The sequence below is a fragment of the Aeromonas sp. 6P genome, assembly GCF_051919525.1.
GTDB classification, from domain to species: Bacteria; Pseudomonadota; Gammaproteobacteria; order Enterobacterales; family Aeromonadaceae; genus Aeromonas; species Aeromonas veronii.
This window is the reverse complement of the sequence record NZ_JBQBEO010000002.1, coordinates 4,497,501-4,611,535: the sequence shown is the minus strand read 5'-3', so window position 1 is coordinate 4,611,535 and position 114,035 is coordinate 4,497,501. Positions and strand designations below refer to the sequence as shown.

At 59.5% G+C, this 114,035-nt stretch carries 102 protein-coding genes, 4 tRNA genes, 3 pseudogenes and 1 riboswitch (1 of these 110 only partly in view); of the genes and pseudogenes, 37 read left to right on the top strand and 72 right to left on the bottom strand.

Translation table 11 applies throughout. The features are described from left to right. From ACTG2J_RS21520 to ACTG2J_RS21505, 4 genes are all read right to left on the bottom strand, one after another. On the bottom strand, positions 1–478 hold the beginning of the coding sequence (locus ACTG2J_RS21520; RefSeq protein WP_439997876.1) for a Mu transposase C-terminal domain-containing protein. It extends 1,610 nt beyond the left edge of the window; 478 of the gene's 2,088 nt are visible here — the first part of the coding sequence; the start codon lies at positions 476–478; its stop codon lies off the left edge, out of view. Continuing rightward, positions 465–1,292 carry a TnsA endonuclease C-terminal domain-containing protein gene (locus ACTG2J_RS21515; RefSeq protein ID WP_439997875.1) on the bottom strand — a complete coding sequence of 276 codons (828 nt, stop codon included), beginning with the start codon at positions 1,290–1,292 and terminating at the stop codon, positions 465–467. Before ACTG2J_RS21515 ends, ACTG2J_RS21520 begins: the two co-directional genes overlap by 14 nt. Positions 1,293–1,434: 142 nt before the next feature. Beyond that, positions 1,435–3,267, bottom strand: a complete 1,833-nt coding sequence (gene glmS, locus ACTG2J_RS21510) for a glutamine--fructose-6-phosphate transaminase (isomerizing) (RefSeq protein WP_368176260.1) — start codon at positions 3,265–3,267, stop codon at positions 1,435–1,437. A 56-nt stretch (positions 3,268–3,323) separates the two neighbouring features. Continuing rightward, positions 3,324–4,097 carry a DeoR/GlpR family DNA-binding transcription regulator gene (locus ACTG2J_RS21505; protein WP_111900861.1) on the bottom strand — a complete coding sequence of 258 codons (774 nt, stop codon included), beginning with the start codon at positions 4,095–4,097 and terminating at the stop codon, positions 3,324–3,326. 122 nt (positions 4,098–4,219) lie between these two features. Between ACTG2J_RS21505 and blrA the strand changes: the two genes are divergently transcribed. The 6 genes from blrA to ACTG2J_RS21475 all read left to right on the top strand — a co-directional run bounded on the left by blrA (position 4,220) and on the right by ACTG2J_RS21475 (position 10,757). Beyond that, positions 4,220–4,894 carry a beta-lactam response regulator transcription factor BlrA gene (gene blrA / locus ACTG2J_RS21500; protein WP_439997874.1) on the top strand — a complete coding sequence of 225 codons (675 nt, stop codon included), beginning with the start codon at positions 4,220–4,222 and terminating at the stop codon, positions 4,892–4,894. Then, positions 4,891–6,312 (top strand): beta-lactam sensor histidine kinase BlrB, encoded by a 1,422-nt coding sequence (gene blrB / locus ACTG2J_RS21495; protein ID WP_371178979.1) that lies wholly within the window; start codon positions 4,891–4,893, stop codon positions 6,310–6,312. The genes blrA and blrB overlap by 4 nt, the downstream gene beginning before the upstream one ends. 82 nt (positions 6,313–6,394) lie before the next feature. Beyond that, on the top strand, positions 6,395–7,189 hold the full coding sequence (blaOXA, locus tag ACTG2J_RS21490; RefSeq protein ID WP_439997873.1) for an OXA-12 family class D beta-lactamase: 795 nt from the start codon (positions 6,395–6,397) through the stop codon (positions 7,187–7,189). Positions 7,190–7,272: 83 nt separating this feature from the next. Continuing rightward, positions 7,273–7,752: a DUF1566 domain-containing protein gene (locus ACTG2J_RS21485; protein ID WP_439997872.1), complete on the top strand. Its 480-nt coding sequence runs from the start codon at positions 7,273–7,275 to the stop codon at positions 7,750–7,752. A 117-nt stretch (positions 7,753–7,869) separates the two neighbouring features. Next, a complete protein-coding gene (creD, locus tag ACTG2J_RS21480) occupies positions 7,870–9,225 on the top strand; it encodes a cell envelope integrity protein CreD (protein ID WP_439997871.1) in 1,356 nt (451 codons plus the stop codon). A 134-nt stretch (positions 9,226–9,359) separates the two neighbouring features. Continuing rightward, positions 9,360–10,757 carry a DUF4832 domain-containing protein gene (locus ACTG2J_RS21475; RefSeq protein WP_439997870.1) on the top strand — a complete coding sequence of 466 codons (1,398 nt, stop codon included), beginning with the start codon at positions 9,360–9,362 and terminating at the stop codon, positions 10,755–10,757. Positions 10,758–10,789: 32 nt separating this feature from the next. On the opposite strand, the gene ACTG2J_RS21470 is transcribed toward ACTG2J_RS21475, so the two are convergent. The 26 genes from ACTG2J_RS21470 to mioC form a co-directional block, all read right to left on the bottom strand. Further along, a complete protein-coding gene (locus ACTG2J_RS21470) occupies positions 10,790–11,197 on the bottom strand; it encodes a hypothetical protein (protein WP_113740537.1) in 408 nt (135 codons plus the stop codon). Next, on the bottom strand, positions 11,194–12,321 hold the full coding sequence (locus ACTG2J_RS21465) for a glycosyltransferase family 4 protein (protein WP_113740538.1): 1,128 nt from the start codon (positions 12,319–12,321) through the stop codon (positions 11,194–11,196). Before ACTG2J_RS21465 ends, ACTG2J_RS21470 begins: the two co-directional genes overlap by 4 nt. Continuing rightward, on the bottom strand, positions 12,308–12,811 hold the full coding sequence (locus ACTG2J_RS21460) for a serine acetyltransferase (protein WP_113740539.1): 504 nt from the start codon (positions 12,809–12,811) through the stop codon (positions 12,308–12,310). Before ACTG2J_RS21460 ends, ACTG2J_RS21465 begins: the two co-directional genes overlap by 14 nt. Beyond that, positions 12,808–14,025 carry a glycosyltransferase family 4 protein gene (locus tag ACTG2J_RS21455; RefSeq protein WP_201990981.1) on the bottom strand — a complete coding sequence of 406 codons (1,218 nt, stop codon included), beginning with the start codon at positions 14,023–14,025 and terminating at the stop codon, positions 12,808–12,810. The genes ACTG2J_RS21460 and ACTG2J_RS21455 overlap by 4 nt, the downstream gene beginning before the upstream one ends. After that, the gene (locus tag ACTG2J_RS21450) at positions 14,022–15,032 is read right to left on the bottom strand and encodes a glycosyltransferase family 2 protein (protein WP_201990982.1); all 1,011 of its coding nucleotides are present in this window, start codon (positions 15,030–15,032) and stop codon (positions 14,022–14,024) included. The genes ACTG2J_RS21455 and ACTG2J_RS21450 overlap by 4 nt, the downstream gene beginning before the upstream one ends. Continuing rightward, positions 15,029–16,408, bottom strand: coding sequence for a capsular biosynthesis protein (locus tag ACTG2J_RS21445; protein ID WP_320643245.1), 1,380 nt, complete (start codon positions 16,406–16,408; stop codon positions 15,029–15,031). Before ACTG2J_RS21445 ends, ACTG2J_RS21450 begins: the two co-directional genes overlap by 4 nt. Next, positions 16,405–17,619: a lipopolysaccharide biosynthesis protein gene (locus ACTG2J_RS21440; RefSeq protein WP_439989138.1), complete on the bottom strand. Its 1,215-nt coding sequence runs from the start codon at positions 17,617–17,619 to the stop codon at positions 16,405–16,407. Before ACTG2J_RS21440 ends, ACTG2J_RS21445 begins: the two co-directional genes overlap by 4 nt. Further along, positions 17,616–19,757, bottom strand: a complete 2,142-nt coding sequence (locus ACTG2J_RS21435; RefSeq protein WP_439989139.1) for a GumC family protein — start codon at positions 19,755–19,757, stop codon at positions 17,616–17,618. The genes ACTG2J_RS21440 and ACTG2J_RS21435 overlap by 4 nt, the downstream gene beginning before the upstream one ends. Positions 19,758–19,772: 15 nt before the next feature. After that, positions 19,773–20,312 carry a polysaccharide biosynthesis/export family protein gene (locus ACTG2J_RS21430; RefSeq protein WP_201963337.1) on the bottom strand — a complete coding sequence of 180 codons (540 nt, stop codon included), beginning with the start codon at positions 20,310–20,312 and terminating at the stop codon, positions 19,773–19,775. Position 20,313: 1 nt separating this feature from the next. Continuing rightward, complete coding sequence (locus ACTG2J_RS21425; RefSeq protein WP_439997869.1) at positions 20,314–21,669, bottom strand: outer membrane beta-barrel protein; 1,356 nt, start codon at positions 21,667–21,669, stop codon at positions 20,314–20,316. Continuing rightward, positions 21,653–23,056: an undecaprenyl-phosphate glucose phosphotransferase gene (locus ACTG2J_RS21420; protein WP_439997868.1), complete on the bottom strand. Its 1,404-nt coding sequence runs from the start codon at positions 23,054–23,056 to the stop codon at positions 21,653–21,655. The genes ACTG2J_RS21425 and ACTG2J_RS21420 overlap by 17 nt, the downstream gene beginning before the upstream one ends. Positions 23,057–23,076: 20 nt before the next feature. Continuing rightward, a complete protein-coding gene (gene glmU, locus ACTG2J_RS21415) occupies positions 23,077–24,444 on the bottom strand; it encodes a bifunctional UDP-N-acetylglucosamine diphosphorylase/glucosamine-1-phosphate N-acetyltransferase GlmU (RefSeq protein ID WP_439989142.1) in 1,368 nt (455 codons plus the stop codon). Positions 24,445–24,538: 94 nt separating this feature from the next. Continuing rightward, positions 24,539–24,967 carry a F0F1 ATP synthase subunit epsilon gene (locus tag ACTG2J_RS21410; RefSeq protein ID WP_005339345.1) on the bottom strand — a complete coding sequence of 143 codons (429 nt, stop codon included), beginning with the start codon at positions 24,965–24,967 and terminating at the stop codon, positions 24,539–24,541. 18 nt (positions 24,968–24,985) lie between these two features. Next, on the bottom strand, positions 24,986–26,374 hold the full coding sequence (gene atpD / locus ACTG2J_RS21405; protein ID WP_005339344.1) for a F0F1 ATP synthase subunit beta: 1,389 nt from the start codon (positions 26,372–26,374) through the stop codon (positions 24,986–24,988). 33 nt (positions 26,375–26,407) lie between these two features. Continuing rightward, on the bottom strand, positions 26,408–27,274 hold the full coding sequence (atpG, locus tag ACTG2J_RS21400; protein WP_005339343.1) for a F0F1 ATP synthase subunit gamma: 867 nt from the start codon (positions 27,272–27,274) through the stop codon (positions 26,408–26,410). Positions 27,275–27,317: 43 nt separating this feature from the next. Next, positions 27,318–28,859 carry a F0F1 ATP synthase subunit alpha gene (gene atpA, locus ACTG2J_RS21395; RefSeq protein ID WP_005339342.1) on the bottom strand — a complete coding sequence of 514 codons (1,542 nt, stop codon included), beginning with the start codon at positions 28,857–28,859 and terminating at the stop codon, positions 27,318–27,320. 15 nt (positions 28,860–28,874) lie between these two features. Next, positions 28,875–29,408, bottom strand: a complete 534-nt coding sequence (atpH, locus tag ACTG2J_RS21390; protein ID WP_005339341.1) for a F0F1 ATP synthase subunit delta — start codon at positions 29,406–29,408, stop codon at positions 28,875–28,877. A gap of 13 nt (positions 29,409–29,421) precedes the next feature. Further along, on the bottom strand, positions 29,422–29,892 hold the full coding sequence (gene atpF, locus ACTG2J_RS21385) for a F0F1 ATP synthase subunit B (RefSeq protein ID WP_005339336.1): 471 nt from the start codon (positions 29,890–29,892) through the stop codon (positions 29,422–29,424). A gap of 54 nt (positions 29,893–29,946) precedes the next feature. Then, positions 29,947–30,189 carry a F0F1 ATP synthase subunit C gene (atpE, locus tag ACTG2J_RS21380; RefSeq protein ID WP_005307205.1) on the bottom strand — a complete coding sequence of 81 codons (243 nt, stop codon included), beginning with the start codon at positions 30,187–30,189 and terminating at the stop codon, positions 29,947–29,949. 58 nt (positions 30,190–30,247) lie between these two features. Further along, positions 30,248–31,030: a F0F1 ATP synthase subunit A gene (gene atpB / locus ACTG2J_RS21375; RefSeq protein ID WP_005339335.1), complete on the bottom strand. Its 783-nt coding sequence runs from the start codon at positions 31,028–31,030 to the stop codon at positions 30,248–30,250. Positions 31,031–31,038: 8 nt separating this feature from the next. Continuing rightward, entirely contained in the window at positions 31,039–31,449 is a 411-nt protein-coding gene (locus ACTG2J_RS21370; protein ID WP_162628463.1) for an ATP synthase subunit I, read from the bottom strand. A 190-nt stretch (positions 31,450–31,639) separates the two neighbouring features. Continuing rightward, on the bottom strand, positions 31,640–32,548 hold the full coding sequence (locus tag ACTG2J_RS21365) for a ParB/RepB/Spo0J family partition protein (protein ID WP_005342343.1): 909 nt from the start codon (positions 32,546–32,548) through the stop codon (positions 31,640–31,642). Continuing rightward, positions 32,545–33,348: a ParA family protein gene (locus ACTG2J_RS21360; RefSeq protein WP_005357226.1), complete on the bottom strand. Its 804-nt coding sequence runs from the start codon at positions 33,346–33,348 to the stop codon at positions 32,545–32,547. The genes ACTG2J_RS21365 and ACTG2J_RS21360 overlap by 4 nt, the downstream gene beginning before the upstream one ends. Positions 33,349–33,374: 26 nt before the next feature. Further along, the gene (gene rsmG, locus ACTG2J_RS21355) at positions 33,375–34,001 is read right to left on the bottom strand and encodes a 16S rRNA (guanine(527)-N(7))-methyltransferase RsmG (protein WP_031227633.1); all 627 of its coding nucleotides are present in this window, start codon (positions 33,999–34,001) and stop codon (positions 33,375–33,377) included. Positions 34,002–34,009: 8 nt separating this feature from the next. Continuing rightward, on the bottom strand, positions 34,010–35,899 hold the full coding sequence (mnmG, locus tag ACTG2J_RS21350) for a tRNA uridine-5-carboxymethylaminomethyl(34) synthesis enzyme MnmG (protein ID WP_058056584.1): 1,890 nt from the start codon (positions 35,897–35,899) through the stop codon (positions 34,010–34,012). A gap of 508 nt (positions 35,900–36,407) precedes the next feature. Continuing rightward, on the bottom strand, positions 36,408–36,857 hold the full coding sequence (mioC, locus tag ACTG2J_RS21345; protein WP_033138545.1) for an FMN-binding protein MioC: 450 nt from the start codon (positions 36,855–36,857) through the stop codon (positions 36,408–36,410). A 396-nt stretch (positions 36,858–37,253) separates the two neighbouring features. On the opposite strand from mioC, the gene ACTG2J_RS21340 reads away from it, so the two are divergent. From ACTG2J_RS21340 to fhuB, 5 genes are all read left to right on the top strand, one after another. Further along, positions 37,254–39,350 carry a TonB-dependent siderophore receptor gene (locus ACTG2J_RS21340; protein WP_439997867.1) on the top strand — a complete coding sequence of 699 codons (2,097 nt, stop codon included), beginning with the start codon at positions 37,254–37,256 and terminating at the stop codon, positions 39,348–39,350. A gap of 79 nt (positions 39,351–39,429) precedes the next feature. Next, the gene (locus ACTG2J_RS21335; protein WP_439989144.1) at positions 39,430–41,076 is read left to right on the top strand and encodes a multidrug ABC transporter permease/ATP-binding protein; all 1,647 of its coding nucleotides are present in this window, start codon (positions 39,430–39,432) and stop codon (positions 41,074–41,076) included. Between the two features lie 46 nt (positions 41,077–41,122). After that, entirely contained in the window at positions 41,123–41,887 is a 765-nt protein-coding gene (locus ACTG2J_RS21330; RefSeq protein ID WP_439989145.1) for an ATP-binding cassette domain-containing protein, read from the top strand. Positions 41,888–41,920: 33 nt separating this feature from the next. Continuing rightward, positions 41,921–42,805: an ABC transporter substrate-binding protein gene (locus ACTG2J_RS21325; protein ID WP_252656616.1), complete on the top strand. Its 885-nt coding sequence runs from the start codon at positions 41,921–41,923 to the stop codon at positions 42,803–42,805. Next, positions 42,802–44,784: a Fe(3+)-hydroxamate ABC transporter permease FhuB gene (fhuB, locus tag ACTG2J_RS21320; RefSeq protein WP_439989146.1), complete on the top strand. Its 1,983-nt coding sequence runs from the start codon at positions 42,802–42,804 to the stop codon at positions 44,782–44,784. The genes ACTG2J_RS21325 and fhuB overlap by 4 nt, the downstream gene beginning before the upstream one ends. A 71-nt stretch (positions 44,785–44,855) precedes the next feature. Here fhuB and mnmE read toward each other — a convergent pair whose 3' ends face one another. From mnmE to ACTG2J_RS21280, 8 genes and pseudogenes are all read right to left on the bottom strand, one after another. Beyond that, a complete protein-coding gene (gene mnmE / locus ACTG2J_RS21315; protein WP_042063286.1) occupies positions 44,856–46,217 on the bottom strand; it encodes a tRNA uridine-5-carboxymethylaminomethyl(34) synthesis GTPase MnmE in 1,362 nt (453 codons plus the stop codon). Between the two features lie 98 nt (positions 46,218–46,315). Then, a complete protein-coding gene (gene yidC, locus ACTG2J_RS21310; protein ID WP_439997866.1) occupies positions 46,316–47,962 on the bottom strand; it encodes a membrane protein insertase YidC in 1,647 nt (548 codons plus the stop codon). A 5-nt stretch (positions 47,963–47,967) separates the two neighbouring features. Continuing rightward, positions 47,968–48,216 carry a membrane protein insertion efficiency factor YidD gene (gene yidD / locus ACTG2J_RS21305; RefSeq protein ID WP_075116235.1) on the bottom strand — a complete coding sequence of 83 codons (249 nt, stop codon included), beginning with the start codon at positions 48,214–48,216 and terminating at the stop codon, positions 47,968–47,970. Beyond that, positions 48,183–48,541: pseudogene (gene rnpA, locus ACTG2J_RS21300) on the bottom strand (ribonuclease P protein component). Before rnpA ends, yidD begins: the two are co-directional and overlap by 34 nt. After that, on the bottom strand, positions 48,541–48,675 hold the full coding sequence (gene rpmH / locus ACTG2J_RS21295; RefSeq protein WP_005307156.1) for a 50S ribosomal protein L34: 135 nt from the start codon (positions 48,673–48,675) through the stop codon (positions 48,541–48,543). The pseudogene rnpA and the gene rpmH overlap by 1 nt, the downstream one beginning before the upstream one ends. Positions 48,676–48,945: 270 nt before the next feature. Then, positions 48,946–49,680, bottom strand: coding sequence for an amino acid ABC transporter ATP-binding protein (locus ACTG2J_RS21290; RefSeq protein ID WP_113740551.1), 735 nt, complete (start codon positions 49,678–49,680; stop codon positions 48,946–48,948). Positions 49,681–49,767: 87 nt separating this feature from the next. After that, entirely contained in the window at positions 49,768–50,436 is a 669-nt protein-coding gene (locus ACTG2J_RS21285) for an amino acid ABC transporter permease (RefSeq protein ID WP_013724235.1), read from the bottom strand. Then, complete coding sequence (locus tag ACTG2J_RS21280; RefSeq protein ID WP_113740552.1) at positions 50,437–51,195, bottom strand: amino acid ABC transporter substrate-binding protein; 759 nt, start codon at positions 51,193–51,195, stop codon at positions 50,437–50,439. Between the two features lie 311 nt (positions 51,196–51,506). Here ACTG2J_RS21280 and dnaA point away from each other — a divergent pair, with 311 nt between their 5' ends. The 4 genes from dnaA (at position 51,507) to gyrB (ending at position 57,578) form a co-directional block, all read left to right on the top strand. Then, a complete protein-coding gene (dnaA, locus tag ACTG2J_RS21275; protein ID WP_043820694.1) occupies positions 51,507–52,877 on the top strand; it encodes a chromosomal replication initiator protein DnaA in 1,371 nt (456 codons plus the stop codon). Between the two features lie 83 nt (positions 52,878–52,960). Beyond that, positions 52,961–54,064: a DNA polymerase III subunit beta gene (gene dnaN, locus ACTG2J_RS21270; RefSeq protein WP_005339306.1), complete on the top strand. Its 1,104-nt coding sequence runs from the start codon at positions 52,961–52,963 to the stop codon at positions 54,062–54,064. A gap of 2 nt (positions 54,065–54,066) precedes the next feature. Next, positions 54,067–55,170, top strand: a complete 1,104-nt coding sequence (recF, locus tag ACTG2J_RS21265; protein ID WP_005339305.1) for a DNA replication/repair protein RecF — start codon at positions 54,067–54,069, stop codon at positions 55,168–55,170. Further along, positions 55,167–57,578 carry a DNA topoisomerase (ATP-hydrolyzing) subunit B gene (gene gyrB / locus ACTG2J_RS21260; protein WP_005357188.1) on the top strand — a complete coding sequence of 804 codons (2,412 nt, stop codon included), beginning with the start codon at positions 55,167–55,169 and terminating at the stop codon, positions 57,576–57,578. The genes recF and gyrB overlap by 4 nt, the downstream gene beginning before the upstream one ends. 122 nt (positions 57,579–57,700) lie before the next feature. Here gyrB and ACTG2J_RS21255 read toward each other — a convergent pair whose 3' ends face one another. The 4 genes from ACTG2J_RS21255 to ACTG2J_RS21240 all read right to left on the bottom strand — a co-directional run bounded on the left by ACTG2J_RS21255 (position 57,701) and on the right by ACTG2J_RS21240 (position 60,736). Then, complete coding sequence (locus ACTG2J_RS21255; protein WP_157161694.1) at positions 57,701–58,078, bottom strand: VOC family protein; 378 nt, start codon at positions 58,076–58,078, stop codon at positions 57,701–57,703. Between the two features lie 66 nt (positions 58,079–58,144). Further along, positions 58,145–58,849, bottom strand: a complete 705-nt coding sequence (locus ACTG2J_RS21250) for a helix-turn-helix transcriptional regulator (protein WP_439997865.1) — start codon at positions 58,847–58,849, stop codon at positions 58,145–58,147. Positions 58,850–58,914: 65 nt separating this feature from the next. Then, a complete protein-coding gene (locus ACTG2J_RS21245; protein ID WP_113740553.1) occupies positions 58,915–59,874 on the bottom strand; it encodes a helix-turn-helix domain-containing protein in 960 nt (319 codons plus the stop codon). A gap of 91 nt (positions 59,875–59,965) precedes the next feature. Further along, positions 59,966–60,736: an MBL fold metallo-hydrolase gene (locus ACTG2J_RS21240; protein WP_113740554.1), complete on the bottom strand. Its 771-nt coding sequence runs from the start codon at positions 60,734–60,736 to the stop codon at positions 59,966–59,968. A 280-nt stretch (positions 60,737–61,016) separates the two neighbouring features. Here ACTG2J_RS21240 and ACTG2J_RS21235 point away from each other — a divergent pair, with 280 nt between their 5' ends. Further along, positions 61,017–61,430: an Hsp20 family protein gene (locus ACTG2J_RS21235; RefSeq protein WP_041210487.1), complete on the top strand. Its 414-nt coding sequence runs from the start codon at positions 61,017–61,019 to the stop codon at positions 61,428–61,430. Positions 61,431–61,522: 92 nt separating this feature from the next. Further along, positions 61,523–61,963 (top strand): Hsp20 family protein, encoded by a 441-nt coding sequence (locus ACTG2J_RS21230; RefSeq protein ID WP_005339297.1) that lies wholly within the window; start codon positions 61,523–61,525, stop codon positions 61,961–61,963. A gap of 72 nt (positions 61,964–62,035) precedes the next feature. Here ACTG2J_RS21230 and ACTG2J_RS21225 read toward each other — a convergent pair whose 3' ends face one another. Continuing rightward, complete coding sequence (locus tag ACTG2J_RS21225) at positions 62,036–63,286, bottom strand: valine--pyruvate transaminase (protein ID WP_113740555.1); 1,251 nt, start codon at positions 63,284–63,286, stop codon at positions 62,036–62,038. Between the two features lie 293 nt (positions 63,287–63,579). On the opposite strand from ACTG2J_RS21225, the gene ACTG2J_RS21220 reads away from it, so the two are divergent. Further along, positions 63,580–63,813, top strand: a complete 234-nt coding sequence (locus ACTG2J_RS21220; RefSeq protein ID WP_101530237.1) for a hypothetical protein — start codon at positions 63,580–63,582, stop codon at positions 63,811–63,813. Here the strand turns inward: ACTG2J_RS21220 and ACTG2J_RS21215 are convergent. Continuing rightward, the gene (locus tag ACTG2J_RS21215) at positions 63,743–64,567 is read right to left on the bottom strand and encodes an AraC family transcriptional regulator (protein WP_101530236.1); all 825 of its coding nucleotides are present in this window, start codon (positions 64,565–64,567) and stop codon (positions 63,743–63,745) included. The two genes, ACTG2J_RS21220 and ACTG2J_RS21215, sit on opposite strands and share 71 nt — an antisense overlap. Before the next feature lie 92 nt (positions 64,568–64,659). Between ACTG2J_RS21215 and ACTG2J_RS21210 the strand changes: the two genes are divergently transcribed. After that, positions 64,660–65,787 carry a multidrug effflux MFS transporter gene (locus ACTG2J_RS21210; protein ID WP_439989151.1) on the top strand — a complete coding sequence of 376 codons (1,128 nt, stop codon included), beginning with the start codon at positions 64,660–64,662 and terminating at the stop codon, positions 65,785–65,787. 4 nt (positions 65,788–65,791) lie between these two features. Here ACTG2J_RS21210 and ACTG2J_RS21205 read toward each other — a convergent pair whose 3' ends face one another. The 10 genes from ACTG2J_RS21205 to ACTG2J_RS21160 form a co-directional block, all read right to left on the bottom strand. Further along, positions 65,792–66,475 (bottom strand): response regulator, encoded by a 684-nt coding sequence (locus tag ACTG2J_RS21205; RefSeq protein ID WP_005357169.1) that lies wholly within the window; start codon positions 66,473–66,475, stop codon positions 65,792–65,794. Beyond that, positions 66,475–69,063, bottom strand: coding sequence for an ATP-binding protein (locus ACTG2J_RS21200; protein WP_439989152.1), 2,589 nt, complete (start codon positions 69,061–69,063; stop codon positions 66,475–66,477). Before ACTG2J_RS21200 ends, ACTG2J_RS21205 begins: the two co-directional genes overlap by 1 nt. Positions 69,064–69,190: 127 nt before the next feature. Next, complete coding sequence (locus ACTG2J_RS21195) at positions 69,191–69,718, bottom strand: potassium-transporting ATPase subunit C (protein ID WP_113740560.1); 528 nt, start codon at positions 69,716–69,718, stop codon at positions 69,191–69,193. A gap of 62 nt (positions 69,719–69,780) precedes the next feature. Next, a complete protein-coding gene (gene kdpB / locus ACTG2J_RS21190; protein ID WP_439997864.1) occupies positions 69,781–71,838 on the bottom strand; it encodes a potassium-transporting ATPase subunit KdpB in 2,058 nt (685 codons plus the stop codon). A 67-nt stretch (positions 71,839–71,905) separates the two neighbouring features. Next, positions 71,906–73,600 (bottom strand): potassium-transporting ATPase subunit KdpA, encoded by a 1,695-nt coding sequence (gene kdpA, locus ACTG2J_RS21185; protein ID WP_113740562.1) that lies wholly within the window; start codon positions 73,598–73,600, stop codon positions 71,906–71,908. A gap of 463 nt (positions 73,601–74,063) precedes the next feature. Further along, the gene (gene gorA, locus ACTG2J_RS21180) at positions 74,064–75,413 is read right to left on the bottom strand and encodes a glutathione-disulfide reductase (protein WP_113740563.1); all 1,350 of its coding nucleotides are present in this window, start codon (positions 75,411–75,413) and stop codon (positions 74,064–74,066) included. 76 nt (positions 75,414–75,489) lie between these two features. Beyond that, positions 75,490–77,457, bottom strand: coding sequence for an ATP-binding protein (locus ACTG2J_RS21175; protein WP_439997863.1), 1,968 nt, complete (start codon positions 77,455–77,457; stop codon positions 75,490–75,492). 118 nt (positions 77,458–77,575) lie between these two features. Further along, positions 77,576–80,656 carry a multidrug efflux RND transporter permease subunit gene (locus tag ACTG2J_RS21170; protein WP_005355755.1) on the bottom strand — a complete coding sequence of 1,027 codons (3,081 nt, stop codon included), beginning with the start codon at positions 80,654–80,656 and terminating at the stop codon, positions 77,576–77,578. 15 nt (positions 80,657–80,671) lie between these two features. Beyond that, positions 80,672–81,805, bottom strand: coding sequence for an efflux RND transporter periplasmic adaptor subunit (locus ACTG2J_RS21165; protein ID WP_005355753.1), 1,134 nt, complete (start codon positions 81,803–81,805; stop codon positions 80,672–80,674). Then, complete coding sequence (locus ACTG2J_RS21160) at positions 81,802–82,398, bottom strand: TetR/AcrR family transcriptional regulator (protein WP_005339267.1); 597 nt, start codon at positions 82,396–82,398, stop codon at positions 81,802–81,804. The genes ACTG2J_RS21165 and ACTG2J_RS21160 overlap by 4 nt, the downstream gene beginning before the upstream one ends. A gap of 232 nt (positions 82,399–82,630) precedes the next feature. Here ACTG2J_RS21160 and ACTG2J_RS21155 point away from each other — a divergent pair. From ACTG2J_RS21155 to ACTG2J_RS21135, 5 genes and pseudogenes are all read left to right on the top strand, one after another. Further along, positions 82,631–82,707: transfer RNA gene (locus ACTG2J_RS21155), tRNA-Arg, on the top strand. Positions 82,708–82,758: 51 nt separating this feature from the next. Continuing rightward, a tRNA-His gene (locus tag ACTG2J_RS21150) sits at positions 82,759–82,834 on the top strand. Between the two features lie 20 nt (positions 82,835–82,854). Beyond that, a tRNA-Leu gene (locus tag ACTG2J_RS21145) sits at positions 82,855–82,940 on the top strand. 76 nt (positions 82,941–83,016) lie between these two features. Then, a tRNA-Pro gene (locus ACTG2J_RS21140) sits at positions 83,017–83,093 on the top strand. 216 nt (positions 83,094–83,309) lie between these two features. Next, a pseudogene (locus ACTG2J_RS21135) lies at positions 83,310–83,456 on the top strand (ricin-type beta-trefoil lectin domain protein); the annotation flags it as partial. A 35-nt stretch (positions 83,457–83,491) separates the two neighbouring features. Here the strand turns inward: ACTG2J_RS21135 and ACTG2J_RS21130 are convergent. The 8 genes from ACTG2J_RS21130 to ACTG2J_RS21095 form a co-directional block, all read right to left on the bottom strand. Next, complete coding sequence (locus ACTG2J_RS21130) at positions 83,492–84,307, bottom strand: Cof-type HAD-IIB family hydrolase (protein WP_139732805.1); 816 nt, start codon at positions 84,305–84,307, stop codon at positions 83,492–83,494. 89 nt (positions 84,308–84,396) lie between these two features. After that, positions 84,397–85,437, bottom strand: coding sequence for an alpha/beta fold hydrolase (locus ACTG2J_RS21125; protein ID WP_376889725.1), 1,041 nt, complete (start codon positions 85,435–85,437; stop codon positions 84,397–84,399). Then, positions 85,437–86,096 (bottom strand): CatB-related O-acetyltransferase, encoded by a 660-nt coding sequence (locus ACTG2J_RS21120; RefSeq protein ID WP_139440373.1) that lies wholly within the window; start codon positions 86,094–86,096, stop codon positions 85,437–85,439. The genes ACTG2J_RS21125 and ACTG2J_RS21120 overlap by 1 nt, the downstream gene beginning before the upstream one ends. Beyond that, positions 86,096–86,827, bottom strand: a complete 732-nt coding sequence (gene trmH, locus ACTG2J_RS21115) for a tRNA (guanosine(18)-2'-O)-methyltransferase TrmH (RefSeq protein ID WP_042063570.1) — start codon at positions 86,825–86,827, stop codon at positions 86,096–86,098. Before trmH ends, ACTG2J_RS21120 begins: the two co-directional genes overlap by 1 nt. A 44-nt stretch (positions 86,828–86,871) precedes the next feature. Then, entirely contained in the window at positions 86,872–88,989 is a 2,118-nt protein-coding gene (gene spoT / locus ACTG2J_RS21110; RefSeq protein WP_005339255.1) for a bifunctional GTP diphosphokinase/guanosine-3',5'-bis pyrophosphate 3'-pyrophosphohydrolase, read from the bottom strand. Between the two features lie 131 nt (positions 88,990–89,120). Then, on the bottom strand, positions 89,121–89,396 hold the full coding sequence (gene rpoZ / locus ACTG2J_RS21105; RefSeq protein WP_005307060.1) for a DNA-directed RNA polymerase subunit omega: 276 nt from the start codon (positions 89,394–89,396) through the stop codon (positions 89,121–89,123). 79 nt (positions 89,397–89,475) lie between these two features. Further along, entirely contained in the window at positions 89,476–90,102 is a 627-nt protein-coding gene (gene gmk / locus ACTG2J_RS21100) for a guanylate kinase (protein ID WP_005357125.1), read from the bottom strand. A 303-nt stretch (positions 90,103–90,405) separates the two neighbouring features. Next, complete coding sequence (locus ACTG2J_RS21095) at positions 90,406–91,458, bottom strand: glycosyltransferase family 9 protein (protein WP_439997862.1); 1,053 nt, start codon at positions 91,456–91,458, stop codon at positions 90,406–90,408. A 222-nt stretch (positions 91,459–91,680) separates the two neighbouring features. Here ACTG2J_RS21095 and ACTG2J_RS21090 point away from each other — a divergent pair, with 222 nt between their 5' ends. Beyond that, a complete protein-coding gene (locus tag ACTG2J_RS21090) occupies positions 91,681–92,394 on the top strand; it encodes a 3-deoxy-D-manno-octulosonic acid kinase (RefSeq protein ID WP_005339249.1) in 714 nt (237 codons plus the stop codon). A gap of 70 nt (positions 92,395–92,464) precedes the next feature. Further along, on the top strand, positions 92,465–93,328 hold the full coding sequence (locus tag ACTG2J_RS21085; protein ID WP_257687313.1) for a GGDEF domain-containing protein: 864 nt from the start codon (positions 92,465–92,467) through the stop codon (positions 93,326–93,328). Between the two features lie 6 nt (positions 93,329–93,334). Here the strand turns inward: ACTG2J_RS21085 and ACTG2J_RS21080 are convergent, their stop codons facing one another. Then, positions 93,335–94,189, bottom strand: a complete 855-nt coding sequence (locus ACTG2J_RS21080) for a carboxylate/amino acid/amine transporter (RefSeq protein WP_101531372.1) — start codon at positions 94,187–94,189, stop codon at positions 93,335–93,337. Positions 94,190–94,228: 39 nt separating this feature from the next. On the opposite strand from ACTG2J_RS21080, the gene ACTG2J_RS21075 reads away from it, so the two are divergent. Continuing rightward, positions 94,229–94,690: a DUF6314 family protein gene (locus tag ACTG2J_RS21075; RefSeq protein WP_439997861.1), complete on the top strand. Its 462-nt coding sequence runs from the start codon at positions 94,229–94,231 to the stop codon at positions 94,688–94,690. 124 nt (positions 94,691–94,814) lie between these two features. Here the strand turns inward: ACTG2J_RS21075 and ACTG2J_RS21070 are convergent, their stop codons facing one another. Then, on the bottom strand, positions 94,815–94,976 hold the full coding sequence (locus ACTG2J_RS21070) for a hypothetical protein (RefSeq protein ID WP_005339236.1): 162 nt from the start codon (positions 94,974–94,976) through the stop codon (positions 94,815–94,817). Then, on the bottom strand, positions 94,961–95,860 hold the full coding sequence (locus ACTG2J_RS21065) for a DMT family transporter (protein ID WP_005357113.1): 900 nt from the start codon (positions 95,858–95,860) through the stop codon (positions 94,961–94,963). The genes ACTG2J_RS21070 and ACTG2J_RS21065 overlap by 16 nt, the downstream gene beginning before the upstream one ends. A gap of 91 nt (positions 95,861–95,951) precedes the next feature. Between ACTG2J_RS21065 and ACTG2J_RS21060 the strand changes: the two genes are divergently transcribed. Continuing rightward, a complete protein-coding gene (locus ACTG2J_RS21060; RefSeq protein WP_439997860.1) occupies positions 95,952–96,911 on the top strand; it encodes a LysR substrate-binding domain-containing protein in 960 nt (319 codons plus the stop codon). Here ACTG2J_RS21060 and trpS read toward each other — a convergent pair. Next, positions 96,890–97,903 carry a tryptophan--tRNA ligase gene (gene trpS / locus ACTG2J_RS21055; RefSeq protein ID WP_113740708.1) on the bottom strand — a complete coding sequence of 338 codons (1,014 nt, stop codon included), beginning with the start codon at positions 97,901–97,903 and terminating at the stop codon, positions 96,890–96,892. The two genes, ACTG2J_RS21060 and trpS, sit on opposite strands and share 22 nt — an antisense overlap. 192 nt (positions 97,904–98,095) lie before the next feature. Further along, the gene (locus ACTG2J_RS21050; protein ID WP_005339229.1) at positions 98,096–98,533 is read right to left on the bottom strand and encodes a universal stress protein; all 438 of its coding nucleotides are present in this window, start codon (positions 98,531–98,533) and stop codon (positions 98,096–98,098) included. Between the two features lie 401 nt (positions 98,534–98,934). Between ACTG2J_RS21050 and fabV the strand changes: the two genes are divergently transcribed. The 6 genes from fabV (at position 98,935) to ACTG2J_RS21020 (ending at position 105,919) form a co-directional block, all read left to right on the top strand. Beyond that, complete coding sequence (fabV, locus tag ACTG2J_RS21045) at positions 98,935–100,122, top strand: enoyl-ACP reductase FabV (protein WP_113740707.1); 1,188 nt, start codon at positions 98,935–98,937, stop codon at positions 100,120–100,122. A gap of 92 nt (positions 100,123–100,214) precedes the next feature. Then, entirely contained in the window at positions 100,215–100,739 is a 525-nt protein-coding gene (gene ftnA, locus ACTG2J_RS21040) for a non-heme ferritin (protein ID WP_005339225.1), read from the top strand. Positions 100,740–100,889: 150 nt separating this feature from the next. Further along, complete coding sequence (locus tag ACTG2J_RS21035) at positions 100,890–102,074, top strand: NAD(P)/FAD-dependent oxidoreductase (protein ID WP_005355716.1); 1,185 nt, start codon at positions 100,890–100,892, stop codon at positions 102,072–102,074. 81 nt (positions 102,075–102,155) lie between these two features. After that, on the top strand, positions 102,156–103,829 hold the full coding sequence (locus ACTG2J_RS21030; RefSeq protein ID WP_439997859.1) for a LytS/YhcK type 5TM receptor domain-containing protein: 1,674 nt from the start codon (positions 102,156–102,158) through the stop codon (positions 103,827–103,829). 46 nt (positions 103,830–103,875) lie between these two features. Continuing rightward, positions 103,876–104,619 carry a LytR/AlgR family response regulator transcription factor gene (locus tag ACTG2J_RS21025; RefSeq protein WP_439997858.1) on the top strand — a complete coding sequence of 248 codons (744 nt, stop codon included), beginning with the start codon at positions 103,876–103,878 and terminating at the stop codon, positions 104,617–104,619. A gap of 109 nt (positions 104,620–104,728) precedes the next feature. Further along, positions 104,729–105,919, top strand: a complete 1,191-nt coding sequence (locus tag ACTG2J_RS21020) for an L-lactate MFS transporter (protein WP_040069602.1) — start codon at positions 104,729–104,731, stop codon at positions 105,917–105,919. Between the two features lie 73 nt (positions 105,920–105,992). Here ACTG2J_RS21020 and ACTG2J_RS21015 read toward each other — a convergent pair. The 4 genes and pseudogenes from ACTG2J_RS21015 to ACTG2J_RS21000 form a co-directional block, all read right to left on the bottom strand. After that, positions 105,993–107,116 (bottom strand): annotated as a pseudogene (locus ACTG2J_RS21015) (5-(carboxyamino)imidazole ribonucleotide synthase). Continuing rightward, entirely contained in the window at positions 107,113–107,622 is a 510-nt protein-coding gene (purE, locus tag ACTG2J_RS21010) for a 5-(carboxyamino)imidazole ribonucleotide mutase (RefSeq protein ID WP_064334981.1), read from the bottom strand. Before purE ends, ACTG2J_RS21015 begins: the two are co-directional and overlap by 4 nt. Before the next feature lie 63 nt (positions 107,623–107,685). Then, positions 107,686–107,988, bottom strand: coding sequence for a P-II family nitrogen regulator (locus ACTG2J_RS21005; RefSeq protein WP_033138869.1), 303 nt, complete (start codon positions 107,986–107,988; stop codon positions 107,686–107,688). A 4-nt stretch (positions 107,989–107,992) separates the two neighbouring features. Beyond that, positions 107,993–108,919 (bottom strand): sodium-dependent bicarbonate transport family permease, encoded by a 927-nt coding sequence (locus ACTG2J_RS21000; protein ID WP_113740701.1) that lies wholly within the window; start codon positions 108,917–108,919, stop codon positions 107,993–107,995. A gap of 109 nt (positions 108,920–109,028) precedes the next feature. Here ACTG2J_RS21000 and nhaR point away from each other — a divergent pair, with 109 nt between their 5' ends. The 3 genes from nhaR (at position 109,029) to murI (ending at position 112,961) form a co-directional block, all read left to right on the top strand. After that, positions 109,029–109,931 carry a transcriptional activator NhaR gene (gene nhaR / locus ACTG2J_RS20995; protein ID WP_113740700.1) on the top strand — a complete coding sequence of 301 codons (903 nt, stop codon included), beginning with the start codon at positions 109,029–109,031 and terminating at the stop codon, positions 109,929–109,931. 35 nt (positions 109,932–109,966) lie between these two features. Further along, positions 109,967–110,144, top strand: a riboswitch (cobalamin riboswitch). A gap of 52 nt (positions 110,145–110,196) precedes the next feature. Continuing rightward, positions 110,197–112,047: a TonB-dependent receptor domain-containing protein gene (locus ACTG2J_RS20990; protein ID WP_113740699.1), complete on the top strand. Its 1,851-nt coding sequence runs from the start codon at positions 110,197–110,199 to the stop codon at positions 112,045–112,047. A gap of 110 nt (positions 112,048–112,157) precedes the next feature. Next, positions 112,158–112,961: a glutamate racemase gene (gene murI, locus ACTG2J_RS20985; protein WP_227272622.1), complete on the top strand. Its 804-nt coding sequence runs from the start codon at positions 112,158–112,160 to the stop codon at positions 112,959–112,961. Positions 112,962–112,968: 7 nt separating this feature from the next. Here the strand turns inward: murI and ACTG2J_RS20980 are convergent, their stop codons facing one another. After that, a complete protein-coding gene (locus ACTG2J_RS20980) occupies positions 112,969–113,460 on the bottom strand; it encodes an RNA recognition motif domain-containing protein (RefSeq protein WP_005339200.1) in 492 nt (163 codons plus the stop codon). Between the last annotated feature and the right edge of the window lie 575 nt (positions 113,461–114,035).

The following is a 114,035-nucleotide window of genomic DNA, read 5'->3' as shown; positions in this document are numbered from 1 at the left end:
GCCGCCCCAGTTTGGCCTGGTCCGGTTTGCGTCGCTTACCACGGCCTCCCGAGTTGGCGTAATCCGGCAGCAAGGCATTCTTGCACATGCCCCGTTGCCAGTAGCGCCTGAGAAGCCGGTACACCGTCTGCTTGGTGACACCGTGGCGCGCCATTATGCCTTTGACGATTTTCCCTCTGGCTCGGCGCTCAAACAGGCCTGTGTCGCGAACTGTCTCTGCCAGCATATCCCAGGCCGAATCGCGCTTTTGCTGGTCACTTGACCCCGCCTCAACCTCCCGAAGAGTCACATCCAGAAAAGGGTCATCTATGCGTTTTAGCTCCCCGGCTATAAGCAACCCCTCCAGCTCTGCGACTGAAGCCGATTCTGGAAATGCCAAGCTCGAGTCAATATCGATCCAGATGACCAGCTCTGTGTCGCACCAGAGCAAACGTCTGCGTAACTCACCCATCTGGAGCACCAAGTTAACCGGGAACATGGCGTATCTCCTGCTGTTCTTGATGGGGATTTACGGATAGATCACCCAGCTTGAGCTCTCTGTAGAGCTTGTTGATATCGAAGAGAAAATAGTGGCGAGCAAGCAACTGACGCAACCAATAGAGTGCCTGCCCTGGTTCAAGCTCGTAAGCCACATCTAGGCTCTGAACAATGCTCGTCAGCGTCTGATCAGGATGGCGTTGGAACTCGTACAGGAACAAGCTGTAGTAGCGTTCGAGGTCGCTGAGGACAATATCTTCCTCGGCCTGGGCGGGGTAGAGCCACTGGATGTTGGCAAATGCCGTCCGGGAGATCTCCCTCTCGGTGACAATGGCCCAGGAGATCTCTTTCTCTTCCCAGTAACGCCTTTCGAGCTCTAGGCGCTCGATGACTTCAGGTTTCTCGAGGTCTGTGCTGTATTTTGCTTGGAGCGCCATAGCCGGGCTTGTGGGATCGTCGAAGTCCACCAGAAAGTCGGAACTAAGCACCTGCGGGATTCCCTGAAACTTGCTGTGGGGAAGCCCATACGTTTCAGCAAGGCGGACTGTGTCCTCGACCCGAAGGGGAAATTGCTCCCGGATATCGATGACCTTGGGAGACCAATCCAGAGTGAGGAAGACGGCGAGCTCTAAGTCGGAAAGGAGGTGGTGCATGCGTCGGCATTTATTGCCGAACAGGCGGTGGGAACGTCCCAGAGAAGAGACATCCCTGGTGTAGATGAACGGCTTGTAGTCAGATCCCCGGCCTTGACCGCGCCCCTCCTTCAGCTTTCTATCGATCTGAGCCTGAGTCAGGCCCTTGAATGTTCCAGCCATAACAAAGCCAACGTCCTAGTTGATACCATCAACATAGCGCACGTTGGCTTAGGGTGAAACTCTATTTTCAAGGATGATACTTTATTTGTAGGGATGAAACTTTATTTTCATCCCACAGCTCTTTTTCATTTGAGAGAGTGACTTACTCGACGGTCACCGATTTTGCCAGGTTGCGCGGCTGGTCCACGTCAGTGCCCTTGATCAGGGCAACGTGGTAGGAGAGCAGCTGCAGCGGCACGGTATAGACGATGGGGGCGATCACCTCTTCCACATGGTTGAGGTTCATGACCCGCATGGTCTCGTCGCTCTTGAAGCCGGTATCGGCATCGGCGAACACGTAGAGGATACCGCCACGGGCGCGCACCTCTTCCACGTTGGACTTGAGCTTCTCCAGCAGATCGTTGTTCGGCGCCACCACAATGATGGGCATCTCGGCATCGATCAGCGCCAGCGGGCCATGCTTCAGTTCACCAGCGGCGTAGGCTTCGGCGTGGATGTAGGAGATCTCTTTGAGCTTGAGCGCCCCCTCCATGGCGATGGGGTACTGGCTGCCACGGCCGAGGAACAGGCTATGCTGCTTGTCGGCAAACTCTTCGGCCAGGGTTTCGATATCCTTGGCCAGCGCCAGGCTCTCTTTAATACGCAGCGGCAAGGCTTGCAGCGCCTTGACCAGTTCGGCCTCGGCGGCCGCGCTCAGGTGGCCACGGCAGTGACCGACCGAGGCCACCAGCATCAGCAGGCCAGCCAGCTGGGTGGTGAACGCCTTGGTAGAGGCTACGCCGATCTCGGCACCGGCACGGGTCATAAAGGCCAGATCCGATTCACGCACCAGCGAGGAGCCCGGCACGTTGCAAATAGCTAGCGAGCTCATATAGCCGGATTCCTTGGCCAGACGCAGGGCGGCCAAGGTATCGGCGGTCTCGCCACTCTGGGAGAGTGTCACCAGCAGGCTGTTGGGGCGCACTACCGACTTGCGATAGCGGAACTCGGAGGCGATCTCTACATCGCAGGAGACGCCAGCGATCTCTTCGAACCAGTAGCGAGCCACCATGCCGGAGTGATAGGAGGTGCCGCAGGCGACGATCTGTACGTGCTCGACCTTGTCAAAGATGGCGCGCGCGCCGTTGCCGAACGATTCGACCACCACGTGATCGCTGCCCAGACGCCCTTCCAGGGTGTTGGTGATCGCTTTGGGCTGCTCGTGGATCTCCTTGAGCATGTAATGACGGTATTCACCCTTGTCACCGGCATCGTGGGAGAGTTCGGACTCCTGCTCTTCGCGCACCACGGCGTTGCCGTTGGTATCGAAGATGTGCACGTCACGGCGGGTCACTTCGGCCACATCACCCTCTTCCAGGAAGATGAAGCGACGGGTCACCGGCAGCAGCGCCATCTGGTCGGAGGCGATAAAGTTCTCGCCGATACCACGGCCGATCACCAGCGGTGAACCGGAACGGGCAACCACCACGCGGCTGTCGTCGCGGCTATCCATCACCACGGTACCGTAGGCACCGCGCAGCTGCTTCACCGCAGTCTGCATGGCGGCCAGCAGGCTGCCGGCGCTCTTCAGCTCATGATGGACCAGATGGGCAATCACCTCGGTATCGGTGTCGGAGCTGAACACATAACCCAGCGCCTTCAACTCTTCCCGCAGCTCTTCGTGGTTCTCGATGATGCCGTTGTGCACCACCACGATATACTCGGAGACGTGGGGGTGGGCATTGCGCTCGGAAGGCTCGCCGTGAGTGGCCCAGCGGGTATGGGCGATGCCGGTACCACCATGGACGGACTGCTCGTCGAGCGCCTTGGCCAGCTCGGCCACCTTGCCCAGACGGCGAACCCGCTGCAACGGCTGGTTGGCGCTGAACACGGCCACACCGGCTGAGTCATAACCGCGGTACTCCAGACGGCGCAGTCCCTCTACCAGAATTTCAGCCACATCACGTTGGGCAACAGCCCCGACGATGCCACACATACACTTCTCCTTGAGATGCAAATCGTAAAGTCAGTTGGATGGTTCAGAGCTCGATGTCAGCAAGTGACCGGGGCGCAGATAAGCTTCACCCCCTGGGCTTGAATCTGTTCTCTGGCCTCGCTGGCCAGCCCCTCGTCGGTCACCAGGGTATGGATGCTCGACCAGGGAAGTTCGAGATTGGGGATCTTGCGGCCGATCTTCTCCGATTCGACCATCACAATGACCTCCCGCGATACCTCGGCCATGACCCGCGACAGGCCCACCAGCTCGTTGAAGGTGGTGGTGCCACGCTCCGGGTCGATGCCGTCGGCACCGATAAAGAGCTGGTCGAAGTCGTAGGAGCGCAGCACCTGTTCCGCCACCTGCCCCTGAAAGGATTCGGAGTGAGGGTCCCAAGTGCCACCGGTCATTAACAGAGTAGGCTCATTTTCCAGCTCGCGCAGGGCACCGGCCACATTGAGGGAGTTGGTCATCACGATGAGGCCACGCTTGTTGCCCAGCATGGGGATCATGGCGCTGGTGGTGCTGCCGCTGTCGATGATGACGCGGTTGTGATCACGCAGCCGCTCGGCCGCCGCACGGGCAATGGCTAACTTTCGGTTCGAAACTTGTTCAGGGTTGACCTCGACCACCATCTCGCTCGGCAAAGGGACGGCGCCACCGTAACGACGCAGCAGCAGACCGCCGGTCTCCAGTACCGCCAGATCTTTACGGATGGTCACTTCGGAGGTAGAAAAGTGTTTGGCGAGGGCGTCGACGCTCACTTCACCCTGCTCTTGTACCAGGGTCACTATGGTGTGTCGGCGTTGTTGAGTATTACGTTTGGTCATTTTTAAGTTTCGATTCGAAAGAACATAGAAATATTAGCCCCTTTTTCGGAAAAATAAAACAGCAAATAGGATCCGATTTGGTTCGATGCCAGAATGGGGTGCCAATTTGCGACGAGGATGCCATGCAAAAGAGAGTCATCTGGCTGGTGGAGGATGAGGCCAGCATCGCCGACACCCTGATTTATGCCCTGCAGACCGACGGGTTCGAGGTGGAGTGGTTCATGCTGGGCCAGCAGTTGCTGACACGACTGGAACAGACGCGACCCGACTTCCTGATCCTCGATGTGGGGCTGCCCGACATCAGCGGCTTCGAACTCTGCAAGCAGGTGAGGGCGCTGACCAATATTCCCCTGATGTTCCTCACCGCCCGCAGCGAGGAGATAGACCGGCTGATCGGGCTGGAGATCGGTGCCGACGACTATGTGGCCAAACCCTTCTCGCCACGGGAAGTGTGTGCCCGGGTGCGGGTCATCCTGCGCCGCAGCCAGCCCGTCGCCCCCCAGCCCAGCGCCCTGCTGGTGCTGGATGAGGAGCGGGCCCGCATTCACTTTCGCGGTCAGCTGCTGGCTCTCACCCGCTACGAATATCTGCTGCTCAAGACCCTGATGCTTGCGCCGGGCCGGGTCTACTCCCGCCAACAGCTGATGGATCTGGTGTGGCAGGATGCGGAAGAGAGCCTGGATCGCACCGTAGATACCCATATCAAGACCATCCGCGCCAAGCTACGCGAACATGATCCCGAGGCCAACCTGATCCTCACCCACCGCGGGCTGGGCTACAGCCTGGAGCTGGCATGAGACTCGGACTGCAACTGCTGTGCGGCCTGCTGCTGATCTTCGCGCTGGCCGCCTGGTTCGTGCTGGAGATCTTCGTCGAGGAGATAAAACCGGGAGTGCGCAGCGCCACCGAGGATACTCTGGTAGACATGACCCAGCTGCTGGCACCGCTGGCGCTCGATGATCTGCAAGAGGGCAATATGATGAACGGGCGGTTGGCCAGCGCCTTCGCCCGCCTCAACCAGAATCCCATCAATGCGATGATCGATGGCCACCTCAAGCAGCAGGCGGAGTACCGCATCTATGTCACTGACCAGAAGGGTATGGTGATTTACGACTCCGACGGCACGGATCTGGGCAAGGATTATTCCCGCTGGAACGATGTCTACCGCACTCTGCGCGGCCAGTATGGCGCCCGCAGCACCCGCACCGATCCCGACGATGCCGCCAGCTCGACCATGTATGTGGCGGCGCCGCTGCGGGAAGGGGCCGAGATCATCGGCTCCCTCACCGTCGCCAAACCCAACCGCACCCTGATGCCCGCCATCGAGCGGGGGGAACAGGAGCTGCTGCGGGCCGGCGGCCAGATGCTGCTCATCTCGCTGCTGATCGGCAGCCTGCTGGTGTGGTGGCTCAACCGCGCCATCGGCAAGCTGGTGCACTACGCCGACTCGGTCAGCAAGGGGGAGGCGGCACCGCTGCCACGGCTGCACACCGTCGAGCTGGATCGGCTCGGCCGCTCGCTAGAGACCATGCGCCACCAGCTCGATGGCAAAAGCTACATCGAAGCCTATGTGCACAGCCTGACCCACGAGCTGAAGAGCCCGCTGGCCGCCATTCGCGGGGCAGGGGAGATTTTGGCCGAAACGCCGCCCCCCGAAGTTGCCAAACGGTTTATCGGCAACATCAATCTGGAAACCGCCCGCATGCAGCAGCTGATCGAGCGAATGCTGCAACTGGCGCGGCTGGAGTCGGGGCAGGGGCTGGATCGCCAGTCGGTGGAGCCAGCGAAACTGGGCAAGCGCACCCTCGATGCCCGCCAGATCATCGCCCAGCGCCGTCAGGTCGAGTTGGTGGCCGAGCTGGCCAGCGCGCCGAAACAGAAGTGGGATCCGCTGTTGGTGGAGCAGGCCATCGGCAACCTGTTGGATAACGCCATCGACTTCTCTCCCGCCAACGGGCAAGTCACCCTGAGCGGCAGCCAGCAGGAGGAGGGCTACTGTTTTCGGGTCACCGACTGCGGCCCCGGCATTCCAGACTACGCCCTGCCGCGCATCTTCGAGCGCTTCTACTCCCTGCCACGACCGGACAAGGGCAAGAGCAGTGGTCTGGGGCTCAGCTTCGCCCATGAAGTAGCCCACCAGCATGGCGGTCGTCTGACCCTGAGCAACCGGCCGGAGGGAGGCGCGCTGGCGGAACTCTGGCTGCCGTTCACCTAGTCCCCCCGCAACTTCACATTCCCCACACAAAGCGGCATTAGACTGCCGCTTTCTCTGTCATCCATTTGCTCAAGGAAATGCTATGTCCCGCCTGCTTCTCTCCAGCCTGCTGGCTGCCGGTCTGCTCGCAGCCCTGCCTGCCTCCGCCGCCAGCGGCTGCTTTCTCTATGCCGACGGCAACGGCCAGACCCTCTCCAGCGAAGGGGACTGCTCCAGCCAGCTGCCGCCCGCGTCCACCTTCAAGATCCCGCTGGCGCTGATGGGTTACGACAGTGGCTATCTGGTGGATGAAGAGCATCCGGCACTGCCCTACAAGCCGAACTACGATGGCTGGCTGCCCGCCTGGCGTGAAACCACCACCCCGCGCCGCTGGGAAACCTACTCGGTGGTCTGGTTCTCCCAGCAGATCACCGAATGGCTGGGGATGGAGCGCTTCCAGCAATATGTCGACCGCTTCGACTACGGCAATCGGGATCTCTCCGGCAATCCGGGCAAACATGACGGCCTGACCCAGGCCTGGCTCAGCTCCAGCCTCGCCATCAGTCCGGAGGAACAGGCCCGCTTCCTCGGCAAGATGCTGAGCGGCAAGCTGCCGGTCTCGGCGCGGACCCTGCAGTACACCGCCAATATCCTCAAGGTGAACGAGATCGACGGCTGGCAGATCCACGGCAAGACCGGCATGGGCTACCCGAAGAAGCTGGATGGCAGCCTCAACCGCGATCAGCAGATCGGCTGGTTCGTCGGCTGGGCCAGCAAACCGGGCAAACAGCTGATCTTCGTCCATACCGTGGTGCAAAAGCCCGGCAAGCAGTTCGCCTCCCTCAAGGCGAAAGAAGAGGTGCTGGCTGCCCTGCCTGCACAACTTAAAAAGCAGTGAGCTCGCTTCCCGCCAGATAAACCCCGATAACTACGGTCAGCCCACCAGCGACGGGCTGACCGCCATTCGTAAACGAGACAAACATGAAATTATTTCTATTGCTGCTCTGGCTTCCGGCCAGCATGGCGCTGGCTGCCTGTGATCTCTCCGACCGCCTGAGTAGGCAGGGAGAAGTCATCCATGATCGGCTAAACCACCTCGAATGGCAGGCGTGCAGCCTCGGCAGCCAGTGGCAGGAGGGGAAAGGGTGCGTGGGCACACCGGCCCTGCTGACGCTGCTTGAAGCCAAAGATGAAGCTGCCCGCCTTGGCGAGGGGTGGCGACTCCCCACCATCGAGGAGCTCTTCACCCTGCTCGACGAAGATTGCCGGGCGCCGATGACAGACCCGCGCTTCTTCTCCGATATCCATGACAACGGGGAAAATTCAGCCCCCTACTGGACCTCCAGCTCCATTGAGGAGATGCCGGAACTGGTCTATTACATCGACTTTATGCACGGACTCATCGACGGCCACACCGATCGCTTCGCCCAAGCCGCCCGACTGGTGCGCTCCCGCCCCTGAACAATCCCACGGCGCCTGATGGCGCCGTTTTTCAACAGTTCACCGCCACTTCACACAAGCCCATCACCACTTCACGCCGGACTGACAGACTCGCTCCATCAAACAAGGAGACGTGTCATGGTCAAACAGATATTTACCCACAAGATCTTTCTGCTGCTGTTGCTCAGCCTGTTGTTGATGGTGCCGGTGCAATCCATCATGGAGCTCAACCGGGAGCGTCAGGCTTATCGCAGTCAGGCCATTCACAGCATCATGGCCAGCAGCAGCGGCCCGCAACGGCTGATGGGGCCCATTATCGTACAGCCCTATACCCGCTCGTTAACGGTCGAGCAGGAGGGCAAGCGCTTCGTCCGTCAGGAGCAGATCTACCGCTACCTGCTGCCGGAGCAACTGGATATCAGGGCCAACATGGAGGTGACCCCGCGCAAGCTGGGCATCTATCAGGCGCAGGTATACCAGACCCGCCTCACCCTATCCGGCCGCCTGCCCACCCGGCAGAGTTTGCTGAATGACGCGACCTCACCGCTCGGTGAAACGGCCGAGCTGGTGGCGGGCAAACCCTACTTGAGCCTGGTGCTCTCCGATGCCCGCGGTATCAACAGCGTCCCCGAACTGCAACTCGGCACACAGCGGATTCCGTTTGCCCCCGGCGCCCGTCTCGGTGACGCGCTGGCCGGTATCCATGCCCCGCTCGACAGCCTGCCCCAACAGGATGGCACCTTTCATCTGGAGCTCAATCTGCAGGGGATGAACGCCCTCGACATAGTGCCGCTGGGCAAGGAGAGCACCCTGCAGCTGGCGGGCAACTGGCCCCACCCCAACTTTATCGGTGACTTTCTGCCGGGCAGTCGCACCCTGAGCCCACAAGGGTTTGAGGCCAACTGGCAAACCAGCTGGTTCGCCAGCGACATAGAGACCCGCTTCAACCGGATGATGAACGGGGGCGATAGCAATCTCTCCACCTTCAGCGTCAGTCTGGTGCAGCCGGTGGATCACTATCAGCTCAACGAACGGGCGGCCAAGTATGCTCTGCTGTTTATCGGCCTTACCTTTATCAGCTTCTTCATGTTCGAGCTGCTCAAGGGGCTGCGGGTTCACCCGATCCAGTACGCGCTGGTGGGTATGGGGCTGGCTATCTTCTATCTGGTGCTGCTGGCCCTGACCGAACACCTCGGCTTTGGCTGGGCCTATCTGGTGGCTGCGCTGGCCAGCGTGCTGCTCAACGGCTTCTATCTGAGCCATGTGCTGGGCGGCCCGAAGCAGGGGATCGGCTTCGCGGCGCTGCTCGGGCTGGTCTATGCCATCCTCTACAGCCTGCTGCAGGCCGAAGAGATCGCCCTGCTGCTCGGTGCCCTGCTCTTGTTCGCCACCCTGACGCTGATCATGATGCTGACCCGCAAGCTCGACTGGTATCAGGTGATGGGGCAACAGAGTGTCGAATCCCGCCCAGCCGGACATGACAATGACGACTGAGGGCACAACCTCCGTCAATCTCTGACCTAGACAACAAAGGCTTCAGTCGGTTCTTCTCGAAAACAGCGGAACCGGCTGGGCCTTTGTCCGCCAATTTCCTAGCATGCAACCATGTTCCACAGGCGGACGATCACATGAAAATGCATCCGGGCAGGATCCTGCTCTATTCCGGCTTGCTATGGGCTCAGGGAGCTCTGGCCGGCACCCTCACCATTCATCCCGAACCGGTCGAAGACCTCTTGCACAATCCCGGCGTCGGTATCGAAGAGTTTCACAACAGCTGGGGTCATCCCCTCTCTCTGGCTGAACATCCGGTCAGCACGGTCGACTACTTCCGCTTCTACTGGAGCGAGCTGGAGCCACGGGAGGGCGAATACAACTTTGCTCTGATCGACAGGGCCATCGATCAGGCACAGCACGCCACCCCGAAACAGTCGATTGCCCTCAGGGTCATGACCCTTGATAAGCCCTTCTCGGGCAGCAAGATCCCGGAGTGGCTTATCAACAAGGGGATTCGGGGAGAGTGGGGGAACAACCACCAGACCTTTGTGCCCGACTACAGCGACCCGCTGTTCCTCGCCCGTGCTACCCGGCTGTTTCAGGCGCTGGGAGACCATTACGATGGCAATCCGGCGCTGAGTCATGTCGACATCGGCATGATAGGTTCATGGGGGGAGTGGCACATGAGCAACTTCCCCGGCCCGACGCTGGAACAGCGCTACAGCAGCGAGCAGCTCAAACCCTATGTTGACCTGCAGATGGCCGCTTTTCCGCGAACCCCCAAGCTGATGCTCATCAACAACCTGCCCATGTTCGAGTATGCAGTGGGCAAGGGATCTGGCTGGCGGGCAGACTGCCTCGGCGACTGGCACCACTTCTCCCAAAGCTGGAGCCACATGCGCAATGCCTACCCGGAACGACTGGCGAGCGCCCGCGCCAATGTGGCGAACTTCGATTCCAGCTGGCAGAGGGCTCCGGTCAGTTTCGAGGTGTGCGGCAAGCTGAGCGAGTGGCCAGGCCAGCAGCAGTACACCATGGAGGAGGTCAAGGCCACCTTTGACTGGGCGCTGGCCCAACACGCCTCCACCATCAATCTCAAGTCGGATCCGGTTCCCCCCCAATATCGACCCATCGTCGACAATGCCCTGCGCAAGATGGGCTATCGCATCGTGCTGGACCAGCTGACCCTCAAGGGAACCATGAAGCCGGGGGCTACCCTTACCCTCAACGGCGACTGGCACAACGACGGAGTAGCGCCGGCCTATCGCAACTGGCCGCTCACCTACCGGCTGGTCAACGAGGAAGGGCAGGTCGGCGCCATGCTGGTGACCCGCAACGACATGACCCGCTGGATCCCGGGCAGCAAGGCTACCACTCGCGACAGCCTGACCCTGCCGGGCCGGATGGCACGCGGTCACTACTATCTGGAGCTGGCCTTCATCGGTCAGGACAAGCAGCCCGCCCTGCAGCTCGGCATTGCCGGTCTGGAAGAGAGTGGCTGGTATCGTCTGGCCGAGATCGACATCCAGTAACGCAAGAGGGCTCCCGCAGGAGCCCTCTTTCATCACATCAGCACACTCTTTTTGAACAGATCCCACACCCCGAACGAGAAGTGCTTGAAGATGTCGATGCCAAGGGCCGACTTCACCAGATAGAGCAGCAGCACCATGCCGCAGATCGCCAGCAGCAACAGCAGGGTGGTCAGCAGCACCTTGAGGTGAAAGCGAAAGCCGCTCTCCCGCCCGCGGTAGCGGCGATCCCGTCCCATCAGCACCACCAGATAGCAGCGCCAGCGACCGATGCCGAAGGCGCTGTTGACGTTGATGGCGTGCGACTTGCCATCACTCATCAGCCGCAGCGCATGCTCGATACCGTCGCGCTGGGTTTCACTCAGGCTCTCGGCCACCTCGGGGGGGAGAGCACGGTAGAAGCGGTCGATCGCCCCCTGCGGTTTCTGCGGTAATTGGCTCATTGGTTTTCTCCTGCGGGCAGGCCCAAAGCCTTGCGGTAGACCTCCATGGTCTGGCCGGCGATCCGCTGCCAGTCATACCGCTGCAGATAGTCGCTGTAATCGACCTTGCCGCGGGTCATCTGGGCGCTGAGTCGCTCTGCCAGCGCACTCACATCGCCGACCGGGAAATAGCACTCCTGTTGCAGCGCCACCGCCAGATTGGCGGGAATGTCGCTCACCACCACCGGCAGGGAGAAGGAGAGCGCCTCCAGCAGGGCGATCGGCAACCCCTCGTGATAAGAGGGCATGGCAAACAGGGCCGCCTGTGAAAAGACGCTGATCAGCGCCTCGCCATTGAGGAAACCGGTGCGGATCACCCCCGGAGTTTCATCCGCTATCCGCTGCAAGCGCTCGCTGTAGGGGGTCGGGTGATCCGTATCCCCCACCAGAACCAGTGGCAGCTCGGTATCAAGCTGGCGATAGGCTGCGATGAGATCGTGCAGCCCCTTCTCCTCGACGAAGCGGCCCACCGCCACCAGATAGCTGCCAGCGGTCAGTCCGAAACGGGCCAGCGTCAGCTCCCTCTTGTCCGCTGCCGGCAACTCGACCCGTTTCACCCCGTTGTAGATGAGGTGGGCATCCTGGCGATCGTACTGGCGGCGGATCGCCTCGTTGATCACTTCGGAGATGACGATCACCTCGCAGGCATAACGTACCGCCCAGCGCTCGCCAAGGCTTAATACCCACTTGGCCAGCGCCCCCCACTTCTGGCGGTCATAGTCGGGGCCGTGATGGGTAAAGACCACCCGCTTGCCAAGCAACCTCAGCAGCGGCACCACCAGCCCCGGGCCGATGGCATGGACATGCACCAGATCGCAGGCATGACGGCGGCAGTAAAAAGCCGCGAGCAGAGAGTGGAGGATTGCCTCCAGCGACTTCTTTTTGGGGGCGGGCAACGCCTTGAGAGCCACCCCTTCAAACTCGCCGCTTCGGTAATTCACATAGGGGGCGCGAGCCAGCACGGTCGCGGCCACTTCGAACTGGCGGTGCAGCTCCGGATAGAGGGACTGACAATGGGTTTCGACACCGCCCAGTACATGGGGGATCCCCCGGGTACCGAGTACGGTCACACTAATCTGCTTCATGATCTTCTCGAATGATTCTGGCGGGATTGCCCGCAACAACGGCGCGAACCGGGACGGAACGAGTAACGACGGCGCCGGCACCGACACAGGCATGATCACCAATGGCGATGGCCCCGATGACGATGGCGCCGGTGCCGAACTCGACCCCGTCCCCCACGGTGGGCGAGAGGAGCTGGCCGCTTTGGCGATCAGGCTTGTTGCCCAGGGTACAGTTGTGGCGCAGGGTGCAGTCACGCCCCATCTGCACGCCGTCACCGATGACGATATTCTGCGGGTGATAGAGGCGTAGACCCCAACCCAGCCGGGCTCTTGGCGAGATATCGAGGCCGCACAACAGCTTGAATCCCTTGAGCAGCAGCAAGCCGGGTAACGCCAGAAAGCGGCCTCCCTGATAACGGGTCTGTGCCAGCCGGTAACTGAACAGGAACAGGCGCGCCGTCTTGCTCGGATTGAGCGCCAGTTCGGCTTTCAACTCGTGCCAGAAACTCATCTCTGTTTCTCCTCCAGCAACGACTGGTAGAGCGCCAGCAGAGCTTGCTGGTGGCTGGCGAGGGAGTAGTTGTCGATCAGCCGCTGGCGGGCCGAACGCCCCATGGCCGCCGTCTGCTCCGGCTCGGCCACCAGCCTGTCCATGCAGCGGGCCAGCTCGTCGGCATTGCCCGCCTCGAACAACAGGCCATCGAGACCGTCGCGGATCTGCTCCGGAATCCCGCCAATTCGAGCCCCGATCACCGGTTTGCCATAGGCCATCGCCTCCAGTACCGACATGGAGCAGTTCTCGTACCACTCGGACGGCACCACCACGGCCTTGGCGTGACGCAGCAGATCGAGCAACTCCTCCCCCTGCCTGAACCCCAGCAGTTCGGCATTGGGATAATGCTGCCCGAGGTGCGCCTGCAGCGGGCCACCGCCCACAATTTTGAGACCCGCCGGCCGCGTCATGCGCTGATGGGCACGGGCAAGCGTTTCGACCCCTTTCTCGGCCATCAGGCGCCCGAGGAACAGAAAGTACCCCCGATCCTCTCCGCTTTCGCGGCTCGACTCGACATCTATGCCATTGAGGATCACCTCGATGCGGGAAGCGGGCAGCCGGGTGCGAAGCATCCCGGCCATGAAGGCGCTCGGCGCCACCAATGCATCGACCTGCTCATAGTTGCGGCGCCACTGCTGCCAGGCGGCCTCGGCAGAGAGCAGCAGGCTCTTGCCCCATGATCCCTCCTGCCACTGATGGCGAAACAGCTTGAGCCAGGAACCCTCGATCCGGGTCAGATCGAACGGCTCGCCATCGACCAGCATGCTGTAGTTGGGACAAGCCACCTTGTAGTCGTGGGCTGTCAGCACCGTCTTGCAGCCCAGGGATTTGGCCACCCGGATGATTGCCGGGGTGAGCTGGTGGTAGATGTTGTGAAAGTGAACGATATCGGGCCGCTCGGCACGGATAAGCTCCGCCAGCCGATCACAGGCCTCCTGATTGTGGATGAAGCGAACGGCGATCTTCAGCCGATCGAAGAGCCCGTGCCGCTGGTGATAATCGACGTTGGCCGGAAAGTAGCCACTCTGGGGCGAGGGGAGGTTATCCGGATGCTGCATGGCAAAGTCGATCACCTGATGACCCGCCTGACGCACCATATCCCGCTCCTGAAAGAGTACTGTCTCGGCGCCCCCCTTCATGAAAAAGAACTTGTTGGCAAAGAGCACCTTCACGGCAATGACTCCTGGATCAGACGATGGGCGGGCGCCTCGCGCGGAGAGCGCTGGGGCAACAGCAGGCCGCGCACCAGCCCGGCTGCATAGATGGAGAGGTTCATGACACTGCGCAGGGCATCTTGCAGGGAGCGGTTCTTCAACCACTTGAGAGCGATGAAGCCACCCAGCGGTGCCAGCGCCAGCAGCGGCAACCAGAACGGCAGCCCGGCTGCGAAAAGCAGTACGCAGAACAGGAGTGTCAGCAGGTAGAGCCCGAACAGCAGCTCGGAGCGGATCACCGACAGCACCTCGCGAAAATAGGGCTGCCCCCACGCCGAGCGCACCAGCTCGCCGCTGGCAAACAGATACCCCATGCGCCAGCGGTAACGGATCAGGGCAAGGGAGTCCATGGTGTGGGAGGTGTGAAAGAAGAAGGGGACATCGAGCCGCTCCAGCCGATAGCCCGCCTGACGCAGCCGGATACCCAGCTCCGCCTCTTCGTAACCGTGCAGGTTGCGATTGGTGAGATAGCCGATCTGCTCGATAGCGCTGCGTCGAAACAGGCCGCCACCACACAGCCAGCGCGACTCGCCCAGCGGATAGATCTGGTTGATGCGCTGCTTGCGCGACTTGAACTCATAGCTGTGGGCATCATCCATCTCGGCCCGCCCGGCCACGCCACCGCATTCGGGGTGGGAGTGCATGTGCGCAAGGGCGGCCGGCACAAACTCCGGCTCCAGCTTCATGTCGCCATCGAGCAGCAGCAGGAACTCCCCTTCGCTGAAGAGGTAGCCAAGCTGTGGCCCCACGCCGCAACAGCGATCTGCCGGGTCGGTCAGGCTCACCACAGTCACCCCCAGCTGGCAGGCAATCGCCTGGGTGCGGTCGGTCGAGAGACTATCCGCCACGATAATCTGGTGGGAGTAGTCGGCCAGAGCGCTCCTGATGCTGGCTATGGTGTCGGCAATCCCTGCCTCCTCGTTGTAGGTCTTGATGATGACGGAGATAAGGGGGGATGGAGTCATGACACCTCACAGGAACGGGTGGCCTGCCGAACCGAAGAACGGATCACCAGGGCGGCACCCAGCACGAAATAGAAGAGAAACTGCTGCACCGGGATTAGCATCAGCAGCTGGCTGTAAGGCAAGCTCAGCAGGCAGGCGATCCCGAACGCGATGAAAGCGGGTTGATAGCTGAGCAGACGCACATCTGCCGCGCTCAGCAGCTGGCGATCCAGCAACGGACGGGGACGGCAGCACCAGAGCAGCAGAACGATCAGCACGATGAAGATCAGGGTGCCCATCAGTCCCACCTCCCACAACAACACGCTGAGGGACGTGGAGTCGAGCAGCACGTTGAACAGGGGGTTGAGAAAACCGGGCAGGGTGCTGCCATGGTTGGTGGTGTTGAGGCCATAACCAAACAGCAGATTGCTGAGACCGTGGTGATCACCGTTGCTGGCCCAGAAAAAGAGCGTCGTCACCCGCCCCAGCTCGCCGGTTTCCGGGTTGATGTGGTTGGGATCGAAGATATAGCCGAGGGAGTCGATAAACAGCGCAATGGCCCCCTGTTGTCCGGCCCCCTCGAACACGGATGAGTAGGAGGCAGCCAGCACCAGAACGGCCACTGCCACCAGCGCAGTCATCGCCAGCGCAATCAGCAGCAGACGCTTGAGGTCATAGCTCTTCATCCCCCTGACATAGCTTGGCGAGAGCCAGACCCAGGCCAGTAGCAAGGGGGACAACAGGATGACGAACTTCACCTCGGCCAGCACACAGATGGCAAAGGCGGCAAGAATGTGAAAAGCGACCGAACGACGCGAAATGAGGCCGTGGCGAAACTCGGAGAGCTTGATCAGCATCACCAGCAGGCAGAAGAAGCCGAGTGCACCGGTATTGCCGCCCCCCATGGGATCCCCCCCGAAGGTGCCGACCACTGAGTCCCACTTCTCAAACTCGCCGCGCATTGCCACCCGTTTCGGCACCACCACCAGCACCTGAAACAGCACCACCGGGATCTGCAGGTAGAAGACCCACTCCACCAGCTTAATGATGCGGTAAATCTGTGACTCGCGGCAGAAGCCTAGCAACAAGCAGGGAAGCAGCAGAGAGAGCGCCAGCTCGTTCTTGAAACCGATGATAGTCACCATGCCCCCCTGCTGAAGCAGGGTGCCCAGCAGCGCCAGCACCAGCAAGCCACAGTAGAGCAGCAGCAGCACCTTCTCCTGATAGTCGAGCCGCAGCGGGCTGTAACGCGTCTGCAGCGGCAGCAACATCAAGGTGGCAATCGCCAGCAGGAAGGGCAGCCAGAGGAAGGCTGTAATGCCGGTGACGTACTGGGCCAGGCCGCAGATCACCAGCGACAGCAGCAGATTGGCCTGCATGATGAGGGCACTGTTCACGAGGCCAGCTCCATCCGCCCCTGCAACTCGGCAGCCCGGCGGTTGACCCGCAAAAAGACGAAGCCGTAGCGCACCGCAGTCAGCAGAGAGAAGGCCAGCACGCAGAGCTCGTACTCCTGATGCAACCAGGGCAACAGCACGAAGGCGATCACTACGACCAGCAGCTGCTCAAGCTGGATCCGCAAAAAGTAGCGGGGCGAGCCGAACACCAGCTCGATTACGGTCAGCGGGCAGATGGCCACCGCAGTAAACACATAGGGCAACATGTAGCGGGAGGTATCGATGGAGGCGTTCCACTCCGCATTGAAGAACCACTTCATCACCAGCGGATAGCAGATGAGGATCCCGAGGGTGGCCGCACTGCCCATCGCCAGCAGCAGCCGCTTCACCTTGCGAAACTCCTCCCCGTTGAAACGGCGCAGGCGGAAATCCTCCGACCATCGCGAGAAGATGGAGTGGCGGATGGCGTTGCCGACAATCACCACGGGCGCCAGACAGAAGCGGTTGACCACGGCAAAGTAGCCCGCCACCAGAGGGGAAAACCAGAAGTTGATCAGCACGGTTGGCAGATTAGCCGTCACCATCGCCAGCACTTCGGCACTGCCGACACCTGCCAGATGCGCTTTATGGCGGGAGAAGAAGTGCAGCAGGTGGCGCGGGGCAGCCTCCCTCAGCATGGCACTGTGCCAGGTAAAGGCAGACCACAACCAGCCCCCGATCACCACCAGCAGCAGACAGGCCCATAACTGATAGAAGTGCGCCATGTCAGGGGCCAACAGCAGACAGAGCAGCACCACGGCGGAGGCCGAGATACGCTGCAGACCGAGCCGCTGGTAGTGGCCGGCCCGCAGGGCCAGATTCTCGGCGATGAGGATCAGCCCGTGGGTCACGGTCAGCAGGTAGAGCGGCCAGAGCGGCAGCGAGAAAAAGCAGACCACCACCAGCACATAGGGGATGGGGAACAGCCAGACCTGCAACAGGGAAAAGATCAGGTTGCCGGGCAGCTCGGCCTCCTCCAGCTTGGGCAACAGCAGTTGCGAGGCAAAGGTGGCAAGCTGGGCACCGATCAGCACCAGACTGTAGCTGAGGGCATAGAGCCCGACCGCAGCCATGTCGAACTTGTGCGACAGTGACCAGACCGAAAACGCCCCGATCAGCTGGGATAGCACGGAAGCACCCCCTATGGTGGTGATGCTGCGCAGCAGTTTCATAGCGCGCCCCGGGTGGGTGCACCACAGAATCTCAGGTTCTCCGCCCCTTCCAGATCGCGCTCGGCGACCTGGGTCAGCACTGTCCCCAGTACCGCCACTCTGGCATCCCGCAGTTGTGCCAGCACGCTCAGCACCCGACTGGCCGGCAGCTGGCCGGACTGGATCACATGAATGGCACCATCCAGCGGCTGCCCCAGCAGCAGGGCATCCTTGCCGACCTCCAGCGCAGGGGTGTCCACTATGATGCGGTCAAACTGCCCGGCCAGAGTTGCCAGCAGTTCGCTCCAGCGTGGCGAGCCAAGCAGTGCCAGCGGGGAGGAGACCGGCTGGCCAGCCGGCAGCAGGGTCAATCCCTCTTTTGGCACCAGACAGGCAGCCAAATCGGCTTCGCCTGCGAGCAGCTCGGCCAACCCCGGTCTGGCTGCCTGCCCCAGCAACTGGCGACCAAGGGAGCCCCGGCGCAGATCCCCATCCACCAGCAGCACTCGCTCATGGCGGGCAAAGCTGGCGGCACAGAGAGCCACCAGCGTCGACTTGCCCTCACCAGCACGGGTCGAGGTGATCATGATGCGCTGCAGCTGACCCGGCTCCAGCCGCATGATGGCGTAGAGGTCATCGGCACTGGCACCTACTCTGGGATTGACCGCCCCCACCCGCAGCAGAGCACTCTGATCCTGCAGGGCCGCCAGCCGCGGGATTTCACCAAGCACCCGACCACCGAGCTGGGAGACCAGCTGGCTCAGACGATTCAGGGTATTGCGCAGCGCTCCGGCAGTGATGACTACCAGCACGGCAACCATGCCCGCCATGATCACCACCATCAGCAGAAACAGCATCTTGTTTGGTTTGGCAGGCAGCAAGGGCACCGATGCCGCGTCGTAGAGGATGGCATTCGACTCGTGCAGCTGAGCGTTCAGGCGGGTCTCTTCCTGACGGCGAAACAGCTCGTTATAGAGCTGACGGGTCTTGTCGATATTGTTCTTCAGGTTGTTGTACTCATCCTTCTTGACTGCCAGCGAGGAGAACTCCCGCTTCTTCTCGTCAAGCTGGGCGAGGTACTCCTGCTCCTTGCGCTGGCTGCTCTGGTAGCGATCCTCGATACCGTCGGCAATCTCCCGCATCAGCTGGTTTGACTGGGTATTGAGCGCCTTGATGCGCGCTTCGGCCTGCAGAATACGGTCATGCTTGGGGCCATAACGCTTGGCCAGCTCGGAGAGCTCCTGCTGGGCCTTGATGAGGGCGATGCGCAGATCCTGCATCTGGGGGTGGTTGGAGACCTCGGGCAGGGAAGCCAGCGCCGCCGGATTGCGGCCGTACTCCTGAATGGACTGGAATTCGGCCTGCGCCGCCAGCCGCCGCTCGCGGGCATCCGCGTACTTGTTGGTGATGATGCCGAGCTCTTCGGTTTGCAGACCATCTACGCCGCGAAACGTCAGCAGATCATTGCGGGCAAGAAAATCGCCGAGCTGCTTCTCCTGCTTCTCCAGACTGGCCTTTATCTCCACCAGCCGGCTCTGGTTCCAGTGCGATGCCGTGGTGTTGGCATCGACCCGCTCCTCCACATTGAGATCGATGTAGGTCTGGGCCACCTCATTGGCGACGCTGGCGGCCAGCTCGGGAGAGCGGGATTCGAACCCGATGCTGACCAGCTGGGTATCGCGCACCGGCGAGACGGTCAGGTGTCTGGCCAGATACTCCAGCGCATGCTGGTGGCGTGAGGAGGCATCCTCCTGATGTGCGGCACTCCAGAGCCCCTTGATGCGGCTCAGCCAGCTGTCGGGATTGGGCTGTCCGTTGAATTCCGGCAACTCGGCCAAACCCAGATGAGTAACCACCTTCTCGGCTACCCGGCGTGACTTGAGCAGCTCGAACTGGGTGTTGTAGTACTCGCGGCGGCTGGTATCGACCCGATAGACGGGCTCGATAGGGGAAGCGCTGTTGGCATCTGCCTTCAGCAGCAGGGTCGCACTGGATTGATAATAGGGCGGCATGCTGAGAATAAAGGGGGCTGCCGCCAGGGTCACCACGGCGGCAAACAATACCACCCTCCACCAGTTTGCCTTGAGCACCCGCCAAGGGCCGCTGAAATCGAGGCGACTCTCTAGCGCACGGCCATTTTCAACCAACAATGAAGTCATGAAGAGCGTCCTGGATCAGAAGAAACTTTGTTCGATGGTGATGATGTCGCCGGGATTGAGCTGCCGTTGCAGGCTCACCTCTTCCAGCAACTGATCGCTGCCATTGAGGCGCAGGCTGATATCCCGTCTGGCGGCGCGATCGGTGAAACCACCCGCCAACGCGACAGCCTTCTCCACCGTCAGGCCGGGCTGGTATTCATAGCCACCCGGGTGAGCCACCTCGCCAGCAACAAACACCTGGCGGAAAGTGGTCACGTTGACCGTCACCATGGGGTCGAGCAGCACGCCGTGCTTGAGCCCTCTGGTCAGCAGCTCGGCCACCTCAGTGGTGGTGTGCCCCATCAGCAGCACCTGACCCAGATAGGGGTAATTGACGTGGCCACTGGTATCGACCTTGAACTTCATCGACAGATCCGGCTCGCCATACACCCGGATTTCGACCTCGTCCCCCGGCGCCAGCCGGTAGGCGGAATCGTTGCCTTGCGGGCTCTGGCCAGCCCAGACCGACAGGCTGAACAACCAGCCAAGCAGAAGCACCATCACGCTTTTGTTCATGTTAAATGGCTACCTTGAGTGAAAGAGAAAGCTGTTGTTTGTCGTAACCGAGGGCCCGGCCATAACAATTGCCACCGATGTCGATGGGCTGCCCGGCAAAGCTGGAACCGGAGTCGGCCTGCTGGTAGTGGAGCCCCAGATTGACGGAGGGACGAATGTCGTAGCTGATGCCCATGCCCCAGCGATGGATGTCATCCTGACGGTGGCGGTTGTCGTTACCACAGACCACCGACTGGTGATAATCATCCCGGATATCGTGATAAGAGAGCATGGTCGCCACTCTGGGTGACCAGTGGTGCTGCCACTCGGCGCCATATAGCTGGCTGCTGACGTAGCCGCCGTCACCACCCGGATCACGAATGGTCCGGCTGGAGAGCAGCGCGAGCTTGCTGTAATCGAGCGGTTGCCACTCCAGACGCAGATCCCAGTTCAGCCCTTTGAAACTCTCCGCCTGCGGATCGTTGACGAAACGCTTGTAGATCCCGCCGATATTGGCATCGATCCGGGTCTTGCCGGTCAGCTGGCTAATCACCCCTGTGATGAAAAAAAACTCGTCGGAATCCTTGCGCGGATTGGCCGGATAGCGTCGCAGATTGGTCTGCAGGGTGTAACGAAAACGGCTGACATGGCTCACCTGATCGAACAGCTCGACAATGGCGGTGTTCTCCTGCCACTCCTGCTCGGCCATATAGCGCTCAAAGTCATGCAGGTAGAGGTGCTTGTCGAGATAGCCCAGATCCTTGTGGGAGAGCGCCAGCTCCAGCTTGCCTCTGGCATCGGGAGCGCCGTAACTGTAGCGGCCACCCACTTCGCTGCGTTTGAAGCGCAGCGGCTCATTTATCTGAAATCTGCCGAATGTGGCATCACCACAGAGCGCACGACCTTTCTTATCAGCGTCGCTGGGACAAGGAGAGGCATCTCCCTGCAACATAAAGCCTTCGGTCAGCCCCTCGCCACGCGCCTCATGGCCCAGCCGATACTGGTACATCAGCTTGAAGGCGTTGCGCAGGGAGAAGCGCCAGCTGCCGTCAAACTGGAACTGGTGATCGGCATAGTCATCCGCATGGCTGCTGCCATAGCGACGATAATCACCCAGATAGCTGAACTGATAGCGATCCAGGCCGCGTTCGCCCACCATGCGAAATTCCGGGGTGATCCCGACGAAATCGGAGCCAATCGCCTGACCATTGTCACGCAGCCACAACAGGTTGCTGTCGTGGCCGTAACGGCTCTCCACCTCGGTCTGGATCTCCAGACCAAGCGGCCCCTGATGGGATACGGGGGTGACCTCGGCGCGGACTGAAAGAGAGGGGGAGAGCAGCAGTCCGGCGCAAACGAGGCTAGTAAGCGGATGCACCGACAAACCCTTTGAATACAGTCAGGAAAATGACTTTGAAATCCAGTCCGAGCGACCAGTACTGGATGTACTTGAGATCGAACTTGACCCGCATCTCCATCTTGTCGAGGGTGTCGGTTTCACCACGAAATCCATTTATCTGGGCCAGCCCGGTAATCCCCGGTTTGACCTTGTGGCGCAGCATGTAACGCTCCACCAGTGAGCGGTACTGCTCATTGTGCGCCACGGCATGGGGACGCGGCCCCACGATCGACATGGAACCCTGAATCACATTGAAAAATTGCGGCAGCTTATCCAGCGAGGTACGACGCAAAAACGCACCGAATGGCGTCACTCTGGGATCGCCTCTGGTTGCCTGAGTCACCACGGCATCATTCTCCATGACGCGCATGGAGCGGAATTTCCAGACCTGGATCCGTTTCCCCCCCAGGCCGTAGCGATCCTGCTTGAAGAGCACAGGTCCGGGTGAAGAGAGACGCACCCCGAGCGCCACCAGCGCCATGACCGGAGAGATGAGCAGCAGGATGAGCGAACCCAGCACCAGATCTTCAATCCGTTTGAGCAGGGCGGCGCCACCTTCAAACGGGGAATCGAAAAAGCTGAAGGTATAGATATCGCCCACCCGATCGATGTGGGATACGGTCAGGCCGTACTCGTAGAAATCGGGTACCAGATAGGTATCGACCGTGGTATCGGAGAGTTCGTAGAGGTAGTTATTGATGCGCTCTCGGGCAGTCAGGGGCAGCGCCAGATAGACTTCGTCGACCAGCCCTTTGCGGGCCAGCTCGAGCAGCTCGTCGACATCACCCAACAGAGGACTGCGAGTCGGGTAACCGAAGCGCTCTTCGCTGCGGGCATCGAAAAATCCGAGCATCTGGATAGCGTGACGCGGACTCTCCCAGAGGGATTTCTCCAGCGCCAGTCCGGCCGGAGTCACGCCAATGATGGCCACACGACGACAACAGGAAGCACCGCTGAACCAGAGGGTCACCAGTTGGTACAGCACCCGATAACCGGTGGAAATAAGGCAGGCCATGGCAAGCCAGAGCACAGCCAGCTCCAGCGGGAAAGGGTGGTAAGGTTTGAAGAGGGGAACCAGATAGACCAGCAGGTAGAGCAGGGTCGCGGTTACCAACCAGGAGAAGATGAGGCGCAGCAGAGACTGCGCCAAATATTTACGAACCCGGCTGCAATAAAGCCCGGTATTCTGGGAAACCAGAAAGAAGACCACCATGCCCAGCGTGGTCAGAGACATCTCGTCCAACCCATGAAACAAACCAAAGTGCCGCGAGAGCAGCACCATTGAGACTGAAATTCCCACCAAATCGACAAAGCGGGAAAACAGACTGTGGCTCGCATCTGCGAGCTTGATAATTCGCTTGTTCATGGGTCGCCTTCATACTGATATCACTTATCAGTTTTCTTGACCGGACGAGCCCAGTTCTTGATATGGCGCTGGGGTACCCGGGTAATCACGAGTTCATGTTCGCCCACGTCCTTGGTAATAGTAGAGCCGGCACCCAGGGTGGCCCCCTTGCCGATGCGAACAGGCGCTACTAGTTGGGTATCAGAACCGACGAATACATCATCCTCGATGATGGTCTGGAATTTGTTGACCCCGTCGTAGTTGCAGGTGATGGTACCGGCTCCGATATTCACCCCGGCACCGATCTCGGCATCACCCAGATAGGTCAGATGACCGCACTTGGAACCGACACCAAGACGGGCCTTCTTCATCTCGACGAAGTTGCCAACGTGCGCATCCTGCTCCAGAACCGCCCCCGGACGCAAGCGGGTAAACGGACCCACTGAGCACTGATCCGCCACCTGTGCACCCTCGATGACCGAGTAGGGTTTCACCTCGGTGTGATCGCCAATGACACAATCTTTCAGTACGCAACCGGCTCCGATACGAACGTGATTGCCGAGAGTCACCTTGCCCTCAATGATGACGTTTGCATCAATAACAACCTCTTCACCAATTTCCAAAACCCCACGCAAATCAAAGCGTGCGGGGTCGATCATGGTTGCACCTGCAATCATAAGTTTCTCGGCCTGCATCTGCTGATAGCTACGTTCAAGCTGAGCCAATTGCACCCGATTGTTGGCCCCTTCCACTTCAGCGGCGCGCTCCGGATGAACGGCGGCAATCGGGCAATTATCGCCGCGAGCCATCGCGATCACATCGGTCAGATAGAACTCGCCCTGGGCGTTTTTGTTGTCGAGACGAGACAACCATTGACGCAACTGGCCCCCATTGGCCACCAGCACGCCGGTATTCACCTCACGGATCGCCAGCTGTTCGGCATTGGCATCCTTCTGCTCAACGATACCGACCACCAGACCGTTTTCACGGACGATGCGGCCATAGCCGGTGGGGTTGTCCAGCACCACGGTCAGCAGTGCCATCCCGTTTTCCGCTTTGGCGGCGAGCAAGCGCTGCAGGGTCTCGGGCTGGATCAGCGGGGTATCGCCGTAGAGCACCAGCACGTCGTCTTCATCCTTCCAGAACGGGATGGCCTGGGCGACGGCGTGACCTGTCCCCAGCTGCTGAGCTTGCAGCACCCAGTTCACATCAGCCGCCACGATCCGCTCTTTCAGCAGCTCGGCACCGTGGCCATAGACCAGATGCAGCTGCTCGGCACCGACCTGACGTGCAGTATCGATCACATGGGAAACCATAGGTTTGTTGGCTACCGGGTGCAGTACCTTGGGCAGGGAAGAGCGCATGCGGGTACCTTTACCCGCAGCCAGGATCACGACGTTGAGGGACATAAATTGACCTTTGGAACATGAGGAAATACTCGGCGGAGTCTATCCAACGGGTAAAAAAAAAGCGACCCGAAGGTCGCTTTTTACATCACCGTTATTAGCGGTAATTCTTTTTGACGATATCGATGACTCGCAGTTGAGCCATCGCCTTGGCCAGCTCGGTGGCGGCCTGGGCGTAGTCGATATCACCATGGGAGCTGTGGATCCGCTCTTCGGCTGCGCGCTTGGCTTCCTGGGCTTTCGCCTCATCCAAGTCGTCAGCACGAATCGCGGTGTCCGCCAGCACGGTCACGGATTCAGGTTGTACTTCCAGCATACCGCCGGAGATGTACAGCACCTCTTCAGTTCCGTTCTGCTTCACCAAGCGGACCAGGCCCGGCTTGATGGCAGTCAGCAACGGAGCATGACCGTGGCGGAGACCCAACTCACCTTCGGAGCCTGATACCTGAGCAGATTGCACGCGACCGGAAAACAGTTTTCCTTCGGCGCTCACCACGTCCAGGTGAAAGGAGATCATCTCTGCCATGGGCCCTCCTGTCGAGGCTTACAGTTTCTTGGATTTCTCGACGACTTCGTCGATACCGCCAACCATGTAGAACGCCTGCTCGGGCAGATCGTCATACTCGCCTTTCAGGATGCCCTGGAAACCACGGATGGTCTCTTTCAGCGGCACGTATTTACCCGGAGAACCGGTAAACACTTCTGCTACGAAGAACGGCTGGGACAGGAAACGCTCGATCTTACGGGCACGGGCTACGGTCAGTTTGTCTTCTTCTGACAGTTCATCCATACCCAGGATGGCGATGATGTCCTTCAGCTCTTTGTAGCGCTGCAGTACGGTTTGAACGCCACGAGCGGTCTCGTAGTGCTCTTTGCCAACCACCAGCGGATCCAGCTGACGAGAGGTAGAGTCCAGCGGGTCAACGGCCGGGTAGATACCCAGTGCCGCGATTTGACGGGACAGTACGACGGTCGCATCCAGGTGGGCGAAGGTGGTCGCCGGAGACGGGTCAGTCAAGTCATCCGCAGGAACGTAAACGGCCTGTACGGAGGTGATGGAACCGGTCTTGGTGGAGGTGATACGTTCTTGCAGAACACCCATCTCCTCGGCCAGGGTCGGCTGGTAACCTACTGCGGAAGGCATACGGCCCAGCAGTGCGGATACTTCGGTACCGGCCAGGGTGTAACGGTAGATGTTATCTACGAAGAACAGTACGTCACGACCTTCGTCACGGAACTTCTCGGCCATGGTCAGGCCGGTCAGCGCAACGCGCAGACGGTTTCCGGGCGGCTCGTTCATCTGACCGTAAACCAGAGATACTTTGTCCAGTACGTTGGACTCCATCATCTCGTGGTAGAAGTCGTTACCCTCACGGGTACGCTCACCTACACCGGCGAACACAGAGTAACCACTGTGCTCGATCGCGATGTTACGGATCAGCTCCATCATGTTTACGGTTTTGCCTACACCGGCACCACCGAACAGACCAACTTTACCACCCTTGGCGAACGGGCATACCAGGTCGATAACCTTGATGCCGGTCTCCAGCAGATCGTTGCTGTTGGACTGATCTTCGTAGCTGGGGGCAGCGCGGTGGATAGACCAGCACTCTTCTTCACCGATCGGACCTTTTTCGTCGATTGGCTCACCCAGTACGTTCATGATCCGACCCAGAGTCGCAGTACCGACCGGAACCTGGATGGATTTACCGCTATTCACTACTTCCAACCCACGACGCAGACCGTCGGAGGAGCCCATGGTGATGCAACGAACGACGCCGCCACCGATCTGTTGCTGAACTTCCAGCACCAGACCCTGGCCTTGACCTTCGCTAACGACCTTCAGTGCATCGTACACCTGGGGCACGGCATTCTGCGGGAACTCGATGTCCACCACAGCGCCGATGATTTGGACGATGAAACCGTTACTCATGTCAAATCCTCTAAACCTTTGATAACCCTTGCCTTACACCGCAGCAGCACCGGATACGATCTCTGTCAGCTCCTGGGTAATACTGGCCTGACGGGCCTTGTTGTATACCAGTTGCAGATCGTTAATCAGGTTACCGGCGTTGTCAGTCGCGGCTTGCATGGCAACCATTCGGGCTGCCTGTTCACTTGCCAAGTTTTCCACTACACCCTGGTAAACCTGAGATTCGACGTAGCGAACCAGCAGGGTATCCAGCAGCTTCTTGGGATCCGGCTCATAGAGGTAATCCCAGTGGTGTTTCTTGGCGAGCTTGCTGTCTTCAGTTACGGGCAAAGGCAGCAGTTGATCGACCCGTGGTTGCTGCACCATGGTGTTGACGAACTTGTTGTACACCAGATACAGCTTGTCAATCTCACCGTTGTCGTAAGCCTTCAGCATGACCTTGACTGAACCAATCAGGTCATTGACGCTCGGACTATCGCCCAGTCCTGCGACATGAGCTTTAACCTTGGCGCCGTGCCGTTCAAAGAAGTTGGAGGCCTTGTTACCGATCAGTGCCAGGTCAACCTTGGCACCTTTCGCGCTCCATTGCTTCATATCATTGAGGGCAGCCTTGAACAGGTTGATGTTCAGACCACCACACAGGCCACGGTCGGTGGAGACGACGATGTAACCCACTCGCTTGACCTCACGTTCGATGAGGTAGGGGTGCTTGTATTCCAAGTTCCCCTGAGCGATATGGCCGATCACCTTGCGCATGGTTTCAGCGTACGGACGGCTGGCAGACATGCGTTCCTGCGCACGGCGCATTTTGCTTGCTGCCACCATTTCCATAGCGCCGGTGATCTTCTGAGTGTTTTTCACACTCCCGATCTTGTTACGTATCTCTTTTGCGCCGGCCATCTCTTACTCTCCATCAAGTGGCAGCTCACGCTGCCACACACGCTTACCAGGTCTGGGTTGCTTTGAAGCTATCCAGCAACGCAGTCAGCTTGCCAACGATCGCGTCGTTGTAGTCGGCTTTGGCATTGATTTCAGCCATCAGCTCGGCATGCTGGGTATTGGCGTAAGAGAGCAGAGCGGCTTCGAAGTCGACGATTTTGTTCAGCTCGACATCGGAGAGATAGCCTTTCTCGGCAGCGAACAGCACCAGAGACTGGTGAGCCACGCTCAGCGGAGAGTACTGCTTCTGCTTCATCAGCTCGGTCACTTTCACACCGTGATCCAGCTGCTTGCGAGTCGCCTCGTCCAGATCGGAAGAGAACTGGGCGAAGGCCGCCAGTTCGCGATACTGGGCCAGCGCGGTACGGATACCACCGGACAGCTTCTTGACGATCTTGGTCTGAGCAGCACCACCTACACGGGATACAGAGATACCCGGGTCAACCGCCGGACGAATACCGGAGTTGAACAGCTGTGAAGTCAGGAAGATCTGACCATCGGTGATGGAGATCACGTTGGTCGGAACGAACGCAGATACGTCACCAGCCTGGGTTTCGATGATCGGCAGCGCGGTCAGAGAGCCGGTCTTGCCTTTCACTTCACCCTTGGTGAACTTCTCTACGTACTCGGCGTTAACGCGAGCAGCACGCTCCAGCAGACGGGAGTGCAGATAGAAAACGTCACCCGGGTAAGCTTCACGTCCTGGCGGACGGCGCAGCAGCAGGGAGATCTGGCGATAAGCTACGGCCTGTTTGGACAGGTCATCATAGATGATCAGCGCGTCTTCACCGCGGTCACGGAAGTACTCACCCATGGAGCAACCGGCATACGGAGCCAGGTACTGCAGAGCAGCCGCTTCGGAGGCAGAGGCAACCACCACGATGGTGTTGGCCAGGGCACCGTGCTCTTCCAGCTTGCGCACCACGTTGGCGATGGTGGAGGCCTTCTGGCCAATCGCAACGTAGACACACTTAATGCCGGAATCTTTCTGGTTGATGATGGTGTCGATCGCGATGGCGGTCTTACCAACCTGACGGTCACCGATGATCAGCTCACGCTGGCCACGACCGATAGGGATCATGGCATCGATGGCTTTCAGACCGGTCTGGACCGGCTGGTCAACAGACTTACGCTCGATAACGCCCGGTGCGATCACTTCGATCGGCGAGAAGCCGTCGTTGTCGATCGGACCTTTACCGTCGATCGGCTGACCCAGGGTGTTCAACACCCGGCCCAACAGACCACGACCTACCGGCACTTCCAGAATGCGGCCAGTACCTTTTACTTTCATTCCTTCTGACAGACCGTCATAGGAACCCATAATCACCGCACCGACGGAGTCACGCTCCAGGTTCAATGCCAGAGCGTAGCGGTTGCCCGGCAGCTCGATCATCTCACCCTGCATGGCATCAGCCAGGCCGTGAATACGAATGATACCGTCGCTCACAGAGACGATAGTACCTTCGTTACGCGCTTCGCTCTTTACATCAAACTGCGCAATGCGCTGCTTGATCAGCTCGGCGATTTCAGTGGAATTCAGTTGCATGCTCTAATACCCCAATCAAGATTGCAGCGCGTCAGCCATGCGATCCAGCTTACCGCGGACTGTGCCGTCGATTACCAGATCACCGGCCTTGATGAGCACCCCGGCCATCAAGGACGCATCGATGCTGCAATTCAGCTTCACTTTGCGCGCGAGACGTTGTTCCAGAGAAGCCTGAATATTGGCTTTCTGCTGGTCGGTCAGTTCGATCGCCGAAATCACGTCAGCCTGAACCTCTTTATCCAGTTCAGCTTTGAACGCTACAAATTCAGCAACGACCGCCGGCAGCACACCCAAGCGACCATTCTCGGCCATCACCCGGATCAGGTTCTGGCCATGCACGTCGAGTTGCTCACCGCAGACACCGACAAACAGCGTTGCCAGCTCTTCGGCGGCCACAGAGCCGTTTACCAGGTTGTGCATGGTCTCGTTTTCCACTACTTGCGCAGCGAAACCGAGCATACCCAGCCACTGGTCAACCGCCTTGTGCTCAACGGCAAACTCGAAAGCAGCCTTGGCGTAGGGGCGAGCGATTGTAGTCAGTTCAGACATAGCCCCGTTCCCGTTACAGTTCTGCTACCAGTTTGTCGACGATGTCGCTGTTGGCAGCCTGGTCGATTTGACGCGCCAGGATCTTCTCTGCACCAGCAATGGCAAGAGCAGCAACCTGCTTACGCAGTTCTTCTTTGGCACGATGACGTTCAGCTTCGATCTCGGCACGGCCCTGAGCCAGGATTTTTTCCCGCTCAGACTGGGCACCAGCGGCAGCTTCATCAATGATCTGGGCTTTACGTTTGTTAGCCTGCTCAATGATTTCAGCAGCCTGCAGCTTGGCTTCTTTCAGCTGATCGGTGGCGTTGGCCTTGGCCAAATCCAGATCTTTCTTGGCACGTTCGGCAGAAGAGAGACCGTCAGCAATAGCTTTCTGACGGGCTTCGATGGCAGCAATCAGCGGCGGCCATACGTACTTCATGCAAAACACTACGAAGAAGAAAAAAGCAATTGCTTGGCCGAGGAGGGTGGCATTGATATTCACAGCCGATGTCCTCTTAAGTTAGTTAATGGGTTATGCCTGGAGAGTCGTAACGACTTAGCCAGCAACCGCAAACATCACGTACAGACCCAGACCAACGGCGATCATCGGGATCGCATCCACCAGACCCATTACGATGAAGAACTGGGTACGCAGAACAGGGATCAGATCCGGTTGACGAGCAGCACCTTCCAGGAACTTGCCACCCAGGATACCGATACCGATGGAAGCGCCGATAGCAGCCAGACCCATCATCATTGCAGCAGCGATGTACAGCAGGTCCATGTTCAAGTTTTCCATGAGGATCTCCAGTTATTTAGATGTAATTGATTGTATAAAAAGGATTATTTGAGTTGCATCAACCATGGTCTTCCTGCGCCATCGACAGATAGACGATGGTCAGAACCATGAAAATGAATGCCTGCAAAGTGATGATCAGGATGTGGAAAATTGCCCAAGGCACGGACAGGATCCACTGTGACCACCAGGGTAACAAACCAGCAATCAGGATAAAGATCAGTTCGCCAGCATACATGTTGCCGAACAGTCGAAGACCCAGAGAAACAGGTTTGGAAATCAGCGTAACAGTTTCCAGGATGAGGTTAACCGGGATGGCCGCCGGGTGGTTGAAAGGCTGAAGCGTCAGCTCCTTCACAAACCCGCCGATACCCTTGACCTTGATGCTGTAATACAGGATCAAGAAGAACACGCCCAAAGCCATGGACATGGTGATGTTAACGTCAGCAGAGGGAACCACACGCAGATAGGGAATACCCATCAATTGTGCAGCGTGAGGGATAAAGTCAACGGGGATCAGATCCATGAAGTTCATCAGGAAGATCCACACAAACACCGTCAGCCCCAAAGGTGCGATGACCTTGTTGCGACCGTGAAAGATGTCTTTGACGTTACCATTCACAAACTCGACCAGCATCTCCACAAAGCACTGCAGCTTACCCGGCACCCCGCTGGTAGCGTTAACGGCTACTTTGCGGAACAGCAGGATAAACAGGGCGCCTAGCACGACGGAAAATACCATTGAGTCGATATTGACCGTCCAGAACCCGGACCCGACTTGAAGGTGGGTCAGGTGGTGGGAGATATATCCCTGAGGAGTCAGGACTTCTCCGGTTGCAGACATGAGTTTTCCTAATAGTGGTTGTTAAGCGTGAATGAAACCATCCACTGTACAACGAGGGCGAGGATATAAGTGGCGAAAAACGAGACGGTAACGACCTCGACTCCCGCACCAAACATCAGGGCGAATAGACCTGTTGTAGAAATGAGCTTAATCCCTGCCCCACCATAAAAGTCCCGCAAAACCAGGCCCACACTCTCGGTTGTCACCTCGCGGCGCAGCACCCAGACAGTAAACAAGGCTTGAGGAACCCAGTACATCCCCCCTCCGTAGAGGGCGGAATAACCGGCGCTGGCACCAGTCAGGTAAAACCAGACGGCACTCATCGCCAGGATCAGGATGAGCTGACAAACGAGCATAACCAAGGCCAGTGTCAAACCTTCCAAGGCTATTTTCTGCTTCACCAACCTACCCCTGAACATTACAGAACTGTAAAAAATCGGGATCCGAAGACCCCATGTTAACAGCTCTTAAAGCCGGTCAAATTATACCCTTGAGGGCAGCTATTGCAATATGACAAAAATCCTTAATTTTTGCGGCTTTCCGCGGCAAATCAGGGTTATGGTCATATCAAAAGGAATGGATGTTTTATTACTACAAAAAGCGTAAAAATCACGATTCCGACACGCCAAAATAGCCCAATATACGGTCCAAATCGGACAAATTCTCGTAACTTATTACTAACTTCCCGCTATCCCGCTTGCCAGGCTGAAGTTGCACCTGATTGCCAATTTTTTCTGCCAGTTGGCGCTCCAGGTAGCCGATCTGCGGATCACGGGCCGGTTCGACCCTGGCTTTTGCCGGTTCGAGCGCTTTTTGCACCAGCTTCTCGGTATCGCGTACGGTCAGCCCTTTCTGGGCAACCAGCTTGGCCAGTTCAGACTGGGCCTGCCCGCTCAGGGCCAGCAGGGCACGGGCATGGCCCATGTCGAGGTCGCCATGCTCGACGAAACGCTTCACGTCGTCGTTGAGCTGGTTGAGACGCAACAGGTTGGTCACCGTGGTGCGGGACTTGCCCACCGCCTCGGCCACCTGCTGGTGGGTGAGTTCAAATTCGGTCAGCAGTCTTTGTAGAGCGACCGCCTCTTCGATGGCATTAAGGTCTTCCCGCTGAATATTCTCAATCAGCGCGATGGCGACGGCAGCCTCGTCGGGTACATCCTTGACGATACAGGGCACCACCTCGAGCCGCGCCAGCTGGGACGCGCGCCAGCGCCGTTCACCGGCGATGATTTCGAAGGATTGTTCGCCGAGAGGGCGTACCACGATGGGCTGGATCACCCCTTGGGCGCGGATGGAGTTGGCAAGCTCTTCCAGTGCATCCTGGGACATGTCCTTGCGGGGCTGGTACTTGCCGGACTGCAACCACTCCACCGGCAGCTTGCGCAGCTCGCCCTGATTGGTGGGGGCCATGGCCTCTTCAGTACGTTGATCGCTCATCACCTGTTTCTGGCGGGCAGCCGTGCTGGTACTGAGCAGGGCATCCAGCCCCTTGCCCAGTCCACGTTTTTTCGGAGTCATATGCTCTCTCGGTCTGCGATGGTCGCCTGACGTTCCTGCTCCTGGCGGCGCAGGATCTCGCCAGCCAGTGCCAGGTAGGCCTTGGCGCCCACCGATGATTTGTCATAGTGCATGGCCGGGGCACCGAAACTCGGGGCCTCAGCCAGTCTAACGTTGCGGGGAATGATGGTGCGGTAGACTTTGTCGCCAAAGTGCTGTTTTAGCTGATCGGACACATCATTGGCCAGCCGGTTGCGGTGATCGAACATGGTGCGCAGCACCCCTTCGATCTTGAGCTCCGGATTGACCACGGCGGCCAGCTTGCTGATGGTGTCGACCAGGGCGGTGAGCCCCTCCAGCGCGTAATATTCGCACTGCATGGGCACCAGCACGGAGTCGGCGGCGGCCATGGCGTTCACGGTCAGCATGTTGAGAGAGGGCGGGCAGTCGATGAAGACGTAGTCGTATTTGTCCCGCACCGAGGCCAGCGCATTGCGCAGGCGGATTTCGCGGGCGAAAAATTCCATCAGACGGATTTCAGCCGCGGTCACGTCGGCGTTGGCGGCAATCAGGTGATAGCCCCCGGTGGTTTCGGGGATGATCACTTCGCTGATGGGGGCATCCTCGATCAGCAGCTCATAGGCGGTGCGCTCGACGTCATACTTGTCGACACCGCTGCCCATGGTGGCATTGCCCTGCGGATCCAGATCGATCACCAGCACCTTGCGCCGGGTGGCAGCCATGGAGGCGGCCAGATTCACACAGGTGGTGGTTTTACCCACTCCACCCTTCTGGTTGGCTATGGCGATGACTTTTCCCACACGATCCCCTAAATGAAACTGCGACCCTATTCGGGCTGGATATGTTTGAATTCCAGCAGATGACGTTCGCCTTCCAGCTCCGGCACCCGCAACTCATGACAGGCTACCAGACGGATATTGGCAGGCAACTGGGCCAGCTCCTGCTCGGGATATTGTCCCTTGAGCGCCAGGAAGCTGCCCTGTTCTGACGGCAGGTGGTGACACCAGCTCAGCATGTCCTCCAGAGAGGCAAATGCCCGACTCAGTACACCATCAAATCCCACCTCGGGTTGATACTCTTCAACCCGGGATTTGACCGGCGTCACATTGGTCAGACCCAGCTCCTGGATCACCTGGCGGATGAAGTTGATCCGCTTGCCCAGACTGTCGAGCAGGACGAACTGCTTGTCCGGATTGATGATCGCCAGCGGCAATCCCGGCAGGCCGGGACCTGTCCCCACATCGATGAAGCGCTCACCGTGCAAGTGGGGGCTTACCACCAGACTATCGAGGATATGCTTGACCAGCATGGCGTCCGGATCTCGCACCGAGGTGAGATTGTAAGCCTTGTTCCACTTGTGCAGCAACTCGACCAACTGCACCAGTTGGCTCTTTTGGGTATCGGTGATAACAATTTCGGCCTGCTTGAGCAGGCCGTTCAATCTTTCCAACATGGGATTCCTCAGGCGGTTTTACGCAGCAGGCCGTGTTTTTTCAGGTGAACCAGCAGGATGGATATGGCCGCCGGGGTGATGCCGGAGATGCGGGAAGCCTGACCAATGGTCTGCGGCTTGGCATCGTTCAGCTTGGCTTTCACCTCGTTGGAGAGGCCGTTCACCTCGCGATAGTCCAGATCCAGCGGCAGCAGGGTGTTCTCGTTGCGCAGCTGCTTTTCCACTTCATCGTGCTGACGCTCGATGTAACCGGCGTACTTGATCTGGATCTCAACCTGTTCGGCCGCGGCAGGATCGGTCACGGAAGGGCCGACCCCTTCGATGGCCATCAGCGCATCATAGGTCACCTCGGGGCGACGCAGCAGCTCTTCCAGACTCTGTTCGCGGGTCAGCGGGGTGTTGACCAGGGCGTTGACTGCCTCCAGTGACGGATGTTGCGGGTGGATCCAGGTTGAACGCATGCGCTGACGCTCCAGCTCGACCTGTTCCATCTTGGCGTTGAATTTGCTCCAGCGCTCGTCATCCACCAGACCCAGTTCGCGACCGATGGCAGTCAGGCGGATATCGGCGTTGTCTTCCCGCAGCAGCAGGCGATATTCGGCGCGGCTGGTGAACATGCGGTAAGGCTCGCGGGTCCCCAGGGTGGAGAGATCGTCCATCATCACTCCCATGTAGGCCTGATCCCGACGCGGGTTCCAGGGATCCTTGTCCTGGGCACGCAGGGCCGCGTTCAGGCCGGCCATCAGGCCTTGTGCCGCCGCCTCTTCGTAGCCGGTCGTGCCGTTGATCTGGCCGGCAAAGAACAGATTTGGAATGCACTTGCTCTCCATGTTGGCCTTGAGATCCCGCGGATCAAAGAAATCGTACTCGATGGCATAACCCGGGCGGGTGATGTGGGCGTTCTCGAAGCCGCGCACGGAGCGAACGATCTGCACCTGCACGTCAAACGGCAGGCTGGTGGAGATCCCGTTCGGGTAAAGCTCGTGGGTGGTCAGGCCTTCCGGCTCGACGAAGATCTGGTGCGCCGTCTTGTCGGCGAAACGGGTGATCTTGTCTTCGATCGACGGGCAGTAGCGCGGGCCGATCCCTTCGATGACCCCGGCGTACATGGGGCTGCGATCCAGGTTATTGCGGATCACTTCGTGGGTACGCTCGTTGGTGTGGGTGACGTAGCAGGGCACCTGACGGGGATGCTGGCTGGCATCGCCAATAAACGAGAAGACCGGACGAGGATCGTCGCCGTGCTGCTCCTGCATTACGGAGAAATCGACGCTGCGGGCATCGATGCGCGGCGGGGTGCCCGTCTTGAGACGATCGATGCGCAGCGGCAGCTCACGCAGGCGCTGGGCCAGAGCGATCGAGGGAGGATCCCCGGCACGGCCGCCCTTGTAGTTTTCCATCCCGATGTGGATCAAACCATTCAGGAAGGTACCGACCGTCAGCACCACAGTTTTGCCGCTGATGCGGATCCCGCTTTGGGTGACCACACCGGCAACACGATCCCCGTCCATGATCAGATCGTCACAGGCTTGCTGGAAGATCTTCAGGTTCGGGTAATTCTCCAGCATCTGGCGAACGACGGCCTTGTAGAGCAGGCGATCCGCCTGGGCACGGGTGGCTCGCACTGCCGGGCCCTTGGAGGAGTTGAGGGTGCGGAACTGGATCCCGCCAAGATCGATGGCACGTGCCATGATCCCGCCGAGTGCGTCAACTTCCCTGACCAGGTGTCCCTTGCCGATCCCGCCGATCGCCGGATTACAGGACATGTGTCCCAGCGTATCGATATTGTGGGTCAGCAACAGGGTGTTCATGCCCATACGGGCTGCCGCTGTTGCTGCTTCGGTTCCGGCATGACCGCCACCGACGACGATCACATCAAATTGTTCATGGTATTGCATTGGGATCACCTTGATCTGCACGCCTGAAGATCTTTATTTGCCTGGGCTAAAGGGCGGAACATTCTATCTGTTTCGCGTCCTGAGGGGAACGTCTACTTAACGTTCAGTATGAAGGGAGGATCCACTAATTAGATCTTAAGGATCTTTAGATCGATCTTTTACTGGATCTCTTATTAGGATCCGCCCTTTCTGTTGATAAGCACTTTTTGATCATAAAGATCATTAATTTAAGGACGATCCTAGCTTGTGGAAAAGCTTGGATCCTGGCCCGGTGAACGAGGGGATAACCAGGACTTTTATACACAGAGGTCTGTCGGTCTGGATCTAATACATGGATAACTATAGGTTTTGCAGAGCTTTACACCGTAGTTATGCACATTACCCCTGGGCGTTGTGGGTAACCTTGTAGAACAACTCCCCCGGATCAATCTGTTAATAACATGGTGGATAGTCGATCTGGGGATAAGTGGGGAGATCAAGCTTTTTTTCAGGATCTCCCGCACGCTGATCAGGCGATCATCGTCATCCAGTCGCGGATCCACACTTCTGCGGCATCTTCGGGGATCTCGTGTTGGGTCACATCGATGTCGAGCCGCTCGCCGATCCGGCTGGCACCGCACTCGGCCAGCAGCCGATCCAGCGTCTTGCCACCCTGGCAAAAGGTGTCATAACTGCTGTCGCCAAGGGCGATCACGCCATATTTCAATGAATTAAGATCCGGATGCTGCTCGGCAAGATCCTTGGCGAAGGGTTGCAGGTTGTCGGGCACATCCCCGGCACCATGGGTGGAAGTGACCACCAGCAGGATGGATCCCGCATCATCCAGCACCTCTGCCAGCTTGGCCGGGTTGTGGATGCGGGTCTGGTGGCCAGCCTGTTCCAGCAGGTTGGCGACGTGGTCTGCGACATATTCGGCGGCGCCCAGCATGGAGCCGACGACGAGATTGAGTTTGGCCATGGAATGGATCCTGATTTCAGACAAAGAAACGGAAAGCCGGATTCTACCGCCAAAGGGTGTGGATAAATATGGATAAAGCTTGGGGATAATGGATCCAGTCAGATAATGCAGCCGGATCCATCCTGCCGATCTTTTTTCTGCTTCTTTATATTCCTCTTCATTTTCTTCTCCGCTAATGGCTCTCCTGATGACGCCCATCCCCCGCGAAATCCTGCCAACGATGCAGCTAGATAACAATGTAGATGCAAATGATTAGCAATTATTGAATCGATTCGATCACGGCTCCTGTAGTACGATTGCGCTGCTTTATTCGCCCATGGAACAGGGTGATGTCGTGACAAACGACCACAAATAACAATTAAAACAACATAACTCATTGATAAACGAGACTTTAATATGATTGCGCAAAAATACACTACAGGCCCCGGCAAGAAGGGCGCCTTCGGCGTGCTTTCGCTCTCCGGTTTGCTCGTCTCTCTGCCGCTGATGGCCGAACAAACCACCGCTGAGCTGCCCAAAGCCAGCGAAACCATGGTGGTGACCGGTACGGCCATGAAGGTGGAAGTGCCGATGGCCGAGACCCCTCGCGCCGTCTCCGTGGTTAATCGCGAGGAACTGGATCAGCACGCCGTGTTGCAGCTGGATGAAGCGATTCGCTACCGTTCCGGCGTATTGACCGGTCTCTATGGATCCGACAACAACACCGACTGGTTCAAGGTGCGTGGCTTCGATGCCGCCTCTTATCTGGATGGCAACCGCTTGTTTGGCACCGGCTACTACGTCTGGACGCCGGAACCGTTCGGTCTGGAGAGTGTGGAAGTGCTGAAGGGGCCAGCCTCGATCCTTTACGGTGAGGCGCCTCCGGGCGGGGTGATCAATGCCATCAGCAAGCGACCGACCGCCACGCCGCAAGGGCAGGTAGATCTGCAGCTTAGCAGCCGGGATCATCGTCAGGTCGGGGTGGATGTCTCTGACGCGCTCTCCGACAACAGCCGCTACCGCATGGTTGCTCTTTATAAAGAGCGTGATGGTGTGCTTACCGGTACTTACAACGATCGGGTTTATCTGGCGCCCAGCATCACCTTCGATCTTTCGGATCGTACCAGTCTGACCCTGCTGGCCAGCTTCCTGCACGACGAAGGGGTCCCGACCAACGGCTTCTTCCCGGTCTATGGCACCCTGAATACGTCAGGTGGCCAGATTGATCCCTCCACCAACCTGAGTCAGCCGGATTACGATAGCAACCGCAATGCCCAGATCTCCACCGGTTATGAGCTGGCCCACCAGCTCAACCAGACTTGGGAGTTCAAGCAGAACGTCCGCTTCAACTATAACGATCTGCTGCTGCGCCAGACCTATATCTTCCCGACCTATGAAGGCACAACCGCCAGTCGTGGCCTGGTTTACCGCGATGGCAATACCAAGAGTGCCACCATGGACAACCAGATGGTGGGCTACTGGAACACCGACAGCACCGAGCAGACCTTGTTGCTGGGGGTTGATCTGCAGCGTCATGTCAATGAAGGGGTCGAGGCCGACAACTACGGTATGGGCTCCATCAATACCATGAACCCGGATTACAGCGGCTTCCCCGGTTTTGACGAATCGACCGCCACTCACCAGAAGAGCAGCAAGGGCCAGAGCGGCCTCTATGCCCAGCACCAGATCCGCTGGGACGATCGCTGGTTGCTGACTGCCGGTGGCCGTTTTGACTATGTGGAGACCCACAACACCAATACCAGCAAGGACGAGCGCCAGTACGATCACGAGCTATCCCTCTCGGGCAGCCTGATGTATCTGGCTGACAACGGCCTCTCTCCCTACTTTGCCTATGCCGAGTCGTTCGAGGTGCTGCCGGGGATCGATCCTAACACCCGAAACTCCTACAAGCCGCTCAAGGGCAAGCTCTACGAGACCGGCGTGAAGTATGCGCCTGCCTTCCTCGACGGTTACATCAATCTGGCGCTGTTCGATCTGGCCCAGACCAACTCGCTGGTCTCTACCGGTTCCGGCCAGCAGACCCAGGCGGGTGAAGTGACCTCTCAGGGGGTTGAGCTGGAAGGGAGCGTGCAGGTGACCGATGCACTGCGTCTGACCGCTGCTTATACCTACACCGATGCCAAAACTAACGACACCGGCAGTGGCGATCGACGTGCCAGCCTGATCCCGCGGCACCAGGCCTCCTTCTGGGATAACTACAAGGTGCAGCAAGGGGTGGCTTCGGGTCTGGAGCTGGGGACCGGTGTGCGTTATATCGGTTCCAGCGTGGGTATTGGCGCCGTGAATGCGGACTATACCCCCATCTACGGCTCTGCCGAGGTGCCGGCCCATACCGTCTGGGATGCGATGATCGGGTATGACTTTGCCAAGAACTGGCGTGCCCAGCTCAACGTCAACAACCTGCTGGGTGAAACCTACGTGGCCAGTTGTGACTACTACTGCTACTACGGCGAGCCGCGCAGCGTAGTGGGCAGCATCAACTACCGCTGGTAATCGAAGTCGGGCGGGAACCGGATTCCCGCCCTTCTTTTCACCCGCAGTTGTTCTGATCTCTCTGGAATACCGGTCCGTTATGGAACTCTTGTCTCTGGTTTATCGCCAATATCGTTGGCCTTTTATCGCCATTACCCTGCTCAGTCTGCTCAGTGCCGTCAGCGGGATTGGCGTCATTGCTTTTATCAATCAGTCTCTTATCGAATCTATAGGTGATCCGCTGCCGATCCTCGGTCAGCTGGTCGGCCTGATTGTGTTGCTGCTGGTGATCACTCTCGGATCTCAGCTGGCCCTGACCACTCTCGGTCACCATTTTGTCTACCGGTTGCGCGGCCGTCTGCTCAAGCAACTGCTGGATACCGATGTCGCCCGCATTCGCCAGATAGGTCAGGGGCCGCTGCTGGCCTCCCTCTCCAGCGATATCGGCCAGATCACCATCGCCTTCGTGCGCCTGCCGGAGCTGGTGCAGGGACTGGTGCTCACGCTTGGTTCTGCCCTCTATCTTGGCTGGCTCTCTCCTGCATTACTCGGGGTGACCGCACTCTGGGTCACCGTCACCATGGTGGTGGGCTGGTTGCTGGTGAACCGTGTTTATCGCCATCTCTCCCACATGCGTCAGGCCGAAGATCGGCTCTATCAGAACTATCAGGCCATCATCGCCGGCAGCAAGGAGCTGGCGCTCAACCGCGAGCGGGCTCACTTCGTTTACCACCAGCTCTATGAGCAAAATGCCCGTGACTACCGCCAGCAGATCATTCGCGCCGACACCTATCACCTGAGCGCGGTGAACTGGTCGAATATCATGATGCTGGGGGCCATCGGTCTGGTCTTCTTTCTGGCCAACGGCCTTGGCTGGGCCAACACCAATGTGGCCGCCACCTTCGCCCTGACCCTGCTGTTCCTGCGCACCCCGCTGTTGCAGGGGATTGGCGCCCTGCCGACCCTGCTTGCCGCTCAGGTGGCGTTCGACAAGATAGCCGCCCTCAATCTGGCCGAGCCGGATGCGGACTTCCCGCTGCCGCCCGCCATCCGCCCCTGGCAGCGTATCGAGCTGGAGCAGGTGAGCTTTCACTATCAGGGGGAGGGCGGTTTTGCCGTTGGCCCCATCGATCTGGTCATCGAAAAGGAGGAGCAGATCTTCATCATCGGCGGCAATGGCTCCGGCAAGTCGACGCTGGCCATGCTGTTGACCGGCCTTTACCAGCCGGTATCGGGCCGCATCCTGTTGGATGGTGAACCCGTCACCGATCGCAACGGCTATCTGGCGCTCTTCTCCGCCATCTTCACCGACTATCACCTGTTCCAGCACCTGCTGGGGCCGGAACCCAAGGATGAGCTGGTGGCCGAGTGGCTGGAGCGGTTGCAGATGGGCCGCAAGCTCACCATCGAGGATGGCTTTATCGCCGATATCGAACTCTCTCAGGGGCAGCGCAAGCGGGTCGCCCTGCTGCTGGCGCTGGCCGAGCAGCGCGAGGTGATGCTGTTTGACGAGTGGGCTGCGGATCAGGATCCCCAGTTCCGCCGCATCTTCTATCAGGTGCTGTTGCCGCGCCTCAAGGAGATGGGCAAGACGGTGATTGCCATCAGTCACGACGATCACTACTTCCCGCTGGCTGATCGCCTGCTGGAGATGCGTCAGGGTCAGCTCACCGAACTGACCGGGGCGTGCCGCGCCGCAGTGAGCCGCGATGCGATCGCCCATCTGGATTGTGAGGTGCCGGCTTGATGCCGGCACCGATGAGACTGGCGGCAAGCCAGCACAGGAATTGCTTATGTTTGAGATGAAATCAGCGAGTTTTGTGGTGAACGACCGCACGCTGCTGCACCCCACCGACCTGCGTTTCGAGCAGGGACAGGTCTATGGCCTCATCGGCCACAATGGGTCGGGCAAATCGACCCTGCTCAAGCTGCTGGCACGCCAGCAACCCCTCAGCGACGGCGAGATCCTGTTCGATGGCAAGCCGCTACCCGACTGGGGCAACCGGGAGTTTGCCCGTCAGGTGGCCTATCTGCCCCAGCATCTGCCGAGCGCCGAGAATCTGCTCGGGCGGGAGCTGGTGGAGATGGGCCGCTACCCCTGGCGCGGCCTGCTGGGCCGGATGGGGGCGGAGGATCACCGTCAGGTCGAGCGGGCCATCGCCCTTACCCATACCGAACGCTTTGCCGATCGGCTGGTGGATACCCTCTCCGGCGGCGAGCGGGGGCGGGTCTGGCTGGCGATGCTGCTGGCGCAGGAGAGCCGCTTCATCCTGCTGGACGAGCCGCTGGCCGCGCTGGATGTGGCCCATCAAGTGGAGGTGCTCACGCTCGTCAAGCAGTTGAGCCGTCAGCTCAACCTCGGGGTCATCATCGTCATTCACGACATCAATATGGCTTCCCGCTTCTGTGATCGGCTGGTGGCGCTCCACTCCGGCAGCCTGCTTACCCACGGTGAACCTGAGGGGCTCATGACCAGCGAGACCCTGCACGCCATCTATGGCATTCCGATGGAGGTCATTCGCCACCCGGCTCATGCTCATCCCATCGCCATCGTCTGACCGGGGGCATCCTTGAACCTTTTATTGAAGAAGATGGCTCCCTGCCTTATCAGCCTGTTGTTACCACTTGTGGCGCAGGCCGACACATCCCCGATCGCTTCTGCGCCGCTACCCCGTATCGCCACCGTCGACTGGACCATAGCCGAAACCCTGCTGGCGCTCGGGGTGACGCCGCTGGCTGTGGGGGATGCTGGCCCCTATCAGGCCTGGGTCGGTGAGCCACGGCTGCCCGCCGGAGTGGTGGATATCGGCCTGCGCACCCAGCCCAACCGCGAGTTGCTGGCGGAGCTCAAACCCGATCGCATCCTCATCTCGCCGCTGGCGGCCCCGCTGGCGCCAACTCTTTCCCGCATCGCGCCGGTGAGTACCATCGCCCTCTATGATGGGCAAACCGATCTGTGGCAGCGGCTGCACGAGGTGACCCTGACTCTCGCCCGTATGGTGGGCAAAACCGCCGAGGGCGAATGGCTGCTGGCCGGGCTGGATCGGGATCTCGCCAGTATGCAGGCCGGATTGCCTGCGGATCTGCCGCCCCTGCTGGTGGTGCAGTTTATCGATGAGCGCCATGTGCGGGTGTTTGGTCGCCACAGCCTGTTCGATGCGGTGATGACGCGGCTTGGGCTGCGTAATGGCTGGCAGGAGCAGACCAATGACTGGGGTTTCTCGGTGGTCAGCATCGAGCAGTTTATGACCTTGCCAACCGCGCGGCTGGTGGTGGTCGATCCCATCCCGGTAGGGGTGAGCGAACGGCTGCAGGAGCCTGGGCTGTGGCAGCATCTGCCGCTGGTAAGGCAGGCGCCCGTGCTGCATCTGCCTGCGGTCTGGAGTTTTGGTGGCGTATTGGCCGCCCGCCGTTTCGCCGGTCTGCTCAGCGATGCATTGTTGCAAGATGCCGAGCGTATGGAGGCGAGCCGATGAAGCGACTGCTCACATCGCCGCTGCTGCGGCCGGTCTCGATCCTGCTGGGGTTGACCCTCTCGCTCGCGTATTGGGAGCTGGCTCGCCAGCTGCCCGCTGCGCTCTGGTGGCAGAGCCTCTTCGCCCCCAATCTTAATGACGTCAGCCAAGCGGTGGTGCATTTCAGCTGGTTGCCCCGCTTGGCGGTCACCCTGCTGGCCGGGGCGGCGCTCGGGCTGGCGGGCACCCTGATGCAGCAGGTGCTGCGCAACCCGCTCGCGTCACCGACCACCTTGGGGGTGGCCTCCGGTGCCCAACTGGCGTTGATGATGGTGACCCTGTTTGCCCCCTCCTGGCTGTTGCTGGGGCGGGAGTGGATCGCCATGGCCGGTGGCTGCCTCGCGATGGCACTGGTGTTTGCCCTGGCCTGGCGTCGTCAGCTCAATCCGGTGGTCATCGTCTTTGCCGGGCTGGTGATCAACCTCTATCTGGCGGCCATCAGCATGGGGCTCTTGCTGTTCTTTCAGGAGGAGCTGAAAGGTTTGCTGGTGTGGGGCAGTGGTTCGCTAGTGCAGAATAGCTGGAGCGGGGTGAGTTACCTGTTGCCCCGCCTGCTGGCAGCTGCGGTGCTGGCCGTTGTGCTGGTACGCCCGCTGGCGGTGCTGGAGCTGGATGATGCCAGCGCCCGCAGTCTGGGGGTCTCCCTTCAACATCTGCGTTTTGCCGGACTGGGGCTGGCGGTGTTTGTCACCGCTTGCGTGGTGAGCGTGGTGGGGCTGATCGGCTTTATCGGGTTGGCAGCGCCCGCCATGGTGCGGTTGCTCGGGATCCGCCAGCTTGGCCAGCGGCTGCTGTGGGCTCCAATCCTCGGCGCCCTGCTGCTGGCGGCGACCGATCTGTTGCTGCAGAGTCTGAGTCGCTTCTGGCCAGTCTTGATCCCCACCGGCGCCATGACCGCCCTGCTGGGGGCGCCGCTGCTGCTCTGGCTGATCCCGCGCCTAGGTATCAAGTCGGGTACGCCTAAGGCAAACGCTGGCCTGCTGGTGGCTCGCCATCCGGCTCCGGCTCGCCTTATCGGCCTGTTGCTGGTCGGGCTGCTGCTGGCCGTGGTCGCCACCCTGCTGTTGGGGCAGGGAATGACGGGCTGGAGCTGGCCAAGCTGGCTCCGCTGGCAGGCCCAGCTGGAGTGGCGGTTGCCGCGCACTCTGGCGGCGGGAGCTGCTGGCGTGTTGCTGGCGCTGGCGGGCACCCTGTTGCAGCGGGTCAGCAACAATCCTATGGCGAGCCCGGAGCTGCTGGGGGTGAGCGGCGGCACCTTTATGGGGGTGATAGCGACGGCGCTGTTGCTGCCTGCATTGCCCCTGCCGCTGATGCTGTCCGGTGGCTTGCTCGGTGCCTTCGGCTGCCTGTTGCTGCTGGTGGTGATTAATCGCAAGCACGGCTTCCAGCCGGAGCGGATCCTGCTCTCAGGTATCGCCATCACAGCGTTGTTTGAGCCGCTGCAGGCTATCGCGCTGGCCAACGGTGACCTGCGGGTGCAGCAACTGCTCTCCTGGATGTCCGGTTCCACCTATTACGTCACCCTGCCGGTGGCCTGTGGGCTGGTGGGGCTGGCGTTGTTGATGCTGGCCGCCTGCCTGCTGGTGAGTCGTTGGCTCGATCTGCTACCGATGGGGAGTGCTGTAGCGACTGCGCTTGGCATTCGCCTCAACCGTGCCCAGCTCGCCATCTTGCTGCTGGTGGCCGTGCTCACTGCCAGCGCCACCCTGGTGGTCGGGCCGCTCTCGTTCGTCGGTCTATTGGCGCCACATATGGCCAAGCTGATGGGGTTGGTGCGGGCACGCTGGCACCTGCTTGGGGCCGCCGCTTCCGGTGCCCTGTTGATGGTGTCGGCTGACTGGGTTGGCCAGCAGGTCCTCTTCCCGCAGGAGGTGCCGGTCGGGCTGGTCTCCACCTTGTTAGGGGGCGCTTACTTCATGTGGTGCCTGCGTCGCCTCTAGGTTCGCGGACAAAAAACGCACAATAAAAAGCCCGGGATTAGCCCGGGCTTTTTATTGTTTGCCGAACCGGCTTACTTGCCGATGCAGAAGCTGGAGAAGATACGGCCCAGCAGATCGTCGGAGCTGAATTCGCCGGTGATCTCGGAGAGGGACTCCTGCGCCAGGCGCAACTCTTCGGCCACCAGCTCACCGGCCACGAACACTTCCAGCTGCTCCTTGGCCACCAGCAGGCGCTCGGCGGCGCGCTCCAGCGCATCCAGATGGCGGCGGCGGGCCATAAAGCCTCCTTCGGTGTTGCCCTGGAAGCCCATGCAAGCCTTCAGGTGCTCGCGCAGGGCAGGCAGCCCCAGCTCGGTCTTGGCGGAGATGCGGTAGACGGCGTGGCCCTGCTCCTGACTCGGTGCCAGATCCTCGCCGGTCAGGTCGGCCTTGTTGCGAATGACAGTGAGGCCGATGTTTTTTGGCAACCGATCAACAAATTCCGGCCAAATTTCCCGCGGGTCGACCGCGTCCGTGGTGGTGCCATCCACCATAAACAGCACCCGGTCGGCCTGTTCGATCTCGGCCCAGGCGCGCTCGATACCGATCTGTTCCACCTTGTCCTGGGTGTCGCGCAGACCGGCGGTGTCGATGATGTGCAGCGGCATGCCATCGAGATGGATATGCTCGCGCAGCACATCGCGGGTGGTACCGGCGATCTCGGTGACGATGGCCGACTCACGGCCCGCCAGGGCATTTAGCAGGCTCGATTTGCCGGCGTTGGGACGACCGGCGATCACCACCTTCATCCCTTCCCGCAGCAGGGCGCCCTGTTTGGCTTCCCCGCGGACATCGTCCAGCTCGGACATGATGGCGTAGAGGTCGCCCGCCACCTTGCCATCGGAGAGGAAGTCGATCTCCTCGTCCGGGAAGTCGATGGCCGCTTCCACATAGATGCGCAGCCGGATCAGGCTCTCCACCAGTTGCTGAATTTTGCTGGAGAACTGCCCCTGCAGGGAGTGCATGGCGCTGCGGGCGGCCTGTTCGCTGGAGGCTTCAATAAGGTCAGCGATAGCTTCGGCCTGGGCCAGATCCAGCTTGTCGTTGATGAAGGCGCGCTCGCTGAACTCGCCGGGCCGGGCAGGACGAATGCCGTCGATTTTCAGAATGCGGCGGATCAGCATGTCCATGATGACGGGGCCGCCGTGGCCCTGCAGCTCCAGCACATCCTCGCCGGTGAAGCTGTTGGGGGCTTTGAACAGCAGGGCGATGCCCTGATCCAGTACCTGGCCTTGCTCATCCCTGAACGGCAGATATTCGGCGTAGCGCACCCGCGGGAGCTTGCCGAGCACTATCCCGGCGACCTGTTCGGCGGCGGGGCCGGAGACCCGGACTATGCCGACGCCACCACGGCCTGGCGCGGTGGCCTGGGCCACGATCGTATCTGTTGTCATCTTGCTTGGCTCGTTTGTTCGCTGATAGGAAAACGTAGTGGGGACATTGTAATAAAAAAGGCGGCCCGAAGGCCGCCTCTTTTGTCATCACGGGAAGATTAGCTGCGTGAATGCAGTCCTTTCTTCTCCAGCTGACGATAGATGATGGTCTGCTGGATGATGGAGATGACGTTGCTCACCAGCCAGTAGAGAGTCAGGCCAGCCGGGAACCAGAGGAACATGAAAGTGAAGATGATCGGCATGAACTGCATCACTTTCTGCTGCATCGGGTCGGTTACGGTGGTCGGGCTAATCTTCTGCAGATACCACATGGAGGCACCCATGAGGATTGGCAGCACGAAGAAGGGGTCCTTCACTGACAGGTCAGTGATCCACAGGGCGAACGGCGCGTGGCGCAGCTCAACAGACTCCATCAGTGCCCAGTAAAGGGCGATGAAGATCGGCATCTGAACCAGGATCGGCAGACAGCCACCCAGCGGGTTGACCTTCTCCTTCTTGTACAGCTCCATCATGCCCTGAGACATCTTCTGGCGGTCATCGCCGAAGCGCTCGCGCAGGGCCGCAATCTTGGGTTGCAGCATGCGCATCTTGGCCATGGAGGTGTACTGGGCCTTGGTCAGCGGGAACATGATGCCGCGTACCAGCAGGGTCAGCATGATGATGGCCAGACCCCAGTTTTGGACGAAACCGTGGAACACGGTCAGCAGCCAGTGCAGCGGTTGGGCGATGAACCACAGCCAGCCGTAGTCGACGGTCAGGTCGAGGTGGTTAGCCACCTTGGCCATCTGGTCTTGCAGCTTGGGACCAACCCACAGCTTGCTGGTCACTTCAGCCTGTTGGCCGGCAGCCACGTCAACCAGCGGCGCCTTGTAACCGATGATGGCCTGGCCTTTGCCCGGGATCACACGGCTGTAGAAGCTGTTGGTATCGTCGGCATTCGGTGCCCAGGCAGAGACGAAGTAGTGTTGCAGCATGGCGACCCAACCACCCTTGGTGGTCTTGTTCAGGTCGGCATCCTTCATCTCGTCGAAGGTGTACTTCTTGTAGCGGGTATCTTCAGTGGAGAAGGCACCACCACGGTAAGCGCTGGCTACCATGGCATGACCTTCCTGATCCTTCGGTGTGGCTACGGTCTGCTTCAGCTGACCATAGAACTGCACCTGAACCGGCTCGGCAGATTTGTTGTCGATCTTGTAATCAACGCCAACGGCATAATCGCCACGCTTGAGGATGAACTCCTTGGTGAAGACCACGCCCTTGCTGTCGGTCCAGGTCATCGGAACGACGACTTGATCCTGACCATCGGCCAGCTGATAGCTGGTCTGGGCGGCTTCATAGGTAGGACGACCTTCGGCCTGACTGTCCGGACCGTTGCGACCCACCAGACCGCTCTGGGCGATATAGAGGTGCTCGGGCTTGCTGGTCAGCAGCACGAACGGTTGGTCCTTGCCCTCTTCCAGTTTGTGAGACAGCAGTTCGGCAGACACGATGTCGCCACCCTGGGTATCCAGGGTCAGCTTGAGCACGTCAGAGGAGACGGTGATCAGCTTGCGTGCGGCAGTCGCATTGGCTTGCTCGGAAACCTGAGGAATATCACCGGTCTGACCGGCTTCAGGTACGAAATGTTCGGTTTGGGCCACGGTAGTCGGGGCCGGCTTCGGAGCCTTGTCGGACTCCCACTGTTGCCAGAGCAGAAAGCTCACGAACAGCAAACCGATCAGGAGTAGATTGCGTTGTGATTCCATAGTTTTCAGTTTCTTCGCTTTGGTTGCGGAACCGGGTCATAACCACCCTCGGATAAGGGATGGCATTTTAATAGACGTTTGCTGGCTAACCAAACGCCTTTTATGAAACCGTGAAGTCGGATGGCTTCTATCGCAAATTGGGAACAAGTTGGGGTAAAACGGCAGCGCGGCCCGAGCAGAGGGCTAATGATTAGCTGATACAGGCGTATCAGTTTGATAGCTACCCATTGCAACGGCGTGACAGGGTGCGCCATAGCTTTTCCAGTAACTTGAACAGTTCCTCGTTATCCATCTCTTTCACACCGGCCTTGGCGATCACCACGATGTCGATAGCGGGCAGCTGATGTTGTTTGAGGCGGAAACTTTCCCGAACCACCCGTTTGACACGATTACGCCAAACGGCACGCTTGAGTGCTTTTTTGGGCACAGCGAGACCAAGACGAGGGTGTTCGAGCGAATTGGGAGAAGCGAGAAGGGTAATCTGCGGAGAGGCGGCCCGGACAGGCTCGGCGAAAACGCGTTTGAAGTGTTCGGGAGTTAACAGACGAACTCCCGAGAGAAGGTGTGCTGGGTAGGCATTAGACTACCAGGCGGGCACGACCCTTGGCACGACGAGCGGCCAGAACTTTACGACCGTTGGCAGTTGCCATGCGGGCGCGGAAACCGTGAGAGCGCTTGCGCTTCAGGTTGGACGGTTGAAAAGTACGTTTCATGATTCGATTCCGTATTTCTGTACAGTTTTGATTGTCACACTTAGCCGACGCGCCAGCTATAGCGTGTGACGACTAGCAAAAGAGGCCGAATTCTAAACAGAGTTCGGCTTTTAGTCAATCCGCCGTTCCCTCTCATCCTGCCGTGGTCTTGAAAAGGCCGCTGCCGAGCGTGAGGATCCAGAGGATCAAGGGCTCCGGATTATACTGGCAACCCGGGGTTAAACAAGGGATCCCTCAATAAAAAAGGCGGCCAGGCCGCCAAAGAGAGAGCTATTTAAGGACTTTCCGCAAGAACTCCCGGGTACGGGGATCCTTGGGATCGACCAATATCTGATCCGGCGGGCCCTGCTCGACGATCCGCCCCCCTTCCATGAAGATCACCCGATCGGCAACATCACGAGCAAATTCAATCTCATGAGTCACCACCACCATGGTCTGGTGCTGGCGGGCCAACTCTTTCATCAGTCCCAAAACCTCGTCGACCCATTCCGGATCGAGCGCCGAGGTGGGTTCGTCAAACAGGATCACCTTGGAGTGGGCCGCCATGGCCCGACCGATGCCGACCCGTTGCTGCTGGCCGCCGGAGAGGGAGGCCGGATAGGCATCCTGCTTGTCGGCGAGACCAATGTCCTTGAGGATGCCGAGCGCTGTGGCGCGGGCCTCCGATTTTGGCTGCTTCCAGACGGTGATCAGCCCTTCGGCGATGTTGTCGAGCGCCGTCTTGTTGGCAAACAGGGCGTAGTTCTGGAACACGAAGGAGGCCCGTTTGCGCAGCTCGATCGCCTGCTGCTCGCTGGCATTTGCCAGATTGAGCTGCAGATCGTCGATGGCAAGCGAACCTGCATCCGGGGTCTCCAGCAGGTTCAGGCAGCGCAACAGAGTCGACTTGCCGGTGCCGGAGGGACCGATGATGACGACAATTTCCCCCTTTTTGACCTCCAGATCGATGCCATTGAGCACCTGATTGCCGTGATATGCCTTGGAGAGGCCGGTTAGCTTGATCATGAGAGCCCTCCTTTAAACAGGCGCAGTGTTAAAACGGACTTCCGGCGTGCATTGCAAGCGGGTCAGTTGCTTTGTCATGGCAAACCCCTAATAGGCACGGTTGAGACGAATTTCCAGCAGGTGCTGCAAGCGGGTAAAGAAGATCACCACCACCCAGTAGATCAGCGCCACCGCCATAAAGCTCTCGAAGAACTTGAAGGAGGAGGAGGCTTCCATCTGCGCCTTGCCCATGATCTCGGCCACTCCCAGTGTGAAGGCCAGCGAGGTGCTCTTGATCATGTCGATGAAGTAGTTCATCAGCGACGGGGTGGCGATGCGTGCCGCCTGCGGCAGGATGATCCGCTGCATCGCCTGATAACGGCTCATGCCGATACTGAGCGCCGCTTCCATCTGGCTTTTGTGAATGCCGAGGATGGCTGCTCGGATCGACTCGGCCATGTAGGCGGCGAAATGCAGGGTCAGACCGACGATGGCGGCAGTAAAGGCATCCATCCCCACGAAGATCGGGAACAGTTGCGGCAGTCCGTAGTAGAGCAGGAACAGCTGAACGAGTAGCGGTGTACCCCGAAAGAACGAGATATAGAGCATCGCCAGCCAGTGAATCGCGGGGACGCGAAACACCCGTACTATCGCCAGGGCCAGCGAGAGTACGAGTGCCAGCACGAATCCCCACAGGGCCATCTCCATCGTGGTGCCCAGATATTTGAGCAGGATGGGAAACAGCCCCAGCGTGTATTCGAGGTCAAATTCCATCATTTATTTGTCGGTGATGTCGGAAGCGAACCATTTCTCGGAGATCTGACGCAGGGAGCCATCCTTGCGCATGGCAGTCAGGGCCTCGTCGACCTTCTTCAGCAGCGCCTGTTTCTCCGGGGTCTTCAGGAAGGGCAGGGCGTTCTCGATAGTCTCGAACGGTGCGCCAGCCTGTTGCAGCGGCAGCTTGGACTCTTTGATCAGCTGGGCGGTGGAGACGCGGTCCATCACGAAGGCATCGATGCGACCCAGGGCAACATCCTGCTCGAAGGCGGAGTCATAGGTGCGGATATCGATCTTCTTGTTCGGGTCGTTCTTGCGCAGCAGCTCTTCGAAGTTGGAACCCAGGTTCACGGCCACCTTCTTGCCTTCCAGATCCTTGATGCCGTGGATGGTGTTGTTGCCCTTGCGTACCACAATCTGGGCGCCGTCATAGACGTAAGGCTGGGAGAAGTCGTACTTCGCCTTGCGCTCGTCGGTGATGGTGATCTGGTTGGAGATAGTATCGATGCGGCCGGTTTCCAGCATGCCGAACAGGCCGGAGAAGCTGGCGGTCACGAATTCGACCTTGTAGCCGGTGCGCTCGCCGATCTGGTTCCACATATCCACTTCAAAACCCTGCAGCTTGTCCTGCTTGACGAAGGTGAACGGGAAATATTTGCCGGACATGCCGACCTTGATGGTCTCCTGGGCAATGGCCTGACCGGACAGGGTGGCGAGCAGGATGGCTGCGCCGGAAATAAGCTTGATGGAAGTTTTCATGGGTTTTCTCTCTCTCAATGTCTTGTATTTGTAGTTGTAATCACTGCTTTGGCGCTGATGTTATTGGAATAAAATTTAAAAAATAAATGACATTTGGTTATATGAAATAACAGGAGTGCAGCACGAGATCCGCCAGTTGCAGCAGTGGATCAAGCTGTGGGTAACTTTGGGGATGAAATCCGATCCAAAGGCGCTGGATCCTTGAAAGTCAAGGATCTTATTTGCTGGATCCACCGGGCGATGGCTGGAGATCCGGCAGCTAAAAACGTAGAATAGCCGGTCTTTAGTTAATCAATCGACAGGAGTTTAGAGTGACTGCTTCGCTATGGCAGCAGTGCCTTAACCGGCTGCAAGATGAGTTGCCCTCGGCAGAATTCAGCATGTGGATCCGGCCGCTTCAAGCGGAGTTGAGTGACAATACTCTGACCCTGTATGCACCGAATCGCTTTGTTCTGGACTGGGTACGAGACAAGTATCTCATCCGGGTTAACGGCATCATCAACGAACTCTGCGGGGTCGACGGCCCCGCCCTGCGTTTTGATATAGGCAATCGTCCCCATCCTGTTGCTGTCGCCAGAGCGCCGGTACAGGGTACCGCGCCTGTGAATAACTTGCAGAAGAGCTGGGAAAGCAAGGCTGAAGCCAAGCCCGAGCCGAACCACAAGAGCAATACCAACGTGAACTATACCTTCGAGAATTTCGTCGAGGGTAAGTCCAACCAGTTGGCGCGTGCGGCTGCTCGTCAGGTAGCGGACAATCCGGGTGGTGCTTACAACCCGCTGTTCCTCTATGGCGGCACCGGCCTGGGTAAAACCCACCTGTTGCACGCCGTTGGCAATGCCATCAAGGAGAGTAAAAAAGATGCCAAAGTCATCTATATGCACTCCGAGCGGTTTGTTCAGGACATGGTGAAAGCGCTGCAAAACAACGCCATTGAAGAGTTCAAGCGTTACTACCGCAGCGTCGATGCCCTGCTCATCGATGACATCCAGTTCTTCGCCAACAAGGAGCGCTCCCAGGAGGAGTTCTTCCATACCTTCAATGCCTTGCTGGAAGGTAACCAGCAGATCATCCTGACCTCGGATCGCTATCCGAAGGAGATCAACGGTGTCGAGGATCGCCTCAAGTCCCGCTTCGGCTGGGGCCTGACCGTGGCGATCGAACCGCCGGAGCTGGAGACCCGCGTCGCGATCCTGATGCGCAAAGCTGATGAGAACCAGATCCATCTGCCGGACGAAGTGGCCTTCTTCATCGCCAAACGTCTGCGATCCAACGTCCGTGAACTGGAAGGCGCCCTCAACCGGGTGATCGCCAACGCCAACTTCACCGGCCGTGCCATCAACATCGATTTCGTACGCGAAGCGCTGCGCGACCTGTTGGCACTGCAGGAGAAGCTGGTCACCATCGACAATATCCAGAAGACGGTGGCGGAGTACTACAAGATCAAGCTGGCGGATCTGCTCTCCAAGCGTCGTTCCCGCTCTGTTGCCCGTCCGCGCCAGCTGGCGATGGCACTGGCCAAGGAGCTGACCAACCACAGTTTGCCGGAGATAGGTGATGCCTTTGGTGGCCGTGACCACACTACCGTTCTTCATGCCTGCCGCAAGATCGAGCAGCTGAAGGAGGAGAGTCACGACATCAAGGAGGACTATTCCAACCTGATCCGTACCCTTTCTTCCTGATAACGGAATCGAGTGGACAGATGCAGCGCGAATATTCCAACCTGATCCGAATCTTTTCCTCCTAATCACAACGGAGAGCACAGATGCAGCTCGAAATTAGCCGTGAGGCCCTGTTACGTCCTCTGCAACTGGTGTCCGGCGCCCTCGGCGGCCGACCGACCCTGCCGATCCTCGGCAACGTGCTGCTTGATGTCAGCAACGGTCTGCTGTCACTGACCGGTACCGATCTCGAAGTAGAGATGATCGGTCAGGTCTATCTGAACGGGGCCAGCGAAGATGGCCGCACCACAGTACCGGCGCGCAAGCTGCTGGATATCTGCCGTGGTCTGCCGGAAGGCGCCGAGATCCGTCTCAATACCGAAGGCGAGCGCCTGATCATCCGCTCCGGTCGTTCCCGCTTCAACCTCTCGACCCTGCCGGCGACCGAGTATCCGAACATCGAGGATTGGGAATCCGTGCTCGAGTTCGATATCAGCCAGCTGGAGCTGAAGAAGCTGATCGATGCGACCCAGTTCTCCATGGCCAGTCAGGACGTGCGTTACTACCTGAACGGCATGCTGTTCGAGAGCGAAGGTCACGGTCTGCGCACCGTGGCGACCGACGGTCACCGTCTGGCCACCTGCCGCCGCGAGGTAGTAGGGGAATCGCTGCCCGATCATCAAGTTATCCTGCCGCGCAAAGGGGTACTGGAGCTGGTGCGTCTGCTGGAGGCGGAAGACAAGCCGGTGCGGCTGCAGATCGGTCGCAGCAACCTGCGGGCTGCGCTGGACGGCTTCATCTTCACCTCCAAGCTGGTGGATGGCCGCTTCCCGGACTGGCGCCGCGTCATTCCGCGCAACAGCGACAAGGCGCTCATCGCCGGCCGTGAGGATCTGCGTCAGGCGTTTGCCCGTGCCGCCATCCTCTCCAACGAGAAATTCCGTGGGGTGCGTCTCAATCTGCAGGAAAACCTGCTGCGCATCACCGCCAACAACCCGGAACAGGAAGAAGCCGAAGAGCTGCTTGACGTACAATATGCCGCTGGCGAGATGGAGATCGGCTTTAACGTCTCTTATGTGCTCGACGTGCTGAATACGTTAAAATGTGACCAAATTCGGATTAGCCTGAGCGATTCCATCAGCAGTGCCATTATTGAGGATTTTGAACATCAGGATGCTCAGTACGTGGTGATGCCGATGCGGATCTAGTCGTGTCCCTGGTCAAACTCCAGCTCAGCGACTTTCGCAATATCCAGCAAGCCAGTCTCAAGCTGTCGCCCGGCCTCAACATTTTGGTCGGGTGCAATGGCAGCGGCAAGACCAGCGTGCTGGAAGCCATTCACTACCTTGGTCTGGGGCGCTCCTTTCGCACTCATTTGACCGGGCGGGTTATCCGCCAGGGGGAGAGGGCATTTACCCTGTTTGCCCAGTGCGAGCTGGAGGGGCGTCAGGTACCGATCGGTCTTGCCAAAGACAAGAGTGGCGAGACCCAGCTCAAGATTGCCGGGGCGCAGGCCCAGCGGCTGGCCGATTTGGCGGAGCTGTTGCCGGTGCAGTTGATCCATCCCGATGGCTTCAACCTGCTGACGGGCGGGCCTCAGGCTCGCCGCGCCTGGCTCGATTGGGGTGTTTTCCATCAGGAGCCGACCTTCTTTGCCCTTTGGGGGCGAGTGCGGCGGCTGCTGAAACAGCGCAATGCGCTATTGCGCCAGAGCACTCAGTACCGCCAGCTGGCATTCTGGGATCAGGAGCTGGTGCGGCTCGGGGGTGAGTTGGCCGAGTTTCGCGCCAGTTATTGTCAGGCCATTACGCCCCTGATCAAGGAGATGACGGCGGATTTTCTGCCGGAATTCGATATCAGTCTCGGCTTTTACCGGGGCTGGGAGAAAGATACTCCCCTCGGCGATCTGCTGGAGGCGGGGTTTGAGCGGGATCGGGCGCTGGGCTATACCGGTGTCGGTCCACAGAAAGCCGATGTGCGCCTCAAGGCGAACGGGGTACCCGCTCAGGATATTTTGTCCCGGGGTCAGCTGAAGTTGCTGGTCTGCGCCATGCGACTGGCCCAAGGGCTCTATTTGAATCAACATAGCAGCCGTGGCTGTATTTTTTTAATTGACGATTTTGCCTCTGAACTGGATGTTGACAAGCGCCGCTTGCTGGCCGCAAGGCTGAAGCAGTGTGCGTCCCAGGTGTTTATCACCGCCATCGACACCGGTCAGCTCGCAGACATGATGGATGCGAATGACTGCAAGTTGTTCCACGTGGAACAGGGTAAAATCTCCGAAACGTTAGAGAAGGCAGAGAGTAAGCTATGAGTGAAAATACTTACGACTCCTCGAATATCAAGGTGCTGAAGGGCCTGGATGCGGTCCGCAAGCGCCCGGGGATGTATATCGGCGATACGGATGATGGCTCGGGTCTGCACCACATGGTGTTCGAGGTCGTCGATAACTCCATTGACGAGGCGCTCGCTGGCTACTGCTCCGATATTCTGGTCAAGATCCATTCCGACGGTTCTGTCTCTGTGCGTGACAATGGCCGGGGTATCCCGGTAGACATGCATGAGGAGGAGGGCCGCTCCGCCGCAGAGGTCATCATGACCGTGCTGCACGCTGGCGGTAAGTTCGATGACAACTCCTACAAGGTTTCCGGTGGCCTGCACGGCGTGGGTGTCTCAGTCGTTAACGCCCTCTCTGACAAGCTGTTGCTGACCATTCGTCGTAACGGCCACGTCTACGAGCAGACCTATCATCTGGGTGAGCCGCAGGCGCCGCTCAAGCAGATTGGCGACAGCACCGGCACCGGTACCGAAGTTCGCTTCTGGCCGAGCCCTGCCATTTTCAGCGATACCCTGTTCCATTACGAGATCCTGGCCAAGCGCCTGCGCGAGCTCTCCTTCCTCAACTCCGGTGTCTCCATCCGTCTGCAAGACGAGCGTGATGGCCGCGAGGCGCATTTCTGCTACGAGGGTGGCATCAAGGCGTTCGTTGAATACCTGAACCAGAACAAGACCCCGATCCACCCGAAGGTGTTCCATTTCACCACCGAGCAGGATGGTATCGGCGTTGAAGTGGCGATGCAGTGGAACGACGCCTATCAGGAAGGGGTCTACTGCTTCACCAACAACATCCCGCAGCGGGATGGTGGTACTCACCTCGTTGGCTTCCGTACCGCGCTGACCCGTACTCTGAACTCCTATATGGACAAAGAGGACTACAGCAAGAAGGCCAAGTCTGCCGCCAGTGGCGACGACGTGCGTGAAGGTCTGATTGCCGTTATCTCCGTCAAGGTGCCGGATCCCAAGTTCTCATCTCAGACCAAAGACAAGCTGGTCTCTTCCGAAGTGAAGACCGCCGTTGAACAGGCGATGGGTGAGAAGCTGGCTGACTTCCTGCTGGAAAACCCGGGCGATGCCAAGATCGTGGTCAACAAGATCATCGATGCGGCCCGTGCCCGTGAAGCGGCCCGCAAAGCCCGCGAACTGACCCGCCGCAAAGGCGCGCTGGATATCGCCGGTCTGCCCGGCAAGCTGGCTGACTGTCAGGAAAAAGACCCGGCTCTCTCCGAACTCTACATAGTGGAAGGGGACTCTGCTGGCGGTTCCGCCAAGCAGGGTCGCAACCGTAAGAACCAGGCCATTCTGCCGCTCAAGGGTAAAATCCTGAACGTGGAGAAGGCCCGTTTCGACAAGATGATCTCCTCGCAAGAGGTGGGCACCCTGATCACCGCACTGGGTTGCGGTATCGGTCGCGACGAGTACAACCCGGACAAGCTGCGTTATCACAACATCATCATCATGACCGATGCGGACGTCGATGGTGCGCACATCCGAACCCTGCTACTGACCTTCTTCTATCGTCAGATGCCGGAAATCATCGAACGTGGCTACGTCTACATCGCCCAGCCGCCGCTCTACAAGGTGAAGAAGGGCAAGCAGGAGCAGTATCTGAAAGACGAAGACGCGCTGCTGCAGTACCAGACCGCCATGGCGCTGGATGGTGCTACCCTGCACGTCAACGAGTCTGCCCCGGCTATCGGTGGCGAGGCGCTGGAGCGTCTGGTCAACCAGCACCGCTCGGTGACTCACCTGATCACCCGCATGTCTCGTCGTGCGCCAGAAGCCGTGCTGACCCAGCTGATCTATCAGCCGGAGTTGAACGAAGCGCTGCTGAACAGCGAGAGCGATCTGCTGGCCTGGTGTCAGGGTATGGAAGCCGTGCTCAACGAGAGCAACCACGGTATCCAATACCAGATCCAGGTTCGTCGTGATGAAGAGCGCAGCCTGTACGTGCCGCACGCCGTGGTACGTCAGCACGGTGTCGACCGCGAATATCCGCTTAGCTACGACTTCCTGCAGTCCGGTGAATACCGTCAGCTGGTTTCGCTGGGCAAGGAGATCGCCAACCTGATCGAGGAAGGTGGTTTCATCAAGCGTGGCGAGAAGGTCAAGCCGGTTGCCAATTTCGTAGAAGCCGTCGAGTGGCTGATGGGCGAAGGCAAACGCGGCATCTACATCCAGCGCTATAAAGGGCTGGGAGAGATGAACCCGGACCAGCTGTGGGAAACCACCATGGATCCGGAAGCCCGTCGCATGCTGCGCGTCACCATCGACGACGCCGTCGGTGCTGACCAGCTCTTCTCCACCCTGATGGGTGATGCCGTTGAGCCCCGTCGTGACTTTATCGAGACCAACGCCCTGCGCGTAGCCAACCTCGACGTCTAATCGACGCAGTCAGTTCGATATAAAAAGCCGCTCCTTGTGAGCGGCTTTTTTTTATTTTCAGGGGCGGGGAAATGGCACGTTCCACGTGAAACATGAAACTGCTTGGTGTTGATGGTTATAACTCAGCTCAGTTCTGGTGCCAGGCAGTAGAGTCGCAGGCGATGGCCATCGGGATCAAGAGCCATGCCGGTATAGCCAAACTCCATCCGGGTTGGTTGCTGGATGATGGTCAGGCCACGAGCTTGCCACTCTGACAAGCCAGAATCGACACTGGTTTCATCAGGCAGCGAGAAGGCCAGTTCCATGGCGCCAGCACTTTGGGTAACGGCTGGCTCGACGGTGGTACTGGACCAGAGCGCCAGTCTGGCGCCTGACTCGAATACGAACATGGCAAAGGTAGGTGACTCTTCCACCGGTTCACGCCCGAACAGCTGGCGGTAGAAGAGCGCACTGCGGGTCGGGTTGGCAACGTAGAGGATGGTGAACTGGGGAACTAACATGGTGATGCTCCTTGCTGATGAGATGGCGCATTGGCGCCGACCCCGTCAGCATGGTGCTACCTGCTGTCAGTTTCTGTCAGCAATGAATTTCGGTTGCGGGATCTGCTGGGTGGTGCGCCACTTCTTCAGCAGGCTCTCTCTGCTTTTTGGATAGCGGCAATCTTGCGGTTGCATCCGGGTGATGCGATCGACCCGAAGGTGGCGAAAGCCCTGACGCAGTTCGCACCAGGCTACCAGTACCCGCACCTGTTCGAAGTAGCCGAGGGCAAAGGGCCAGACGGTACGCTCAGAGGCCTCATCCTTGAGGTCACGATAACTCAGGGTCACCTTGCGTTGCTGGCGGATGGCGCAGCGCAGCGGGGCTTCATCGGTGAGTCGGTCGCTGCGGGAGGTGCCGATCAGCAGGGCATTGCTCTGGAGCTGCTGGCGATAGTCGGCGGGCAGCACGGCTTCTATCTTGGCCAGCGCACTGCTGGCCGATGCACTCAAGGCTCCGTCACCGTGGGCGACTACCCAACGTGACCCCAGCACCAGCGCATCCAGCTCCTCTTCACTGAACATCAGTGGCGGCAGCATGAAGCCGGGACGCAACACATAGCCGATCCCCGATTCGCCCTCGATATGGGCTCCTTGTGCCTGCAGGGTGGCGATATCCCGATAGAGGGTGCGCAGGCTGATGCCAAGCTGGCTGGCCAGTTCCGCGCCAGTAATGGCGTAACGGTGGCCGCGCAGCAGCTGGAGCAGGGCCAGCAGGCGTTCGGAACGGGACATGGGATGACTCCTCGGGATTTCTGGTTAGCCTGCCATAGCGGAGTGAGCGGGTATAGAGGATGTCATCAGACATTGTTGCCACGAAAAGATCGTCGCCACTCGCTGGGGGAGATGGCAAAGCGGGCTCGAAAGTGATTGCGCAGGGAGGTGGCACTCTTGAAGCCGACCAGCTCGGCGATGCGATCGATGGAATGGCCGCTTACCTCCAGCAGCTCCTGACTGCGCCTGAGCCGCTCCGCCAGCAGCCATTCACCCACCGAGAGGCCGGTAGCCTGATGAAAACGGCGGGTAAAGGTGCGGCGGCTCATCAGGGTGTGGGCCGCCAGAGAATCCAGGGTGTGGGGTTCGGCCAGATGGGCACGCAGGTGATCGAGCAACTGGTTCATCCTGACATCGCGAGTGGAGGCGGGCACCGGCTGTTCGATAAACTGGGCTTGGCCCCCTTCCCGGTGAGGCGGGATCACCAGCCGCCGCGCCACCTTGTTGGCGATGGCCGAGCCGTGGTACTGGCGTACCAGATAGAGGCAGCAGTCCAACCCGGCGGCAGTGCCTGCCGAGGTGACCAGCCCATCGTCATCCACATAGAGGGCGTTGGTATCGAGCTGCACGCAGGGAAAGCGGCGGCAGAAATCCTGTTCGTACTCCCAGTGGGTCGATGCTTTGCGACCATTAAGTAGTCCGGCGTAGGCGAGCACATAGGTGCCAAGACAGAGCCCGACCAGCCGGGCACCTCTGGCTCTGGCGGCAATCAGGGCATCGAGCAGTGCTGCGGGTGGCTGTGCTGCCGGGTCGTGCCAGAAGGGGATGACGATGATCTCCGCCTCGGCCAGCACCTCCAGCCCATGAGGAGCCTGAATGGTGAAGCCTTGCGCCGAGTGTGCATGATGGTTGCCATCACCGCAGCAGATCTTGAGCTCGAACAGCGGCTGGCGCGGCAGGATGTCGCCGAAGATGAGACAGGGGACGGCGCAGTGAAAAGGGCTGAAGTGATCGAAGGTCACCACGGCAACGATCGGGGTGGTCATGGTGTTGGCTCCTCTCTGCGCGCAGACCACTCATCATAAGCGTTTGGCTGTGAAAGCCGAAGGGCCATGTCTGACATGGCTCTCTTGTGGATCATAGCGATATCGCCTCGCCATCTTGCGGCACCCGTACCCGATCCATCATGCCCCGGTCCACCAGATAGTCGCGTAGCTCCTGGCGTGACAGCACGGCGTGGTTGACCGCCTCCATATGACTGGCGATCAGCGTGGCTTGCGGTGCGGCCTGATAAACGGCGGCGACATCCTCCTTACCCATGATGATGGAACCGAGTCCGGGCACCTGTGCATCGCCACAGTTGAGGATGATGACCTCGGGTTGATGCTGTTGCAGGGCTTGCTCGACCCGGGGATGCCAGATGGTATCACCGGCCAGATAGAGGCACTGTTCATCGGGGTGGGAGAAGACCACGCCGCATACCTCTCCCATGCGCTCGCCCAGTACCGCCATCAACTGGTCGCTGCCGTGCTGGCCACCGGTCTGTTGCAGGCGAATGCCGGCAAACTCGGGCTGGTCGCTCAGCAGCCGCACATCCTCAAAGCCACTGGCACGAATGGCATCGGCATCTTTCTGATGTTGCACCAAGAGCGGCAGATGCTTGGGGAGCAGGGCTCTGGCGGCATCATCCCAGTGGTCGGGATGGTCGTGGGTGACGATCACGGCGTCCACATCGACCAGCTCATCGATCGGTAGCGGCAGCTCGACCAGCGGATTGCGCAGATGGCTGTTGGCGGTGCCTTCAAAGCCGGGGAAGGCTCCCTTGGCCGAGAGCATGGGGTCGATCAGAAAGCGGGTGCCGGCATAGTCGAGCAGCAAGGTGGCGTTGCGAACCTGGGTAATCTTCATGAGATGGCTCCATGTTGGCTGGTGGATATGCAACCAATTATGGAGTGCGGAGCGCATTGCCATCAGTGGCCCACGGGTCGATTATCATCACTATCGGGCCAACAGGTTGATGTTCTACAGGTCGGTGCGGCCATTTAAAAAATTCGAAAAAATCCCCTTGAAAGGAAAAAGTGAGCCCCTATATAGGTAACAAGGCCGGAACGCTCGACAGAGGTTTCGACCAGGCGCCCGTCCATAAGGAGGGCAAACAATCCGTTATCGCTCACAAGAGGGTAATACTATGCGTTCTATCGACTTTTCTCCGCTCTATCGTTCTGCCATCGGTTTCGATCGTCTGGCCAATCTCATCGAATCTGCGGCCAGCAATGGCAATGCCGGTTATCCCCCCTACAACATCGAGCAGTTGGGTGACAACGACTACCGCATCAGCATGGCGGTGGCGGGCTTTACCCAGGAAGAGCTGGAGCTGAGCTTCCAGGAAAATCTGTTGACGGTGAAGGGCAACAAGCAGGCCGATACCGAGCGTAACTATCTCTATCAGGGGATTGCCGAACGTGGTTTCGAGCGCCGCTTCCAGCTGGCCGACTATGTGCGGGTTAAAGGGGCCGATCTGAAAAACGGCTTGCTGCACATCGAGCTGGTGCGTGAAGTGCCCGAGGCGATGAAGCCGCGCAAGATCGAGATCAACGGCTGATAGCCTGAATTCACTGAAATTTTAAAATTCCCCGGGTGCCGATGACGGGCCTGTGGAGAGTTGAACCTGTTGCTTATTAGAAGGATAGGATTATGCGTAACCTCGATTTTTCTCATCTCTATTCCAACGCCGTCGGCTTCGAGCGGATGGCCCGTGAGCTGGAAGGTCTATTCGAGCAGAAGACCGCCGCTTACCCCCCGTACAACATTGAAAAGCGCGATCAGGATGGCTATCGCATCACGGTCGCCGTGGCTGGCTTCGAGCGCGAAGAGCTGGAGCTGGAGACCGAAAACGGCACCCTCAAGGTGAAGGGGCGCAAAGGGGCTGCGGCCGGTGAGCGTCAGTTCCTCCATCAGGGGATTGCCGAGCGCGACTTCGAGCTCGCCTTCAAGCTGAGCCAGCACGTGGAAGTGCAGGGCGCCAAGCTGGAGCATGGTCTGTTGACCATCGACCTGGCTCGCGAGTTGCCGGAGGCGCTCAAGCCCCGCGCCATCCCCATCGGTAAACCCGAGCAGCTGGCGCTGCCCGGCTAAGCAAACCGGATTGCGATAAACAATAAAGGCCTGCATCTGCAGGCCTTTCTGTTTTTGGCTGGCCGGACTGATTTAGCCGGCGTAGAGGGCATTGATTTCATCGGCCAGAATGGCGATGCCGCGACGAACCAGCTCCTCACTCTGGGAGTAGTTGAGGCGGACGCACTCCTGGCTGTGGCGCCACTCGGAGTCGTCGATGCCGGGGAAGAAGTAGTGACCCGGCACGATCAGCAGGTTCTTCGCCTTCAGTCGCTCATAGAGCTCCTGACAGTGGATCGGCAAATCTTCAAACCAGAGCCAGAGGAAGAGAGCCCCTTCAGGCTTGTGGATATGGAAGCGCGGGTCGGGGATCGCTTCGCGCAGCAGCTGCACCGCCAGCTCCGCCTTCTGCTGATAGAAGGGCTTCACCACCTGTTCGCTGAGGGCGATGATCTCGCCGCTCTCGATCATCGGGATGGTGATGGCGGGCCCCAGACTGCCCGGCGCCAGATTGATGATGCCGCTCAGGTTGGTGATGGCCTGGATGATCTTCTCATCGGCGATGACGATGCCGCAGCGGGTGCCCGGCAAGCCCAGCTTGGAGAGGCTCATGCAGAGGATGGTGTTGGCGTTCCAGAACGGCTTGGCTTCGCTGAAGATGATACCCGGGAAGGGGACGCCGTAGGCGTTGTCGATCAGCAGCGGAATCCCCTTGTCGCGGGCGATCTGATCGAGGTGTTCGATCTCTTCATCGGTCAGCACATTGCCGGTGGGGTTGGTTGGGCGGGAGACGCAGATCACCCCGATATCGTCGCCCACCTGCAGGCTCTCGAAATCCACGTGGTATTTGAACTGGCCATCGGGCAGTTTCTCGATGGTGGGCTTGTAGGCCACGAAGTAGTCGTCGGCCAGCGCCGAGTCGGCATAGCCGATGTATTCGGGGGCGAGCGGGAACAGCACCTTCTTCTTGCGGCCATCAGCAAATTCACCGGCCAGCAGGTTGAACAGGTAGAAGAAGGCATTCTGGCTGCCGTTGGTCAGGGCGATATTGCGGGCTGAGATATCCCAGCCCAGCTCCTTGCTGAGCAGTCCGGCAAGCGCCCTGGTGAACCTGTCTTTGCCTTGCGGGCCATCGTAGTTGGCCATCGCCTTCACCAGTTCGCCGTTGTCGAGCAGGGTTTTGGCCTCGGCCTGAAAGCGCTCCAGCATGGCGGGGATGGGGGCCGGATTGCCACCACCCAGCATGATGGCGTCCGGATTGGTCAGCCCCTGATTGAGGTCATCCATGAGTTGGGTAATACCGGCGTGGCGAGTGAACTTCTCGCCGAACAAGGAAAATTCCATTCAGTGACAGATCCAGATTTGAGTTACGGGGATGTAGCACCATAGCTCAGTTTAAAAGCGGGTGTCGATCAAAAAGATGGGACGTTCCACGTGGAACATGGTGCAAAAATCAAGCGTGGTTAAAAGCACCAACTGTTGGTTTAAAAATGACCGAGCGGGATGCATTTTGCGACTCAATTTGGTATCGAGATATAGTTAATTTAAACAAAATCATCATGTTATGAATTGCGTGAGGATTGGCACAACTATTGGAATAGCTATCTGGTCATCTCAACCATACCGGAGCAAACCAGATGAAAAGCCTGATCGTTACCCTGATTGTGAGTGCCCTGAGCCTGAACGTGATGGCCAACGAAAACCCGCGGCCCGAGCTGGAGAGTGCCCAGCTGGAGCAAGATGTGCAGAGCGAGTTGCAACAGGCATCACATGCCGTGGTGCAGGATGCGCTGCACAATCTCAAGCCGCTGGCGCTGGATACCCTGGTGGTGGAGGCGAGTCAGGCTGTGGCGACTCACCCCGAGAGCTGAGGTAGCGCAGGGGGGTCTGTCCCGAATGTTGTTTGAAGAAGCTGATAAAGGCGCTGTCGCTGGAGAACTCCAGCGCAACGGCAATCCGGCTGATGGACTCGCTTTCTGCCAGTAGCTCCATGGCGCGCAACAGCCGCCACTGCTGACGCCACGCCTGATAGCTCATGCCGGTCTCCCGCATGAAGATGCGGCCAATGGTCTTGTCACTGGCACCCACCCGCTCGGCCAGCCGGTTGAGCCGATCGGGCAGGGCATCTCCCCGTTTCAACTGCTGTAGCCAGTCGCCCAGTCTGGGATCGGTTGGCAGCGGCAACTGCCACGACTCCCGCGGCGCCTGCCCCAACTCCTCCATAAACAGTGCCACCGTCCGTTGTTGCTGCTCTTGCGGTTTGTCCCACGGCCAGAGCGCCATCCGCTCGATCAGTTCGTGCAGCAGCGGATTGACCGCCAGCACCTCCACCGTGCCGGGCAACTCGGGGTGCGGCTGGAAGTAGAGTGAGCGGTAGGCCACCACACCGCGCATCAGTACCCGGTGGGCGGTGCCTGCAGGCAGCCAGGCGGCACGGGTGGGCGGCAGCAGGCAGACTCGGCCTTCCAGCTCCATGGTCATGCAGCCGGATTGGGCGAACAACAGCTGGTGGCGCTGATGCTGATGCATGCCCGAGTCGTGCCAACCGAGGGCGGAGGCAATGCCGATCACGCTGCCGGTCAGCTGGTCGGGCTCAAAAGGGTGATCGGGAAGAATAAAGGCCATATGTCCGATTTTTGATGTTTATAGTCCTACTTATTGTAATCAGACAATCGACATCTCTCTAGAATGGCGACCTCTTGTGAAGGAGGTTTGTCATGAACAACAAGTTGCCACCGCTCTGGCTGGTGGTGGGATTGATGATGTTTCCCCAAATTGTGGAGACCATCTACAGCCCGGTCCTGACCCACATTGCTACCCAGTTTCAGGTGAGCGAAGGGCAGGCATCCCAGACCCTGTCGGTCTATTTTCTGGCGTTTGCGGTGGGCGTGGTCTGCTGGGGACGGCTCTGCGATCTGATAGGGCGGCGTCCCGCCATGCTGGCGGGTCTGCTCACCTATGGTGTCGGCACCTTGCTGGCGCTGCTGGCCAACCAGTTTGAAACCCTGCTGCTGGCCCGGGTTATCTCGGCCTTTGGCGACGCCGTGGGTTCTGTGGTGACCCAGACCATGCTGCGCGACAGCTATCAGGGCAGCGATCTGGCGCGGGTCTTCTCGGTGATGGGCATAGCGCTCTCCCTGAGCCCGGTGCTGGGGTTGCTCAGTGGCGGCCAGCTGGCGAGCGGGTTCGGCTATCTCGGGGTGTTCAGCGGTCTGCTGGTCCTGGCGGTAGGTTTGCTGCTGGTGACCTGCTGGCAGTTGCCGGAAACCCGTCCGGCCACCAGCCAGCGGGTCGCGCTCTGGCTGCTGGCGCGCCGGATGATGAAGGATGGCGGACTCTGGCGCAGTGCCATGCTGGTCGCCCTGTTCAACACTATGCTGTTTGGCTACTACAGTCTGGCCCCCTTCCTGTTTGCCGGATTGGGATTGAGCACCGGCGAGTTTGGCTATTCGGGGATCTTGCTGGCGCTGGCGACTCTGCTCGGCAGCTTGCTCAACAAGCATCTGCTGGGGAGGGGGTGGCTGCCGTCATCTCTGGTCAGGTTGGCTTGCGCTCTGGCGCTGGTTGCCGGGCTGCTGGTATGGGTGACTCAGGGCAACCTCTGGTTTCTGTTGCCCATGATGGGTGTGGTGGTGGCCTTCGGGCTGGCTATCCCCAATGTGCTGAGTCAGGCGCTGCTGGCCTATCGCGAGGTAGCGGGCAGTGCTGGTGCCCTGTTCGGGCTTGGCTACTACCTGCTGCTTAGTCTGGGGTTGGCGGTGGCGGCCGGATTGCAGGAGCTCGGCCTGTTGCTGAGTGGCTGCGGTCTGCTGGCGCTGATTTGCAGCGGGCGTCGTTCCACGTGAAACGTCAGTTGCCGATAAAGCGGTAGCCGATACCGGATTCGGTCTCGATAAGCGTCGGTTGCTGGGGGTTATCCCCCAGCTTTTTGCGCAGACTGGCGATGACGATGCGCAGGTAGTGGGTGTCCTCCTTGTGGCTCGGCCCCCAGATGTCGTTGAGCAGCTGGGTCTGCATCACCAGCTTGCCGGGGTGGCACACCAGCGCTTGCAGCAGGGCGAACTCTTTGCGGGAGAGAGGGATCTCCTCGTCTTTCATGGTTACCTTGTGGCTGCTGACATCCAGCGTCAGGCCGCATTGGGGGAAGTGGCGTCGCTCGCCGCTGCTGACGCCAGCACGTTGGCGCAACAGCACGCGAATACGTGCCATCATCTCACCGATGCCGAACGGCTTGCTCATGTAGTCGTTGGCACCGGCATCCAGCAGTCGCACCTTCTCCTGCTCCGAATCACGGGCCGACAACACCAGTACCGGATTGGGGTGGTGTTCGCGAATGGCCTGCAACACCTGAATGCCATCGCCATCCGGCAGACCGAGATCGAGGATCACCAGATCGGGGTTGAGGTGGCGATACTGCTCCAGCCCTTCATTGACCCCCACCGCCTCACTCACCTGATGCCCCTCGGCAATCAGGCTGATCCGCAGAAAGCGACGGATCGCCGCTTCATCATCTATGACCAGAATGTGCGCCATCAGACCTCCGGTGAATTGAGCGCGAGCGGCAGGGAGATGCGCATGCAGGTGCCGTTGCCATTGGGGCCGGAGAAGGCCCAAATCTTGCCGCCGTGGGCCTCTATCATAGCGCGGGAAATGGCGAGGCCAAGCCCGGTGCCACGGCTGCCGCAATCGCCCACCGGTTGGGTGTAGAAGAGATTGAAGATCTTCTCCCGATCCGACTCGGCGATACCGACCCCGATATCGATGATGTCGATGATGAGGTCTGGCTCGGCCACCATTACCTTGAACTCGATGGGGGTGCCTGCCGGCGAGTAGCGAGAGGCGTTGTCGAGGATGTTGACCAGCACCTGTTCGATCAGGGCGCCATGGACATAGAGCTGGGGCACATGCTGATCGAAATGGACCAGCAGCTTGTGCTGGCGCCAGGAGGAGTCGAGCCGCTTGCGGGCGCTTTCCACCAGATCCGCCAGATCGACCCAGTCCCGTTTCAGCTGGAAGTCGGGGGAGCCGATGCGGGTCATATCCAGCAGATTCTGCACATAGCTGTGCAGGCGGCGAGCCTCCTCCTGTACCGAGTGGAGCAGTTCGTTGCGATCATCCGGCGGGATCCGGTCACCATATTCCAGCAGAGTGCTGCCGGCACCCATGATGGTGGCCAGCGGCGTCTTCAAGTCGTGGGAGACCGAGGAGAGCAGGGCGGCCCGCATTCGATCTGTTTCCGCCTGCAACTGGCTGTCGGCCAGCCGCTCGTTGAGGTCGATCCGCGCCAGCGCAGCGCGAATGTCGGTGAGCAGCGCCTGCAGCTGATGCTCGGCGGAGGAGGAGAGCGGATTGGCCAGTGTTATGCCGATCACCAGGTCATCGCTGAGGTGGTGATACTGGGCCTCGGCGGCATTGAGGGTGGCAGTGTGGGCTCCGGCACTCTGCTTCTGGGCCAGACACCAGTCGATGGCCGCCTTGTCGGTCTGGCCGGGTCTGTGTTTCTCGTTGCCGAGGCGGTCGTGAAAATCCTTGTCGATCACTACGGTCGGCTGGCCCAGCGCCAGCGAGATCGCTTGCGCCCCTTGTCTGAGCACCTCCTCCGGGCTGTTGGCGGTCGCCAGCCCCTGACTGAGGGAGAGCAGGGCATTGCCCAGCTGCTGGGTCTCGCGCAGGCCTATCAGCTGCTGGCGCTGGCGGGAGGCGAGGCGCCCCGCCGTCATGCCGACGATAAGCAGCACGAACAGGGTGAGCAGGTCGCTGTGGTTGGCGACGCTCAGGGAGAAGTAGGGGGCGGTGAAGAGCAGATTGTGGGCGATAAAGCCCAGCACCGCCGCCAGTGTGGCGGGAACCAGACTGGTGGTGAGGGCCGTCGCCAGCACCCCCAGTACAAAGATGAGCGGCAACGCTGCTGGTGGCAGCCAGTAGGAGAGCCCCCAAGCGGCGGCTGAGGTGATCCCCATGATCACCACTGCCAGCATGCTGTGGTGTATATCCTTCGGGGTCGGGACGCGCATCCCCACTCTGTGTTTCTGCTTCTCGGTATCGACCAGGGTGATCTCCAGCCCCTGCGCCTGCTTGAGCAGGTGCTGCACCAGCGAGCGACGCCACGGCGCCTTGTGCGGTTTGCCGAGCAGCAGCTGGGAGACCTGCTGCTGCTCGGCAGTCTCCAGCAGGGTATTGGCGACCGCCGGACTGGAGAGGGTCAGCACCTTGGCGCCCAACTGGGAGGCGAGCGCCAGCGCTTGCTCCACGTCGGCCGAGCTGCGGCCATTGCTATCCACGTGCACTACCAGCCAGGGTAGCTGGCGACGCTGGGCAAAGCGGTGGCCATAGCGCACCAGCGCAGCCCCGTGCTGGTTGCCGAGGCAGACCATCAGCTTGCCCCGCAGCGGCAAGGTGCTCTTGCCCGCCGCCTGCCATTGCAGTTGCAGATCGCCCTCCACATGGCTGGCGGCGGTCTGCATCGCCAGCTCCCGCAATGCAGTGAGGTTGTTGAGGGAGAAGAAGGATTGCAAGGCGGCCTTGGCCTGATGGGGTACATAAACCTTCCCTTCGCGCAGGCGGCCGAGTAGCTCCTTGGGGGGGAGGTCGATAAGGATAATGCTGTCTGCATCGAGCAGAACCTGATCGGGCAGGGTCTCTTTGACCCTGACCCCGGTCAGCTGCCACACCAGATCGTTGAGGCTCTCCAGATGCTGGACGTTGAGTGTGCTATAGACGTCGATACCTGCGTTGAGCAGCTCCTCCACATCCTGCCAGCGCTTCTCGTGGCGGCTGCCGGGGGCGTTGCTGTGTGCCAGCTCGTCCACTACGGCGATGGCCGGTTTGCGGGCGAGCAGGCCGTCGAGATCCATCTCTTCCAGTCGCTGCTGGCGGTGCATGTGGATCTTGCGCGGCTGGATTGCGAGTTTGTCGAGCAGGGCCAGTGTCTCCTGCCGGCCGTGGGTCTCCACCACGCCGATCAGGATGTCGACCCCCTCCTTGGCCTGTTCCCGCACCGCCTGCAACATGGCGTAGGTCTTGCCCACGCCGGGGGCGGCCCCGAGAAAGACTTTCAGCTTGCCCTTGTGCTCTTGCTCCAGACTTGCCAGCAGGGCGTCAGCCCTTACCTCATCACGCATCCCCATGCTCCTGCATCAGACTCGTCAGCAGGGCGTCAGCGCTTGCTACATCAGCCATTGTTATCCCTATCGAGCCAACTGCCCGTTTCGAAAATGGAGGTCAACGCCAGATCGGCAAGGAGCGCCCTCAGGCGCCCTTTTGATGATCCAGTTGCAGGTTCAGCTGGAGAATGTTGACCACCTGCGGGCCAAGGATACCAGCTTGTGTGGCCGACATGACCTGCTCCGTCAGTTGGGCGGGATCCAGTCCACGTTCTTTGGCGACGCGGTCCACCTGAGCCAGTACCGCATCCAGCGGCAGGTGGGGATCGAGGCCGGAGGCGGAGCGGGTCAGCATGGCGGGGGAGCTGGTTCCCGGCTGTGCCTTGGCGGCCTGTTCGGCAAACTCTGCCCGCAGCGGTGAGCTCATCCCCAGATTGCTGGCGCTGCCGCCTATGGTGTTGAAATCGCTGGCGGAGGGACGGGGATGGAAATAGTCGGCCCGCTCGAATTTCTGCCCCAGCAGGGCGCTACCAATGAGTTGCTGCTTGCTGTCGGTGAGCTGGCTGCCGTTGGCCTGCCAGGGGAACAGCAGTTGGGCCAGCCCGGTCACCGCCAGAGGATAACCCACGCCCAGCAGCAGGGTGAGGGTCAACAGGGTTCTGATTGCTATCATGATTCTCTTGCTCCAAAAGGATGGCTGGGGATGCGGGTCTGACCCGCATCCCGGTTATGTCGTTACACCAGACCCAGGCCGGTAATAACCAGATCGATCAGCTTGATGCCGATAAAAGGCACCAGCAGACCACCGACCCCGTAGATCAACAGGTTGCGGCGCAGCAGACTGGCGGCCGAGCCTTTCAGGTCGACACCACGCAGGGCCAGCGGCACCAGCGCCACAATGATCAGGGCGTTGAAGATGATGGCCGACAGGATGGCGCTCTGCGGGCTGCCCAGCTGCATCAGGTTCAGTGCCCCCAGTTGCGGGTAGGCGGCGATGAACAGGGCTGGCAGGATGGCAAAGTACTTGGCGACGTCGTTGGCGATGGAGAAGGTGGTCAGGGCACCACGGGTCACCAGCAGCTGTTTGCCGACCAGCACCACGTCCAGCAGCTTGGTGGGGTTGGAGTCTAGATCCACCAGGTTGCCCGCCTCCTTGGCGGCCTGGGTACCCTCGTTCATGGCCAGACCCACGTCAGCCTGCGCCAGTGCGGGCGCATCGTTGGCACCGTCGCCGCACATGGCAACCAGACGACCATCGGCCTGCTCCTGCCGGATATAGGCCAGCTTTTTCTCCGGTGTCGCCTCGGCGATGAAGTCATCCACCCCGGCTTCGGCGGCGATGGCGGCGGCGGTTTTCGGGTTGTCACCGGTGATCATCACGGTACGGATCCCCATATGGCGCAGGATCTGGAAGCGAGCCTTGATACCGGGCTTGATGATGTCCTTGAGGTAGACCACCCCCAGCAGTTTCTCCTGAGTGCAGACCAGCAGCGGAGTACCACCCTGACGGGCGATGCTGTCGACTGACTTGAGCACCAGCTCCGGCACCGCCTTGCGGTCGAGGCTGAGGTAGTTCAGCACGGCATCTACCGCCCCCTTGCGATATTGATGACCGTTGCGATCCAGTCCGCTCAGCCGGGTTTCGGCGCTGAAGGGGATCACCTTGTCGCTCTCCAGTTGGCTCGGCTTGGCCATGCTCTTGCTGGCCAGAGTCTGGATGGATTTGCCCTCCGGGGTGTTGTCACCCAGCGAGGCCAGCATGGCGGCTTGTGCCAGCAGGGCGGGGTCGACGCCCGGTGCCGGGATCAGCTCATCCGCCATCCGGTTACCGAAGGTGATGGTGCCGGTCTTGTCCAGCAGCAGGGTGCGCACGTCACCGGCCGCTTCGACGGCACGGCCAGACTTGGCGATGACGTTCAGCTTCACCAGTCGATCTATTCCGGCAATACCGATGGCGGAGAGCAGGCCGCCGATGGTGGTCGGGATCAGGGTAATGAAGAGGGCAATCAGGTAGAGGCGCGGTACCTGGGTGCCGTTGTAGTCGAGGAACCAGGGCAGGGTGGCGACCACCAACAGGAAGATCAGGGTCAGGCCCACCAGCAGGGCGTCCAGCGCCATCTCGTTGGGGGTCTTCTGGCGCTTGGCCCCTTCCACCAGTGCGATCATCCGATCCAGCGTACTTTCGCCCGGATTGTTGCTGACGCGTACCCAGATCTCGTCGGAGACGACCGTCGTGTTGCCGGTCACGCCGCTGCGATCGGTACCCGACTCGCGGATGACGGGGGCTGATTCGCCGGTGATGGCGGCCTCGTTGACCGAGGCGATGCCGGCGATCACTTCGCCGTCGGCCGGGATCATCTCGCCGCTGCGTACCAGCACCAGCTCCCCCTTCATCAGGCTGGTGGCGGGTACCCATTCGCCCTGACCATCTTTGGCATTCGCCACCCGGCGGGCCTTGAGCTGGCTCATGCCCGCTTTCAGGCTGTCGGCTCGCGCCTTGCCGCGCCCCTCGGCCAGGGTTTCCGCGAAGTTGGCAAACCAGAGGGTCAGCCAGAGCCAGGCGGTCAGCTGCCAGGCCAGTGAGGGAGCAACGCCGGAGAGAGGCTGCCCCAGCAGGGACTCCACCGTCGCCATGACTGCGGCCAGCCAGAGGGTGAACAGGATGGGGCTGCCAAACAGCGCCTTGGGATTGAAGCGATAGAGGGCCTCAACCATTGCTTGGATGATCTGTGATTTCTGTTTTTTGCCCTTCACCAACATGGTGTCGGTGCTCATTGCAGTGGACTTGCTCATTGTAAAGCTCCCAGCATCAGATAGTTGGCCATTGGCATCCGGATGGTGACCGACAGGGTCGGGTTCATCAGAGTGCCCCTCCGATCAGGCTCAGATGTTCGGCCACCGGGCCCAGTGCCAGCACCGGCAGGAAGGAGAGGCCACCTATCAGCAGGACGGTGATGATCAGCAGGGTAACGAACAGCGGACCGCTGATGGGGAAGTCCCCTTCACTTGTCTCCTGACGGGGCGCACGGGCCAGCTGACCGGCGATGGCCAGTACCGGAATGATGTAGCCGAAGCGACCGAGCAGCATGGCCAGACCGATGGCGATGCACTGCCAGTTGTCACCGGCGGCAAAACCGGCGAAGGCGGAGCCGTTGTTGCCGGCAGCCGAGGCATAGGCATAGATGAGGCGTGACAGACCGTGCGGGCCATCATGGCCGATGATGGTGCTGGCATCCGGCATCAGTAGGGTGACACCACCGATCACCAAAACACCGACCGGCATGACCAGCATGCTGGCGACGACCCACTTCATTTCGGTGATGCCGAGGCGTTTGCCCAGATAGGTCGGGGTACGTCCCACCATCAGGCCGCACAGGAACACGGTCAGCAACACGAACAGCATCATGCCGTAGATACCGGAGCCGACCCCGCCGAAGATGACCTCACCCAGCAGCATGTTGATCATGCCCACCATGCCGCCGAGCGGAGTAAAGCTGTCGTGCATGGCGTTAACGGCACCGTTGGAGGCGGCAGTGGTCGCCACTTCCCAGATGCTGGAGAGCACAGGGCCGAAGCGGCTCTCCTTGCCTTCCCAGTTGCCAGTCATGTTGCTGGCGTCAGTGGTGAGCTGGGCGAGGGCGTGATCCGGTTTCAGCTCCTGGGAGAGGGAGACGAAGAGCCCCAGCACCAGCATGAGGGTCATGGCGCCGAGAATGGCGCGGCTGTGGGCCATGTCTTTCACATAGCGGCCCAGAGTAAAGACCATGGCGGCAGCGATGGTGAGCAGGGCGACCATCTCCAGCCAGTTGGAGAGGGCGGTCGGGTTCTCGAACGGGTGGGCGGAGTTGATGCCGAAGAAGCCGCCGCCGTTGGAGCCGAGCTGCTTGATGGCAATTTGTGAAGCTGCCGGGCCGAGGGGCAGCAGCTGCTCCTGACCTTCCACACCGTGGAACGGCAGATAGGCGGAGAGGCTTTGCGGCACCCCTTGCCATACCAGCACCAGCGCCATGATCAGTGCGATGGGCAGAAGCACATAGAGGCAGAAACGCACCAGATCCTGCCAGAAGTTGCCAAGGTTGATGGTCTGCTGGCGGGCGATGCCGCGGAACAGGGCAATGGCTACGGCGGCGCCCGTCCCTGCGGAGACGAAGTTCTGGGTGGTCAGGCCCACCATCTGGCTGAAGTAGGAGAGGCTGGCCTCACCGGAATAGGCTTGCCAGTTGGTGTTGGTCATAAAGCTGACTGCGGTGTTGAAGGCGAGTTGCCAGCTCAGACCCGGCAGTTGTTGCGGGTTGAGGGGCAGCAACCCCTGCGCCATCAGGATCAGGAACAGCAGACCGAAACCGGCGCCGTTGAAGGCCAGCAGGCTGAGGGCGTAGGACTTCCAGTCCTGCTCCCGTCCATCGGTGCCACAGCAAGCCAGCGTGGTGCGCTCGACCGGTGCCAGCCAGTGGATTTTGCCTTCAAATACCCGGTAGATGTAGTTGCCCAGCAGCGGTGCTGGTAGCAGAACCAGCAGCACGAAGGCTACCGGATAGATTATTTCTTGCCACATGTTCTAGTTCCTCACTCGTGGTCACGGTGCGTCAGGGCACGCATTGGATTGCTCACGAGGCTCGGCAGTTTGCTGGCCACCGGGTAGATAAATTTTTGCTGCATATAGGTAGTCCCTCACTCGTGACTGCGCGTGAGTGCGCGCATCAGATAGGCCATCAAGGCGAGGACGAGCAGCAGATATAGCCAATTCATATCGACTCCATTGAGATAATTAGCTGCGAGAGCCGATGTAAGACCATATCGACTCTGTTGGTGTCATTGACGCTGAAAAGGGTATGTAAAACAGGCGTAAAGGCGCCATAAAGCGCCATGTGGCAGGCGTAAAATCGGCGTAAAGAACGACGGATTTGCGAGAGAAATGGCGAGGAGTGATCAAAAAACCCGGCCTGAGCCGGGTTTGGGTGAAGGGGTTACATGGCTGTAGACGCCGGCTGCTCGTGACAGGCCAACTTCATCTGCCCTTAGCGCATAGTGACGAACTCTTCCGCGCTGGTCGGATGGATAGCCACGCAGTTGTCGAAGTCCGCCTTGGTGGCACCCATCTTCATGGCGACACCGAAACCTTGCAGGATCTCGTCCATCGCAAAGCCGATGCCATGCAGACCGACCACCTTCTCTTCCGGGCCGACGCAGACCAGCTTCATCCGGGTGGGCTGGCGATGCTGGGTCAGCGCAGAGTACATGGCGGTGAACTGGCTGCGGTAGACCTTCACCTGGTCCTCGCCGTATTGGGCGATGGCTTCAGGTTCGGTCAGGCCTATGGTGCCGATGGGCGGGTGGCTGAACACCACGGTCGGCACCAGATCGTAGTTGAGGTGCTCGTTGGGCTTGTTGTTGAACAGCCGCTCGGAGAGGCGACGGCCCGCAGCGACGGCCACCGGGGTGAGCTGGATGCGACCCGTGTTGTCACCCACTGCATAGATGTTGGCGACGGAAGTGTTCTGGAACTTGTCGGTCGGGATAAAGCCCTTCTCGTCCAGCGCGATGCCTGCGGCAGCCAGATTGAGGTTGTCGGTAGCCGGTACCCGGCCGATGGCCCAGATCAGGCAGTCGACGGTGAGATGGCGACCATCTTCCAGTTGCAGGGTCAGGCTGTTGTCAGCGTTCTTGAGCACGGCTTTGGGAATGGCGTGGGTGTGCAGCTTGGGCCCTTCCTGCGCCATGATTTCGACCAGTGTCTCGTGGATCATGGGGTCGAAGTTGCGCAGCGGCGCGTGCTTGCGCACCACCAGATGGGTCTCGGAGCCGAGCGCCTGCATCACCCCGGCGATCTCGACTGCGATGTAGCCAGCTCCAACCACGGCAACCCGCTTCGGTTGTGCCTGCAGTTCGAAGAAACCGTCGGAGTCGATACCCAGCTCGGCACCCGGGATCGCCGGAATTTCCGGGCGGCCACCGGTAGCGATCAGAATGTGATCGGCAGTGTAGTGCTCGCCATTAACCTCGATGGTGTTGCTGCTGACAAAGCGGGCGAAGCCCTTGATGACGGTGATCTGGTTCTTGCCCAGCACGTTCTGATAGGACTGGTGAATGCGGCCGATGTAGGCCTGGCGGGACTCGACCAGCTTGGCCCAGTTGAAGTGGTTTAGAGTGGTGTCAAAGCCGTAGTCGGCGCCATATTTCAGGGCATCGGCGATCTGGCCGGCATACCACATGGCCTTCTTCGGTACGCAGCCTACGTTGACGCAGGTTCCACCCAACTCTTTGGCTTCAATCAGGGCAACTTTCTTACCGTACATGGCAGCCCGGTTGGCCGAGGCGATGCCGCCGCTGCCGCCGCCGATGGCGATATAGTCAAAATGCTGTGCCATTGCGAGGTTCTCCGCTCATTAAGAATGCAATCACAGCATGATGGGGATAAAGCGGCTGGCTCACAAGAGCCAGCACTCAGTTATGTTGGATCGGCAGGCGAATATGGAACTGGGCGCCGTTGCCCGGTTCGCTGGCACAGCTGATACGGCCTTTCAGCAGTTGCACCACCAGGTTGTAGATGATGTGGGTGCCCAGACCGCTGCCACCCTGACCCCGCTTGGAGGTGACGAAGGGATCGAAGATGCGCGGCAAGATTTCTGGCGGGATGCCGCGGCCGTTGTCCGAATAGTCGATAAACAGCTCCTCTCCCTGCTGTTCCACCTTGATGGTGATCTTCTTCGGTTTGTCCCAGCTGTCGAACCCGTGGTTGATGGAGTTGAGGATCAGGTTCGAGTAGATCTGGGTAAAGCTGCCCGGGAAGGAGAAGATCGACAGCTTGGGATCGCACTGGATATCCACTTCGCACTGGCTCTTCTTCAGTTTGTGGCCAAGCGAGACCACTACCTGATGGAGGTTGTCGGCGAGACTGAAGTTGTAGCGCGCTTCCGAAGACTGGTCGACCGCCACCTGCTTGAAGCTGGCAATCAGCTCGGAGGCGCGCCGCAGGTTGCTCTGCAGCAGCTGCATCGACTCGTCGAGGTTGACGGTGAACTCGTTGAGGTAGGAGCGCGACAGCTGTTTGGAGTCGATATGGGACTTGAAGTCGGCGACCCGCTCCTGCAGGTAGGAGGAGGCGGTCACGCTGATGCCGATCGGAGTGTTGATCTCGTGTGCCACCCCGGCTACCAGCGAGCCGAGGGAGGCCATCTTCTCCGACTCCACCAGGGTTTGCTGGGCCTGTTTCAGGTCGTCGTACGCCTTGCCCAGCTGGTTGTTGGCTTCGCTCAGGCTGCGGGTACGTTCCACCACCTTGCCTTCCAGCTGCTCGTTGAGCTGGATAATCTCCCGCTCGACCTTTTTCAGCTGGGTGATGTCGTAGCCGAAGCCGATCTGGTATTTGAGGTTGGGGCCATCGTAGAAGGGGACGAAGGTCCATTGCAGTACCAGCTCATGGGCCTGCTGGTCATGCATGATGACCTCTTTGTCGGCCAGTGAACCTTCCGCCGCCAGAATATCGTTCAGCTCTTCCCGTTGTGCCGGGCTGACAAAGAGATCCAGCCAGTTGTGCTGCAACAGCTCCTGCTGGTGGTAGCCGGTCAGCAGTATGGCTGCCGGGTTGATGCTGGCGATGGTCAAATCCGGTTCCATGCAGCAGATAACCATGTTGGCGGAGTTGATCAGGGTGGCGGAGAAGTCCCGTTCCTTTTGCAGTTGTTCGACCGCCTGATGGCGGGCAACCAGCTCGTCACGCAGTCTGGTACGCATCTGGTTGAGGGTGGAGACCAGGGTATCCAGCTCATCGGGTTTCTTGCGTGGCTGCGGGCGGCCTTCCAGCTCCAGCGCCATGTCGAGCCGATCGAGGTTGAACTTCTGGGCGTAGTTGGCGATGCGGTTGATGTGCCTGACCACCAGATAGTAAATGATGATCAGGATGCAAAATGAGACTACCAGGGTCTTGATGGTCTGGCTGACCATGATCAGCACCGATTTTTCGATGAGGCGCTGGTAGATCTGCTCGAGAGAGGCGGCAACGAACAGCTTGCCGACAATCTCCCCCTGATAGGTGAGGTTGAATTCTCGGGAGATATCATAGCTTTCCCGCTCGACCCCCTGGGTCAGCAGCGGGACTTCGGAGTTGCCGAGCATCTCCTTGACCATCACGAACTGCATGTTGGGCAGGTTCATGATCCCTTCAATTTGCACTTTGACCTGCTCTTCATCCAGGTTCCACAAGCTGGCTGCGATGGGTTGCAGGAACGAGGCCTCGATCTGGCCGATGCTGTCTTCGATGACTGCGACATCCTTGCGGTAATCCCACGCGAGTTGCAGCGCCGTAATGATCATCGCCAATACGGTACTGCAGACCAGAATGTAGGAGAGCAGGCGATATGAGAGTCCGTTGCGGCCTACGGCCCTGGCGGTCTTGGAGAAGAGTCCTGACATGGCGTCCTTGCGGTCTGGATGTGGTGTTTTTTAGTTTAACTGCTTCATGCACTTATGTCGTCTTTCCTGCGAAGCATAAAAAAGGCCCCGTATCGGGGCCTTCGCATGTGATTGATGATTAATGTCCGCCGTTTGCTTTGGGCGGAATGGTTTCATCGAATACCGGCAAGGGTTTGTGCTCGGAAGCCAGATAGGTGTAGATCACCGGCAGCACGAACAGGGTAAACAGGGTGCCGATGGCAAGACCGGCCACGATGACGATACCGATGCTGAAACGCTGTGCCGCACCGGCACCTGCGGCGTAGAGCAGCGGGATCAGACCGGCAATCATGGCGGCAGTGGTCATCAGGATCGGACGCAGACGCACCTTGGCGGCTTGCATCACGGCTTCCATCCGGTTCATGCCGCGCAGCAGCTGCTCTTCCTTTGCTACTTCACAGATCAGGATACCGTGCTTGGTAATCAGACCCACCAGGGTGATGAGGCCCACCTGGGAGTAGATGTTCATGGTCGCCATACCCCATGCCAGGGCAATCAAGGCCCCGCTGATGGCGAGCGGTACAGAGACCATGATGACCAGCGGGTCACGCACCGACTCGAACTGGATTGCCAGCACCAGGAAGATGATGGCCAGTGCCAGTGCGAAGGTGGCATAGAGCGCATTGCCTTCGGTGACGAACTGACGGGCTTCACCCATGAAGTCGTAACGATAGCCTTGCGGCAGCTTCTCGTCGGCGGTGGTCTGGAACCAGTTGATCGCATCACCCATGGCCACGCCCGGAGCCGGAACGGCGCCTATGGTGGCAGAGTTCAGCTGGTTGAAGTGGGGCAGGGCACGGGGCTCGCCAACCACTTCAATGCTGATCAGGCTGCCGAGCGGGATCGACTTGCCGTCTGCGGCCCGCACGTAGTAGCCCTTGATGGACTCCGGATTGAGACGGTATTTGCGCTCGACCTGCGGGATCACCTCGTAGGAGCGGCCATCCAGGTCGATACGGTTGACGTAACCGTCCGCCATCATGGTGCCCATGGTGATTCCGATATCCTGCATGGTGATGCCGTAGGCACCCGCCTTGTCCTTGTCGATGCGGATCTTCATGGTGGCGGAGTCGTAGTTCAGATCGAGATCCGAATAGACGAACTGACCGTTACTCTGCGCCGCTGCCAGAATTTCACCGGCCACCAGGAACAGGCTTTCGAAGCTGTTGGGGGTGGTGATGACGAACTGGATCGGCAGACCACTCGATGCACCCGGCAGTTCCGGGAACTGGAAGGTGGTGATGGCCATACCCGGAATGTCTTTCACCAGATTGGCGACCCGATCCAGCACCTCTTTCTGGCTCGCTTCACGCTGACTCCAGGGTACCATGGAGGCGATACCGAACGCCTGGTTGGCGTTGAACACCCCTGAGAAGACCTGGGAGAAGGCGATCTCGGGCTGGTCGTCCAGGATCTTGTTCACATCCGCCATGGTGTTTTCGATGTAGTCCAGGTTGGCGTTGGACGGTGCGGTACCCAGCACGGCCATTACCCCCTTGTCCTCTGACGGTGCCAGTTCGCTCGGGATGAACTTGAACAGCAGCGGCAGGCTGGCGAAGACGATGACGGCGAACACCACGATGACGGGGCGCTTTTTCATCACGGCGTGCAGCATGCTGTCGTAGCGATCGGTCATCCGCTCCAGCAGGTGGTGGACTGTGCTCTCGAACTTACCCGGTTGCTCGTTGGCCTTGAGCATCTTGGAACACATCATCGGTGACAGAGTCAGGGCGATGATGCCCGAGACGAACACGGCGCCAGCCAGCGTCAGGGCAAACTCCTTGAACAGGGAACCGGTGATACCCCCCATCAGGGCGATAGGCGCGTATACAGCCGCCAGGGTAACCGTCATGGCGATAACCGGTACCGCGATCTCGCGGGTACCGATAATGGCGGCCCGGAACGGTTCTTCCCCCTCCTTGATATGGCGGTCGACGTTCTCCAGCACCACGATGGCGTCATCCACCACCAGACCGATCGCCAGCACCATCGCCAGCAGGGTCATCAGGTTTATCGAGAAGCCGAACATATCCATCATCATCACCACGCCGATAAGACTGAGCGGAATGGTGATAATAGGGATGATGACCGCGCGGAACGAACCGAGGAACAGGGTGATGACCACCAGAACGATGGCGGCTGCCTCCAGGATGGTCTTGATAACCTCGTGGATGGACTCGTTGATCGCCACGGTGGAGTCATACATCACGTTGAGACGCATGGTGCTCGGCATATTGCGCTCAAGGCTCGGCAGCAACGCCAGTACATCGTGGGCGATGTTGATGGGGTTGGCTGTCGGCGCGGCGTTGACCGCCATGACCACAGCTTCGCGGCCATTGGCGCTGGCGCGATAGATGTCGTGGCTCTTCTCGAGGGTCACCTTGGCAATGTCGGAAAGGCGGATCACCTTGCCGTCACGGGTAGCAACAACCAGACGCTTCAGCTCGTCGACATCCTTGACCTGGGTCTCGGCGTTGCCGTTGAACAGGGTAAAGTAACCGGTCGCCTGACCTGTCGCGGACTGATAGTTGTTGCTGTTGAGCACCGTCATCACGTCACTGGCAGTCAGGTTGAAGGCCGCCATCTTGGCCGGATCCAGCCATACCCGCAGGGCAAACTCGACACCGCCGTAGAGGTCAACCTTGGAGACCCCGCCGACAGTAAAGAGCTGCGGCTTGATAACCCGCTCCAGATAGTCGGTGATCTGGCTGGAATTGAGCTCCGGGCTGGTAAAGCCGAGGTAGAGCACCGCCGTGGTTGAACCGGTGGAGGAGGTGACCGACGGGTCTTCCGCCTCTTTCGGCAGCTGGGAGCGCACCGAGTTCACCTTCGCCAGGATGTCGGACAGCGCGGCGTTGGGGTCGGTGTTGAGCTTCATGTACGCAGTGATGGTCGAGCTGCCCAGCTGGCTGGAGGAGGTCATGAAGTCGATGTTGTCGGCTTGCGCGACCGCCTGTTCCAGCGGCTGGGTGATGAACCCCTGGATCAGATCAGAACTGGCGCCATAGTAGCCAGTGCTGACGGTGATCACCGTGTTGGTCACCTCGGGGTATTCCCGTACCTGCATCTTGAAGATGGCCTGAAAGCCCAGCAAGGCGATCAGGAAGCTGAGCGAGATCGCCAGCACAGGCCGTTTTATAAATATGTCAGTAAATCGCATCGCAGATCTCCGCGCTTACAGCATCGGGGTTTGTGCCGGAACGGCCAGGGCGTCGTTCTCGACCACATGCACCTTGGTGTCGTTGCTCAGGCGAACCTGACCCGACAGTACGATCTGGTCACCGGCCTGGATGCCGGAGAGCACATGCACATCGTTGCCACGGCGCTCACCGGCCTTGACCACAACCTGCTTGGCTCGCAGCACTTTCACCTTGTTACCCTCTTTGTCGGTCTCTTCGCCCTCTTTGAGCACGTAGACGTTCTGACCGTAAAGGGTGAAGGAGATAGCGGTTTGCGGGATCACAATCTGATCTTTCACCGTCGGCAGAATGATGCTGGCGCGGGCGAACATACCAGAACGGAGCTGGCCGTCGTTGTTCGGAATGTCTGCCTGTACCTGGATCAGGCCGCTCTGGAAGTTGACCGCAGGCTCGATGGCGGTGATATGACCGTCAAACTGGGTTTGCGGATAGGCATCCACATTGATCTTGATGGTCTGGCCCAGCTTGATTTTGGAGATATCGGTCTGGGGCACGGTGAAGCGCAGGCGCATCACGCTGGTATCTTCCAGGCGCACGATATCGGTGCCCGGCTGCAGATACTGACCGAGGAACACATTGCGCAGGCCGACCACGCCGCTAAAGGGCGCACGGACTTCACGGCGGGCAATGGTCGCCTTCAGACTCTCGATATCTGCTTCCAGTGAGCGATAGGCCGCTTCCGCCTCATCCAGCTGTTCTTTGGAGATGGAGCTGGTCTTGTAGAGGTTCTGGAAACGATCGAACTTGGCTTTTGCCGCCGGCAGTTTGGCCTGGGAGGCGCGCAGATTGGCCCGCTCCACGGTGGAGTCCAAGCTAAGCAGCAGTTGGTCGGCCTTGACCGGTTTGCCCGATTCGAAGGTGATGGCATCAATGGTGCCGGCCAGTTCGGTGGAGAGGGTCACCCCCTGATTCGGCTCGATGAAGCCGATCGCTTCGATGGTCGGTACCCAATCCTGCGCCTTGGTCACCATGGCGGTGACGGGGAACTCGGGTTCCGGCCGGTTGGCCATGTATTGGGCAATCATCTTCTGTTTGAACAAATTGAAGCCGATGACGCTGCCAAACAAGGCGATCGCTATCAGCAACATAATGGCCATCCACTTTTTCATGAACAGGCTCCTGAGGTGGAAAGATTGGGGGATAAAATGGCATTCCAGCTGGCCCGGATCGCGGTTTCCAACTGCGATTCGGTCAGCGTGATGTTGTGCACCCTGCACTGCAGGGCCAGATGCATGACACTGTCCAGACTCAACACCTGGAGTGCCCGTATCGGTAAATCAATAAACAATCCTTGTTCAACGCCCTGTTCAAAAAATCGGTCCAGAGGCTCCCAGGCGGCCAGAATGACAGGATTGGTCTCCAATTCTGCCCCTAGCGGAGAGCTCTCGTACTGCAATTTGCACCGGATAGCGTTGGGTTCGTTAACAAAAATGGCATGAATATTGAGCCATAATTGGCGAAATTGTTGAAATGAAACTTTATCGATTGCTACATCGGCCATGACCATGGGCACACACTGCAAGATAGTGTGCTGGTGCAGTTGCCGGATCAGATCATCCTTGTCGCCGAAGTAGCGATAGATGGTGCCGGTGGCAACATTGGCCTTCTTGGCGACTTCTGCAATCGACAGACCATGAAAACCCCGTTCACCCAGCACCTCATGGGCCGCGTTGAAGATGCTCTCTTTTTTATCCAGAATCATCAGTGTGACTTTCGATTGAATGAACGTTCATTCATTCTAGATGGGCATCAAATCAAGTCAAGGCAGCAAGGCGATTTGCGACAGCGATCTGCCCCTTTTCGGCTGGCAGCAGGGGAATAGTGGAAGAAAAGTGCGCAATATGCTTGAAAAAGCAACGAACAGTGTTTCGGTGACAGAAAAGTGTAGACAAACCAGCAACCATCATTAATAATGCGCCCCGTTCGACAGCGTAGCGCCCGTAGCTCAGCTGGATAGAGCGCTGCCCTCCGGAGGCAGAGGTCACAGGTTCGAATCCTGTCGGGCGCACCATCAAAAGTGCGTCGGTTAAACGGGCGTTGTTGTGGAACGAAAACAGCTGTGGTGGCTGTAGCTCAGTTGGTAGAGTCCCGGATTGTGATTCCGGTTGTCGTGGGTTCGAGCCCCATCAGCCACCCCATTTTACAGCTTGTCAGGTACGCGAAGGTGGCGGAATTGGTAGACGCGCTAGCTTCAGGTGTTAGTGCCCCCCGGGTGTGAGGGTTCGAGTCCCTCTCTTCGCACCATACTTGCTGTATGACGAGGATGACCATCAGGTCGTCTTTGTTTTTTTGAAGTAAACTATTTTGAAAGAAATAGCCTCGGTGATTAGCGCAGTCCGGTAGCGCATCTGGTTTGGGACCAGAGGGTCAAAGGTTCGAATCCTTTATCACCGACCACATTTAGAAAAACCTCGCTTCGGCGGGGTTTTTTGCTTTCTGGCCTCCGCCGTGCCAGTACTCTCTCCCTGTTACGTCTGTTTACACTCTATTTGGGCAGCGCGCCCCGCCTTTCGGTTATGCTTCAGCCTCGAGTCACTGACAACCGGATGTCATCGGCCCATTTCAGGCATTTTTCCATGAATAACAAAATTTCCTTTGCTTGCTCTCCCGCCCCGCTGCCTCGATGTGGCCGGGCGACGCCATACCCCCGGCACGCCGCTGCGGCTGGCTGAATGCTACGGCGGGGCGAACCAGAGCTTCAGCTGGCAGCGGCCCAATCCCTGGCTGGAGACCCTGAAAAAACAAAGCCTCACATGGTGAGGCTTTGTTGATTCGAATGTCGGGATTGAAGAGGATCAGGCGGCGCTGACGCTCTCCAGCTCGAACAGCTTCTCCAGATAGACGGCGACGCCATCTTCGTCAGAGGTGAGGGTCTGCTCGTACGCCGGCAGCGCCATTTTCAGGCGGTCATGGGCGTTGCCCATCACGATGCCGCGTCCCACCATGGTCAACATCTCGAAGTCGTTCATGCCATCGCCGAAGGCGATCGCCTCCGACATATCGAACCCGTTCTGCTCCAGCACGGCACGCACCGCATTGCCCTTATGCACCCCGGCGTGCATCACTTCGAGGCAGTCCGGCAGGGAGAAGGTGACGTTGAGCTGATCGCCATAGCGCTGGTTGAGGTGCGCCTCGATCTTCAGCAGTTTCTCGTGGTCGCCGATGTAGAACACCTTGTTGATCTGCTCTTTCGGTTCCTGCTTCAGGTCATCGACCAGACGGTAGGTGAACCCTGACTCGTCGTGGAACTGCAGCAGCCAGGGCAGCTCCTCTTCCACCACCCAGTCATCACCCTGATAGACATTGAGGTGGATAGAGGGGTCGCGCTCCAGCGCAATCAGTTCGGCGGCGATCTCGGTCGGCAGCGGCTGGTTGAAAATCAGCTGATCCTGTTTGTCATGGACCACGGCGCCATTGGAGGTAATGAGGTAGATGTCCATCCCCAGCGCATCGCGGAAGCTGCGAACGTCAACGTGATGACGGCCGGTGGCGACCACGAATTTCACACCTTGTTCTACCAGGCGGTGCAGGGTATCCCGGGTACGGGGAGAGATCTGGTGCTGCTTGTTGAGCAGAGTGCCATCGAGATCGGATACAACTACCTTGAACATCATTACCTCGGCATCGATTGAAAACAGGGGCAGTTTACCTTAGCCCGCACTGTCACCCCATTTATTTAGGGTTACAAAAAATAGCCAGCTCAGAAGCGGGCGAAAAAGTCGACCATCGCGGTCAGGGCGGGCTGGCGTTTGTCATCGGATTCGATAAACAGTTCGTGCCAGGCTCCCTCGATGCGCAGCGGTTTGCCCCCTTCACACTTGGCAATGGTGCAGAAGCGATCCTGCGCGGCATTGTCCACCACGCTGTCGTTGCCAGCTTGCAGCACCAGCAGCGGGGTTTTGATGGCGCCCGCATCGGCAATGGCGGCATCGGCACCTGTGATCCCCTGATAAATCCAGTGGGCGGTGGCGCCACCCAGCTTGATCTGCGGGTGCTGTTCGTAGAGTTGGCGGAAGGCTTGATAGCGGGGCTGGCTGTGAGTCAGCTCGTTATCAGCAAAGCCGTGATCCTGATAGGCGCCCTGACCGGGGCCGTAGGGAGGCTCGCCAATCCAGCCGCCGACCGTGCCTATGGTGCTCGCCAATCCCTTGGCCAGCCACTTGGGCAGACCGCCGAGATTGATGCCCAGCATGGGGGAGGAGAGCACGGCCGCCTTGATATCATCGGGCCAGCGTTCCAGATAGCGGGCCGAGATGGCGCCGCCCATGGAGTGGGCCAGCAGGAACAGCTTGGCAGGCTGGTCCGCCATGATGATCTGGTCGTGAAACCGCTTGAGATCTACCACATAATCGTCGAACTGGTCGACATATCCCTTCTGCGGGTCATCCAGCATCCGGCTAGACATCCCCTGACCGCGATGGTCGATAAGGTAGAGGCTGTAGCCCTGACGCCAGAGATCCCACGCCAGCTCCTGATACTTGAGGTAGCTTTCGACCCGGCCATTGACGATGAGGATGGCGCGATCAACCTTCTCCTGCCGCAGCGCGGCATAGCGGATGGTCACCCCGTCCTTGCCCTTGAACTCTCCTTCAACCGCATGCTGGCGCCAGAAGTCGGGTAGGGTTTGCTGGTAGAGGCTGGGTACATCGGCTTCGCTGGTGAGCTGATAGGTATTGGTCACGGCAAGGGCTCCGGCAGAAAACAGGGTCAGGGCCAACAGGGAAAGAGAGAGGGGGTTCATCAGGCACACTCCTGTTGCCAATGGTGATAAAGGGAGGCGATATCCCCCGAGCAGAGCAGCGCCATGCTGGCTTGCAAGCGGGGCAGGGGCCAGTCCCACCACTGCATCTCTTGCAGCATGGCGATCTGCTCATCGCTGAAGCGGCGGCGGATCGGCTGGGCCGGGTTGCCGCCGACTATGGTGTAAGGGGCCACATCCCTGGTCACGACGGCGCGGGTGGCGATGACGGCGCCATCACCTATGGTGATGCCGGGCATGATCATCGCTTCCGAGCCGATCCAGACGTCATTGCCAATCCGGGTGTCCCCCTTGCGCTGAAAGCCGCTGCGGGCCCCTTCGCCAAAGGTGTCGGGGTTGAACGGGAAGGTGGAGACCCAATCCAGCCGGTGGCCCTGATTGCCCGCCAACATGAAGGTGGCGCCCGAGCCGATGGAGCAGAATTTGCCGATGATCAGCCGGTCCACCTCGCCCCAGAGGCCGCTCTCCCAAGTGTCGCGGGTCGAGCCATCGCCGAGCAGGTAGCGGACGCAGTGATCCTCGAACGGCTTGCCGTGGTAGTAGCCGGAGTAGTAGCTGTAGTCGCCGGCCTCTATGTTCGGGTTGGTCAGGTGATCTCGGATGATTTGCGATTCCAGCCAGCTGCCAAAAGGGTTATCCATCACTCCTCCTGCGGATCGTCCTGTTCGCTCTGCTGCGCCCACCCTTTGCGGGTCAGCTGCATCCGTTGCCACCACTCTTCGTCCGCCAGAATTTCACCGGCCGGGCCGAGCTGGGGGTAGGGCATCTCTTTCTCTTTGCAGAGCTGGGCATAGATAGGATAACCCCCCTCGAACAGGATGCTGTTCTGCTCCTCCAGCGTGAGCGGGCAGCCGCGTTGATAGCAACCGGCCAGCTCGCGCTGGCGCTGCGCCTCGTAGAGGATAGCGGCGGCAGCCACCGAGACGTTGAGGGACTGCACCATGCCCACCATGGGGATGACGATATGGTGGTCGGCCAGCGCCAGCGCCTCTTCACCGATGCCGTGCTTCTCCTGACCCACCAGAATGGCGGTCGGTTTGGTGTAGTCGATAGCGCGAAAATCGACGGAGCTGTCGGAGAGGTGGGTTGCCAGGATCTGCATGCCTGAAGCTTTCAGCTCGGCAACGGCGCTGCCGATGTCCGGGTGCAGTTTTACATCCACCCAGTTCTGGCTGCCGCGGGCGGTGCCCTTGCGTTTGTGGATCCAGGTTTTGGGCCAGACGGCGTGTACCCGGTGGATGCCGATGGCATCGGCGGTACGCACGATGGCGGCCAGATTGTGAGGTTTGTGTACCTCTTCCATACAGACGGTCAAATCGAGCTGACGCTGGGCCAGCATATCGGTGATGCGCTTGAAGCGTTCGGGGGTCATGGCTTGTCTCTATAAAAGCAGCAGGCGGCTTGCGCCGCCTGTGTTCAGTTCTTCTGTCGGCTCACCTTGAGCACGTTGGGCATCACGCGGATCTTGCGCATGATGTTGGCCAGGTGGATGCGGCTCTTGGTGGTGATGAGCAGGCTGACCTGATAGACCCGGCCATCCTTCTCTTCGGTGCTGATGGCGTGAATATTGGCGCCGGTGGCGGCAATCACGTTGGCCAGCTCGGCCAGCGCACCCTGATGGTTGACGATCTCGATGCTGATGCCGGTGCGGAACTCCTGTTCCTGCTCCTTGTCCACTTCCCACTGCACCGGCAGGTACTTGTCCGGCTCCTTGCTGTAGCCCTTGATGTTGCGGCAGGCTTCCTGGTGGATAACCAGACCCTTGCCCGGACTGATATGGGCGATAATGGCATCTCCCGGGATCGGGCGGCAGCAGTTGGCGAAGGTGACCAGCATGCCGTCGGCACCCTTGATCGGCATCTTCTTGCTGCTGGTTTTGGGCTGCTCTTCCGGCGGCAGTTCATCCCCCAGCATGCGGCGCGCCACCATGACGCTCATGGCGTTGCCGAGGCCCACATCGGCCAGCAGCCCCTGCAGATTTTCGTGCTTGGTATCGGCCAGCACCTGCTTGATGCGTGGCTCGGGAATATCTTCGATATTCTTGGCGCCCAGCGCATGGTTGAGCAGGCGGCGACCCAGCACCACCGACTCTTCGGTGCGCAGGTTTTTGAGGAACTGGCGGATCTTGGAGCGTGCCTTGGTGGTCACCACAAAGTTGAGCCAGGCCGCGTTGGGGCGGGCGCCCGGCGCCGTGATGATCTCCACCGTCTGGCCCGAGTGCAGCGGGCTGCTGAGCGGGTAGGGGTGGCGGTCGACCCGCGAACCGACGCAGGCGTGGCCGATGTCGGTGTGCACCGTGTAGGCGAAGTCCACCGGCGTGGCGCCAGCGGGCAGCTCCATGATGCGTCCTTCCGGCGTGAACACGTAGATCTCGTCGGGGAAGAGGTCGGTTTTGACCCCTTCGATGAATTCAAACGAGCTGCCGGCGCTCTGCTGCAATTCCAGCAGGCTCTGCATCCAGCGCTGGGCGCGGATCTGGGCTGTGGTGCCCGAGCTGTCGCCATCCTGCTTGTAGGCCCAGTGGGCGGCAACCCCTTTGTCGGCCATCTGATCCATGAACTCGGTGCGGATCTGTACCTCGACCGGCACTCCGTGCGGCCCCACCAGCGAGGTGTGCAGCGACTGGTAGCCGTTGGTCTTGGGGATGGCGATGTAATCCTTGAAGCGGCCGGGGCGCGGTTTGTAGAGGCTGTGCATCTGTCCCAGCACCCGGTAACAGGTATCTATGTCCTTCACCTTGACACGAAAGGCGTAGATATCCATTACCTCATGAAATTGCAGCTCTTTTTTCTCCATCTTGTTGTAGATGGAGAAGAGATTCTTCTCGCGGCCACTGACCTGATGCTCGATCCCCGCCTCTTTCAGGCGACCGCTGATTTCGCTCTGGATGGAGTCGATGATCTCGCGACGATTGCCACGGGCGCGGCGCACCGATTCGCGCAGCACGCGGGATCGCATCGGATAGAGCGCCTCGAAGCCCAGCTCTTCCAGCTCGTTCTTCATGGTGTGAATACCGAGGCGGTTGGCGATGGGGGCGAAGATTTCGAGGGTTTCCCGAGCGATGCGGCGGCGCTTGTCAGGGCGCAGGGAGCCCAAGGTGCGCATGTTGTGAGTGCGGTCGGCCAGCTTGATCAGAATGACCCGGATATCCTGGGTCATCGCCATCACCATCTTGCGGAAGTTCTCGGCCTGCGCCTCTTTGCGATCGCGAAACTTCAGCTTGTCGAGCTTGGAGACCCCGGCCACCAGTTCTGCAACCGCATTGCCAAACTGTTCGGCCAGATCGGCCTTGGTGACAGAGGTGTCTTCGATGACGTCGTGCAGCACGGCGGCCATCAGGGTTTCATGATCGAGGCGCATGTCACCCAGGATTCGGGCAACGGCAACGGGGTGGGTGATATAGGGTTCGCCACTGGAACGCATCTGGCCCTGGTGGGCATCACGGGCCACCACATAGGCTTGCTTGAGCTTCTCAACCTGCTCTGGCGGCAGGTAGGAACTGGCTATTTCTTTAAGGTTTTCAAATAAATACAAGACAGTCCCCGCAGCGGTGAAACGGCAATTCGTGGAATTGAGGGTATAGCCCTGAGTTTGCGAGGTTTTCGAGCGGTTGTAAATGGGGATGAACAGTCGGCACCCGGGCGGGTGCCAACCGGAGGAATAACTTAACCGCGGCCTTCGGCGATGGCAGCAACGGCAGCCAGCTCGGCGGCTTCCTGCTCTTGCTGTTCGTAGCGGTCCTGGGTGTCCATCACTTGATTGTTCACCAGACCCAGCTCGATCTCACGCAGGGCGATCACAGTCGGCTTGTCGTTCTCTTCGTCGACCAGGGGATCTTTGCCTTGTACCGCGATTTGACGAGCGCGGCGCGCGGCGACCAGCACCAGGTCAAAACGGTTACCTACCTGTTTTACAGCATCTTCTACAGTAACGCGTGCCATGCAGGACTCCAGTGTTTGGGCTTTCTGTATTTAGAAAAGCAGTGTTTAAAAATGACGCAAAAGTTTACTTGTTTTTGGCTTACTCTGCCAGTAGCTGTTGCAGCAAGTTTTTTTGAGCCTGTTGCTGGTGACGCATCTCCAGCCGTTGGCACTCAATAATGGACCTGAGCTGGAACAGCGCCTGCTCGAAGTCTTCATTGATAATGACATAGTCATACTCGTCGTAGTGCACCATTTCGGCAATGGCTTTCGCCATTCGGCCGGCAATCACTTCGGCGCTGTCCTGACCGCGCCCAATCAGGCGGCGTTCCAGCTCTTCGCGGCTGGGGGGCAGGATGAAAATGGATTTGGTCGGCATCTGCTCGCGGATCTGGCGGGCACCTTGCCAGTCGATGTCGAGGAATACGTCGATCCCCTTGGCCAGACAGGCTTCGATGGCGGCGCGTGAGGTGCCGTAGTAGTTGCCGAACACTTCGGCCCACTCCAGAAAATCACCGCGTTCGATCAGTGCCTTGAACTCTTCCACCTGAACGAAGTGGTAGTGTACGCCGTGCTCTTCGCCCGGGCGGGTGGCGCGAGTGGTGTGGGAAACCGACAGCTGCATCTTGCCCGCAGCGTTATGTTGGGTCAGCAAGGCATTGAGCAGACTGGATTTACCCGCGCCGCTCGGAGAGGAGATGATATAGAGAGTGCCTTGTTGCGCCATATTATTACCTTTAATCGAAACCGCTGTTTTGGTTGTAGCAGAGACTGCCGTCTTGTGCCCGAAAGGGAGACAGCCAAACGCAAAACGCGGAAAATTCTTGAGTCAGAAGGATGTAAAGGCGGCGAATTTTACCAGAATGCGGCGAATAAAAAAACGGCCGGAATCATATTCCAGCCGATCAAAGTATTCGTAGCTTGCTGCGGAAGCGTAACCCACATCAGCCTGCATTGTGCCTTTGGCTGAGGGCAGAGGCTATCAGGTTATCCCTGCCTGATGGCTCGGAATTCCCGAGGTGCCCTGTCACTACGGCAGCTGACGATCGGCACAGAGCCGATCGAAGGCGGCGATCACCTGCTCGCTGGTGATTTTTCGCATGGCCTCCGGATCCTTGAGGCGGGTGCGCCAGCTCAATTCGGCCAGCGGCTTGCCGGTCTCCTGCTCGACCAGCTCCTGATAGACGCTGACCACGTAGTCGCGGCAGAGATATGGGCCGGTGCGGGCCGGATTGTGGTGGGCATAGAGACCGATCACCGGCGTGCCCACTATGGTGGCCATATGGGTGGGGCCGGTATCGGGGGCCAGTACCAGCCTCGCCTCGCCAATCAGCGCCAGCAGCTGCTTGAGGTTGGTCTGCCCCACCAGATCGACCGGCTTGCTCTGGCTTAAGCGCTGGATGTCGGCAGCCAGATCCAGCTCCAGTTTGGCCGGCCCGCCACAGAGATAGACCTGAAAGCCCTTGCTGGCGGCGTGATCCGCCAGCGCGGCATAGCCTGCGGCCGTCCAGTTCTTGAAGGTCTTGCTGGCGGCGGCGCAGATCAGCAGGGTCGGTTTGCCGCCAATCTTCTCCCTTGCCCACGCCTGATGTTCGGCGCTGATGGGCAGCTGCCAATCCGGGGTCAGATCCTGGATGCCGAGCTCTTTGGCGAAAGCGAGGAAACCGTCCAGCACATGGGGGGAGGCAGGCGAAGGCACCTTGTGGTTGGTGAACAGCCACTGGCCGTCGTTGGCCCGTTCCCGATCAAACCCGAGTTTGACCTTGGCGCTGATGCCGAGGGTGGCGATGCTGGCTCGCATCGCTGCCTGCAGGTGGAGCAGGGCATCGAATTTGCGTCCCTTGAGGGTCTGCCAGAGATCGCGATAGCCGCGCCATCCCTTGCTCTTGTCGAAGGGAATCAACTCGACGCCGGGCAGATCGGCAAACAGGGTTGCCTCGATTTTGCCGGTGATCCAGGTGATACGGGTCTGTGGCCACTCCCGCTGGATGACGCGCACCAGTGCCAGTGCGTGGCAGCAATCCCCGATGGCGGAGAGCCGCAGGATGCAGATGGAGGAGGGGGGCGTTTGAAATAGCGGCATGTTGTGGCGCACGGCTGGCAAAAAGGGTGGATGGCATTATGCAAACTCCCCTCTGGATTGTAAAATTGCGCACAATCGTCAGCCAGGATAGGCCGGGCCCAGCGCCATGACCTGTCTCTGCACGTCGTTGATTAAAGGCCACTATTGCGGGCATGCCAGAGCGGCAGCCTCATCGCCAATTGAAAAATTGCGATCCATGACCCACCGAGCGGGATCTCCACGATGCGAGTACAGACCGAACACAACCAGATCTGCTGGTATGCCGAAGGGGCCTTTCGCGACCCTTCTCCCCAGTTATTCGATCCTGCCTGGTGGCAGAACAACCGTCAGGTGGTAGGGACCTCCATCGGACGGGGAGTGACCTGGTTCGTCAAGGATGAGTCCCGCCATCTGGTGCTGCGCCACTACTATCGCGGCGGCATGGTGGGCAAGGTGGTGCGGGATCGCTTCTGGTTCGAAGGGGTCGAGTCGAGCCGTGCCATGGCCGAATACACCCTGCTGGCCAAGCTGTGTGAGCTGGGGTTGCCGGTGCCGCGTCCGTTTGGTGCCCGCATGGTCAAACAGGGCCCATTCTATCGTGCCGATATCCTGATTGAGCGAATTCGCGGTGCCAAGGATATGGTGGCGCTGCTCAAGCAGGGGCCGGTGGCGACCGAGGTGTGGCACAAGATAGGCCAGACGGTGCGCCAGCTGCACGATGCCGGGGTCTATCACGCCGATCTCAACAGCCACAACCTGCTGCTCGATAAAGAGGGCAAGGTGTGGGTGATCGATTTTGACAAGGGGGCGATCCGCTCCCCCGGCGAGTGGCAGAAGGCCAATCTGGAACGCTTGCTCCGTTCATTCAATAAAGAGTCTCAACTGCATACCAGTTTCCACTTCGTACCGGAGAACTGGCAGACCTTGATGAACGGGTATCAGGGAAAAGCACTCTGACCCTGTTGCTCGGCGTGAACGCCAATGTTACTTATTGAGCAGGTATTCAGATCCTGTTTCGAGGCGCCCCATGGAAATGCTCAAGACACCTTTGGTCGATGTGACTGTCCGGCTTGATCCGGGTCTGCTGTCTGATGCCATGGCGCTGCTGGAGGCGGGGATCTGGAGCTGGTCAGCCCAACATGGACTGCAGCGTGATCCCTCCTGCCTGCGCCTGTTGGGATTGGGAGAGTGTTGGCCGGATGATCTCGGCTGGCTGGATCGGGTTCATCCCGACGATGTTGCCCGGCTGGAAGATGCCCTGCTCGCCTGCCAGAGCGGCCGCAGCAGCGGTCTGCGCCTCGAATACCGCATTCTGCATCATCACGGTCACTACATCCGGCTGGAAGAGCGGATGCGTCGCGATGAGCGGGGCTATCTGCTGGGGGTTGTCCGTCACCTCGATCCCGCAGCCGTGCTGGTGGAGGAGCGACATGGCACCGATCCGCTGACCGGTTTGGAGAGCCGTGGCCGCTTCGAGCAACTGCTGGAGGATCGGCTGGCGACCGAGAGTGGCACTTTCAGTCTGCTGCAGTTTTCGGTCGATCATATGGCCAAAATCCAGCAATTGTTTGGCGAAGCTGCTTGCGACGCCATGCTGGCCAAGCTGGCGCGTATCGTACGTCACGAACTGCGGCGGGAAGATCCCTTCGCCCGCTGGGATGAGGACGGTTTTATCCTGATGCTCTCCCAGACCGAGCGGATGAGTGCGCTGGAGATCGCCGAGCGGCTGCGCCTCGAGATTGCCGATGCCAGCCTGCTGTCACAGCGGCCGGTCACCGTCAGCATCGGGCTGGTGCAGAGTCAGGCTGGCGAGCAGCTCGATCATCTGCTGGCCCGGCTGGCCAGCTGTCACAGTCAGGCCAGACGGGAGCACAACACCGTCGTCGGCTGAGTGAGGTCAGGGTTGGCCGCTTTTGTCACGCTGGCAGACCCAGAGCGAGGCCAGCATCAGCAGGCCGCCGATGGTCAGTCGGGTCAGATCAGTATCCTTGCCCCAGAGCAGCAGATTGACCAGCAAGCCGGCCGGAATGAGCGCATTGTTCATGATGGCCAGCACCCCGCTGGTGACCAGCGTCGCCCCCTTGTTCCAGAGGAAGTAGCCGAGGCCGGAGGCACCCACCCCCAGCCAGAGCAGAATACCCCACTGCAACCCTGACGTCGGATATTGCGGCTTGCCCAGTAGCCACCAGGCGGGCAGTGCGATCACCAGCGCCCCCAGATAGAAGCAGCCGAACACCGCCAGTTGCGGCGGTTGCTCCACCTCCCGTGCCAGCAGTACCTTGTAGCCCACCTGACCCAGGGCGAAACAGAGGTTGGCCCCCTGCACCACCATAAATCCCAGCACATAGCTTTCGGTCAGGCCGTCGAAGCGGATGACGGCAGCCCCGAGCACCGCCAGCAGGGCGCCCCACAGATAGGTGGGCTTGAAGCGCCCCTCCAGCAGATCGTGGAGCAGGGTGACGTAGATGGGGGTGAAGATGGTAAAGACCAGCACTTCCGGCACCGTCAGCAGCAGGAAGGAGTGGTAGTAGAAGAGATACATGATGCCGAGCTGGATGGCGCCGAGGGCCATCAGCTTGGCCGCCAGATCGGGGCGCAGCCAGCGGCGGCGCAGGAAGGGGAGAAACACCAGACTGGCGAGGGCGATGCGGGTCAGCACCGAGAAGTAGGCATCCACCTGGCCAGCGAGGTAGACCCCGATCAGGCTGAAGGAGAATGACCAGAGCAGGGTGACCCCTATCAAGTAGTTCATGTGTTTGATTTATCATCAGTTGTCAATTTTAAGGGGGCTATGATGGCCGAGATGGAAGCGGCAATCCAGCGTTTATGGGCGCGATTGCCACAGGTCGGAGCATTTTCCTTTACCGCCAGCAATGGCGAGGGGTCGGCGACCGACTGGAATGGTCGGGGCGAGGGGCGTGTGCAGGTGACCGATCATCAGGGGGGCTGGCTGTTTAACGAGCAGGGTCGCTACACCACGCCTCATGGCAGGGAACTCGCCATGCACAACTGCTTCTGGTGGCAGCGCAGCGAACGGGGGATCCGTCTCTCCCATTTGCGTTATGAAGCGCCGGTCGAACTGTTCGAGCTGCTGCCGCAGGGGGATGGCCGCTGGCTGACCGCCGAACCCCATCTGTGCGGGGCGGATCACTACAGCGCCGAGTTGACCGAGATCGACGGCGGTTTCTTGCTGAGCTGGCAGATCACCGGGCCGCGCAAGAACGAGCGACTCAGCTATCGCTATCTGATCTGACGCCGGCTGGCAGGTATAAAAAAACCGGCGCAGAGCGCCGGTAGCGGGGGACAAATCGGAGGTTTTTTAAAACAGTCCCAAAAACAGGAGAGATAGACTCTCGTCACACATTCAGAGATGGACTTCAGGCATTCAGGGCATAGCTCAGCATGGCTTGCAGCTTGCTATCGAAGAACCAGGGCAGCAGTACCATCAGCAGGCCCAGGATCCCGGCCAGCCGCTGGCGATACTGCCAGCCGGCAATCAGTACCAGACCACCGCACAGTGTGGTCAGGATGCCTGACATAGGGAGACCTCGCGCTGCATGCGACGCTGTTGCGCCCACTGGTTCATGGCGACCGAGCCGAGGATCAGGGCCAGGGCCACGCCGGTGGTGGGGTGGATCTGCTCGCCGAGGAACAGGGCACCCAGCATCACGCCGAACAGCGGCACCAGATAGTTGCTGAAGGAGGCGAACGTCGGGCCGGCCTTCTGGATCAGTGCCATGTAGAGGAAGTAGACCAGACCGGTACAGAGGGTACCCAGCACGGTAATCGCGCTCAGGGCCTGGGTGCTCGGCAGGGTCAGGCTGCCGAGATCAACCATGAAGGGGGCGACCAGCAGCAACTGGATTGCCGAGGAGATCAGGATATTGCGGGCGACCACGACCGGATGGTCCTTGGCGAAGCGCTTGATCATCAGCAGGCCGATGGCGAAGCAGCTGGCACCCAGCAGGATGGCCATGGCACCGAGCAGGCCGGCGTTCATGCCCTGGGAGAGTTTCGGCCAGAACAGGGTGAGTACACCGGCAAAGCCGATGATCACGGAAAGCAGACCGGTTTTGGTGATTCTTTCACCAGAAATAAACAGCGGTGCAGCCAGAATGGTCACAAACGGGATACAACCCATGACCACGGCGGCGATGGCGCTATCCACATACTGTTGGCCCCAGGCGACCATGATGAAGGGGATGGTGGCATCCAGCAGGGCGATCAGCATATAGGTGCGCCACGGAGTGTGCTCACTCTTGAGCCGCATGAACAGGCAGAGCAGACCCAGGGTCAGGCTGCCGCACAGGGCACGACCGGCAGCCACCAGAATGGGGGGCAACTCGGCAACGGCCTGGTGCATGAAAATGAATTGGGAACCCCACAGCAGGCCAATGGCCAGCAATAACAGATAGCTACGCATTTGAATCTCCGATGTATTAAGCCAGCGCATTCTAGGCAATCTGTTACTATGGTAAAAATGAATTGTTGGCATTTAACTATGGCTAATATCGATGGATAGCTCGCTCGCCCGTCTCGACCTCAACCTGCTCGCCGTATTCGACATGCTGATGCAGGAGCGCAATGTCACCCGTGCCGCCGAACGGCTGCATTTGTCCCAATCCACTGTCAGTCACGCCTTGGGGCGGCTGCGGGTGGCGCTGGATGACCCGCTGTTCGTGATGAGTCGGCGCGAGATGATGCCGACCGAGCGGGCCAAGGCGCTGGCTGGGCCGGTTCGTCAGGCGCTGGCGATGCTGGAGCAGGGATTGCGGCAGGCCAAGGGGTTTGATCCCGCCACTGCGCGGCGGATTTTCCGCATCGCTACCCCGGGCTCGGTGGAGCACGGGCTGGTGCCGATGCTGGTGGAGAGGCTCCATCGGCAGGCCCCTCACTGTCGGCTTGAGGTGTGCGAGCTGGCCGACAGCAACTACGAGCGGGAGCTGGAGAAGGGGGAGCTGGATCTGGTGATCGGTTTCGCCGGGGCGAATCATCTCTCACCCCGTTTGTGGCGGGAGGAGTGGTTCAACAACCCGCTGGTCTGCCTGTCGCCCCTTGGCAGCGAATTGCCCGATGTGCTGACACCGGTCGAGCTGGTGAGCCGTCCCCACATCCACACCTCCAGCTGGGGTCACAGTCAGGCGATGGTGGAACTCTGGCTGGCTCGCTTCGGGGTGGAGCGGGAGCTGGGCGTGCGGTTGCCGAGCTTTATGGCGGTGCCGCCACTGATGGCGACCGGCCGCTATCTGGTGGTGGTGCCCGAGATGATCGGGCGCCACTTCTGCCGCTACTACCCGCTGCGGATGCATCAACTCGACCCCGCCATCCCCATCGTCTACCTGATGACGGGCCACCCGCTCACCGCCCACGACGAGGCGATCGGCTGGTTCAAGAGCCTGCTGCACCAGCTGGTGTTCGACCTCTATGGCGACGATGCACTCGGGACTCCCGCTCAGCGGATGCTGGCGAAGTAGTCGAGCCCCATGGCGCTTTTCACCTCCGCCAATACCTCATCGGTGATGATGCGGGCCTGCTCGGTGCCCTGATAGAGCAGTTCCAGCAGCATCTTCTTGTCGGCAATGGCCGCGGCACGGCGCTCCCGCATCGGGGCGAGCAGGGTTTGCAGGCAGTCATTGAGCACCTGCTTGCAGCGCATGTCCCCCAGTCCGCCGCGCCGGTAGTGCGCCTTCATCTCGGCGACCAGCGCCTTGTCCGGATGGAAAGCATCGAGATAGGTGAACACCGTATTTCCCTCCACCTGACCCGGATCGCTCACCTTGAGGTGGTTGGGGTCGGTATACATGGCGAACACCGCCTGTTTGACCTCTTCCGCCGACATGCCGAGTTCGATGGTGTTGCCGAGGGATTTGGACATCTTGGCCTTGCCGTCGATGCCGGGCAGGCGGCCGGTGTCGCTCAGGATCGGCTGGCACTCGGTCAGCACCTGTTTGCCTACCAGAGAGTTGAAGCGGCGGACGATCTCGTTGGTCTGCTCCAGCATCGGCAGCTGATCTTCCCCAACCGGCACATGACTGGCGCGAAAGGCGGTGATGTCGGCGGCCTGACTGACCGGATAGACCAGAAAACCGGCCGGCAGCGTGCGTTCGAACCCTTTCTGCTGGATCTCTGCCTTGACGGTGGGATTGCGCTCCAGCCGGGCGACGCTGACCAGATTGAGGTAGTAACAGGTGAGCTCGGCGAGGGCGGGCAGGGCGCTCTGCAAACAGAAGGTGGTCTTGGCCGGGTCGAGGCCGACCGCCAGATAGTCAGCCATCACCTCCAGCACGTTGTCTGTCACCTTGGCCGGGTTGTGGCCGTTGTCGGTCAGCGCCTGCAGATCGGCGATCATCACGAATTGACGGTAGTGGTGCTGGGCTTCGACGCGCTGGCGCAGGGAACCGACATAGTGGCCGATGTGCAGTTTGCCGGTGGGACGATCGCCAGTCAGGATTACGGGGTTGTGCATGTCACTCTCTCCAGTTGGGTGAGCCGGGAGGCGACAAAGGGATAAAAACAGTTGACCGCCTCTCGGCGGTCACGGTGTTTTCTTTGGGAAATCTTGAATAGAAACGCGGTGCCGCCTGTTTAGGAGCAGCACCACCAGTAGTTGTGATTGAATGCGGTCATGTTCATAGCAAATCAAACTACGCCGGTTTCATTACTTCTGCAAGGGGACGACCAGCAGATCGCAGGGCACGGTATTCATCAGCTGACGGGCGCTCGAGGTGAGCAGGCTCCAGAAGCTCTGGCGATGGCCGCACACCAGCAGGTCGATCTCGTACTCCTTGACCGCCTGATTGACCCGCTCGCTCAGATCGCCGCAGATCACCAGCTTCTTCTCGATGGGATAGTCCACCGAGGCCAGAAATGCCTCCAGCTTCTCTTTCGCTTCGGCGATCACCTGATCCTGCACGTTGTCGATGTCGATATCGATCATCTCGGTGTAGAGATCCTTGAGGTCCACATCGACATGGATAACCGACAGCTTGGCGCCGTTGGAGCGGGCTCTGTCCACCGCCTTGTCGATCACCTTGCGGTTATCTTCAGAGAGGTCGATCGCAGCCAGAATATGCTTGTAATAGGTTGTTCCACTCATGGGGGTTCTCCTTACCGATCCTTCAGCCCACTATACCAATCTCTGCTGAAACTAAAATGGTGCCTCAGGCACAGTTTTGGGATTTAAATGAGTTTAATGACGTGTGACACAGGGTCCGCCACTCAGTTATTAACCACTATTTGCCTATAAATTAAACAAGAGTTTGACGCCGGTCACACCCCTCGGCTTGCCGATCAGGGGGGAGAGGCATAGGATGGGCCCGTGCTTCGCAACGAACACAAAACAACAAAAAGCATCTGAATACCGCTTTGGGGAGCCACGTGCTCCCTTTTGTTTTTCTGCCTCAATTCCCGCGGCTTTTCTGACTGATAGCGATCCGGCATCAAGTTAATCTCTTTCGATTTGGTTATGCTGTAGCCAGTTTCTTTGGAGGCCTTCCCATGATCATTCATCCCCAGATTCAAGGTTGTGTTGCCCGCAACTGTCACCCCATCGGCTGTCGCGCCGCCGTGCAGCAGCAGATCGAACGTATCAAGGCCGCTGGCCCGTTCAATGGGCCCAAGCGGGTGCTGGTGCTGGGTGCCTCCTCCGGGTTTGGACTGGCGTCGCGCATTGCACTCGCCTTTGGTGCCGGTGCCGACACCATTGGTATCTCCTTCGAGCGTGGCCCCTCCGACAAGGGGCTCGGCAGCGCCGGTTGGTACAACAACATCTGGTTTCGCAAGGAGGCGGAGCAGGAGGGGCGTATCGCCATCAACCTGATTGGCGATGCCTTCTCCGACGGGATGCGCCAGCAGGCCATCGATACCATCCGCCAGCAGCTTGGGCAGGTGGATCTGGTGATCTATTCGCTGGCGAGTGGCATCCGGGTGCTGCCCGATGGCACGCAGGTGCGTTCGGTGCTCAAGACCACCGGCCAGCCGTTCAGCGGTTGGGGGCTGGATCTGGAGCGCGATACCCTGGTGCAGCAGTCGCTGGCACCTGCCACGCCGGAGGAGATCCGCGATACCGTCACCGTGATGGGGGGCGAGGATTGGCAGCTCTGGATGCAGGCGTTGCAGCAGGCCGGTTGTCTCGCCCCCGGTGCGCAGACCGTCGCCTACTCCTACATCGGCCCCGAATCCACCTATCCCCTCTATCGGGATGGCACCATCGGTTATGCCAAGGAGCATCTGCACGCCACCGCCGAGACCATCAACCTGCAGCTGGCCGAGATTGGCGGTCACGCCTGGGTGTCAGTCTGCAAGGCGCTGGTGACCAAGGCGAGCGCCTATATTCCGGTGCTGCCGGTTTATCTGGGCCTGCTGATGTGGGTGATGAAGGAGCGCGGTGTGCACGAAGGCTGCATCGAGCAGATGCAGCGACTGTTCGCTGCCAAGATGTATGGGCCCAATGGGGTAGTAGCCGATGGCAACCGGCTGATCCGGATGGATGACCACGAGCTCGACCCGGCCATTCAGGCCGCCGTTTCGGCGCTCTGGCCCAAGGTGACACCGGAGAATTTCCACGGGCTGGGGGACTTTGCAGGGCTGCGGCAGGACTTCATGCAACTCAACGGCTTCGAGCTGCCGGGCGTCGATTATGCTGCGCCGGTGGATGTCGCCTCCCTTGGGGAGCTGACCCCCTGAGCTGAAAGAAACGGGATCTCCCTCTCGTTGGCGGGTTGATTCGCGGCGGGAGTGTGGCGACAATCGATACCAAATCACTGAGGAGAAACAAGATGCTGGCCCAAGCCATGATCGAGAAGTTGAACGAGCAGATTAACCTGGAGTTCTACTCCTCCAATCTCTATCTGCAGATGAGTGCCTGGTGCGAAGACAAGGGCTTTGAAGGGGCGGCGACCTTCCTGCGCCAGCACGCGGTCGAGGAGCGCCAGCACATGGAGCGTCTGTTCACCTACGTGAGCGAGACCGGTGCCATGCCAAAACTGGGTGCCATCGATGCCCCTCCCCACGAGTTCAAGTCGCTGGGCGATGTGTTCCGTACCACCCTGGAGCACGAGTACCACATCACCAAGTGCATCAATGGTTTGGCCCACGTAGCCTTCACCACCCAGGACTACTCCACCTTCAACTTCCTGCAGTGGTATGTGGCCGAGCAGCATGAAGAGGAGAAGCTGTTCAAGAGCATCGTCGACCGTCTGGGTCTGGTGGGTGAAGATGGCAAAGGCCTCTACTTCATCGACAAGGAGCTGGCCGAACTGGCCAAGGGCGCCCCTGCCAGCATCATGGACAGCAACGCCTGATAGTCGTGGACACTTAGTGTTCAGCCAGTACAATAACGGCCCTTTTAAGGGCCGTTATTTATTCTGGTGGGCAGCCACTATGGTTGTGTTCCGTCAGAGGCAATCTCGGTTCTGGCCAGGTGCCGTTTCTATTTTGATAAGTGAGTGATGATGAAGCAGGTCGATGTGGTGGTGATCGGGGCCGGTGCGGCCGGATTGATGTGTGCGGCGCAGGCGGGCTACCGTGGCCGCTCCGTGCTGGTGCTCGACAACGCCAAGAAGCCGGGCCGCAAAATCCTCATCAGTGGCGGTGGCCGCTGCAACTTCACCAACCATCAGGCGGGCGCTCACGCCTACCTGTCGGAGAATCCCCACTTCAGCAAGTCGGCGCTGGCCCGCTACACCCAGCAGGATTTCATCGATCTGGTGGATCGCCACGGGGTCAACTATCACGAGCGCACTTTGGGGCAGCTGTTCTGTCTCGAGAGCGCCAAGGATATCGTCGATGTGCTGCTCACCGAATGTGACTGGGCCGGGGTGACCCTGCAGTTCCAGACCGAGATCCTCACTGTCAGTAAGCAGGATGAGGGCTTCGTGCTGACGACCAGCAAGGGGGAGATCGGCTGTCACTCGCTGGTGGTGGCGACCGGCGGTCTCTCCATGCCCAAGCTGGGCGCGACCCCGTATGGCTTCAAGCTGGCGGAGCAGTTCGGTCTCAAGGTGCTGCCGACCCGCGCCGGTCTGGTGCCCTTCACCCTCCATCAGGCGGAGAAAGAGGCCTTCGCCGATCTGGCGGGCATCAGCCTGCCGGTAGCTGTGACCGCCGAGGATGGCACCCGCTTCAAGGAGGCGATGCTGTTCACCCACCGCGGCCTCTCCGGCCCCGTCATCCTGCAGATCTCCTCCTACTGGCACGCCGGCGAGAAGATCCACATCAACCTGTTGCCGGAGCTGGATATTCCGGCTGCCCTGCGTGAATGGGCGCAGGCTCACCCGGCGCAGGAGCTGAAAACCGTGCTGGGGCGCGAGCTGCCCAAGCGCTTCGTCGACAAGCTGGTGGAGCTGGGCCAGCTGGTCAGCAAGCCGATGCGCCAGTACAACGAGCGGGAGCTGGAAGCGGTGGCCAACCTGCTGGGTGACTGGCAGATCCTGCCCAACGGCACCGAGGGGTATCGCACCGCCGAAGTGACCCTGGGCGGCGTCGATACCAACGAGCTCTCCTCCAAGACCATGGAAGCGCGTAAGGTGCCGGGCCTCTACTTCATCGGCGAAGTGGTGGACGTGACCGGCTGGCTCGGTGGCTACAACTTCCAGTGGGCCTGGTCCTCCGGCTGGGTGGCCGGTCAGTACTGTTGATGTCACAGGGGCTGGTTTATCCGGCCCCGATTTATTGGTCAGGGTTAGGGTGATCGGTCGGGTTGCCGCAAGGGGGCGCAGATGCTTGAGAATCAGATGATGTTGTTGGCGGTGTTCGAGCGGGCGGCGCTGATGCTGATGACCCTCTTCTTCCTGACCCGCACCCGGCCGTTCCAGCGGCTATTCCAGAAGCGGGATCACACCCCGGCGGAGCTGGTGCTGGTGGCCTCCATCTTCGGCCTGTTTGCGGTGTTCAGTACCTACACCGGCATTCCGGTAGAGGGGGCGCTGATCAACGTGCGGATCATTGCCATTATCTCCGGCGGCATCCTGTTCGGCCCCTGGGTCGGCATACCGGCCGGGGTCATCTCCGGCCTGCACCGCTATCTCATCGATATGGATGGCCACACCTCCATCCCTTGCCTTATCGCCAGTATTATCGCCGGTCTGCTCGCTACTTGGCTGCACCTGCGCTGCCGCAAGTCGCGGCTCTGGCTCTACGGCATTCTGGCGGGGATGCTCTGCGAAGGGCTCACCATGCTGCTGATCTGGCTGCTGACCGAGCCCCACGAAGTCGGTGTGGAGATCGTCAACCACATCGCCTATCCGATGATCGCCGGGGCGCTTTGCATCGGCCTTATCATCAAGCTGGTGCAGGATCTGGATGACGAGAAGGAGCTGATTGCCGCCAAGCAGGCCAAGCTGGCGCTGGATATCGCCAACAAGACGCTGCCCTTCTTCCAGAACATCGATCGCCACTCCCTCAGTCAGGTGTGTGATGTGATCCGGCGCGACATCAGCGCCGATGCGGTGGCCATCACAGATACCCATGATGTGCTGGCTTATGTCGGGGTGGGCAAGGACTATTACGAGCTGGATGAACACCACGCCATCAGCGACATGACCCAGCAGGCGGTGCTGCTCGACCAGATCATCATCAACAACGATCTGCGCCAGTATCACCTCTCCGATTTCCACTCGGTCATCATTATTCCGCTGCGGGAAAACGGCTCGGTGAGCGGCACCCTCAAGATCTACTACCGCCGCACCCACAGCATCACCAGCTCCCTGCGGGAGATGGCGGTGGGCCTCTCCCAGCTCATCTCCACCCAGATGGAGGTGTCGCGCATCGAGCAGCTCAAGGAGATGACCCGCAAGGCGGAGTTCACCGCCCTGCAGAGCAAGATCAACCCGCACTTCCTGTTCAATGCCCTCAACGCCATCTCGTCGCTGATCCGCATCCGGCCCCAACAGGCGCGCCAGCTGATCGCCAATCTGGCGGACTACCTGCGCTACAACCTCAACAAGGGGGATGAGCTTATCGACATTCAGGAGGAGCTGCAGCAGGTGCGCGACTACGTGGCCATCGAGCAGGCCCGCTTTGGCGACAAGCTGGAGGTGGTGTTCGAGGTGGACGATGTGCACATTCAGGTGCCGAGCCTGCTGTTGCAGCCGCTGGTGGAAAACGCCATCCTGCACGGCATTCAGCCCCGCAGCGCACCGGGCCGGGTCACCATCGAGGTAAAACAGCTGGCGGGCGGCATCCGGGTAGCGGTGCGGGATACCGGTTACGGCATCAGTCAGGCGGTGATCGACGGGGTGGCCGCCGGTCGGGTGGAGAGCCGCAGCATCGGCCTGATGAACGTGCATCAGCGGGTCAAGCTGCTTTATGGCGACGGCCTGCATCTCAAGCGGCTGGAGCCGGGTACCGAGGTGAGTTTCTATCTGCCGGATCAGGAGTCGATGCCATGCTGAGAGCCATCATGGTTGAGGATAAGTGTGTGCCGCGAGAGGTGTTGTCATGCTGAAAGCGATCATTGTGGAAGACGAGTATCTGGCTCGCGAAGAGCTGATCTATCTGGTGAACCAGCACAGCCAGATCGAGATAGTGGCGAGTTTTGAGGATGGGCTGGAGGCGTTTAAATACCTGCAGGATCACGAGGTGGATGTGGTGTTTCTGGATATCCAGATCCCCTCCATCGATGGCCTGCTGCTGGCCAAGAACCTGCACAAGTCGAGCCATCCGCCCCACATCGTCTTCGTCACCGCCTACAAGGAGTTTGCGGTGGAGGCGTTCGAGCTGGAGGCGTTCGACTACATCCTCAAGCCCTACAACGAGCCCCGCATCATCAATCTGCTGCAAAAGCTCGAGCATGCGGGCAGGTCGCAGTCAGCCACCACGGGGGAGGCGAGCGGTGAGGGGAACAGCCCCCACAATCGCACCGTCAATCTGGTGAAGGGGGAGCGCATCATCGTCACCCCCTGCGAGCAGCTCTACTATGCGGAAGCCGACGAGAAGCTCACCTATGTCTACACCCGCGATGACCGCTATGTGATGACCATGACCATCAGCGAGTTTGTCAGCCGGCTGCCAGCCGAGGGGTTCTTCCGCTGTCACCGCTCCTACTGCGTCAACATCAACAAGATCCGCGAAATAGTCCCCTGGTTTAACAGCACCTACCTCATCCGGCTCCATGATCTGCCGTTCGAGGTGCCGGTCAGTCGCAGCAACATCAAGGCGTTCCGTCAGCTGATGCGGCTCTGATTGTCATTCATTCCCGCCGATCTGCATTTCATGCCTTAATCGATCGGCGCGAACAGCGTCTTGTCTATAGTGGCCCCAGTTTCCTTAAGGCCATCGACCGAGACGCATCATGACCAAAGAGATGAATCGCACCCGGTACCTGACACTGATCGGTACCATCATCACCCAGTTCGCACTGGGTTCTGTCTATACCTGGAGCCTGTTCAACGCCCAGCTCTCCGACAAGCTGGACGAGCCGGTGAGTCAGGTCGCTTTCGCTTTCGGTCTGCTCAGCCTGTCGCTGGCGGTCGCCTCCTCCATGGCGGGCAAGCTGCAGGAGCGGTTCGGGGTGCGCAACGTAACCTTGGGCGCCGGCGTGCTGCTCGGCATCGGCTTCTTCCTCACCGCTCATGCCAGCAATCTGGCGATGCTCTACCTCTGCGCGGGTATTCTGGTCGGTTTTGCCGACGGTACCGGCTACCTGATGACCCTCTCCAACTGCGTGAAGTGGTTCCCGGAGCGCAAGGGGCTGATCTCCGCCTGCTCCATCGGTGCCTATGGTCTCGGCAGTCTCGGTTTCAAATATATCAACCTGCTGCTGCTCTCCAGCTCCGGCCTTGAGACCACCTTCCAGTTGTGGGGCTTGATTGCGATGTCCATGGTGCTGGTGGGCGGTATGCTGATGAAGGATGCGCCCAAGCAGGCCGCCTCCGTGCAGCAGAGCGAGAGTCGTGACTTCACCCTGGCCGAGGCGATGCGCAAGCCGCAGTACTGGATGCTGGCGCTGATGTTCCTCACCGCCTGCATGAGCGGCCTCTACGTCATCGGTGTGGCCAAGGATATCGGCGAGAAGATGGTGGGTCTGCCTGCTGTAGTCGCCGCCAATGCCGTCGCCATCATTGCCATGGCCAACCTGGGTGGCCGTCTGGTGCTGGGTATCCTCTCTGACAAGATGTCCCGCATCCGGGTTATTACCATCGCTCAGCTGATTACCCTGGCGGGCATGGCGCTGCTGCTGTTCGTGCCGCTCAATGCCAATCTGTTCTTCGTGGCGGTTGCCTGTGTGGCCTTCAGCTTCGGTGGCACCATCACCGTCTACCCCTCGCTGGTGAGCGACTTCTTCGGTCTCAACAACCTGACCAAGAACTACGGCGTCATCTATCTGGGCTTTGGTCTGGGCAGCATCATCGGCTCCATTGTGGCCTCCCTGTTTGGCGGCTTTATGGCGACCTTCCACCTGATCCTGGTATTGCTGGTGGTGGCGCTGGTGCTCTCCCTCACCATCCGCCTGCCGGCACCGGTAGCGGTGGAGCGGGCCTGATAAGCCTTCCTGCCATAGCAAGCAAAAACAGAGACCCGGGCCATGCCCGGGTCTTTGCATTTCCGATGCTCGATCAGCGCGGCGCTAGCCCCAGCAGCTGGCGAGCCTGACGGCAGCTCTCTTCCGCCGTTGACCAGTCGTCACCGGTCACCGTGATATGGCCCATCTTGCGGCCGGGGCGGGGTTCGCCCTTGCCATAGAGGTGCAGATGCAGGCCGGGCAGCGCCAGCAGGGCGGCCCAGTCTGGCGTGCCGTTCTGCCAGAGATCCCCAGCAGGTTGATTAACAGGGCGGGGCGCACGGCGATCTGCTCCGGCAGCGGCAGATCGCACAGGGCCCGCACCTGCAACTCGAACTGGCTGCATGCGGCGTTGTCGAGGCTGGGGTGACCCGAGTTGTGGGGGCGGGGTGCCAGCTCATTGACCAGCAATCTGCCTTCCACCAGAAAGAACTCCACCGTCAGCACCCCCACGTAATCGAGGGCTGCGATAAGCCGCTCGGCGATCCCTTTGGCTTCGCTCTCCAGCACCGGCACATTGGCAGGGGAGCGGGTCTGATCGAGAATGCCGCTGCTGTGCCAGTTCTGCACCAGCGGCAGGGCGCTGATGGTGTCGCTCGGACTGCGGGCCAGAGTCAGGGCAAACTCCCCCTCCAGCGCCAACCGTTTTTCCAGCACGCAGGGCACACCACTGGCTGCCAGCGCCGTCGCCAGCTCATCCAGATTGTTCACTTGCCACTGCCCCTTGCCGTCGTACCCTTCGCGGGCTGTCTTGAGGATGGCGGGGAAGAGTTCGCTGGCCTGTGCGGGGATGGGCTCTTCCGGCAGTAGCGCCAGAGAGGGGGCAACCGGGATGTTGGCCCTGCGCAGAAAGGCTTTCTCCTCGCTGCGATCCTGACAGATGCGCACCGCGCTGGCGGCTGGGCGCACCGGCTTTTGATTTTCGAGCAGCGCGAGGGTAGCGGCGGGCACATTTTCGAACTCGCAGCTGATGGCCTCGCAGCGGCTGGCCAGCTCGTGCAGGGCGGTCGGGTCGTCATAGGGGGCGACAATATGGTGATCGGCGGCGGCACCGGCGATGCTGGCCGGGTCGGGATCCAGCACCACCACCTTGTAGCCGAGGCGGTGGGCGGCCATCACAAAGTAGCGGCCAAGCTGACCGCCGCCGAGCATGCCGAGGGTGGCGGGGGGCAGGATCATGTCGGCTCCTCCAGTTGCAGTGCCAGCACTCGATCTTGCTCGTGGGTGCGGAAGTCGTCGAGCTGCTGCCGGTAGCGTGGGGCGTCGTCGTCTTGTGCAACGGAGAGCAGAGAGACCGCAAACAGGGCGGCGTTGGCAGCCCCCGCTTCGCCGATGGCGAAGGTGGCGACCGGTACCCCTTTGGGCATCTGCACGATGGAGAGCAGGGAGTCCATTCCCTTGAGATGGCGTGATGGTATGGGCACCCCCAGCACCGGCAATGTGGTCTTGGCGGCGACCATACCCGGCAGGTGAGCGGCGCCACCGGCCCCGGCGATGATGGCGCGCAGTCCGCGCTCGCGGGCAGTGGCGGCATACTCGAACAGCAGATCCGGGGTGCGATGGGCCGAGACCACCTGCGCCTCGTAGGGCACGCCGTGCTCCTTGAGGATGCGGGCGGCAGCCTGCAGCACTGGCCAGTCGGAGTCGGAGCCCATTACCAGGCCGATCAGGGGAGGGGTGTTCATTTTCTCTGAATCCTTGCTGTTAAACGTTTGCTTTTGATGAACAAAAAGAGCCGGCAAGCCGGCTCAGAATTTCTCGGGTCGCACGATTTCGACCGGTTGCAGAAAGGCGATCATGGCGTAGTCGGGGTAGTAACGACTCTGCAGATGGGCCAGCAGCCGCTCCGCCTGCTCCCGGCTGCAGATGGCCTCCAGCCGGATGTTGCCGCTCTCGCTCCAGCTGGCGTTGCGCTCGCCATGATCCCCCCGACCGCGGGCATCTGTGATGGTGTAGCCGCGTAGCCCCTCGCGGGTGAGGGTGCGCAGCAGGGTAGGCTCCAGATTGGCTTCCGTGATGATGGTCAGCAGGGTGCGGGTCTCGGTCTGCATGTGGCTACTCCGTGAAGTGGCGGGCCCAGCTGTGGTAGAGCGGGATCCCCAGCATGATGTTGAACGGGAAGGTGACCCCCAGCACAGCGCTGAGAGAGAGCCCCGGGTTGGCCTGAGGCACGGCGATGCGCATGGTGGCCGGCACGGCAATATAGGAGGCGCTGGCCGCCAGAGTGGCTAGCAGGGTCAGGCCGCCGAGGGAGAGCCCCATCAGCTGGCCAGCAGCCAATCCCAGTCCCGCCGAGGCGAGCGGCATCAACAGGGCGAAGCCGAGCAGGAACAGGCCATGGCGGCGCAGATCCTGACACTGGCGAGCGACGATGAGGCCCATCTCCAGCAGGAACAGCGCCAGCGCACCCTTGAACAGGTCGACAAACAGCGGTTTGAGCGGGGCAATCCCGTCCGGCCCGGCCAGATAGCCGATGGCCATGCCGCCCAGCAGCAGGGTGACCCCTTTGCCGAGGAAGGTCTCGTGCGCCAGCATGCGCCAGCGGGTCTCGCGACTGATGCCGCGGGCGAGCACTATGCCCACCAGAATGGCGGGGATCTCCATCACCGCGAGGAAGATGGAGAGCTGGGATTCGAAGCTGATGCCCCGCTCGGTGAGCCAGTTCACCCCGACCGCAAAGGTGGCGACGCTGACCGAGCCATAGTGGGCGGCGGTGGCGGCGGCATCGACCCGGTTCATCTTGAGGCACAGCACGGCAAAGCCGAGCAGGGTCTGCACCACGCCCAGCAGGATCACCAGCGCCAGTTGCGGCAGCAGAGGCTGCAGGGATTGCTGGGCCAGACCGACGCCGCCCTTGAGGCCGATGGCCAGAAGCAGAAAGAGGGAGAGGGTGTCGTAGAGGGCAGGAGGCAGTTTGAGCTCGGAGCGCACCAGACCGGCCAGCAGACCAAACAGAAAGAAGAGTACAACAACGTCCAGCATGATGGTTCGCAGGGCAGTTCAGATAATGGTTGCATGCTAGAGCCCGCAATGTTTCGATAAAATCAGATTCTCGCTGATGGTTGTTCGGTAAAAACTGATAGGGAACGGCATGCTCAACTACAAACAGCTCTACTACTTCTGGCATGTGGCACGCAGCGGCAGCGTGACGCAGGCCGCCGAACAGCTGCACTTAACGCCGCAGACCATCAGCGGTCAGGTCGCCGAGCTGGAGCAGTCCCTCGGAGTGGCGCTGTTCAACCGGGTGGGGCGGCGTCTGGTGCTGACCGCTGCCGGACGGCAGGCGCAGGAGCAGGCTGGGGCGATTTTCTCGCTCGGTGCCGAGCTGGAGCACACCCTGCGCCACGCCAGTCAGGAGTTGACCATGCAGGTAGGTATTGCCGATTCGGTACCCCGTACTCTGGCGTTCGAGCTGCTGGCTCCCGCCATGGCGCTGGCAACGCCGCTGCGGCTGGTGTGTCACGAGGAGCGGGCCGAGCAGCTGTTCAGTGAACTGGCCCGCCACAAGCTCGACATGGTGCTGATCGATCGCCCGCTCCCTCCCGACAGCGGCGTGCGTGGCTATAACCACGAGCTGGGGCGCAGCCCGCTGGCGCTGTTTGCCAGTCCCGAGTTGGCGGCGCGGGCGCGGGATGGCTTTCCCGCCTCGTTGGAGGGGTTGCCGTTGCTGATCCCCGGAGAGAAATCGGCCACCCACGATCGGCTGCTGGAGTGGTATCGCCAGCAGGGCATTCACCCCCATCTGGTGGGGCAGTTTGATGACTCCACTCTGATGAAGTCGTTCGGCAAGGCGGGGATGGGGATCTTCCCGGCGCCGCTGGCAATGGCTGACGAGATTGGTCGCCTCTACGGGGTGGAGCGAATTGCGACCCTCACCGACGTCACTCTCTCTTACTATCTGGTTTCGGCAGGGCGCCATCTCTCCCATCCCGGGGTGCAAGCGGTAATGGAGGGGGCCCAGCAGAGGCTGGCGGTGCTGGCTGGCAAGAAATAGAAATCTGGATGGCTATACATCCAGCTTGGCTCTGCCTATAATCCTCCCGCTTTGGCGCATCATGCTTAATAGGGAATCCGGTGAGAATCCGGAGCTGGCGCGCAGCGGTAAGGGGGAACGAAGCGACATCAGGGCACTGCCGTCAGGCGGGAAGCCGTCGCCGTAGGCTATCAGCCCCCGAGCCCGAAGACCTGCCAGAGTTCGTATTTCGGGCCGAGAGAAACCGGCCACGAAGTAGATACTTACGCGAACTTAAGGATCTCTCATGTCGAAGAAATTTCTGGCGGCTGCCCTGTTGCCGACGGCGGCGTTTGCCCAAACCACCATCCCCATCAATCCAACTCTGGTCATTACGGCCAACCGCGTGGAACAACCGGTCAGCTCGGTGCTGGCGCCCGTTGTGGTGATCGATCGTGCCGAGATCGAATCTCGTCAGGTTCAGAGTTTGCCCGAACTGCTGAAAACCCTGCCTGGTGTGCAGATAGCGACACTGGGAGGACGGGGTCACATCAGCAGCCTGTTTATCCGTGGAACCAACTCCAACCACTCGCTGGTTTTGATGAATGGTCGTCCGATTGCAGCCATGGTGGCGGGTACGCCTGATCTCAGCCAAATCCCGCTCGGCAATATCGAGCGCATCGAGTATATCCGTGGCCCACGCGCGGCTGTGTATGGTTCCGATGCCATTGGCGGCGTTATCAACCTCATCACCAAAACATCCGCCAAGAATGGCAGCGAGACACACCTGAAGGGCGGTGCTGGCAGCCATGGCTATGGTCAGGGTGAGCTAAGAACGGTTCAGTCATTGGGCCAAAAAACCGATATGAACATGCTGATCGGCTACGAACGTACCGATGGTTTTGATGTCGTAGCCAATACCAAACAGCCTGATCGTGATGGTTTTGCCAGCCGTAATGGCCAAATTGGTTTGAACCACGCTTTTAATGATGCTTGGAGTGCGGACTTCAATGCTCAGGGCTATGACAATCTCACCGACACAGATGGCAGCACGGACCAGAGTCGGGTACAGGCTTTCCAATATGATGGTGGTCTCAAGTTCCAGGGTAAGGATCTGATCAGTCGACTTGAAGCCAGTTACGGTGAGAACAAGCTGAAGACTTGGCAGGAGAGCAAGGGGGAGGCGAGTGGTCACCCCATCCATACCGGTTTGATGCGCCTATCCTGGATCAACAGCTGGAGCGGCATAGAAGGGGTCAATCTGACCGGTGGAGCAGATTGGCAGCGTGAACAGATGAAATCTGACTCTCGTGGGAGCGATTGGAGTTCGGGCTCTCCGGTAGTTAGCGGATTCCGCGCTCCTGACCGTGACAACACCGGTCTGTTTGCCGTGGGAAGCTACCGTTGGCAGGCGTTGCTGTGGGAGCTGTCCGGTCGGACCGATGACAACCAGCAGTATGGTCGTCACAACACCTGGTCTGCCGCCAGCGGGTTGGATATCGATGAGAACCACAATGTGCGGCTGAGTTATGGTACCGCCTTCAAGGCACCTACCTTTATCCAGCTCTATTACCCAGGTTCCGAGAACCCAGCACTCAAGCCGGAAGAGAGCAAGAACTTGGAGTTGGATTTTACCGGCCGTTATACCGGTTGGGATTGGTCGTTGAACTTATATCGCAACAAGATCCAGAACCTGATCGCCTGCCAGAGTGCGTCCTCCACCTGCAGACCGGATAACACGGATGCCGAGATCCACGGTGTAGAAGTGGCGCTGGGTCTGGAAACCGGACCACTGCGCCACGATCTGAGCTTTGATTACACCCGGGCTGAAGACAAAAACGAGGGTGATCAGCAACTGTTGCGGCGGGCCAAGCAGAAAGCCAGCTGGCTGACTCAGGTGCAGTTGGGACCGGTCGCTCTCTCGACCGAGCTGCTCTACGTCGGCAAACGGGATGACAAGAACTTCAACAGCTTCCCCGTCCAGCGAGTGGAGCTTGGCTCCTATACACTGCTCAATCTCGGTGCCAACTATGGCGTCACCCCCCAGTTCACTTTGGGGGGGCGTATAGACAACTTGTTCGATCGTGATTACGCCCCCGCTTATGGTTATGCATCACCGGGTACCGAGTTCAAAGTAACAGCCGACTACCGTTTCTGATGCTTTATTCAGTTCATCTTTGAAAAACCGAGGCCCTGCCATTGGCAGGGCCTTTTCTATTGGCGGCAGGCGGGAGTATGATCGCCGCCTTGCACCAAAGGGGAGCTCAAGTGGCCAATATTCTCGTGTTCGACTCCGGTATGGGTGGCCTGACCATCTACCGCGAGATCCGCCGCGTTCTGTCGGCACACAACTATTTCTACTGCTTCGACAACGCCAACTTCCCCTATGGTGAATTGAGCGAGCCCGCCCTGATTGCTGCCTGCACCCGCTTGGTGACCACCATGGTAGCCCGTCATCATATCGATCTGGTGGTGATTGCCTGCAACACGGCCAGCACCATAGCGCTGCCGGCCTTGCGTGAGGCACTGGATATTCCCGTGGTGGGGGTGGTGCCAGCCATCAAGCCCGCCGCTGCACAGACTCGCAACGGTTGTATCGGTCTGCTTGCTACGCCGGGCACCGTCAGCCGCGACTATACCCATGAACTGATCGCCCAGTTTGCTCCCGGCAAGCAGGTGCTACTCAAGGGCACCACCGAGCTGGTCATAGAAGCCGAACACAAGCTGGCGGGCCTACCGGTCAATATGGCGCTACTGCACGAGGTATTGGCCGATTGGCTGGAGGGGGAAGAAAAGCCGGATACGCTGGTGCTCGGTTGCACTCACTTCCCGCTACTCAATGAAGAGATTGGGCAACTGATGCCGCAATGTCAGCTTATTGACTCGGGCAGTGCTGTTGCCAAACGGGTGGCCTGGTTGCTGAACAATGGCGGGCATACCGTCGTGCAGCCTGTACATATAGAAGAGGTTATTGCCAGGGCTTACTGTACCCGGCTGGATGGGGAGGCTCAAAAACTGACAGCCCCCTTGCAAGCATGGGGGCTGTCATCACTGGAAGAGGTGAAGTACTGACGAGCGGTTAGGCGTCAGTTTCGCTACCTTCTCTTTCCTCTTTATCACGTTTGTCATTCGCTTCACGCACCTTGAGGGTGCGCTGCTGATACTCTTTGTCATTCAAAGCGGCAATCGCCTTGGCGGCATCGGCGGCGGGCATCTCCACGAAACCGAAACCTCTGCGCTTGCCGGTTGCCTTGTCCTTCATCAACCGTACGGAAATGACCTGGCCCTGTTCGGCAAACAATTCGCGCACTGCAATCTCATTGGCGCGATAGGGCAGGTTGCCTACATATAAGGTGCAAGTCTCCTGATTGGCGATCGACTCGGCGACATTAGCCGGGGTTCGCTTCAGGAACAGCGGTACCACGAAACCGCCAATGGCCAGACCTGCTGCAAAAATCACTTCCGCTTTCAAAGAGAACTGCAGGGCCTGGGCAACCAGGTAGCCAACCACTGCCAATACCAGAGCAAGGATTGCGGCCTGCATATATACGGGAAACTTGGATAAATTCATCTTAAAAGACCTTTTGTAAATGAAAGCAAAAAAGGTGCAACACTATATTCACCTCCATGGTAACCAGCTTTCCTGATTGGCGCTACCATGGACCACTCGGGAGAGGTTATCGGCTCCAGTATGGCATTCCCAAGGTCACTGAAGGCGACATAAATGACGCTAAAATGGGAGTGAAATAACCGGATTGTGGATAACATTGTATATATACACTGAATAAGCTGTTTCTAATTGAATAATTTGAAATTTTCGTGATTATCTTCAAAAAAAGTCTTGTCATCGCAGCGCGGCTCCCTATAATGCGCCCCTACCAGCACGGCGGAACACGCCAACCTGATGAGCCAGCTTCCTAGCGAAGTGGGCGCCGAAAGAAAAGCGAAAAGAATCGCTTGACTTTCGAAGTGAGAGGCGTAATATGCGCCTCCTCAACGCGACAAGCGTGACGCTCTTTAACAATTTGAATCAAGCAATCTGTGTGGGCACTCACAGCATCGAACATCAAAACAATTTTTGATTTTCAATGTCTGGTGAAGTGACCAAGACGATTTCTTAGCAATAAGAAGTCGAACAGTTTATTT

Bases quoted from the DNA above. Each gene is read 5' to 3' on its own strand.
- ACTG2J_RS21160 (WP_005339267.1), bottom strand. From the start codon at position 82,398: ATGATTCTGGATAAAAAAGAGAGCATCTTCAACGCGGCCCATGAGGTG.
- ACTG2J_RS21420 (WP_439997868.1), bottom strand. From the start codon at position 23,056: ATGAACAAGCGAATTATCAAGCTCGCAGATGCGAGCCACAGTCTGTTT.
- blaOXA (WP_439997873.1), top strand. From the start codon at position 6,395: ATGTCCCGCCTGCTTCTCTCCAGCCTGCTGGCTGCCGGTCTGCTCGCA.
- purE (WP_064334981.1), bottom strand. From the start codon at position 107,622: ATGAACACCCCTCCCCTGATCGGCCTGGTAATGGGCTCCGACTCCGAC.
- ACTG2J_RS21365 (WP_005342343.1), bottom strand. From the start codon at position 32,548: ATGACTCCGAAAAAACGTGGACTGGGCAAGGGGCTGGATGCCCTGCTC.
- ACTG2J_RS21120 (WP_139440373.1), bottom strand. From the start codon at position 86,096: ATGGATAACCCTTTTGGCAGCTGGCTGGAATCGCAAATCATCCGAGAT.
- ACTG2J_RS21175 (WP_439997863.1), bottom strand. From the start codon at position 77,457: ATGTCAGGACTCTTCTCCAAGACCGCCAGGGCCGTAGGCCGCAACGGA.
- atpE (WP_005307205.1), bottom strand. From the start codon at position 30,189: ATGGAAAACTTGAACATGGACCTGCTGTACATCGCTGCTGCAATGATG.
- glmU (WP_439989142.1), bottom strand. From the start codon at position 24,444: ATGTCCCTCAACGTCGTGATCCTGGCTGCGGGTAAAGGTACCCGCATG.
- fhuB (WP_439989146.1), top strand. From the start codon at position 42,802: ATGAAGCGACTGCTCACATCGCCGCTGCTGCGGCCGGTCTCGATCCTG.
- ACTG2J_RS21060 (WP_439997860.1), top strand. From the start codon at position 95,952: ATGGATAGCTCGCTCGCCCGTCTCGACCTCAACCTGCTCGCCGTATTC.
- ACTG2J_RS21005 (WP_033138869.1), bottom strand. From the start codon at position 107,988: ATGCAGACCGAGACCCGCACCCTGCTGACCATCATCACGGAAGCCAAT.
- ACTG2J_RS21035 (WP_005355716.1), top strand. From the start codon at position 100,890: ATGAAGCAGGTCGATGTGGTGGTGATCGGGGCCGGTGCGGCCGGATTG.
- ACTG2J_RS21255 (WP_157161694.1), bottom strand. From the start codon at position 58,078: ATGTTAGTTCCCCAGTTCACCATCCTCTACGTTGCCAACCCGACCCGC.
- ACTG2J_RS21410 (WP_005339345.1), bottom strand. From the start codon at position 24,967: ATGGCAGAGATGATCTCCTTTCACCTGGACGTGGTGAGCGCCGAAGGA.
- ACTG2J_RS21335 (WP_439989144.1), top strand. From the start codon at position 39,430: ATGGAACTCTTGTCTCTGGTTTATCGCCAATATCGTTGGCCTTTTATC.
- ACTG2J_RS21090 (WP_005339249.1), top strand. From the start codon at position 91,681: ATGCGAGTACAGACCGAACACAACCAGATCTGCTGGTATGCCGAAGGG.
- ACTG2J_RS21125 (WP_376889725.1), bottom strand. From the start codon at position 85,437: ATGAACCCCCTCTCTCTTTCCCTGTTGGCCCTGACCCTGTTTTCTGCC.
- ACTG2J_RS20980 (WP_005339200.1), bottom strand. From the start codon at position 113,460: ATGAATTTATCCAAGTTTCCCGTATATATGCAGGCCGCAATCCTTGCT.
- ACTG2J_RS21075 (WP_439997861.1), top strand. From the start codon at position 94,229: ATGATGGCCGAGATGGAAGCGGCAATCCAGCGTTTATGGGCGCGATTG.
- ACTG2J_RS21370 (WP_162628463.1), bottom strand. From the start codon at position 31,449: ATGTTCAGGGGTAGGTTGGTGAAGCAGAAAATAGCCTTGGAAGGTTTG.
- trpS (WP_113740708.1), bottom strand. From the start codon at position 97,903: ATGCACAACCCCGTAATCCTGACTGGCGATCGTCCCACCGGCAAACTG.
- blrB (WP_371178979.1), top strand. From the start codon at position 4,891: ATGAGACTCGGACTGCAACTGCTGTGCGGCCTGCTGCTGATCTTCGCG.
- ACTG2J_RS21450 (WP_201990982.1), bottom strand. From the start codon at position 15,032: ATGACTCCATCCCCCCTTATCTCCGTCATCATCAAGACCTACAACGAG.
- kdpA (WP_113740562.1), bottom strand. From the start codon at position 73,600: ATGTGGCAAGAAATAATCTATCCGGTAGCCTTCGTGCTGCTGGTTCTG.
- creD (WP_439997871.1), top strand. From the start codon at position 7,870: ATGGTCAAACAGATATTTACCCACAAGATCTTTCTGCTGCTGTTGCTC.
- ACTG2J_RS21505 (WP_111900861.1), bottom strand. From the start codon at position 4,097: ATGACCAAACGTAATACTCAACAACGCCGACACACCATAGTGACCCTG.
- ACTG2J_RS21200 (WP_439989152.1), bottom strand. From the start codon at position 69,063: ATGCGTGATGAGGTAAGGGCTGACGCCCTGCTGGCAAGTCTGGAGCAA.
- ACTG2J_RS21240 (WP_113740554.1), bottom strand. From the start codon at position 60,736: ATGAAGATTACCCAGGTTCGCAACGCCACCTTGCTGCTCGACTATGCC.
- gorA (WP_113740563.1), bottom strand. From the start codon at position 75,413: ATGGCACAGCATTTTGACTATATCGCCATCGGCGGCGGCAGCGGCGGC.
- ACTG2J_RS21085 (WP_257687313.1), top strand. From the start codon at position 92,465: ATGGAAATGCTCAAGACACCTTTGGTCGATGTGACTGTCCGGCTTGAT.
- ACTG2J_RS21070 (WP_005339236.1), bottom strand. From the start codon at position 94,976: ATGTCAGGCATCCTGACCACACTGTGCGGTGGTCTGGTACTGATTGCC.
- ACTG2J_RS21330 (WP_439989145.1), top strand. From the start codon at position 41,123: ATGTTTGAGATGAAATCAGCGAGTTTTGTGGTGAACGACCGCACGCTG.
- ACTG2J_RS21285 (WP_013724235.1), bottom strand. From the start codon at position 50,436: ATGATGGAATTTGACCTCGAATACACGCTGGGGCTGTTTCCCATCCTG.
- ACTG2J_RS21235 (WP_041210487.1), top strand. From the start codon at position 61,017: ATGCGTTCTATCGACTTTTCTCCGCTCTATCGTTCTGCCATCGGTTTC.
- ACTG2J_RS21230 (WP_005339297.1), top strand. From the start codon at position 61,523: ATGCGTAACCTCGATTTTTCTCATCTCTATTCCAACGCCGTCGGCTTC.
- atpH (WP_005339341.1), bottom strand. From the start codon at position 29,408: ATGTCTGAACTGACTACAATCGCTCGCCCCTACGCCAAGGCTGCTTTC.
- ACTG2J_RS21095 (WP_439997862.1), bottom strand. From the start codon at position 91,458: ATGCCGCTATTTCAAACGCCCCCCTCCTCCATCTGCATCCTGCGGCTC.
- ACTG2J_RS21130 (WP_139732805.1), bottom strand. From the start codon at position 84,307: ATGTTCAAGGTAGTTGTATCCGATCTCGATGGCACTCTGCTCAACAAG.
- ACTG2J_RS21220 (WP_101530237.1), top strand. From the start codon at position 63,580: ATGAAAAGCCTGATCGTTACCCTGATTGTGAGTGCCCTGAGCCTGAAC.
- ACTG2J_RS21225 (WP_113740555.1), bottom strand. From the start codon at position 63,286: ATGGAATTTTCCTTGTTCGGCGAGAAGTTCACTCGCCACGCCGGTATT.
- atpB (WP_005339335.1), bottom strand. From the start codon at position 31,030: ATGTCTGCAACCGGAGAAGTCCTGACTCCTCAGGGATATATCTCCCAC.
- rsmG (WP_031227633.1), bottom strand. From the start codon at position 34,001: ATGTTGGAAAGATTGAACGGCCTGCTCAAGCAGGCCGAAATTGTTATC.
- trmH (WP_042063570.1), bottom strand. From the start codon at position 86,827: ATGACCCCCGAACGCTTCAAGCGCATCACCGATATGCTGGCCCAGCGT.
- ACTG2J_RS21250 (WP_439997865.1), bottom strand. From the start codon at position 58,849: ATGTCCCGTTCCGAACGCCTGCTGGCCCTGCTCCAGCTGCTGCGCGGC.
- ACTG2J_RS21170 (WP_005355755.1), bottom strand. From the start codon at position 80,656: ATGCGATTTACTGACATATTTATAAAACGGCCTGTGCTGGCGATCTCG.
- ACTG2J_RS21485 (WP_439997872.1), top strand. From the start codon at position 7,273: ATGAAATTATTTCTATTGCTGCTCTGGCTTCCGGCCAGCATGGCGCTG.
- ACTG2J_RS21290 (WP_113740551.1), bottom strand. From the start codon at position 49,680: ATGATCAAGCTAACCGGCCTCTCCAAGGCATATCACGGCAATCAGGTG.
- ACTG2J_RS21460 (WP_113740539.1), bottom strand. From the start codon at position 12,811: ATGAGTTTCTGGCACGAGTTGAAAGCCGAACTGGCGCTCAATCCGAGC.
- gyrB (WP_005357188.1), top strand. From the start codon at position 55,167: ATGAGTGAAAATACTTACGACTCCTCGAATATCAAGGTGCTGAAGGGC.
- ACTG2J_RS21340 (WP_439997867.1), top strand. From the start codon at position 37,254: ATGATTGCGCAAAAATACACTACAGGCCCCGGCAAGAAGGGCGCCTTC.
- ACTG2J_RS21025 (WP_439997858.1), top strand. From the start codon at position 103,876: ATGCTGAAAGCGATCATTGTGGAAGACGAGTATCTGGCTCGCGAAGAG.
- ACTG2J_RS21475 (WP_439997870.1), top strand. From the start codon at position 9,360: ATGAAAATGCATCCGGGCAGGATCCTGCTCTATTCCGGCTTGCTATGG.
- kdpB (WP_439997864.1), bottom strand. From the start codon at position 71,838: ATGAGCAAGTCCACTGCAATGAGCACCGACACCATGTTGGTGAAGGGC.
- glmS (WP_368176260.1), bottom strand. From the start codon at position 3,267: ATGTGTGGCATCGTCGGGGCTGTTGCCCAACGTGATGTGGCTGAAATT.
- ACTG2J_RS21470 (WP_113740537.1), bottom strand. From the start codon at position 11,197: ATGAGCCAATTACCGCAGAAACCGCAGGGGGCGATCGACCGCTTCTAC.
- ACTG2J_RS21165 (WP_005355753.1), bottom strand. From the start codon at position 81,805: ATGAAAAAGTGGATGGCCATTATGTTGCTGATAGCGATCGCCTTGTTT.
- atpA (WP_005339342.1), bottom strand. From the start codon at position 28,859: ATGCAACTGAATTCCACTGAAATCGCCGAGCTGATCAAGCAGCGCATT.
- fabV (WP_113740707.1), top strand. From the start codon at position 98,935: ATGATCATTCATCCCCAGATTCAAGGTTGTGTTGCCCGCAACTGTCAC.
- ACTG2J_RS21325 (WP_252656616.1), top strand. From the start codon at position 41,921: ATGGCTCCCTGCCTTATCAGCCTGTTGTTACCACTTGTGGCGCAGGCC.
- gmk (WP_005357125.1), bottom strand. From the start codon at position 90,102: ATGGCGCAACAAGGCACTCTCTATATCATCTCCTCTCCGAGCGGCGCG.
- atpD (WP_005339344.1), bottom strand. From the start codon at position 26,374: ATGAGTAACGGTTTCATCGTCCAAATCATCGGCGCTGTGGTGGACATC.
- ACTG2J_RS21280 (WP_113740552.1), bottom strand. From the start codon at position 51,195: ATGAAAACTTCCATCAAGCTTATTTCCGGCGCAGCCATCCTGCTCGCC.
- ACTG2J_RS21080 (WP_101531372.1), bottom strand. From the start codon at position 94,189: ATGAACTACTTGATAGGGGTCACCCTGCTCTGGTCATTCTCCTTCAGC.
- atpG (WP_005339343.1), bottom strand. From the start codon at position 27,274: ATGGCCGGCGCAAAAGAGATACGTAACAAGATCGGGAGTGTGAAAAAC.
- blrA (WP_439997874.1), top strand. From the start codon at position 4,220: ATGCAAAAGAGAGTCATCTGGCTGGTGGAGGATGAGGCCAGCATCGCC.
- ACTG2J_RS21210 (WP_439989151.1), top strand. From the start codon at position 64,660: ATGAACAACAAGTTGCCACCGCTCTGGCTGGTGGTGGGATTGATGATG.
- mnmE (WP_042063286.1), bottom strand. From the start codon at position 46,217: ATGACAACAGATACGATCGTGGCCCAGGCCACCGCGCCAGGCCGTGGT.
- ACTG2J_RS21065 (WP_005357113.1), bottom strand. From the start codon at position 95,860: ATGCGTAGCTATCTGTTATTGCTGGCCATTGGCCTGCTGTGGGGTTCC.
- rpoZ (WP_005307060.1), bottom strand. From the start codon at position 89,396: ATGGCACGCGTTACTGTAGAAGATGCTGTAAAACAGGTAGGTAACCGT.
- ACTG2J_RS20990 (WP_113740699.1), top strand. From the start codon at position 110,197: ATGTCGAAGAAATTTCTGGCGGCTGCCCTGTTGCCGACGGCGGCGTTT.
- ACTG2J_RS21435 (WP_439989139.1), bottom strand. From the start codon at position 19,757: ATGACTTCATTGTTGGTTGAAAATGGCCGTGCGCTAGAGAGTCGCCTC.
- ACTG2J_RS21215 (WP_101530236.1), bottom strand. From the start codon at position 64,567: ATGGCCTTTATTCTTCCCGATCACCCTTTTGAGCCCGACCAGCTGACC.
- ACTG2J_RS21195 (WP_113740560.1), bottom strand. From the start codon at position 69,718: ATGATAGCAATCAGAACCCTGTTGACCCTCACCCTGCTGCTGGGCGTG.
- ACTG2J_RS21205 (WP_005357169.1), bottom strand. From the start codon at position 66,475: ATGGCGCACATTCTGGTCATAGATGATGAAGCGGCGATCCGTCGCTTT.
- rpmH (WP_005307156.1), bottom strand. From the start codon at position 48,675: ATGAAACGTACTTTTCAACCGTCCAACCTGAAGCGCAAGCGCTCTCAC.
- nhaR (WP_113740700.1), top strand. From the start codon at position 109,029: ATGCTCAACTACAAACAGCTCTACTACTTCTGGCATGTGGCACGCAGC.
- ACTG2J_RS21465 (WP_113740538.1), bottom strand. From the start codon at position 12,321: ATGAAGCAGATTAGTGTGACCGTACTCGGTACCCGGGGGATCCCCCAT.
- mnmG (WP_058056584.1), bottom strand. From the start codon at position 35,899: ATGCAATACCATGAACAATTTGATGTGATCGTCGTCGGTGGCGGTCAT.
- mioC (WP_033138545.1), bottom strand. From the start codon at position 36,857: ATGGCCAAACTCAATCTCGTCGTCGGCTCCATGCTGGGCGCCGCCGAA.
- ACTG2J_RS21440 (WP_439989138.1), bottom strand. From the start codon at position 17,619: ATGAAACTGCTGCGCAGCATCACCACCATAGGGGGTGCTTCCGTGCTA.
- ACTG2J_RS21030 (WP_439997859.1), top strand. From the start codon at position 102,156: ATGCTTGAGAATCAGATGATGTTGTTGGCGGTGTTCGAGCGGGCGGCG.
- ACTG2J_RS21515 (WP_439997875.1), bottom strand. From the start codon at position 1,292: ATGGCTGGAACATTCAAGGGCCTGACTCAGGCTCAGATCGATAGAAAG.
- ftnA (WP_005339225.1), top strand. From the start codon at position 100,215: ATGCTGGCCCAAGCCATGATCGAGAAGTTGAACGAGCAGATTAACCTG.
- ACTG2J_RS21050 (WP_005339229.1), bottom strand. From the start codon at position 98,533: ATGAGTGGAACAACCTATTACAAGCATATTCTGGCTGCGATCGACCTC.
- ACTG2J_RS21430 (WP_201963337.1), bottom strand. From the start codon at position 20,312: ATGAACAAAAGCGTGATGGTGCTTCTGCTTGGCTGGTTGTTCAGCCTG.
- ACTG2J_RS21000 (WP_113740701.1), bottom strand. From the start codon at position 108,919: ATGCTGGACGTTGTTGTACTCTTCTTTCTGTTTGGTCTGCTGGCCGGT.
- ACTG2J_RS21020 (WP_040069602.1), top strand. From the start codon at position 104,729: ATGACCAAAGAGATGAATCGCACCCGGTACCTGACACTGATCGGTACC.
- yidD (WP_075116235.1), bottom strand. From the start codon at position 48,216: ATGGCGCACCCTGTCACGCCGTTGCAATGGGTAGCTATCAAACTGATA.
- dnaN (WP_005339306.1), top strand. From the start codon at position 52,961: ATGCAGCTCGAAATTAGCCGTGAGGCCCTGTTACGTCCTCTGCAACTG.
- ACTG2J_RS21245 (WP_113740553.1), bottom strand. From the start codon at position 59,874: ATGACCACCCCGATCGTTGCCGTGGTGACCTTCGATCACTTCAGCCCT.
- yidC (WP_439997866.1), bottom strand. From the start codon at position 47,962: ATGGAATCACAACGCAATCTACTCCTGATCGGTTTGCTGTTCGTGAGC.